This window comes from Microbacterium sp. NPDC089695 (genome assembly GCF_044749085.1).
Taxonomy (GTDB): domain Bacteria; phylum Actinomycetota; class Actinomycetes; order Actinomycetales; family Microbacteriaceae; genus Microbacterium.
The window spans coordinates 776,865-888,833 of the sequence record NZ_JBIVHG010000001.1; the positions used below are offsets into that span (position 1 = coordinate 776,865).

Below are 111,969 nucleotides of genomic sequence, written 5' to 3' on the forward strand. Positions count from 1 at the left end.
CCGGCGTCTCCCCGGTCACTCCGGCCCGCGCGAAGTTCGCACGCACCGCGTCATGGTCGAGGATGCGCCCGGCGTCGTCGAAGTGCAGAACGGTCGGGAGGTTGACGGCTCCGGGGATGTGCCCGGCCTGCGGGTCGAGCGGCTCGACATCGCCTCGGTACCGCTCAGCCGCTCGCACATCGAGCAGGACACCGGATGCCGGGAACGCGGCCGCCTCGTCGATCGTGAGGGCGTCGGCGCCGATCTCCTCGAGCACGACGTCGCCCTCATCGGGCTCGACGTCATCCGTCGCCACGTTCAACCCCGCATCGCGCCACGCGCGGATGCCGCCCTCGAGGATTCGCACGTCGACCCCGCCCTGACGCAGCAGCCACCAAGCCCTGGCGGCCGCGACGCCCTTCGCGTCGTCATAGGCCACGAGAGTGTCGCCCTGGCGTAGCCCCCACCGGCGTGCCGAGGCCTGCAGCCTCGCGGTCGAGGGCAACGGGTGGCGGCCGTCCGAGGCGTCGCCGGGGGTCGAGAGCTCGGTGTCGAGCGGCACGAACACGGCTCCGGGCACGTGACCGGTGAGGTAGTCGGGTCGGCCGTCAGGGCGGTCGAGCCGCCAGCGCACGTCGATCACACGGACGGGCGCACCCGATGACAGCAGGTCGTGGAGCTCGGCGACGGTCACGAAGTTGGTCATGCTGCGAGGCTATCCGCTGTCGCACGAGGTCGGGCCGGTGCGGACGCACGCGGTCATGGTCGATGCGACCACGGCGCTAGGCTCGATCCGGCCGTGTCGAGAAGGGACCACATGCCCACTCGATTCCGCTGGATGCGCCTCCGTCCGCAGGAGACCGCCCTCATCGCGATCACCGCGGTCTGGGGCAGCACGTTCCTCCTCGTGCACTGGGCCATGCAGTACTCCGGCCCGTGGTTCTTCGTCGGGCTGCGCTTCCTCCTCGCGGGCGCCATCAGCGTGGTGATCTTCCGCAGGGCTCTGCGCGGCATCCGCTGGCGCGACATCGGCACGGGCGTCGCGATCGGCGTGATGATCCATCTCGGCTACGGTCTGCAGACCGTGGGTCTGCAGACGATCGACTCGAGCACCTCAGCCTTCATCACGGCGATGTACGTACCCCTGGTGCCGCTCGCCCAGTGGGCCGTGTTCCGGCGTCGGCCTCCCGCCATGGCCTTCGCGGGCGCCGGCCTGGCCTTCCTCGGGCTGCTGCTCATCGCGGGGCCCGACGCGTTGTCCTTCACGCTGGGCACGGGAGAGATCGTCACGATGATCAGCACCCTTCCGATCGCAGCCGAGATCATCCTCATCAGCGTGTTCGCCGGGCGCATCGACCTGGGACGCATCACGGTCGTGCAGCTCCTGACGGCCGGCATCCTCGGTCTGCTCACGATGCCGGTGGTCGGCGAGGGCTTCCCGGAGTTCTCCTGGGTGTGGGTCGGCTGCGCCGTGGGTCTGGGAGTGTCGAGCTGCCTGATCCAGCTCACGATGAACTGGGCGCAGAAGTCGGTGTCGCCCACACGGGCGACGATCATCTACGCGGGCGAGCCGGTCTGGGCGGCGGCGATCGGACGCATCGCCGGCGAGCGCCTTCCCGTCACGGCTCTCATCGGCGGAGCACTCGTCGTGCTCGGCATCCTCGCCAGCGAGCTCAAGCTCGTGCGCCGCTCGCGGGAGAAGTCGCCGACGAGCGGGGAATAGAACCCCGGATGCCGCGTTGCACCCCACATGATTGAAACTTCAACCGTCGTGCCGGTGGCCACCGAGAGGACTCGGGTGCGCGTGCCGATGCGCTTCGCCGACGGCTACACCACCACGGCCGACGTCGTGACGTTCGACGGACTCGTCGACGGGCGGGAGCACCTCCTGCTCGGCCTCGGCGACTGGCGCGCCGCGCTCGAACGTGCGACGAGCGGAGGCCCAGCGCCCCTCGTCAGGCCCCACAGCGAGTGCCTGACCGGAGACGTGTTCGGCTCGGAGCGCTGCGACTGCGGGCCGCAGCTGCGCGAGGCCGTCGAGCGGATCGCCGACGAGGGCGGCTTCCTCCTCTACCTCCGTCAGGAGGGGCGGGGCATCGGCCTGTACGCGAAGCTCGACGCCTATGCACTGCAGGATGCCGGACTCGACACGTACGAGGCGAATCTCGCCCTGGGGCGCGGTGAGGACGAACGGGACTACACGGTCGCGGCGCAGATGCTGCGGGCCATCGGCGCCGACGGCATCCGGCTCCTGAGCAACAATCCCGACAAGGCCGCGCAGCTCGAGGCCCTCGGCATCCGCGTCGAGGAGCAGGTGCGCACCGGAGTGCACGTCTCCAGCGCCAACCACCGGTATCTCGAAGCCAAGCGCGATCACACGGCCCACACGATCGACCTCTCGGCGGCGTGATGAGCGAGCGGCGGCTGACCGACGAGGAGATGGCGACGTGGCTGCCGACCATCCGGTTCGTCCAGCTGCTGCCCCAGGTGCTCGACCGCGCCTTGAAGGCGGAGACGGGACTCAAGCACGCGTACTACGCGATCCTCGTCTCGCTCGCGCGCGAGGACGCCGAGGCGCAGACGATGAGCGAGCTCGCGCACATCGCCGGGCTCAGTCGCTCGCGCCTGAGCCATGCCCTCGACGTGCTGGAGGAGCGCGGGTGGGTGACCCGCACCTCCTGCGGAGGCGACAAGCGCACCCAGAGCGCGGTGCTGACCGCGAAAGGCCGCGAGCTGCTGCGATCGGCGGCGCCGGTGCACGTCGCACAGATCCGTGAACTCGTGCTCGACAAGCTCAGCCCCGAGGAGCGCGCGCAGCTCGGCGGCCTGCTGTCACGGCTGCTCCCCGATATCACCGCTGCGCTCTGACATCACCGCTGCGCTCTGACGACGCGGCTGCGCTCTGACGACGCGGCCCATCCCTTGGAGGAGCGGGGACGGAGGGCAAGGCTCCGTCCCCGCTCGCGCACGTCGTGTCAGGTGCCCGTCATGGCCACCCGCCCTGGGAGGAGGGGACGTGCGCAACCCGGCGCCGCGCATGTTCGGCGACCGGGAGCATGGCTCGATCTGTCGACCCGCACGAAAGTAGCAAGAGCGTGTTCACCTCACGATCGGCGAGAAGTGAACACGGAGGGGCGGGGATCCTGTCCGCCCCTCCGTGCGCGTGGGTACCCGACGACGAACTGCGATTCACCGCCGCTGAGGGGACGGCGCCCACGCTTCCCGACGACGGTCATGGAGACCGCCCCGGGAACCGACTGGGTCGGCCCTCGGAAGGTAACAGGCGCGCGTTCACGTGACGACGAAGAGATTGTGAACGAGCGCTTCCGCTCACAGCAGAAGCACTCGCCGTGTCCCGCGGTCACGTCGTACCGTGAGGCATGGCCGACCTCGTCCCGTTCCCCCGCAGCGCACGCCCCCGCCCGACCGACCCGGAGCCGCTCTGGCGCCATCTGCTCGGAGACCAGCTCCGACGACGACGCCACGACCGCGAAGAGACGCTCACCGAGACCGCGGCGAGCGCCGGGGTCTCCCCGCAGTACCTCTCCGAGGTCGAGCGCGGCCTGAAAGAGCCGTCGAGCGAGATGATCGCCGCGATCGCCGGAGCCCTCGACACGTCGCTGATCGAGCTCACGAGCGCGGTCGCCGATCAACTGCGGTCGGCCGCGACTCCGGCATCCGCCGCAGTGTCCGCCGGTCGCGGCGCGTTCGCCCTCGCCGCCTGAGCGGCCGCATCCGAGCCTCCCCTTCTGGTCGAGACGGGCACGTCTGCAGGACCGGTCGGCCGGATTCGTCCTGCATCCGTGCCGTGGTCCTGCAGACGGCACACGCCGCGCCGCGCCGCGCCGCGCCGCGCGCGCACCGACGGAGGCCGGACCTCACACCGTGCGCTCCCCCAGCACGGTGTCGACGAGTCCGTATTCGAGGGCGGCGGATGCCGTGAACACGCGATCCCGGTCGGTGTCGGCGCGCAGTTCCTCGACCGACCGGCCGGTGTGCCGCGCCAGGATCGACTCGAGGTCGGAGCGCACCCGCACGACCTCGTCGGCCGCGAGGATCAGGTCGGGGATCGCCCCGCGCGACTGGCCGGCCGGCTGGTGCAGCACGATCCGCGCGTGGGTCAGCGCCGATCGCTGGCCCACCGCGCCCGCGGCGACCAGCAGAGCGGCCGGGCCGATCGCCTGCCCCACGCACGTCGTCGCGATGACGGGCCGCACGTGCTGCATCGTGTCGTAGATCGCGAGCGCCGCACCGGGGTCGCCGCCCTCGCTGTTGACGTAGAGCTGCACGGGTGACTCGGGGGCGTCGGCGTCGAGGTGCAGCAACTGCGCGATCAGCGCGTTCGCGACCCCGGCGTCGATGCCGGTGCCGAGGTAGATCACGCGCTCGGCGAGCAGGTGCGAGTACACGTCCATGACCCGCTCGCCCCGCGGATGCTGCGCGATGACGTTGGGGATCGTGTAGCCGCTCACGACCCCGCCCCCAATCCGACGCGCGACCGTCGCCTGGGCATGAGGTCGACCATGGAGTCGAGGATGCCGTCGATGAAGCCGTACTCCCGCGCCGCTTCGGCGGTGTACCAGCGGTCGTGCAGCGAGTCCTCGAAGATGCGCTCGATCGGCTGTCCGGTGTCGTGGGCGATCAGGCCCAGCACGGTGTCTCGCATGTGCCGCAGATCGTCGGCCTGCGTCTCGATCTCGACAGCGGACCCGCCGATGCCCGCGGATCCCTGGTGCATGAGGATGCGCGCGTGCGGCAGGGCCCGGCGCTTGCCCTTCGCCCCGGCGGAGAGGAGGAACTGCCCGGCGCTGCACGCGAGACCGAGCGCCACGGTCGACACGTCGTTCGGCACGAGCGTCATCAGATCGCGGATGGCGAGCATGGACGGTACGGAGCCGCCCGGCGAGTGGATCCAGAGGGAGATGTCGGTGGTCGGGTCCTCGGCCGACAGCGTCAGCAGCTGCGTCATGAGCAGCGTGCCGTTGTCGTCGTCGAGGGCGCCGTCGAGCACGAGCACCCGCTCGTGGAACAGCGCGCGGCGGGCCTCGGGTCCGAACTGCGGGATGGGAGTGCCTTCCCTCATGGCCCCAGCATCCGTCGTGCGGGAGCCGGATGCTCGCGAATCCGCCGGCGGCGGATCCGCCCTGGGCAGAGCATGCGGCCGGGTGCACTGCAGGAGATCTCAGGATCTGCAGGACCGATCGCTGCATCCTGGCCTTCGGATCGTGCGAACGCCTGCGGATCGCGTGACGTCCCGCGTCTCGCGCACGTAACATCGCCGACTCACGCCGGACGTAGCCTCGACCGCATGACGACGCAGCAGCAGGCACCCGAATGGCAGTGGTCGGAGGACGGCATCAACTTCCGCACGCGCAAGTGGGTGCGCCCCGAGGACCTCAATGCGAACGGCTCACTGTTCGGCGGCAGCCTTCTGAAATGGATCGACGAGGAGGCGGCGATCTACGCGATCGTGCAGCTCGGCAACTACCGCGCCGTCACGAAGCACATCTCCGAGATCACGTTCGAGGCCTCGGCGGTGCAGGGCGACCTGGTCGAGCTGGGCCTTCAGGCCACGCATTTCGGCGTCACCTCGCTCACGATGCGAGCGGTGGCGCGCAACATGATCACGCGCAAGCGCATCCTCACGATCGAGCGCATCGTGTTCGTGAGCCTCGGCGAGGACGGCCGCCCGACACCGCACGGCTACCGCGACATCACCTACAACCGCGACCGCATGCCCACCGAGCGACTCGTCACCGGGACGGTCGCGCTGCCGAAGCTCTGACGCTCCGACGGCACGCCCGGCGCGAGCGCCCCGAACGCTCCGGCGAGGTCGGCGATGAGGTCGTCGACGTGCTCGAGGCCGATCGAGAGCCGCAGCACGTCGGCACCCGGTCGCGCCTCGGCCGGCACGGGGCGGTGGGTGAGGGCGGCGGGATGCTGGATGAGCGAGTCCACGCCGCCGAGCGACACCGCGTGCGTGAACAGCGTGGTCGCAGAGGTGACGGCGGATGCTGCGGCATAGCCGACCCGCATCCGCAGCGCGATCATCGCGCCGGTGCCGCGCATCTGCCGTTCGAGGATCCCCTCGGGGTCTCCGTCGAGGCCGGGGTAGAAGACCTCGGCCACCTCGGGACGATCGATGAGCCACTGCACGATCCGGCGCGCGGACTCCTGCTGAGCGCGCATCCGCACCGGCAGCGTCGTGAGCCCGCGGTGCAGCAGATAGGCGCCGAGCGGGTGCAGGAGCCCTCCGGTCACCGCCCGCACCCGCCGCAACGCCTCGGCCGTGCGCTCGTCGCAGGCCACCACACCGGCGATCACGTCACCGTGTCCGCCGAGGTACTTCGTCGCACTGTGCAGCGACATCGCGGCGCCGAGATCGATGGGATTCTGCAGCACCGGCGTAGCGAACGTGTTGTCGACCACGACCGGCACGTCGCCCGCCTGAGCGACGATCGCCGCGATGTCGGCGATCTCGAGCGTGGGATTCGCCGGCGTTTCGACGACGATCAGCCCTGTGTCGGCACGGAGGGCGGAGGCGACCTCGTGCGCCGCGCAGTATGTGGTCTCGACCCCGAGCAGACCCGAACCGAGCAGGTGGTCGGTGCCGCCGTACAGCGGACGCACCGCCACGACGTGACGCTTCCCTGCCGCAGTGCCGTGCGCGAGGATCACGGCCGTCATCGCCGCCATGCCCGACGAGAACGCCACCGCGGCCTCGGCGTGCTCGAGTGCGGCGAGCGCCTCCTCGAAGCGGGCGACCGTCGGGTTCCACAGCCGCGCGTAGACCATGCTGCCGTCGACGGGTGGACGGCCGCCGGTCGCCATCGCCTCATAGGAGTCGCCCCCGCGCTCGATGTCGGGCAACGGGTTCGTCGTCGACAGGTCGATCGGCAGCGCGTGCACGCCGAGAGCCTCGAGGTCGGCGCGGCCGCCGTGTACGGCCAGGGTGTCGGGATGCAGCGCTGCAGTCATCCCTCCAGGTTGCCGAGAACGCGGCTGAAGCGCTCGACTTCGACAGAATCAGCCGTGATCCACGACGATCTCGCTATTCTGAGTGAAATCCCGACCTGCGGAGGTGTTTTCGTTGACGAAAGCGCAACTCGATGAGCTCGACCTCGAGATCCTCTCTGCCCTGACGCGCGACGCGACCGTCACGAACAAGGCGCTCGCCCACCGGCTCGGCCTCGCGGAGTCGACCTGCGCCCACCGCGTGCGCGCACTGCGCGATCGCGGAGTGATCCGCGACACCCGCGTCCGGCTCGACGGCGCCGCCCTGGGGCTGCCGCTGCAGGCGATCATCAAGGTGCGGCTCGCGAACCACACCGGCCCCACGGTGACCGCGCTGTTCGACGCTCTCGCCGGCATCCCTCGCGTACTGCAGGTTTTCCATGTCGCCGGGGTCGACGACTTCCTCGTGCACGTGGCCGTGCCCGACGCCACGGCGCTGCGCGACATCGTGCTCGAGCACATCACGATCCATCCCGTCGTGCGCGCCACCGAGACGCAGCTGGTGTTCGAACTGCGCGACGGGCGCGGCCTCCTCGGCTGAGGAGTCGATCGGATCGCAGGAGATCTCGCGATCCGAAGGAGCCGATACGGCATCCGCCCCTGCGAATCGTGCGATCTCCTGCAGATCGTGCGACCGCGGGCGGTGGACCGCAGCCCGCCTCAGCGCGCGAGCGCCGGGATGCTGCCGGTGGCGGGCGACGCCGTCGCGGTCGGCACGGCGGTCGTGATGGCCGGCGTGGCCACGGTCTCCGCAGCCTTGCGCTCACGGGCGGCCGCACGAGCCGGCTCCCCCGCGTTCACGATTCCGCGGACCACGGTGCCGATCACCAGCATCCCGACCAGCATCGCCACCGACACGAACGCCGGTGTCCACTGGCTCGAGAACGACGCGGTCAGGCTCAGCACGGCGGCGGGGATCCAGAGGCCCACAGCCCCTCCGGCCAGTCCTCCGGCTCCCCGCATGATCGCGATCGCCGCGGCCACGGCGCACAACCCCGCCAGGACGGCTCCCACGATGCCGAGCGGCACCAGAACCGATGCCAGTTCGCTCGCGACTCTCGATGATGTCATCATTCGACCCCCCGGTCTGCGGACCCTCCGCTTCATCAAGAGTACGAAGGAGGGCGGTCTCCGGCATCCATCTGCAGGATGATGTTGCGCAATCTTGACTGGCCGTTCAACGTCGCTTCAGCCAGGCGAAGCGCGAGCCCCGCACGACGCGCACGGGCTGCGTGACGACGGCGTCGACGACCATCGAGCCGTCGGTGGGTCCGATGATCGCCATGGTCGACGTCGCGGTCGCCTCGACGGGGTCGACCTTCAGGCGCCCGAGGTCGCGGTGCGCGCGGATGTACGCGGGGACGAGCAGCACGATCGCGCCGAGCCAGGCCAGCGGATTGCTGAGCGCGACGCCCTCGAATCCGATCAGCGCGCCGAGCACGACGGCGGCGCCGACCCGCATCACGAGCTCGATCACGCCGGTGGCCGTGGGGACGAGCGTGTGGCCGAGTCCCTGCAGCGCACCGCGGAGCACGAACAGGATGCCGAGCGCCCAGTACCCGCATCCGTTGATGAGGAGCATGAGGTGCGCGAGGTCGACGACCTCATCGGCGGCGACCCCGTGGCCGACGAACAGACGCAGGAGCGGGGCGCCGAACGCGATGATCACGACACCGAGCAGCAGGCCGGCGATGATCGCCATCCACGTGCCCTCGATCACACCGCGGCGGATGCGGTCGGGGCGGCGCCCGCCGAGGTTCTGCGCCGCGTACATCGAGGCGGCGAGACCGAGCGAGGAGAGGAAAGCGACCGCGAGGCCGTCGACCCGCGATGCCGTGGTGTACGCCGCGACCGCGTCGGAGCCGAGCGTGTTGAGCGCGACCTGCACCGTGAGCGTCCCGATCGCGATGATCGACGCCTGGAAGCCCATCGGCAGTCCGAGACGCAGGTGCTCACGGACGTCGTCGCGCGTGACGCGCCAGTCGGCACGCCGCAGGTGCAGCATCGGCAGGCGGCGGCGCACGAACTCGAGGCACAGCGCGACGGAGACGGCCTGTGCCACGACCGTCGCGAGGGCGGCTCCCCCGACGCCCCACGCGAGCGGGCCGACCATGAGCACGACCAGGCCGACGTTGAGGATGCACGACACGGTGAGGAACACGAGTGGGGTGCGTGAGTCGCCGATCGCACGGATGATCGCGGAGAGGTAGTTGAAGAACATCGTCGCGCTCGCGCCGAGGAAGCTGATCTGCGTGAACACCGTCGCCTCGGCGAGGAGCTCGGGAGGCGTCTGCAGCAGTTCGAGCAGCGGGCGGGAGACGAGCGGGGCGACGATCGTGAGGACCACGCTCGTGACGCCGGTGAGGAGCACGCCTGTCGCGACCGAACGACGCACGGCCGGGGCGTCTCCCGCTCCGAACGCCTGGGCGATCGGGATCGCGAAGCCGCTCGTGAGCCCCCAGGCGAAGCCGATCAGGAGGAACAGCAGGCTTCCGGTGGCGCCGACGGCCGCGAGCGATTCGACGCCGAGGTGGCGTCCGACGACGACGGCGTCGGCGAACTGGTACATCTGCTGCACGACGTTGCCGATGAGCAGGGGGACGGAGAAGGCGAGGATGACGCGCCACGGGCGGCCCGTGGTGAGTGAGGTGGCCATGGGGAAGCGGCTCGCAGATCTGGGGGACGGATCGGGGGTGCGACAAGCCTATCGAAACGATTCGGGAAAACGGTATACCCGACGCCGACTACGGTCTATGGGATGAGTACTGCCAAGACATCAGCACCAGACACCGGGGTCGGCGACGAGCAGCACCTGAAACGGGCGCTCAGCAACCGTCACATCCAGCTCCTCGCGATCGGCGGGGCGATCGGCACCGGCCTCTTCATGGGCAGCGGCAAGACGATCTCGGTCGCCGGCCCCTCGGTCATCTTCGTCTACATGATCATCGGCTTCATGCTGTTCTTCGTCATGCGGGCGATGGGCGAGCTGCTGCTGTCGAACCTCAAGTACAAGTCATTCAGCGACTTCGCGAGCGACCTCCTCGGACCCTGGGCCGGGTTCTTCACCGGATGGACCTACTGGTTCTGCTGGGTCGTCACGGGCGTCGCCGACGTCATCGCGATCGCCGGGTACACGGATGCGCTGTTCCCCGGCATCCCGCTGTGGATCCCCGGCGTGCTCGTCGTGCTGATCCTGCTCGCGCTCAACCTCCCCACCGTCGCCGCCTTCGGCGAGATGGAGTTCTGGTTCGCACTCATCAAGATCGTCGCGATCGTCGCCCTCATCGTCACGGGTCTCGTGATGATCATCACGGGATTCCAGCACGATGCGGGCACCGCGAGCTTCGCGAACCTCTGGGAGCACGGCGGCATGTTCCCGCACGGCTTCCTCGGCTTCGTCGCCGGGTTCCAGATCGCCGTGTTCGCGTTCGTGGGCGTCGAGCTCGTCGGCACCGCCGCCGCCGAGACGAAGGACCCCGAGAAGAACCTCCCGAAGGCGATCAACGCCATCCCGATCCGCATCCTGCTCTTCTACGTGGGTGCGCTCGTGATCCTCATGGCCGTCACGCCGTGGACCGAGTACGTCGCGAACGAGAGCCCGTTCATCGCGATGTTCGCCCTCGCCGGACTCGGCATCGCCGCGACCGTCGTGAACCTCGTCGTGCTCACCTCGGCCATGTCGAGCGCGAACTCCGGCATCTACTCGACCTCGCGCATGGTGTTCGGCCTCGCGCAGGACGGCGACGCCCCGCAGGTGTTCGGCCGCCTGTCGAAGCGTCGTGTGCCGCAGAACGCCCTGTTCCTCTCCTGCATCCTGCTGCTGTCGGGCGTCGTGCTGCTGTACGCGGGCGAGGACATCGGCACGGCGTTCTCGATGGTCACGACGGTGTCGGCCGTGTGCTTCATGTTCGTGTGGACGATCTTCCTGTGCAGCTACCTCGTGTACCGCCGCCGCCATCCCGAGAAGGTCGCGGCGTCGAGGTTCCGGATGCCGGGCGGCCGCGTCATGGTGTTCGTGGTGCTCGCGTTCTTCGTGTTCATCCTCTGGGCGCTGACGACCCAGCCCGACACCCTGACCGCGCTGGCCGTGACGCCGATCTGGTTCGCGCTGCTGTTCGTCTCGTGGCTGTTCGTGCGGAGGTCGCCGAACCACCTGACGCAGCACGCGGCGCACATCGCGTACCTGCGCGGCGACGACCCAGCGTCATAACTCCGGAGATCCGGCCGGGTCCAGGGGGATCCGGCCGGGTCCGGGGCGATCCGGTGCCGGTTCTCCGGAGTTGTGACGCGACTCGGATTCGGCCGGCCCACAGCACGGGACGGATATCCTGGACGCCGCGGTCACGCGGGTGCCGCAACGGTGAAGGAGAGCGATGTTCGACAGTCCGCTCTCCGCTTCGGCGTACGAGATCCTCGGCGTCGACCCCGACATCGACCACGTCGAGCTGCGCAAGGCCTATCGGCTGCGCCTGCGGCAGACGCATCCGGACACGGGCGGCGACGCCGCGGTGTTCATCCAGGTGCAGCGCGCCTGGGAGCTGGTCGGCACCCCGGAGCTGCGTGAGGCCTACGACCGTCGGTCGGGGGTGCACCCCGGCATCCCGACCGATTCGACCGAAAGCGGATGGCGACCGCAGGCCGCACCCCGCACCGACACGAGGCCGCGCGCCCGGTCTTACGGCCACCCCGGCGGATGGCGGCGTGAGCGGTACCTGTCGCTGATCCGCGAGTGGGCCGGTTTCGGCGTGGAGGTTCCCGATCCGTACGACCCCGCGCTGGTGCGCTCGGCGCCGCGCGAGGTGCGACGGCTGCTCGCCGATGCCCTGGCCGAGGAGGCGACGGCCCGCACCGTGAGCGCGCTCGGCATGGGCTTCACGGTGTGGCACGACGTCGCGATCACCGCGGATGCCGACGACAAGCTCGACCACGTGATCCTCAGCCCGTCCGGGCTCTACGGCGTGATGTCGGAGGACTTCGGCGGCGTCGTGGGCTTCCGCCGCGGTGAGATCACCGGGCCGAGCCTCGGCACCAGGGCACCCGTCACGGCGGCCCTGGCGCGGGTGCGCGCGGTGGCGAAGTCGGCGCGCGTGAAGTTCGGCGGCGTGATCATGGTGCTGCCCGACGACGATCTCGCCCAGGCGGTGACACCTCTCGGCAGCAGTCGCGGCGTGCCGGTGGTGGTCGTGCGACGCAGCGCCCTGTCGATGGTGCTGCGTCAGGGCGTGCCGGGCGCCCGAGCGATCGGCGGCAACGAGCTGTTCGACGTGCGCACACGGCTGCAGCAGACCGTCCGCTTCGTCTGACCTCTAGCGCCTCTCGCGCCTCCCCGACCCCCGCCGAGCCACCCCTTTCTCGCCGAGCCACCCCTGTGCACGTCGCACTCACGGGGGTGGCTCGACCACAGGGGGGTGGCTCGACGGCAGAAAGGGCGGCGGCAGGATGCCGTTGACAAGGCGCGTCAAACCGGTTTACGCTCGTCACGTCAAACCGGTTCAACCGGAGCACAGGCACCCGCGAGTCCACGAGGAGGTGGCATGAGCCGCACGACGATCGCCGATGTCGCCCGCGAGGCCGGCGTCACGAAGGCCACCGTTTCGCACGCGATGAGCGGCAAGCGTCCGATCTCCGACGACACCCGGGCCAAGGTGCTCGCCGCCGCGGAGAGGCTGCAGTGGGTGCCGAGCCAGAGCGCCCGAGCCCTCGCCACGCAGCGCGCGAACGCCGTGGCCGTCGTGCTCGCGCGTGACCCCGAGGTCATCGCGAACGACTCGTTCTTCCCCGCGTTCATCGCCGGTGTCGAGTCCGTCCTCGCCGAGACCGAGACCGCGCTGCTGCTGCAGGTCGTGCCCGACCGCGCGGCCGAGGAGCGGGCCTATCGCACGCTCAGCCACGGCCGCGCCGACGGAGCCCTGCTGCTCGACCTCCGCACCGACGACTGGCGGGTGCCGCTGCTCGAGAAGCTCGACGTGCCGACCGTGCTGGTCGGCGCCTACGAGCGGTCGACCAGATTCTCGTGCGTCCGCACCGACGACGCGGCCCCGGTCACGCAGATCATCGACCACCTGCGCGCCGCCGGTCACGAGCGCATCGCCCACGTCGCAGGGCCTCTCGACTATGTGCACTCGCGCGTCCGCGCCGACGCCTACATCGCCGCGATCGGCGACGACGAGCTGCTGCGCGAGGGCGACTTCACGGCATCCAGCGGCCGCGCCCGCACCGCAGAGCTGCTCGCCCTGCCCGAGCGTCCGACCGCGATCCTCTACTCGAACGACACCATGGCCATCGCCGGACTCTCCTACGCCCGTTCGCAGGGACTCGACATCCCGCGCGACCTCGCGATCTCGGGCTTCGACGACGACCACCTGTCGGCCCACCTCTCCCCCGCGCTCACGAGCGTCTCGTCGAGCCCGGCCGCGCGCGGACGCGCCGCCGCCCGCCTGCTCCAGGCCGACATCCTGGGCGCCGAGCCGCGCACCGAGGTCGTCGACGCCAACACCGTGCACTTCCGGGAGAGCACCGGCCACTGACCCGCACGACCCCGCATCACCCGAATCGCGCCATTCATCACGTCAAGGAGGACACCATGAAGAAGATCCGAGCCGTCGCACTGCTGGGGGCCGTGGCCCTCGTCGCCACCGGGTGCTCCGCGGGCGGAGGTGGCGGAGGCGGTTCGGCCGACGCGACCGGCCCCATCGACATCTGGCTCTCGAACAACGAGCAGGAGCTCGCCTGGGGCAAGGCCGCCGTCGAGGCGTGGAACGCCGAGCACCCCGACGAGAAGGTCACGGCGCAGGAGATCCCCGCCGGCTCCTCGTCGGAGGAGGCCATCACCGCGGCGATCACCGCCGGCACCGCACCGTGCCTCGTGTACAACGTGGCCCCGGCCGCGGTGTCGGGCTGGGTCAAGCAGGGCGGTCTCGTCAACCTCAGCGACCTCGACGGCGGCGCCGACTACATCACCGAGCGCGGCGGCGACGTCGACTCCTACGCCACCGACGGCGACTTCTACCAGCTGCCGTGGAAGTCGAACCCCGTCATGGTCATGTACAACAAGGCGCTGTTCCAGGCGGCGGGCATCGACCCCGAGAACCCGCAGATGAACACCTACGACGCGTTCATCGAGGGCTCGAAGAAGATCGTCGCCTCGGGCGTGCAGAGCGCGATCTGGCCGGCGCCGACGAGCGAGTTCTACCAGCCGTGGTTCGACTTCTATCCGCTCTACCTCGCGGAGACCGACGGCACGATGCTGGTCGAGGACGGGGCGTCGACCTTCGACTCGGATGCCGGAGCCGCGGTCGCCGACTTCTGGGCGACGTTCTACCAGGAGAAGCTGTCGCCGAACGAGGCGTCGACCGACGACGCGATGTCGGCGGGCACGACGGCCATGCAGCTCGCCGGGCCGTGGGCGATCCCCTCCTACGCCGACACGGTCGACGTGGGCTTCATGCCGGTGCCGACGAGCGACGGACGTGAGAACCCCACGACTTTCGCCGACTCGAAGAGCGTGTCGATGTTCACGGCCTGCGAGAACCAGGGCACCGCGTGGGAGTTCCTGAAGTTCTCGACGAGCGAGGACAGCGACGGCCAGCTGCTCGAGGCCACCGGCCAGATGCCGATGCGCACGGGCCTCGCCGACACCTACTCCGACTACTTCTCGGCGAACCCCGACTACGTCGCGTTCGCGGAGCAGGCCGAGGCGACGGCCGACGTGCCCAGCATCCCGAACTCGGTGGAGGCGTGGCAGGCGTTCCGCGATGAGTACTCCTCGTCGGTGATCTTCGGCAAGGAATCGACGGCCGACTTCCTGAAGAACGCCGCCGCGAAGATCGACGACCTCGTCGCCGAGTGACGTCGGCGACGACAGGGTCATGACTCTCCGAGACGACGTGGTCGCGGACGTGGCCGGGGCACCCGACGCCCCGGCCACCCCGCCCGCGAGGTCGGCGCGATCGCTGCGCACCCGCCTGCTGGGGGCGCAGCCGATCGGCGGCCTGTTCGCGCTCCCGTACCTCGTGTTCGTGATCGCGATCTTCGCGTACCCGCTGGGCTTCGCGGTCTACATCGCGTTCCACGACTACTTCTTCACGGCGCCGGGCGCCGAGGTCGATCGGCCGTTCGTCGGGTTCGACAACTTCGTCACGGTGCTCACCGACCCGCGGGTGCTCGGGGCGTTCCGCAACACGCTGATCTTCCTGGTCATCAACGTGCCGCTCACGGCCGTGCTGTCGCTCGTGCTCGCCGCGGCGCTGAACACCGGCATCCGCTGGGCGTCGGCATACCGCGTGGCGTTCTACGTGCCGTACCTCACGGCGAGCGTCTCGCTCGTGGGTGTGTGGATGCTGCTGTTCTCGGGCAACGGGCTGATCAACACGATCCTCGGGCCGCTCGCCCCCGACCCGTCGTGGCTCGTGAACAGCGGACTCGCGATGCCGATGATCGCGCTGTACGTGACGTGGAAGCAGCTCGGCTTCTACATCCTGCTGTACCTCGCGGCACTGCAGAACGTGCCGAAGGAGCTGTACGAATCGGCGGAGACCGACGGTGCCGGCGCCTTCTCGCGCTTCTGGAACGTCACCGTCCCCGGGGTCCGCAGCGCGACCACGCTCGTGCTCATCCTGTCGATCATCACCGGCGCGAACCTCTTCACCGAGCCGTATCTGCTCACGAACGGCGGCGGCCCCGACGGCGCCTCCACCACCCCGGTGCTGCTGATCTACCAGCTGGGCATCCAGCAGCAGAACCCCGACACCGCGGCGGCGATCGGCATGATCCTCGTGGTGCTCGTCGGGATGCTGTCGCTCATGGCCAACCGCGCGACGAGGGAGCGATGATGACCCGCCGACGTTCACTGCCCCGCATCCTCAGCGTCGTCCTGCTGACGGTCGCGGCGATCGGGTTCGCGTTCCCGTTCTACTTCATGCTCGTGGGTGCGTTCCAGGAGAGCCCGACGAACTCCCCCGACGAGCTGTTCCCGACCTCGGGCTGGACGTTCGACAACTTCCTCGCGATCGACTCCCGCATCGACCTGATGGGGTCGCTGCTGAACTCGCTGATCTTCACGGCGGGCGTGCTGCTGGGCACCGTGGTGTTCGGTCTGCTCGCCGGCTACGCGATCGCGCGGCTCGACTTCCGCGGTCGCGGCGTCGTGTGGGTGCTCATGCTGCTCGTGCAGATGGTGCCGTTCCAGTTGCTCATGATCCCGCTGTACGTGCAGATCACCCGCAACTACGGCCTCGGCGACTCGTATCTCGGCATGATCCTGCCGTTCCTCATCAACACCACGGCGGTGTTCATCTTCGTGCAGTTCTTCAAGGCGCTGCCGGCCGAGATCTTCGAGGCCGCGCGCATCGACGGGGCGGGCGAGATCCGTCTGCTCACCTCTGTCGCGATCCCGCTGATCCGGCCCGCGCTCGTCACGGTCGTACTCGTCACGTTCATCGGCCCGTGGAACGAGTTCCTCTGGCCGTTCCTCATCACGAAGGATGCGTCGCTGCAGCCGCTCGCGGTGTCGCTCGCGAACTACATCTCGAACGTCGCGCAGTCGACCGCCAACCCGAACGGGGCGATCCTCGCCGGAGCCACGGCTCTCGCGTTCCCTGTCGTGATCCTGTTCATCGTGTTCCAGCGGTTCTTCCGCGCCACCGACCTGGGTGCGGCCGTCAAGGGCTGACGCCCGGCCGACCCGTCCCCACCAGAACCCCGCCAGAAAGGGCATCCATGTTCTCCGGAGCTTCCTTCCCGCTCGGTCCGTTCACCCCCTACGAGGGCAATCCCATCCTGCGTCCGCGCGGCGACAGCTGGGAGTCGGCCAACCTCTACAACCCGGCCGCGCTCGTCGACGGCGACGAGGTGCTGCTGCTGTATCGCGCGCACGCCGACGACATCGTGTCGCACATCGGGCTCGCCCGGTCGCGCGACGGCGTGAACTTCGAGCGCGAGGACGCGCCGATCCTCTCCCCCTCCGAGGACTACGAGACCTACGGCTGCGAGGACCCGCGCATCGCTCTGATCGACGGCACGTACTACCTCACCTACACGGGCTGGGACCGGCGCAGCGCCCAGCTGTGCCTCGCGACCTCGACCGATCTGCGCACCTGGACCAAGCACGGCCCGCTGTTCGACGACTTCGACACCTTCAAGACCATGGACCCGCGCGGGTTCAACTGGTCGAAGGCCGGAGTCATCGTGCCGCAGCGGATGCACGGCAAGTGGTGGATGTACTTCGGCGAGGGAGGCATCTACTGGGCGACCAGCGACGACCTCGTCCACTGGACGCCCGGCACCCCCGACACCGAGCCCATGTACTCCCCGACGCCCGGCACCTGGGACGAGGCGCTCGTCGAGATCGGCACCTCGCCCGTCGTGACCGACAACGGACTGCTCGTGATGCTGACGAACGGCGCGACGCGCACGGTGCACGACGACGGCACGGTCGACGTCGACTACCGCTGCGGACAGATCGCGATCGACCCCGATCAGCCGACGAAGGTCATCGCTCGGATGCAGGAGCCGTGGCTGCGTCCGCAGACCTTCGAGGACCTGCACGGACTCGTGTCGAACGTGACGTTCGTCGAAGGACTCGTGAAGTTCCACGGGAGGTGGTTCGCGTACTACGGGCAGTCCGACACGACGCTCGCGGTAGCGATCCACGACCCCGCCGAGCCGTGGGGCCGCGCGTTGACGGAGGAGTCATGAGCATCTCGCGACGGGCGTTCCTGACGGCCGCGGCGGCGAGCTCGGCTCTCGCGCTGCTGCCCGCACGGCCCACGGATGCCGCGGTCGGGTCGCGCACGGCATCCGCTCTGCCCTTCTCCCTGCCCGGCTCGCGGGCTGCGGAGACCGCCCGCGGGGGGCGGCTCACGAACCTCGCCCACCTGCGGTTCCTGCTCGCCGAGGTGCCGGTCGCGGCGAGCGCGACGCACACGACGTACGCGATCGAGTCCGCGCCTACCGTGCGCGCGCCCTGGACCTACGCCGACACCGACGGCGCCGGCGGGTATCGGCCCGTGGGCGGCGGGACGCGCGACGCCGCCACCGGGCACTGGACGCAGGGCGCGTACAACGCCGACGACATCGCCCGCGCGGCCGTCGTGTTCCTGCGCGACTGGAAGGCCACGGGCGACGTGCAGAGCCGCGACGACGCGCGCGACGTGCTGCGCTCGCTCGCCTTCCTGCAGACCGTGAGCGGACCGGATGCCGGCCGCGTGGTGCTCTGGCAGCAGGAAGACGGCGTGCTCAATCCGAGCGCGATCCCGATCGAGCTGCCCGACCCCTCGGATTCGGCGGAGTCGTACTGGCTCGCACGCACGGTATGGGCGTTCGGGGAAGGGTATGCGGCGTTCGCGACCGAGGATGCGGAGTTCGAGGCGTTCCTGCTCGAGCGGCTGCACCTGTGCCTCGACGCCCTGGGTCAGGAGTCGCTGGGGCGGGCCGGTCAGTGGGTGCAGAGCGACGGCCGCCGGCTGCCCGCCTGGCTCATCGCGGGCGGCGCGGATGCCACGGCCGAGGCCATGCTCGGACTCGCGGCGGCGGCCGAGGTCGGCGATAGGCGCAGTCGCGATGCGCTCGCGACCTATGGCGAGGGTGTGGCGGCGATGGCGACCGATCCGCGCGCGGGCTGGCCGTTCGGCGCGGTGCTGCCGTGGACGGGTTCACTGGGATTCTGGCATGCGTGGGGCGCGGCGGCGCCGGAGGCGCTGGGCCGCGCAGGGGCGCTGCTGCGTCGCCGCGACTGGTCACGGGCGGCGGTCGCCGACGCGGGCACGTTCACGCCGCAGGTGCTCGCGTCGGGCGGGCCGCACAACGCGTGGGCGCCGCTGCCCGCCGAGGCGCAGATCGCCTACGGCGCGCACGGTCGCGTCGCCGGGGCACTGGCTGCGGCGGCCGTCGGCGGCGAGGGGCTGCGGCTGATCGCCGGGCTCGCCGCGGGCTGGTTCTTCGGCGCGAACACCGCGGGTCTGCCCGTCTACGACCCGGCGACCGGCGTGACGTTCGACGGTGTGGAGACCGACGGGCGGATCAACCGCAACTCGGGTGCGGAGTCGACGATCCACGGGCTGCTGACGATGCTGCTGCTCGACGCGAACCGTGACGTCGCGGCGCTCGCGACCTCGATCACCGGGCTGAGCTCGTTCTCGGGACTGCGGGTGCTCGAGGCGGAGAACGCGCGGCTGTCGGCCGGATGCGTGGTCGAGCGGCCCACCGAGGGCGCGTGGACCGGCGAGGGCAACCTGTCCGGGGGCGCTTTCGTGCGGGTCCCCGCCGGAGAGACGGTGGAGTTCGACGTCACGGAGGCCGGCGGCGTCCTGCACGCGCTGATCTGGCGGCAGGCGGCCGAGGTCGGCGATGCCGTGTGGGAGGTGTTCCGCGGTCGCAAGCGGGTGTGGAAGACGCGTGTGCCCGCGGGCGGCACGGGCGACCGCGGGCTGACCGAAGCCGACGGGATGCTGGTGCCGCAGCGCCTCGGCGGCGACCTGCCGGGCGAGGCGGTGGTCGTGCGGTGCACGAGTCGCGGCGACGTGCGGCTCGATGCGCTCGTGATCCAACCGGCGGTGGCCTCGGCGGTGTACGCGACGTCGACCGGGTCGGCGGTGCTGTACGCCGACGGCACGGGTCGCGATCAGCGCGTCGCGGCGCTGGCCCCGGGATCCGGGCGCGCGTATGAGGCAGACGGCTCGCAGCGCGGCCAGGCCGTCGGCGGCGGGAAGGTGCGAGTGCGCGGCGGCGGGTTCACGGTCACGCGCTGACGGCATCCCCCCTGCCCCTGCCCCTGCCCCGCCCCGCCGAACCACCCCCTTCTCGTCGAACCACCCCCGGAGGAACGCGCCACAGAGGGGTGGCTCGAACGCGAGGGGGTGGTTCGGCGATGACACTGGTCGACCTCGCGTGCGCGGAGTAGCGTGCGGGGCATGACCCTGACCGACTGGCTGCTCGACGGAGACCCTGCGGTGCGCTGGCAGGTCGAGCGCGATCTGCTCGGCGCGCCGGATGCCGTGTGGCAGGCGACCCGGGCCCGCGTCGCGACCGAGGGGTTCGGCGCCGCGCTGCTCGCCGCGCAGGATCCGGACGGCCGGTGGGCGGGCGGAGCGCACTTCCCCGCCGGATTCTTCGCCGACGGCAGACCGGCCGAGCCCGGGCAACCGTGGACCGCGACATCCTGGTCGCTGAACCAGTTGCGGGAGTGGGGCGTCGACGCCGCGGCGCTCGGCGACACCGCGGAACGCCTCGACCGCGCCTGTCGCTGGGAGTACGACGACATGCCGTTCTGGGGCGGCGAGGTCGACGTGTGCATCAACGCGTTCACGCTCGCGAACGGCGCGTGGCTCGGGGCCGACGTGTCGCGGCTCGTGGCCTGGTTCCCCGCGCACCGTCTGGACGACGGCGGCTGGAACTGCGAGGCGGAAGAGGGCGATTCGGTGCGGTCGTCGTTCCACTCGACCCTGAACGCCCTGCGCGGGATGCTGTCGTGCGAGGCCTTCACGGGCGACACCTCACTGCGCGATGCACGGCATGCGGGCGAGGAGTACCTGCTGCGGCGGCGTCTGCTCTACCGCGCGTCGACGGGTGAGCGGGTCGGCGATTTCGTCGATCACTTCGTGTACCCGCCGCGCCATCGGTACAGCGCGCTGACCGCGCTCGACCACTTCCGCGAGGCGGCGCTGGTCGACGGAACTGAGCCCGACGAGCGGATCGCGGATGCCGTGGAGCTCGTGCGATCCGCGCGGCAGCCCGACGGCACCTGGCTGCAGGGCGCACCGCTCGAAGGCCGCACATGGTTCGATGTCGACGCACCCGAGGGCGAACCCTCGCGGTGGCTCACCCTGATCGGCACGCGCGTGCTCGCCTGGGCCGATGACGCGGACTCGGCTCAACCGACGGCGACGAACGACACGGCGTAGATCGTCGGATGTCCTGGGGGTCGACGGCGAGAACCGTGCGGGCGACCGTGACGACGTACTCTGGGGTGACGGGATCGATGGAGATCTCGTCAGGCATCTTTGTTATGAATGCTATCCGCGGATGGATATCAAAACTCAACCTCGGCCGAGCAAGCGAGTACCCCACGAACGGGCGCACCATCCTGCAACTCTCCTCTGGTTATTTCTGTTCGACCTGCTCAGATCTTGTTACGCGCCAGCGGTCAGTCCGCTTCAAGGTGAGTTCGGTGATCGTGGTGCGTTCTTCACTCATGAATGTCTTTTTCCCCTCAGCGAATATTGCAATATCGCTGGAATCGATGGTGACTCTGACAACGGCTGAATTTCCCTCTTGGCTCACAACCGATGTGTCAACGATCTGCAGGGAGCCCTCCTGCTGGATACCACCTTGCGAATACCACAGCCGGTCATTTTCAAGTTCTTTGATAGTCGTTCCGGAGGATGCGTCCTTCAGTCCCTCGGGGATCGGCTCGGTGTATCCGTCTTGAGCCCATTGGTCGTACTCATTAATGAACGACGTTGCTGCTCCAGCGGGGCCGTCATCGTGCGACGCGGACGTGCAGGCGGAGAGGGGTGTCAAGATCGTTAGGGCGGTCAGCGCTGCGATGAGCGCCGGCAAACGTCCAAGTCTCATAAGTCGCGGTCTCCGTGATGTGTCATGTGTACGTCGAGGGATGGCGTCGCGGCGGTGCGCTAGCCATCCCCCTCTGTATCAGTCGAGTCTCAGCCGCAAATGAGGTTGATTGGGCTCGAGAACACCGCGTTGGGGGTGTCGGCGTATCCAACGACGTCGATGTCGGTGTATGAGCGGAAGCTTCCGGCCGCAGTGCCGTTGCAGACGTATCGGGCGGTAACTCGCCCTGCACCGCCGCTTGTGAGACCGGAAGGATTCGGAGCTAGGCGCTTTTTTCCTGGCGCACCAACTGCCTGCCAGAGTCCGAGGAAGTTCTTCCTGTCGATCTGCGTGGTGACGTCGGCCAACGTGTAGTTGGTGCAATTACCCTTGTCCCAGTTGCCGTGGGACTGAGCAGCCATGGGATTACCGCTGCTCGAGATGTGGACGAAGTCGACACGCTGAACGAACGTGCAGACTGGGGCGGCCGCACGCGAGGCCTTCTCGGACCCGGAGGGATCCTGGGTGGCCTCAGGCGTCGCAGGTCCAGTGACTTCTACTTCGATGACTTCCGAGGACGTGTCGCCGTCATCAGTGGGGTCGACAGGCGCCGTTTCGGCATGTGCTGCCGGTGCGAGGCTCACAACCATCAGCAGTGCTGCAAGAGCGGTGCCGGCAACCATATTGCGTGACTTGCGCATTGAACTCCGACGGGGGACATCTGTGGGATCAGGGTGGATGATCAACGGAGTATTTCTCACTTTCTTGCTCACAGGGGAATACCGAATCAGTAGATCACCCCACAGCCCGCACTGTCTGTCCGCCATTTGGGGGACGGACAGCCGGATGTGCAGCAAAAACGCCCTTGGTGTTCGCCTCACATCGACGTGACGATCTTGTGGCGTGCGCGGAAGGGCGATGGACGAGAGGAGATAGCGAGTGTTGCTGTGCGATTCAGAGTTCGGAGGAGTTCCGAGCTTCGAGAAAGTCAGGGAAATCGGTTGCGCCAACCCCGTCGGGGGCGAAGAACGTTTGGATGAAGCCGCGGACTTGGTGTTCGAGCTCCTCGTGTCCCAGTTCTGCGCCGCCGACAGCGAAGCCATAGGTACCGCCAGCGGGCCCGTTGGTCCAGGAGAACTGGTAGTTGAAGGTTCCATCGGGCTGCCGCTGCCCTTCAACGTCAAAGAGCTCGTGGTCGACTTCGATGACAGTATTCATGCCGCCAACACTACGTGCGCACGCGTCCCACGCGCGGCGCAGCCGTTTGGGTCCGCCGCGACCGGTCGCCGGGTTGCGCGGCTTGTCGTCACCGTGGGCGGTCGTGATCCTGAGGGCGAACCCTCGCGGTGGCTCACCCTGATCGGCACGCGCGTGCTCGCCTGGGCCGATGACGCGGACTCGGCTCAACCGACGGCGACGAACGACACGGCGTAGATCGTCGGATCTCCCTCGAGCGCGAGGTCGACCTGCATCCCCTGCGCCGTGGTCACGGCGTCGAACGCGATCGTCGCGTTCGTGCACACGACGGGTTTCGCGTCGGAGGTCGCGTCGATGTCTCCGACCTGGACCGAGATCGTGCCTTCGCCACGGCACGCGATCTGTCCCTGATAGGTGCCCGGGGCGACCTCCCGGAACAGGGATGTGTGGTGCGGCGACGTGTGCGCGCTCATCCATCCCGACCATCGGGTCGTGTAGCCGACGGCATCCGATCCGGGCACCGCGTCGTCCGCCCACTCGGCGATGTCCTCCGGCGGCATCGGCAGCATGCGCTCCTCCGCGGCGGCCTCCGGGGGCGGGGTGGGCTCGGGGGTCTCCGCGGCATTCGCCGACGCGGATGCGGACGGGGTCGCCTCGCGACCGGCATCCGTCGTGCTCGCCGTGCAGCCGCTCACCGCCAGCCCCGCCGCGAGGATCAGTCCGGCTGTCGCACTCCGTCTGACGTCCATGCCCTCCACGCTACGGACGGCACAGGGGAGCGCAACCCCCTGCGGCATCCTGGCGCACGACACGCCGATCTTTTGAATGACTCAAAATACGAGGTAGGGTCGTACACATGGACACCACCACCGAGTCGGCGCTTCGCGGCGCCGGACTGAAGGCGACCGCGGGCCGCGTCGCCGTCCTCGAGGTGATGGCGTCCATGGCCCATACGGATGCGGAGCGCGTGTATCGCGCGGTCTCCGAGGTGCTGCCGACCACGTCGATCCAGTCGGTGCACAACATCCTCGCGGACCTGACGACGGCGGGCCTGCTCCGCCGGATCGAACCGGCAGGTTCCGCGGCGCTCTACGAACGGCGCATCGGCGACAACCACCACCACGTGGTCTGCACCCAGTGCGGTGCGATCGGCGACGTGGACTGCGTGGTCGGCGAAGCGCCGTGTCTCACCCCGTCTTCGGCCGGGGGATTCACCGTCCAGACAGCCGAAGTCACCTTCTGGGGCTTGTGCCCCAGTTGCCAGAACGCCGCGTAGGCGTGTCCGCCGACCGCACCCGGACTCCCCGGGGGTATTCGTCGCGCCCGCGCGCAGAAGGAGAAGAACATGACGAAACCATCGACCACGACGCAGACCGGGACCCCGGCTCCGAGCGACGCCCACTCGCTCACGGTCGGAGCCGACGGCCCCACCGTCCTGCACGACCGCTATCTCGTCGAGAAGCTCGCCTCGTTCAACCGTGAGCGCGTGCCGGAGCGCAACCCGCACGCGAAGGGCGGCGGTGCGTTCGGCACCTTCACCGTCACCGAGGACGTCTCGGCGTACACCCGTGCGGCCGCCTTCCAGCCGGGCGCCGTGAGCGAGACGCTGCTGCGCTTCTCGTCGGTCGCCGGCGAGCAGGGCTCCCCCGACACCTGGCGCGACGTGCGCGGCTTCGCGCTGCGCTTCTACACCAGCGAGGGCAACCTCGACATCGTCGGCAACAACACCCCGACGTTCTTCCTCCGCGACGCCATGAAGTTCCCCGACTTCATCCACTCGCAGAAGCGCCTCGGCGACTCGGGCCTGCGCGACGCCGACATGCAGTGGGACTTCTGGACCCTCTCCCCCGAGACCGCGCACCAGGTCACGTACCTCATGGGCGACCGCGGCCTGCCGGCATCCTGGCGTCACATGAACGGCTACGGATCGCACACCTACCAGTGGGTCAACGCCGCAGGCGAGCGCTTCTGGGTGCAGTACCACTTCCTCTCGAAGCAGGGCGTGGAGCGGATGGATGCCGCCGAGGCCGAGAAGCTCGCAGGGTCGGATGCCGACTACTACCGTCGCGACCTGTTCGACGCGATCGCGCGCGGCGAGAACCCCTCGTGGGACGTCTACGTGCAGATCATGACGTACGAAGAGGGCAAGACGTACCGCTTCAACCCGTTCGACCTCACGAAGACCTGGTCGAAGAAGGACTACCCGCGCATCAAGGTCGGCACGTTCACGCTCGACCGCAACCCGCAGAACTTCTTCGCCGAGATCGAGCAGGCTGCGTTCTCGCCCGGCAACCAGGTGCCCGGCACGGGCGTCTCGCCCGACAAGATGCTCATGGCCCGCGCGTTCGCCTACGCCGACGCGCAGCGCTACCGCATCGGCGCGAACTACAACCAGCTGCCCGTGAACCAGCCGCATGCGGCCGAGACGCGCAACTACATGCACGAGGGCCAGATGCAGTACCGGTTCAACCCGGCCGAGCACCGCGTCTACACGCCGAACTCGTACGGTGCGGCCGGCGGCCCCGAGGCCGACCCGCAGGCGGGCGTCGAGGCGAGCTGGGAGTCCGACGGCGAGCTCATGCGCGCCGCCGCGACCCTGCGCGCCGACGACGACGACTTCGGTCAGGCGGGCACGCTGTACCGCGAGGTCTTCGACGACGAGCAGCGCGCCCGGTTCCTCGAGACGCTGACCGGTCAGGGCCAGGGCATCACGATCGACGCCATCCGCGAGCGGTTCTTCCAGTACTGGACGAACGTGGATGCCGGACTCGGCGAGGCGCTGCGCGCGCGCTTCTGACCCGCGCATCGGCCTCGCGCCCGGGGCATCCGGCATCCGGCATCCGGCATCCGGGCGTTCCACTTCGGGGGCCGACACGCCACATCCAGGACGGTTTCAGACGAATCGTCCGAGGGATGGCGTGTCGGCCCCCGTTGTGTGCGCGGCCCCGGCCCCGGCCGGGGAGGAGAATGGATGCCGTGGCCACGCCCCTCTCCGCTCTGACCCAGATGCCCGAACCGCAGCAGGTGTACGCCGCAGACGGCACCCGACTCGCGACCTACACGTGGGGCGAGCTCGATGACCCGGTCGTGGTGATCGTGCACGGCTTCGCGTCGAGCGCCCGCGACACCTGGGTGCTCACGGGCTGGGTGCGACAGCTCACCCAGGCCGGGTATCGCGTGCTGGCTCTCGACCAGCGCGGGCACGGGCTCAGCCAGAAGCCGCATCAGGCCGATCTGTACGGCATCCGCACGCTGGCGACCGACGTCGAGACCGTCATGGATGCGTACCTCGTCGACGACGCGTTCTATCTCGGCTACTCGCTCGGCGCGCGCGTCGGTTGGGAGGTCGTCCGCGACCTTCCGCAGCGCATCGGCCGGGCCGTGCTGGGAGGCGTACCCGACGGCATCCCGCTGGCCCGCCTCGACCTCGACCAGGTGCGCGCCTATCTGGAGGACGGCACGCCCGTGGCCGATCCGACGACGCAGAACTACATCGCGCTGGTGGAGCGCGTGCCCGGCAACGATCTCGGAGCGCTCATGGCCCTGGCCGAGGGACTGCGATCGTCGCGCATGATCGACCCGGATCCATCACACGCGCCGGCGAGCCCGATCCTGTTCGCGACCGGATCGAAGGATGCGATCATCGAGGGCTCCCGCGCGCTGGCCGAGGCGGCACCGCAGGGTCGCTTCTTCGAGATCCCGGACCGCAATCACTTCAACGCTCCCGGGTCGAGGGCCTTCAAGGAGGCCGCCTTGGCGTTCCTCGCCGAGGGCTAGCAGCGACAGAACGGGGGCCGACACGCCGGATGCCCGACGCTTCGACATGAAACGTCCGACATGTGGCGTGTCGGCCCCCGAACTGTGCGGCGGGCGCGGCTCAGACCGTGGCGCTCTCCTCGCGCTTCGGGAGCACCCATCCCGCGCGCGGGAAGTGGCACGTGTAGCCGTTGGGGTACTTGATCAGGTAGTCCTGGTGCTCCTCTTCGGCCTGCCAGAACGGACCCTCGGGCTCGATCGTCGTGACGGCCTTGGCGGGCCAGAGCCCGGAGGCGTCGACGTCGGCGATCGTGTCGCGGGCGACGGTCTCCTGCTCGGGACTGAGCGGGAAGATCGCCGACCGGTAGCTGGAGCCGATGTCGTTGCCCTGGCGGTTCAGGGTCGACGGGTCGTGGATCTGGAAGAAGAACGCGAGGATGTCTCGATACGTCGTCTTCGTGGGGTCGAAGACGATCTCGACGGCCTCGGCGTGCCCCGGGTGGTTGCGGTAGGTCGCGTGGTCGTTCTGGCCGCCGGTGTAACCCACGCGCGTGTCGAGCACGCCGGGCTGGCGGCGGATCAGGTCTTCCATTCCCCAGAAACATCCGCCGGCGAGGACCGCCGTCTCGGTTCCGGGGGTGCGGGTGATGGTTCCGGTGTCGGTCATGACTGCTCCTCGGTGTCGGGGGTCGTGGTGTCGGGGGTCGTGGTGTCGGGGTCGGCGAAGAGGGTGCTGTAGCGACCGTACCCCTCTTCGTCGAGGCGGTCGGCGGGGATGAAGCGCAGCGCGGCGGAGTTCATGCAGTAGCGCAGTCCCCCGTCGGCGGCGGGCCCGTCGTCGAAGACGTGCCCGAGGTGGCTGTCGGCCCCGGTCGAGCGGGCCTCCGTGCGGGTCATCCAGAGCGTGCGATCGGTGCGGGTCGTGACGGCCTCGGCGTCGATCGGGCGAGTGAAGCTCGGCCATCCGGTGCCGCTGTCGTACTTGTCGGTGGACGAGAACAGCGGCTGCCCCGAGACGACATCGACGTAGATGCCGTCGTCGTGGTTGTTCCAGTAGGCGTTGCGGAACGGCGGCTCGGTGGCGTCCTGCTGCGTCACCTCGTACTGCAGGTGCGTGAGGTCGCTGACCGCCTCGGTGGTCTTGCGGTAGTCGTTCGACATGATGTGGGTCTCCTTGTCCGACGCGGCTGGCTGCGGCGTCACTAGGGGAGAACAGAGCGGATGCCGGATTTGGTCCCTCATCGCTGGGAGCGGGCTGTGAGTTTCGGCGGACTCGATAGAGTGGCTCGTCTGCAGACAGCCAGTCTGCCCCTTCACCCTCAGGAGAACGCACATGTCGGTGGGACTGCTCGCGGTCGTGGATGACATCCTCAGCGCAGCCATGAAGGCGTCGGCGAAGGCGGCGGGTGTCGTGATCGACGATGCGGCCGTCACACCCCAGTACGTGCAGGGCATCACGCCCGCGCGCGAGCTGCCGGTGGTCGCGAAGATCGCCGTGGGGTCGCTGGCGAACAAGTTCCTCATCATCATCCCGATCGCGCTGTTGCTCACGGCGTTCGCACCGTGGGTGCTGCCGTTCCTGCTGATCCTCGGCGGCGCGTACCTGTGCTTCGAGGGTGCAGAGAAGGTGCTGGAGTGGTTCGGCGTGCAGCACGGTCATGCCGACGAGGGCGCCCGCGACGAACGGAAGCTCGTGTTCGGCGCGGTGCGCACCGATCTGATCCTCTCGACCGAGATCATGCTCATCTCGTTGGCGAACCTCGAGGCGGGCCTCGACATCTGGACGACGCTCGCGATCCTCGCGGTGATCGCGCTGCTCATGACGGGCGTCGTGTACGGCGCGGTGGCGCTGCTGGTCAAGATCGACGACATCGGTCTGCGGATGGCGAAGAGCCCCGAGCGCCGCGTGCGTCACACGGGCACGCGCATCGTGCGGTCGATGCCCGGGGTGTTCCGTTTCATCAGCATCCTCGGCACGGTCGCGATGCTGTGGGTGGGCGGCCATCTGCTGCTCGTGAACCTCGGCGAAGTGGGAGTGCATTTCGGCGCCGACATCCTGCACGCGATCGAGCACGCCCTGGAACCGGCCGGCGGTGTCATCGTGTGGATCGGCGACACCCTGTTCTCGGCGATCGCCGGACTCGTCGCCGGCCTCGTGATCGTCGGCGTCGTGCTCGGTATCGCCAAGCTCTTCGGAAAGAAGCCGAGCTTCCACGAGGGCGAGGAGTCCCCCGCCGACGTGCACGTCTGAGTAAGGCGCGGCACCCACGTCACGCCGCGATGTCATAGCGCGCTCGTCCGCCGAGCCGAGGTCGGCGATCGGGGTCGACGTTCGCAGGAGGTATCAGCCACACTCGAGCCGCTCTGCCCACCCCGTCGACGCGGATGTCCCAGCCGTTGTCGTGTATCCGGTGGTGACACGATTCGCAGAGCAGAACCCCGTTCTCGAGATCGGTCGGGCCCGCATCGCGTTGCCACCACCTCAGGTGGTGGGCTTTCGTCATCTGCGGTGGTAGCCCGCACATGACGCACCCGCCGTCTCGCTCCGCGAGCGCCAGACGCTGTGCTCTGGTGAACAAGCGCTTCTCGCGGCCCCAGTCCAGGATTTCGCCCGCCGAGCCGAGGACGACGGGGATGACTCCGCCGCTCGCCGCCATCCGTCGGCAGCTCGAGATGCTCACGGGCTGGTCGGTGCCGTCGATCGTGGCGACTCCGGTGCCGGTCTTGAGGTCGTCGAGAGACACGCGCACGATCACGGTCGCTCCGGTAGAAGGAAGATCGCCCGCCTCGCATGACACGGCGTGCTCGCAGAGAGCCGTGAGCGCGTCGGCCTGGATCATCGCCACGGTGCGGTGATCGGCGTCGCCAGCATCGGGCGCCGGCGCATCCTGGCGCGCACGGAACGTCGCCGCCACATACGCGTGGATCGCGGCCTTGATCGGGGCCCCCGCCGCGACATCCGTCTGCAGCGTCAGGTGCAGAAACCCCTCACGCTCGAACATCGTGAGCGATCGCCCCGACCGTGACTCCTGTTCCCGCGGGGCGACCCCGTCGGGATCCAACCATGCCTCGGCACGCACGACGAGGCGGCGGACGTCGTCGAGCGACATGCCGAGCGCGCGCTCGACCAAGAGCCGCTCGGCCTCACCGACACGCACGATGTCGACCTTCACCCGCGCACGGTCGAGCAGCGCCACGATCACGGCCGCCGCTGCAGCGCTCAGATCTCCCGCGGCCAATGCCCGCTGGACCGCCGGGTATCTCGCCGGCAACGCCTGGCCGAGCAGATTCGCACGCGGGGCTGTCGCCTCGCCCACGGTCACCAATCGCGTGGCGTCGCCCTTCGAGCCCCCGGTCGTCGCGGCGATCAGTGCGGCGGGCGACCGGAACCCCTGCTGCTTCGCCAGCCCACCGGAGCCCAGTTCCGGCCTCGACTCCCGCGCGATCCCCGCCGCGATCTCGGCGTGCAGTCCATCCAATCGGCGCTGCAGAACACCTACTGCCTTGTGTGCCGCGAGCAGTTGCGCACGTGACAACTCGACACCGTTGTCGGCATCACCCCACGCCTCGTCGAGGCGGTGAACGGCCTCGACGAGCGGGCGGAGGTGCTGTGCGGTCATGCACTCAGTTTAGTATATATGTTCGAATCTCCAACGGAATACCGATATAGCGCGCAACGATCCCGATGCCAGGCCTCGACCGCAGGTCACGGGAAGGCGCTCCCCGATCACACGCGGACGCACCCCATCGAACGCGAGCTGCCGCCGCGCCACGTCGATGAGAATCTCCGGGTCGGCGGCCACCCGCTGCTCATGAACCTCGGCGAGGTGGGAGTGCATCAGTCACGCTCTGACCACCACGTGTCCGCGCGGCTCTGCGGTGCTTAGGTTTCCGATTCAACCAATCGATGCCAAGCACAATCAGAATCGTCATCCCGGTGACCGCGCCGATGATCCATGGATTGATCGGCGTCGTGTAAGCGACTACGAGCGATGCGACGAAAAGGATGCCAGGGGCCCAGTCACGCACGATGTTCGAGCTACGCACGATGTTCCTTCGCTGTGTTGTGAAGATGTTGACCCGGTCCATGTTTCACAACGATCGCATTCGCCCCAACGGAATACCGGAACAGCGCACGGCGCCAGGACAACCCCTCACCTCAGCGTGTGATCCTCGCTCCGCAGCCACTCGTCGAACGTGGTCGTCCCCTGCACGGCATCCGCTCCCCCGCGCAACGATCCCGACGCCAGGCCTCGGCCGTAGGCCCCAGGAAGCCGCACCTCGATCACCCGCCGACGCGCCCCCTCGAACGCGAGCTGCCGCCGCGCCACGTCGACCAGCACCTCGTCGCGCGGACCCACGAGATCAGCCGCCCGGCCGACCGGGCCGCTCTCGGCCACCCGCACGAGATGCTCGCCGACCTCGCGCGCCGCGACCGGACGCATCAGCATCCGCGGCAGCACCGCGATCGGGCCGCCCATGCCAGCCAGCAACTGCCCCGCGAACTCGTGGAACTGCGCAACGCGCGCGATCGTGGACGGCACCGATCCGGCCGCGACCGCCCGCTCCTGAGCGAGCTTGCCCGCGTAGTACGAGGCGTCGATACCGTCGATCCCCACGATCGACAGCGCGACATGATGGCCCACACCCGCGGATGCCTCGGCCGCGAGCAGGTGGCGCGTCGCCGCCTCGAAGAACCGCGTGGCCTTCCTCGCCGACAGCGTGGTGCCGCTGTTCGTCGCGTCGATCACGGCATCCGCTCCGGCCAACGCCGCAGCGAGCCCCTCCCCGGTCAGCACGTCCACGCCGCGCGACCGTGCCAGCACCACCACGTCGTGCCCGGCGCGCTCGGCCGCATCGACCACGTACCGGCCGACCAGACCCGTTCCTCCGGCGACAGCGATCCTCATCCGATCCTCCTCGTCACGGGACCCCGACGACAGGATCCTCCCACCAGGATGACGGTGCGATGGCGTGACATGTGAGGTCTCGCCTCACATGTCACAGGCTCCCGTCGTCATATCCTGCAGGAGCCCGCGAACCGGCGAGAGGGAGACCGTGGACGACGATCTGCACGACGTGTTCCGCGAACGCCGGCGCCTGCTCGCGCTCGGCTACCGCATGACGGGGACCATGGCGGATGCCGAGGACATCGTGCAGGAGACGTATCTGCGGTGGTACCGCCTCGACGACGCAGAGCGCGAGTCGATCGCGAACCCGGCGGGATGGCTCACCACCGTCGCCGGCCGCATCGCGCTCGATCTCCTCGGCTCCGCGCGCCGCCGCCGCGAGCAGTACGTGGGCGAGTGGCTGCCGGAGCCGGTGCCCGCCGGCACCTTCCACGGCGCGCTGCCCCGGCGCATCGAGGCCACCGGCCACGACGCCGACCCCCTCGATCGCGTCACGTTCGACGACGACGTCTCGACCGCGCTGCTCGTCGTGCTCGAGGCGATGACGCCGGCCGAGCGCGTGGCGTTCGTGCTGCACGACGTGTTCGACGTGCCCTTCGACGAGATCGCGACCGCGGTGGGGCGCTCGTCGGCTGCCGTGCGCCAGCTCGCCTCCTCGGCCCGCCGCCACGTGCGCGAGAGCCGCGCGACCGCCGTGCCGCGCGCCGAGCACGACCGGGTGGTGCGCGCGTTCCAGGAGGCCGCGCGCACGGGCGAGGTCGCGGGACTGATGTCGTACCTCGCCCCCGACGTCGAGCTGCGCAGCGACGGCGGCGGCGTGGTCCGTGCAGCGCGCAACGTTGTCTCGGGTGCCGACAACGTCGCCCGGTTCCTGCTCGGCATCGCCGCGAAGCGTCCGGAGCTCACGGCCGAGGAACAGGCGCGCGGCGACGGCGTCGGGCTCGTGTTCCGCGACGGCGACGACCGCGGCGCGGTGCGATCCGTCATGGACTTCCGCGTCGAGAACGGCCTCATCACGCGGCTGTGGATCATGCTGAATCCGGCCAAGCTCACGCAGTGGGCAGCGGATCCGGCATCCGACGACTGAGCCGACGACGACTGAGCCGAGGTCGGCTCAGCGGGCCGGAGTCCGCTCGATCACGGCCTCGAGCGCATCCGAGGCGAGCACGGCGTCACTGGCGATGAGCGCGAGTCCGATCACGCCGTCGAGAGCGCCGAGCGTCGAGCGGGCGATCGTGAGGTCGCGGGTGACGAGCGGCGTCGCGCGCTGGTAGACGCGCTCGCGGATGCCGGACATGAGGACCTCGTCGCACTCGGCCAGGCGCCCGGACAGCGCGATCGCCCGCGGATTGAGGATGCTGACGAGATCGGCGATCGCGTCGCCGATGATGCGCCCCGCGGCTCGGACCCGACGCACGGTCTCGATGTCGCCGCGGGCGACCAGGTCGACGATGTCGCGCGTGCCGGTGGTCTCGATGCCGATGGCGGCGAGCTCGCGCTGCAGCGCCCATCCGCCGGCGTAGGCCTCGACGCAGTCGAAGCTGCCGCACCGGCACTCGCGCGGCTCGGCGTCGACGATGGCCGCGCGGGTGTGGCCGATGTCGCCGGCCGCCCCCTTGTCGCCGCGGATGATCTGGCCGTTGAAGACGAGCCCGGCGCCGATGCCGGTGCCGAGCTTGAGCCCGATCACGTTGTCGAACCTGTTCACCCGCGCCTCGGCGACCGCGCGGGCGTTGGCGTCGTTCTCGACGATGACCGGGGCGTCGAAGTGCGGGGCGAACCACTCGGCGATGTCGAAGCCGTCCCATCCGGTCATGATCGGCGGGTTGACGACGCGGTGCGCCGCGAACTCGACCGGCCCGGGCACGCCGACGGCGACGGCCCACACCTCGACGCCGTTGACGAGACCACGGAAGGCGTCGAGCACGGCATCCAGCACCGGCTCGGGGCCGTCCCAGACGTCGATCTCCTGCTCGGTGCTCTCGATCGGCGTGCCGGTCAGGTCGCACAGCGCAGCGGTGAACCCGGTCGCGCCGATGTCGGCGCAGAGGATCACCGCCCGCTCGGCATGGAAGGCGAAGCGACTCGACGGTCGGCCGCCCGTCGACTCGCCGCCCTCGATCGGGGCGAGGAGGCCCACGGCGGTGAGCGCGGAGAGGCGCTGGTTCACGGTCGAGCGGGACAGACCCGAGAGGGCGATCACGTCTGTGCGACTCAACGGCCCCTGATCGCGGAACAGCGCGAGCACGTCGCTCTCGTGTGACTCCATGTCCGCACCTCCCTGTCCGACATCGACGTCCTGTCACTCTACTCAATTGAAGTGAAAAAGTCTCGTGACTTTTGTGTTGACGTGAATCAAAAGTCGGGATACATTGTGTCGACCGGCACGAGGTAGTGCCCATGACAGAAGGACACACTGATGTATCGCACTGACACCCCGAAGCGTCGGATGCTGCTGCTGCTCGCTCCTGCCGCCACCCTCGCCCTCACCCTCGCCGGCTGCGCCGCCGGCTCCAGCGGATCGGCCGACGGATCCGGGTCGGACGCGGGCTCCGCGAACATCGCCGCCGTCATCAAGGGCCTCGACAACCCCTTCTTCCAGGCGATGCAGAGCGGCATCGAGGACACCGCCGCAGACGCCGACGTCAAGGTCTCGATCCAGGCGGCCGCCGACATCGGCGACACGACCGGACAGGCCGACAAGCTCACGACGCTCGCCGGACAGGACTTCGGCTGCTTCATCGTCAACCCGATCAGCGGCACCAACCTCGTGCAGGCGCTCGCCCCGATCGCCGCCGCCGGCACACCGATCGTCAACATCGACCAGCCGATCGACGCCGACTCGGCCGAGGCCGCCGGGATCACGCCCGCCACCTACATCGGCACCGACAACGAGGCCGCCGGCGGCAAGGCGGGCGACTACGTCGCGAGCCTGGTCGACGCCGGGGGCACGGTCGCGATCATCGGCGGCATCGCCGGCGACGTCACGAGCGCTGCCCGTGTCGACGGCTTCACGGCCGCGGTCGACGGCAAGCTCGACGTCATCCAGGAGGAGGCCGCCGACTGGAAGCGCGAGATCGCGCTCACGAAGGCGACCGACATCATCGCGGCGCACCCCGACATCTCCGCGTTCTTCGCGGCGAACGACGACATGGGCCTCGGCATCGCGAAGGCGATCGAGAACGCCGGCAAGACCGGCGACATCGTCGTCGTGAGCGTCGACGGCAACAAGGACGCCCTCGAGTCGGTCAAGGCCGGCGGGCTCACCGCCACGGTCGCCCAGTATCCCTACGCGATCGGCTCGCTCGGCACGCAGGCCTGCCAGGTCGCCCTGCAGGGCGGCGATCTGCCCGAGAACATCGAGTCGCCCACCGCGCTCGTGACCGCCGACAACGCCGACGAGGCGATCTCGAAGTTCCCGCAGCCGTTCGAGGAGTTCGAGAACCCGCTGGCCGACGAGCTCGCCCAGTGACGACTCCCGCGCACCGCGGCGCTCACGCCCGCGGTGCGCGGGTCCCATCCTTCCCTCCCCTCGACGCCTCATCACGAAAGGCAGGTCCGTCATGGGCACGCCCCTGACAACCACCACGCTCGATGCGAGGCCCACGGGTCTGCGCACGATCGCCAAGGATGCTCGGAGCCTCAGCTTCTGGGCCGAGAACGCCGCCCCCGTCGGCCTGGTCGTGCTCGTCGTGGTGTTCGCGATCCTGAGCCCCACGTTCCTCACGCTCGGCAACATCCAGGCGATGCTCATCGCCGCCGCGATCCTCATCATCCTGGCCGTGGCGCAGTCGTTCGTGATCACGACCGGAGGCATCGACCTCTCCATCTCGGCGACCATGACCCTGGGCGCCGTCGGCTTCGGCCTCTCGTGGCAGGCCGGACTCGGGTTCTGGCTGTCGGCGCTGCTCGCACTCGTGGCATCCGGCGTCGTCGGCGTGATCAACGGACTGCTCATCGCGAAGGGCAAGGTCACCGACTTCATCGCCACCCTGGGCACGCTCTCGGTCGCCACCGGCCTCGCCCTCATCCTCACCGCCGGCAAGCCGATCTCGGTCACCAGCGTCGAGCTGCTGCGCCTCACCACCGGCACCGTGTGGATCTTCGGCTACCCGTTCCTCATCGCCGCCCTCATCGCGGTCGTGTTCTGGTTCGTGATGTTCCGCACGCGCTTCGGTCTGCACGTGCAGGCGGTCGGAGGCAGCGAGGAGGCCGCGGTCGCCAACGGCGTGAAGGCGCAGCGCGTGCGCATCGGCGTCTACGTCATGGCGGCACTGCTCGCCGGGCTCGCCGCGATCCTGCTCGTCGCCCGCATCGGCGCCGCAGAGCCCGCCATCAACACGCAGTACCTGCTGAACTCGATCGCCGCGGTCGTGCTCGGCGGCGTCGCCCTCACCGGCGGACGCGGCAAGATCGTCGGCCCCGTGCTCGGAGCGCTGCTGCTCACCGCGCTCACGAACGGCCTCACGCTGCTGGGCGTCTCCCAGTTCTACCAGCCCCTCGCCGTCGGACTCGTCGTCGTGCTCGCGGCCCTTCTCACGAGGTTCCAGAAGAAATGACCACCGCATCCACCGTCGCGAACGACGTCCTCTTCGCCGCCCACGACATCACGAAGTCCTTCGGCGGCGTGCACGCCCTGCGCGGAGCCTCGATCACCATGCGCCGCGGCGAGGTCACGGCCCTGATCGGCGACAACGGCGCCGGCAAGTCCACCCTGGTGCGCTGCCTCTCCGGCATCCATCGCCCCGACTCCGGCACCATCACGCTCGACGGCGCCGAGGTGCAGCTCGACAGTCCGCTCGCGGCCCGCGAGCACGGCATCGAGACCGTGCAGCAGAACCTCGCCCTCGTCGAAGACCTCACGGTCTGGCAGAACTTCTTCCTCGGCCGCGAGAAGACGAAGGGCTTCGGCCCGTTCCGGGTGCTCGACCGCAAGGCGATGCGCGCGACGGCGCAGGAGCTCGTGTCCGATCTCGCGGTCAACGTGCCGCCCGTCACGAGCCGCGTGCGCCGCCTCTCGGGCGGGCAGCGCCAGGCCGTCTCGATCGCCCGCGCGGCCGGATGGGGAGGCTCGATCGTCATCATGGACGAGCCCACCGCCGCGCTCGGGGTGCAGGAGACCGCGCGCGTCGAGGGCATCATCCGCAAGCTCAAGGAGCAGGGCGTCGCCGTTCTCCTCATCAGCCACAACTTCGACCAGGTGCTGCGTCTCTCCGACCACGTCTGGGTCATGCGCGGCGGACTCGCCGTGGCCGAGCGCCGGGCCGCCGAGACCTCGGGCGACGAGTTGGTCGCGCTGATCACCGGCGCGAAGGCGTCGTGACCGTGGCGCCCCGCTTCGGCATCCATGCGGGTGTGTGGGGCTTCGACTGGAGCGCGGATGCCGCCGAGCGCACGATCGGGGCGGCGGCAGCCGCCGGCTACGACCTCATCGAGATCCCCGCGATCGACCGCGCGCGATCGGATGCCGGAGACACCGCCCGAGCCCTCGACCGGCACGGCATCGCGCCCGCCGTCTCGCTCGCGCTCGGCACCGACGACGACATCACCTCGGCGGACTCGGCCCGACGCGACCGCGGCGAGCGCCGCCTGACGGATGCCGTCGCGTTCGCATCCGAGATCGGCGCGACGTTCGTGGGCGGCGTGGTCTTCTCGGCCATGGGCCGCTACCTCGAACTCCCGACGCCCGCCGCGCGCGACCGCTCGCTCGCGGTGCTGCGGCGGATCGCCGCTCTCGCAGAGGCCCGCGGCATCACCCTCGGGGTCGAGTACGTCAACCGCTATGAGAGCAACCTGCTGAACACGGCGGCGCAGACCGTCGCTTTCCTCGACGACCTCGGGGCGCCGAACGTCCTGCTGCACCTCGACACGTTCCACGCGGCGATCGAGGAGACCTCGCTCGCCGCCGCGATCGACGCGGCCGGCGACCGACTCGGCTACATCCATGCCAGCGAGAGCCACCGCGGCCGGCTCGGCACCGGAACGATCGACTGGGACCGATTCGCCGCCGACCTGCACACCGCGGGGTACACCGGCCCGATCACGGTCGAGACGTTCTCGAGCACCGTGATCGGCGACGCCGCCGCGATCGACATCGGCCTGTGGCGCCCGATGTGGGCCGACCCCGACGAGCTCGCCACGACCACCCTGCACTTCCTCCGCACGCGGTTCGCCGCGGCCGCCATCCCGACCCTCTGACACAGGAGAACCCCATGCCGATCAACCCCCTCGGAGTCCACGCGCTCGTCTTCGCCGGCGGCACGACCCCCGACGAGATGACCACCATCATCGACGAGACCGCGGCGGCCGGGTACGGCATCCTCGAGCTGTCGTTGCACGACTCCCCGAACCTCGACGTCGCCGATGCACGCACGAAGCTCGAGGCCGCGGGCCTCGGGATCGTCTGCTCGCGCGGTCTCGCGTTCGACGCCGACGTCTCGAGCGACGACGCCGCCGTGGTCGCGCGAGGCGCAGCGCTGCTGCACGACTCGCTGCAGATCACGCACGACCTGGGCGGCACGCACTTCACCGGCGCGCTGTACAGCGCCCTGGGCAAGTACGGGCATGCGCTCAGCGCGGCCGGCCGCGCGAACGTCGTCGCCACCCTCAAGGACCTCGCCGCGGATGCGAGCGAGAAGGGCATGACACTGGGGCTGGAGATCTGCAACCGGTACGAGACCAACGTCATCAACACCACGGCCGACGCGCTGCGCCTGGCCGACGACATCGGTCACGACAACGTGCTGATCCACCTGGACATCTATCACATGAACATCGAGGAGGACGACTTCGTCCGCCCCGTGCACCTCGCCGGCGACCGCCTCGGCTACGTGCACATCGGCGAGAACCACCGTGGCTACCTCGGCAGCGGACACCTCGACTTCGGCTCGTTCTTCCGCGCCCTGGCCGACGTCGACTACCGGGGGCCGATCACCTTCGAGTCGTTCTCCTCGGCGGTCGTCTCGCCGACGCTGTCGAACGACCTCGCCATCTGGCGCAACCTGTGGAGCGACGGCCCGGCGCTCGCCCGCCACGCCCGCGCGTTCATGACGGCGCAGATCGAGGCGCAGCATGGCGCCTGAGGGCGACTCCGCATCATCCGAGCCCTCCGCCCCGCCGGCCGCGGCAGTGGCCGCCCTGGCGGATCGGGTGCGCACGGCGGCCACACCGGGCCGACGCTACCTCCTCGGCGTCGCGGGGAGCCCCGGCAGCGGCAAGACCACCCTCGCGAAGGCTCTGGTCGCGCACCTCGACGCCGACGGCGCGGGGTCTGCGGCGTACCTGCCGATGGACGGCTTCCACCTCGCGAACTCGACGCTCGACCGCCTCGGCATCCACGACCGCAAGGGCGCCATCGACACGTTCGACGGCTGGGGCTTCCTGGCCCTGCTCGACCGGGTGCGCACCGAGACCGACCACACGGTCTACGCCCCGAGCTTCCAGCGCACGGTCGACGAGGGCGTCGCGGGAGAGATCGCGATCGAGCCCGCAGCGACGATCGTGGTCGTCGAAGGCAACTACCTGCTGGCCGACCAGGGCCCCTGGGCGCGGATCCGCGATCTTCTGGATGCCGCGTGGTTCTGCTCCACGCCCGCGGCCGACCGCGAAGCGCGTCTCGTCGACCGCCACACCCGGCACGGACGCACGGTCGAGGCGGCGACCGCATGGGCGCGCGACGTCGACGGCGCCAATGCCGTGCTCATCGAGGCGTCGCGTGTGCACGCCGACCTCGTGCTGTCGGGTGTCACCGGGGACGTTCTGCTCGGCACCGACCGCTGACACGCATCGGCCCCGGCATCCGACGACTGGGAGCGGGACGGGCTTCTCGATGCGTGGCTCTTTGACCGCGCGGAGCGGGCGTTCCAGGACGCCGCCAAAGTGCAAGCCCGCAACTGGGAGTTCTTCGAGGAACTGTGCGCAGCGGGCGGACGGGCGGGATCCTCTGAAACTGAGCGGTTCGGCTTCAATAAGCATCAGCAGCTCGTTGCCGCATTTAGGCAGCCGTCAGAAACGAATCTAGTGTCGCTCGAGTCCGGCCCGGGCGATGATGCCAAGACCGTCAACTCGGCTACCCCTCTGGGTTGGCTCGTATATTCTTCCGCTCGCGACTGACGCGCCCTCCCGGAGCCGATTAGTGCTAGCCGCAGCGGGTGGACGACGGCCATGATTGCCCCGTGACTAAGAGCAAAGAGCCAAGCAGGCTGTTCAAACGAATCGGCCTGTTGATGCAAGAGTCGTTCGACTTCATCGGCGAGTCAGCAGACCACCACAAGAACAAGATCAGGGTTCTCGCGGTTCCGCGGTTGGAGCCAGACAGGCGACGTGCTGTGTACTTTGTGCGCGCCCGCGGCGAGCTTGTTCCAGTTGAGCTCGAACATAAACTCAGCGGCATCCTATTTCAGGCGCGGGCTACCCTCGATCGAGCGATTTTTGCGGCGGCTCATGCTGACCCGAACGAAACATGGACCGAGAGCGAGAACGCCCGGACCTCATTTCCAATCGCCACCACAGAAGCGCACTGGGATGCTCTTCGCGATCGCAAGCACCTGGTCGCGCTGGGAAAGAAGACGGTTGGGAAGTTGCGCGAGATTCAACCGTTCGTCACTGGCGCTTCGATACCGGTTATCTTGAACGATCTTCACCGGTTCGACAAGCACCGAGACCCACTGTCGCTGTTCCTGATCGCTGATCCGCAGTTCCCCATGCCCTTCAACCACATAGTCGATCATCCGGCCGGCCCTGGTGAATGGTGGATCGACTTCGTGCAGCCGAACCCGCCGTTGGCACCCGGGCTCGAACTAGTCGAGCGAAGGACGACCAACCCAATGATGAGTGCTGGCCCGGAGGACATCCCCGTCACTCTTGCCGCTCGCATCGGCGAGGATCTCGTCGATGTGCAGGATCTCTTGTGGGACGCGATGGAATACGTCAGCAGGGCAGCGGAGATTCTCGAAGGGCAGAAGCCCACGGTGGCCGATGCGTTCGCCGCATACTTCGCCGCGGAACGCCGACAGCTTGCCGCCTTCCAGCGCGGGATGCTCGAAGACGACTGGGATGAGTGGCTGCGACTGTCCGGGTCTGCGGTGAATCGAGGGGCGAGCTTCCGTTCGGCCAGGGCGGAGCTGCACTAGCCATGAACCTGCTCAAAGCGACCACCCTGCTGTCATTCATCGCGGCGCTGCCCTGGTGTTCTCGGCCGTGAGTGAGGCCCGATACAGTGAGCGGTTCTTCGACCCAATCATGGCCGACATGCGTTTACGCGATTGGCGTACGCGACGTCCTCAGCTCCGTGCATAGGCAGGATGCATGAACAGGGCACTCCGGCATCCTGCTAGCGTCATCCGTGCGCACCCGAGCGCAGACGCAGGAGCACCGATGAGCGACCCCCAGATCCGGGATGCCGACGAGAGCGATCTCGAGCAGATCACGGCCATCCACAACGACGCCGTCGTTCACACCACGGCGATCTGGAACGAGGAGGCCGTCGATGTCGCCGACCGATCGGCCTGGCTGGCCGCTCGGCGAGAGCGCGGCTTCCCGGTGATCGTCGCCGTCGACGACACCGGCGTGGTCGGCTATGCGTCGTTCGGCGACTGGCGGCCGCACAGCGGCTACCGCCACACGGTCGAGCACTCGGTGTACGTGCGCGGCGACCAGCGCGGGCGCGGTGTCGGCCGCATGCTGATGGTCGAGCTCATCGACCGCGCGCGGCGCCTCGGCATCCACGTGATGGTCGGCGCCGTCGAGAGCGGCAACCTCGCCTCGATCGTGCTGCACAAGCGCCTCGACTTCCTGCAGGTCGGACGGATGCCCCAGGTCGGCGCCAAGTTCGGACGCTGGCTCGACCTGACGTTCCTGCAGCTCGTGCTCGACGAGCGCCCCTTCCCGCCCGAGCTGCCCTCCACCGCGGAGGACGCGCGGTGAACGTGCTGCTCTGGCTCGTCGACGCCTTCAACTCGCAGTGGCAGCTGCCCGGTGGGCAGACGCTGCTGGTGCGCGAGGTCGTCGGCAACGCCTTCGGACTCGCGAGCGCCCTGGGCGGCATGCGCCGCAAGGTGTGGGCCTGGCCCGTCGGCATCGTCGGCAACGTGCTGCTGCTCACGGTGTTCCTCGGCACGATCCTGAACCCCGATCACGAGCTGCCGCACCTGCTGGGCCAGGCCGGACGTCAGATCATGTTCATCGCGGTCGCGATCTACGGGTGGGTCCGCTGGAAGCAGGCATCCGACGACGGAGGCCGCGTCACCCCGCGCTGGGCGCCGACGAGCGCCCGCATCGGCCTCGTGCTGGTGCTCGTGATCGGCACGGTCGCGCTGACCCCGCTGTTCCGGGCGCTCGGGTCGTATGAGCCGGTGTGGGCGGATGCGTGGACGTTCGTGGGGTCGCTGCTCGCGACCTACGGCATGGCGAAGGGCTGGACCGAGTTCTGGCTCATCTGGATCGCGGTCGACATCGTCGGCGTGCCGCTGCTCTTCGCCGCCGGGTTCTACGCGACCGGGTTCATGTACGTGTTCTACGGCGTCTTCACGGCCGTCGGCTTCGTCGTGTGGTGCCGCGCGCAGGCGAACGCGAAGCCGCAGGTCGAGACGCTGATGCCCGACCCGCGGCCGGTCACCCGGCCGATCCGTACGGTCGATCCTCGCGACTGAGTCGATACGGGCCGCCTCCGCTGAGCCGCCGCACCGCCCGCCGCCGCACCTCCCGCCGCCGCAACTCCCGCCGCCGCACCGCCCGCCGACACGCCAGATGTCGGACCGATCCGGCGAGAAAGTCCGACATCTGGCGTGTCGGCCCCCGACGTGGTGACGCCTCGAATGTGTCGTCGCGTGTCGGCGGCACTGGCGAGGCACAGGTCGACGCGGTCTCCTAGACGGCATGACCCGACAGATCCGCTTCAACGCCTTCGACATGAACTGCGTCGCCCACCAGTCGTCCGGCCTGTGGCGCCACCCCGACGACCGCTCGCGTCACTACAACACGATCTCGTACTGGACCGACCTCGCGAAGCTCCTCGAGAGCGCCACGTTCGACGGCATCTTCATCGCCGACGTGCTCGGCACCTATGACGTGTACGGGGGCACGAACGAGGCCGCGATCCGCAACGGCGCGCAGGTGCCGGTGAACGACCCGATCCTGCTCGTCAGCGCCATGGCAGCGGTGACCGAGCACCTCGGCTTCGGTGTCACGGCCGGCACGGCGTTCGAGCATCCCTATCCGTTCGCCCGCCGGCTCAGCACGCTCGACCACCTCACCCAGGGCCGCGTCGGCTGGAACGTCGTGACCGGCTACCTCCCCAGCGCCGCCCGCAACATGGGGCAGACCGACCAGCTCGCGCACGACGACCGCTACGACCACGCCGACGAGTACGTCGAGGTGCTGTACAAGCTGTGGGAGGGGTCGTGGGAAGACGACGCCGTGGTCGAGGACCGCGAGCGCGGCATCTTCACCGACCCGTCGAAGGTGCACCCGATCGGCCACGAGGGGAAGCACTTCAGCGTTCCCGGCATCCACATCTCCGAGCCCTCCCCGCAGCGCACGCCCGTGATCTATCAGGCGGGCGCGAGCCCCCGCGGTGTGAAGTTCGCGGCCGAGAACGCCGAGGCGATCTTCGTCGCCGCCCCGTCGAAGGAAGTGCTCGCAGGAACCGTGAAGCGCATCCGCGACGCGCTCGAAGCCGCCGGCCGCGACCGCTACGACGCCCGCATCTACACGCTGCTCACGGTCATCACCGGAGCGACGAGCGAGGATGCCGCGGCGAAGCACGCCGAGTACCTGTCGTACGCGAGTCCCGAGGGCGCGCTCACGTTCATGTCGGGCTGGATGGGCGTCGACCTGTCGCAGTACGAGGAGGACGAGCCGGTCGCAGGCGTCGAGTCGAACGCCATCCAGTCGGTGCTCCAGCACCTCAAGGAGGAGGCCGACCTGGGCCGCGAGTGGACGGTGGGCGACTTCGGCCGCCACAACGCGATCGGCGGCCTCGGCCCCACGATCGTCGGTTCGGGCGAGGAGATCGCCGACGAGCTGCAGTCGTGGGTCGAGGAGACCGACATCGACGGCTTCAACCTCGCCTACGCCGTGACGCCGGGCACCTGGCAGGACGTCATCGAGCACGTCATCCCGGTGCTTCGCGAGCGCGGCGCCTACCCCGAGGAGTACACACCGGGCACCCTGCGGCACAAGCTCCACGGCAAGGGCGACCGCGTGCAGGACTCGCACCGCGCGGCGCGATACCGGGTCGGGGCGCAGGCGCCCGTCGCCTGATCCGCCACCCGCCACCCGCCACCTGCACGGGATGGCGGGAATCGGCGGGATGCTGGCGGTAGAGGCCGTCGTGCGCAACCGCCGCGGTCACGAGACTGAGGCCATGCGCATCGCCGACTTCATCGTGCCCGACACCGCCGCCGCCCGCGGAGCGCTCGAGCTCGCGCACGAGTACCACTCCCCGTCGCTCGTGAACCACGTCATGCGGTCGTGGCTCTGGGCCGAGGCGTTCGCCGCGATCGAGGGCCGCGAGGGCATCGACCACGAGCTGCTGTACGTCTCGGCGATGCTGCACGACATGGGCCTGGCGTCGGAGTTCGACAACCACACCCTCGCCTACGAGCACGCCGGCGGCCATGTCGGCATCGCCCTCACGGCCGGCGCCGGGTGGGATGCCGCGCGGCGACGCCGTGTGCTCGACGTGATCGTCGCGCACAACCTGCCGAGCGTGGACCCGACGGAGGATGCCGAGGGCTACCTGCTCGAGGTCGCGACCGGCCTCGACATCTCCGGCGCCCGGCCCGAAGCGCTTCCCGAAGGCTTCCGCCGCGAGGTGCTCGCGGCGCATCCTCGCCTCGACCTCGCGGACGAATTCGGCGCCGCGGTCGTCGACCAGGCCGAGCGCAAGCCGTCATCCGCCGCGTGCCGCCTCGTCGACGGCGGCGTCGTGCGCAAGCTCCGTGACAATCCCCTGGAGCCCCTCGCCTGATGTCGGCGCGCCGCCGGTGCGTTCGGGGATCAGGAGCACGATGCCGAGCGCCAGGCTCACCCCCAGTGCGACCATCTCGCCGATCGCGGACTCCGGGTCCATGTGGGCGAGATGCATCGCGTGGTACGCGAAGTGCAGGCCGCCGAACACCGTCCAGGCGAGACCGAGCACGCGGAACACGGCCGCACTCCGCCGGATAAGGCCCCCGATGCTCGCCGCGGCGAGCGCGAGGTACATCGCGCCGACGTCGCGGATGAGGTGCTCGTTGAACGGTCCGTCGACGGAGACCCAGGATCCGAGCACGCCGGGGAACGAGTCGTAGAAGCTCTGCGCCGCGAGGTACGCCCAGCCGCCGACGAACAGGCCGAGAGCCGTCGACCCGGCCAGGGCGATGATGTGCAGTCGTCTCATGCTCGGTATGACGACGGATGCTCCGCGGATGTGAGGCGGGGCGTCACCGCATCCACTGGTCATCACGTCACCACAGGCCGCACCCATCGGGCATCCCTGTGGGAAGCACCGTGCTCTCCGGCTGGCCCCCGCGCGTCGCGCCGCGTAGCGTCTCAGCCATGCGATGCCGCGACGAGGAGACGCCCACCACCGACCCCCGCCGATCCCGGGACGACTCGATGCGGGAGGTGCGTCGTGGAGCTTGACCCCGTCGCGTACCGACCGTACGCCGACCCCGACGACTTCATCCGCGAGGTCACCGACCGCATCTGGGTCGAGCGCGACATCCGCCACATCGAGGAGAACTACGAGCCCGACTCGATCGTGCACAACGGCTACGGCACGATCACCACACGCGACGAGGTGATCATCGGCAGCACCATGCGTTCGGCCGTCAACGCCGCGAACCCCGGCGCACAGCCCGCACAGGCCGAGGACGTGGTGTGGGAGGCGCGCGGCGCCGACGCCTTCCTCAGCTCCCACCTCATCCTGCGCGCGGAGGAGCGGCTCGTCGACCAGCGGTGGACCCGCGTGCAGGTGCACAGCGTGGCCAACTGCCTGTACCGGCGCGGCCGCATGGTCGAGGAGTGGATCGCGCGCGACGGACTCGCCGCGGTGCTGCAGACCGGCGGCGACCCCGAGACCGAGGCCCGCGCCAAGCCCTTCCGCGGGTACGTCGGCTCGTTCCTCGACCCCGCGCCCGCCGACGTCCTCGCCCACGGCGACAGCGGAGAGCGTCCCGATGACCACCGGGATGCGTGCGAGCTCGTGCTGAACCTGATCGACACCGTGTGGAACGGCCACGACTTCCGCGCCGTGAACGAGCTGATGGTGCGCGACCTCTTCCTGCACAGCTCCGGTGCCGCCACCTACATCCGGCCGCAGGGCTATCAGCGCGAGACCCTGCGCCTGCTCTCGGCGTTCCCGACCGCCCGCTTCGAGGTGCGCGACATCCAGGTCCACGACAGCGTGCCGCACGGCGGCATCCGGGTCGCGGCGATGTGGAAGATGACCGGACGCTACGACGGCCAGCCCGACTTCGGCGCCGTGACCGGGTCGGACGTCGATCTGCTCGGCGTCTCGCACTTCCTCGTGCACGACGGACGCGTGCTGCGCGAACGTCGCATCGTCGACGAGATCGCGCTCCGCTCGCAGATCAACGCCGCGCGGGGCGACGAACCCGTGCCCGACGCGAACATCTACTTCTAGGAGCATGCGATGACGGTCTCCGTGATCATCCAGGGATTCGGCGCGATGGGCCGCGAGATCCTCGCGGCTCTCGCCGCCAGGACGGATGCCGACGTGATCGCCGTGCTCGACACGGATGCGACGCTCGTCGGTCGCCGACTGGGCGAGGTCGTGGGCACGTCGCGATGGCCCGACGTGGTCGTGCGGCATCCCGACGAGGTGCGCCTCGGCGACCTCCGCGCCGACGTCGCCGTGCACGCGACCACCGCGTTCGTCGACGTGGCGGTGCCGCAGATCGCCGCGTTGCTCGACGCCGGCGCCGACGTCGTCACGCTGTGCCAGGAGCTGGTCTATCCGCGCGAGGAGAACGCCGACCTCGCGGCCGACCTGCACCGCACCGCCGTCGCGGCCGGGCGCACGGTCGTCGCCGGCGGCGTGAACCCGGGGTGGATCCTCGACCTGCTGCCCATCGCCGCGTCGCTCGGCTGCCGCGACATCGACGCCGTGCGGGCGACGCGGGTCGTCGACTTCTCGCCGTACGGCCCCGACGAGATGGTGCACATCGGCGCCGGCCTCGACGAAGACCGGTTCCGCGCCGGCGCCGACAGCGGAGAGATCGGCCACATCGGCCTGCTCGAGAGCGCACGCATGGTGGCCGACGCCCTCGGGCTCGACGTCGACCGCTGGGAGCAGACCAAGGATCCGGTGATCTCCCCCGACGGGCATGCGACGCCGTTCGCCGACGTGGCCCCCGGGCACGTGCGCGGATTCCGGCAGCGGGTGCGCGGCTGGACCGGCGACCGCCTGCGCGCGGACTTCGAGATGGTGGGGCTGATCGACGTGCGCGCCGACGACCCCGAGCTCGGCGACCGCATCGCCATCACCGCGACTCCCGACATCGCCGTGACGGTGCAGGGCGGCGACACGACCGACGGCGGCACCTCGACCGCGGGCGTCGTGACCAACCTGATCGGCCCCGCGCTGGCATCCGGGCCGGGTCTGCGCACGATCGCCGACCTCCCGCTCACGCGGTCACGGACGACTCTGCGCCTTCCGGCATCCGTGTCCTGACGCCTGGTCGGCCCGCCCCGTCGGCCCGGTGAAAGATCGAAGACGCCTCCGAAACGCCCGTTTCGGAGGCGTTTTCCGTCTTTTATCCGCGCGTGCAGCGGGAAAAGTCCCGGTCGACCGAACAGGTTAAGCATTTCGTTATCTCACTATGCGAACACGAACTTCCCACTTATCTGCGGCGTGGACATAATCATTCTCGAAGGGTCAACCCACCACCCGGCCTTCACCCCCCGACGAGCAACGGAGCCGTCGATGACGACGCTCCGTGTTTCGTGACACCTCGAGCGATGGCGCCCGTGCGCGCCATGGAAGGACTTCGTCATGCCCGCTTCACAGCACTTCCGTCGTCCAGGGAGCACGCCCGCCCGCTGGATCGGCGCCGTCGCCTTCGGCGCCGCATCCGTCCTCGTCCTCGCCGGCTGCGGCGGCTCGGGAGGCTCCGGGGATGCCGGGGGCGACGGCGGCCCGCAGACCCTCACGTTCGGTCTCTCCGCCGACCCGGCCACCCCCATCACCGGCATGCAGCAGGGCGGCGCGGTCAACCAGCTGCTGACGCTCGTGCACCGCGGTCTGATGACCTACGACGAGACGGGCGCGGTCGTGCCCGGCGTCGCGGAGTCGGTCGACACGAGCGACCCCACGAGCTACGTCTTCACGCTGCGCCCCGACCTGACGTTCAGCGACGACTCGCCGCTGACCTCCGACAACGTGAAGAACTCCCTCGACTACTACCGCGACCCGGCGAACGGCTCGCAGCTCGCCGCCGGCCTCAAGGACATCACCGACATCGCGGCCGACGGCGACACCGTGACGATCACGCTCGCGCAGCCGAACACGGCCTTCCTGCAGTACCTCGCGCTGCCGTTCGCGGCGATCGTGCCCGACGCCTCCCTCAACCCCGACACCCCCAACTGGGTCGGCGCCGGCCCCTTCGAGATGACGAACCTCGACCAGGGCATCGGTCTCACGGTCGAGAAGAACGACGACTACTACGACGCCGACGAGGTCTCGCTCGACAGCATCGAGGTGAAGTTCTACCCCGACGGCGAGGCCCGCACGAACGCGCTGCTGAGCGGCGACGTCGACATGATCGAGTACGTGCCGTGGGAGAACTTCCAGCGGGTCGCGGATGCCGGGCTCACGGTCGACGCGCAGCAGGGGCCGTTCCAGTACGTGCAGTTCAACGTGACCGAGGGCCCGTTCGCCGACCCGAAGGTGCGCCAGGCCGTGGCCTACGCGCTCAACCGCGAGAACGCGGTGACCGCGGCGTTCCAGAGCAACGGCGCCCCGCTCGACGGCATCGTGATCCCCGAGGACGACCCCGCCTACGACCCCAAGGCCGCCGAGCTGTGGAGCTACGACCCCGACAAGGCGAAGGAGCTGCTCGCGGATGCCGGGTACCCCGACGGCTTCTCCGCCACGCTGCTGTCGACCTCGCAGTACACGTTCCTGCAGGACAACGCGCTGTCGGTGCAGGAAGACCTGCGGGCGATCGGCATCGACGTCACGCTCGACGCCCCCGATTGGTCGACGCGTGTCAGCAAGGGCAACGCCGGCGAGTACGACATCGCCGTCTCGGGCGACGCGGGCGTCATCACCGACCCCTCGTACCTGCTCAACTGGGTCGTCGACAGCCGCAACTTCAATGTCGGCTGGGGCTACTCCAACGACACCCTGCGCGGTCTGATCGAGGAGGGCCTGCGGGCTGCCGACGACGACACGGCCAAGAAGGAGATCTACGAGCAGATCGCCGACATCTGGGCCGAGGACGTGCCGTTCGCCTCGATCAACACCCGCGAGCAGGCCTACGCGTACAGCGACAAGGTCAAGGGCTTCGAGACCCTCCCCGGGTTCCTCGTCTTCTACAGCTCGCTGAACCTCGCACACGCCTCCGTGGAGTGACTCCGCCGTGATCCTCTTCATCGCGAAGCGGCTGGCGATGGGGGTGGGACTGGTCCTGCTGGTCCTCACCCTCATCTTCTCCGCACTGCAACTCGTACCGGGCGACCCCGCCGTGCTGCTGCTCAGCACCGGTGACGGCGGGGCGCCCAGCCCCGAGGCGGTAGCCCAACTGCGCGAGCAGCTCGGACTCAACCAGCCGCTGCTCACGCAGTACCTCTCGTTCCTCGGCGGTGTCTTCACCGGCGACCTGGGCGAGTCGTTCCGCACTTCGCAGCCCGTGCTCGAGGCCATCGGCGCCCGCCTCCCCCGCACCCTGATGCTGGTGGCGTACGCGACGGTCCTCTCGATCGTGATCGGCGTCGCGATGGGGGCCCTCGCCGCCCGCCGCGGCGGCTGGGTCGACACGCTCGTCACAGCGCTCAGCTCGATCGGCGTGGCCCTGCCGGTGTTCGTGTTCGGCGCCGTGCTCATCCTCGTGTTCTCGATCACGCTCGGCCTCTTCCCGGCGGGCGGCTACGTCGACCCGTCGAAGGACGTCCTCGGCGCGATCAAGAGCCTCACTCTCCCCGCGATCTCGCTCGCGGTCGGGTTCGCGGCCCAGATCGCGCGGATGACGAGATCGGCCGTGCTCGAAGTGCAGACCCAGGACTGGGTGCGCACCGCGAAGTCGATCGGCCTGGCCCCCATGACGGTGTTCCGCCGCCACGTGCTGCGCAACTCGCTGACCCCGGTCGTCACGGTGGTGGGCATCGGCTTCGGCACCCTGCTCGGATCGACCGTGCTCGTGGAGAGGGTGTTCAACTACCCCGGCCTGTCGAGCCTCCTCGTCGACGGCGTCACGACCCGCGACTACCCCGTCGTGCAGGGCGTCGTGATCGTGATCGCGATGCTGTTCATCGCGATCAACATCGTGGTCGACATCACCTACGGAATCCTCGACCCCCGAGTGAGGCGAGCATGAAACTCAGCCCCCGCCTCCGTCAGGCGATCACCCCGCTGCGCACCGTCATGGTGGTGTACCTCGTCGTGATCCTCGTGCTCATGGCGTTCGCGCCCCTGCTCGCGCCCTACGACCCGATCTCGCAGAACGTCGCCATCCGTCTGCAGCCGATGTTCAGCCCCGGGCATCTGCTCGGCACCGACGAGCTCGGCCGCGACATCCTCTCGCGCATCATGTTCGGCGCGCAGGTCGAGCTGTTCATCGCCCTCGGCGCCACCCTGCTCGCTACCGTCCTCGGCACGCTCCTCGGTCTGCTCGGCGCCTACTTCAACGGCCTCACCGAGGTCGTCACGATGCGTCTGATCGTCGACGTGATCCTCGCGTTCCCGCCGATCGTGCTCGCGCTCCTCGCGGTGACGCTGTACGGACCGGGACCGATCACCCTCATCATCGCGATGGGCGTGCTGTTCGCCCCGATCTTCGCCCGCATCACCTACGGGCAGGTGCTGTCGACCAAGCGCGAGGAGTACGTCGACGCGGCGCGCACCTTCGGCGCCCCGACCGTCGTGATCCTGTTCCGCACGGTGCTCGCGAACGTCTCGGCGCCGATCATCGTGCAGTTCTCGCTCACGATGGCCGCGGCGATCCTCATGGAGTCCGGACTCAGCTACCTGGGCCTCGGCGTCGTGCCGCCCACCCCGTCGTGGGGCTCGATGGTCGCCGCCGGCCAGCGGTACCTGACCACCGACCCGCACGTGCTGCTCGTGCCCGGCGCGGTGATCGTGCTGACGATCCTCGCGTTCGGCATCCTCGGCGACGCCCTCCGCGACCTCCTCGACCCGAAAGCGAAGAAGCGCTCATGAACGAACCGCTGCTGCAGGTCGACGGCCTGTCCGTCGAGTTCGCCACCCCCGACGGCTGGCGCCAGGTCACCTACGACGTGTCGTTCAGCGTCGATCGGCGCAAGACGCTCGCCCTGGTCGGCGAATCCGGGTCGGGCAAGTCGGTCACGGCGATGTCGATCCTCGACCTCCTCCCGCCGAACGCGCGCCGCACCGGCCGCATCCTGTTCGACGGCGTCGACCTCGTGCCGATGCGCGACAAGGGCCTGCGGCCGCTGAGAGGGTCCCGCATCGCGACGATCTTCCAGGAGCCGATGACGGCGCTGAACCCCGTGTACACGATCGGCCACCAGTTGATCGAGGCGCTCACGAGCCACCACGAGATGGACCACAAGGCGGCGCGGGAGCGCGCGGTGCAGCTGCTGCGCGACGTGCACATGCCGGCACCCGAGGAGAAGGTCGACCACTATCCCCACCAGCTCTCGGGCGGTCAACGGCAGCGCGCGATGATCGCGATGGCGATCTCGTCCGAGCCCGACCTCCTGATCGCCGACGAGCCCACCACCGCGCTCGACGTCACGGTGCAGGCCGAGATCCTCGACCTGATCGCCGAGATCCAGGAGCGGATGGGCATGGCCGTGCTCATCATCACGCACGACATGGGCGTCGTCGCCGACGTCGCCGACGAGGTCGTCGTGATGAAGGACGGCCGGGTCGTGGAGGAGGCCCCGTCGGCCGAGCTGTTCAAGACCCCGAAGGAGCCGTACACGCAGGCGCTGCTCGCCGCGGTGCCGCACCTCGGCAAGGCCGACGACTTCCTGTCGGCGGCCGGCAACAAGCTCCGCATCGACGGCGTGACCGCTGCGACGCCGCTGCCCGAGACCGTGCTGCGGCTGCAGGATGCCGTGATCCGCTACCCCGGGCGCTGGCGGCGCCCCGGGTTCCAGGCCATCAACGGCATCGACCTCGAGGTGCAGCGCGGCGAGATCGTGGGGCTGGTCGGCGAGTCCGGGTCGGGCAAGTCCACGATCGGCAAGGCCGCGATCGGACTGCTGCCCGTCACCGAGGGCGTGCTCGAGGTCCGCGGCGAGCGCATCACAGGACGACCCGGTCGCGCGCTGCGTCAGCTGCGACGCCACGTCACCATGGTGTTCCAGGATCCGGCATCCTCGCTCAACCCCCGCCGCACGATCGGGCAGGCGATCTCCGACCCACTGCTGTGGCAGGGGCTCGAGCGGGATCCGCGAGCGCGACGGGCGAGGGCCAAGGAGCTGCTCGAGCGCGTGCAGCTCAACCCCGACTGGTCGGACCGCTACCCGCACGAGCTCTCGGGCGGGCAGCGCCAGCGCATCGGCATCGCCCGTGCGATCGCGACCGACCCCGTGCTGATGATCGCCGACGAGCCGACCTCGGCGCTCGACGTGTCGGTGCAGGCGCAGGTGCTAGATCTGTTCCTGGCGCTGCAGCGCGAGCTCGGGTTCTCGTGCCTGTTCATCAGCCACGACCTCTCGGTGGTCGAGACCCTCTCGAACCGGGTGGTCGTGCTGCGTCATGGCGACGTGGTCGAGGAGGGGCCGACCGAAGAGGTGCTGCACCACCCGACCGACGAGTACACGAAGCGACTCATCGCCGCGGCCCCCGTGCCCGACCCCGAGATCCAGCGGGTGCGGCGTGCCGAGCGCATGGCCCTGAGGAGGCGGTAGTCGTGGAGACTCGACGGCTCGAGCTGTTCGTCACGCTCGTGGATGCCGGCGGATTCAAGCAGGCCGCCGACAGCCTCTTCATCACGGCACCGGCGCTGTCGCAGCAGATCTCGCGGCTGGAGAAGGATGTGGGCGTCGCGCTGATCGACCGCACCACACGGCCGATCACCCCGACCGAGGCGGGGCGCGAGTTCTACTACCGCTGCCGTCGGGTGCTCGAGGCGATGCAGCACATCACGCAGCTGCTCGACGACCAGCGCAGCCACGAGTTCGGTCGCGTGCGGGTCGGGATCGTCCCGGCCATGATGTTCAGCACGCCCGCGCACGCCGTGCGCCAGTTCACCCGCGCGCATCCCACGGCGACGGTGCAGGTGCGCAGCATCGCGACCTCGATGCTGATCGACGAGCTGGAGCAGGGGTCGATCGACGTGGCGATCCTGCTCACCCAGCCCGATCTGAAGGATCTCACCTCCACGGCGCTGTTCTCCGAGGACTACCTGGTCGCGCTCCCCGACGACCATCCGCTCGCCGACGTCGAAGAGGTCGACTTCGCGATGCTGCGCAATGAGCGGATCCTGCAGGGGCCGCGCACCGCGAACCCGACCGGATACGACGCGGTCGTCACGGCCTGCATGCGCGCGGGATTCTCGCCGCGGTCGCTCGAGGTCATGGGCTCGTACCTCGACCAGGCGGCCATGGTGTCGGCCGGCATGGGCGTGTGCTTCATCCCGAAGTCGCTGTCGGACATCCCGCAGCACCACGTCGTCTACCGCACGCTCGTGAACCCCTCGGTGGGACTCACGACCTCGATCTCCTGGTTCGACCGCCGCCTCGACGCGGTCGGCCGGGCGTTCGTGCAGCACTGCATCACCGAGCTCTCCGTGCCGGAGAGCCTCATCTCGAAAGAAGGAGCATCATGAAGTTCGCGATCGGCCAGATGGTCTCGGGCGGCGACAAGGCCGCGAATCTCACGGAGATCACCCGCCTCACGGAGGAGGCCGCCGCAGACGGTGCGCGTCTGGTCGTGTTCCCCGAGTTCGCGATGTACGACGTGCCGAACCTCGACGCGGCGTTCGTCGAGCAGGGCGAGGCGCTCGACGGTCCGTTCGTGACGGAGCTCGCCGCACTGTCGCGTCGCACCGGAGTCGCGATCGTCGCGGGCATGCTCGAGCGCATCGACGGCGAGCCGCGCGGGTACAACACGCTCGTGCTCGTGACGCCCGAAGAGGGTCTGTCGCGGGTCTATCACAAGCTGCACCTGTACGACGCGTTCGGCTTCCTGGAGTCCGACCACATCCGCCCCGGCGACATCGACGGCCCCGTCACCTTCACGATCGACGACGTGAAGGTGGGGATGCTGACCTGCTACGACCTGCGCTTCCCCGAGGTCGCCCGCGAGCACGCCGACGCCGGCGTCGACCTGCTGCTCTACCCCGCGGCATGGATGCCGGGCGCGCGCAAGGAGGATCACTGGAACACGCTCGCCCGCGCCCGCGCGATCGAGAACACCCTGTACGTCGCGGCCGTCTCGCAGGGACCGGGCGTCGGCACGGGCGGCAGCATCATCGTCGACCCGATGGGCATCACGCTCGGCGAGATCGGCGAGTCGAGCGGCATCGCGGTCGCCGACGCGACGCCGGCCCGCGTCGCCCAGGTGCGTGCCGTGAACCCCTCGCTCGCCAACCGCCGCTTCACCGTCGTCGCATCCGCCTGACGCCATCCGGAACACCGAAAGGAACATCATGACCCACACACTCAAGCAGGGAGCCTGGCTCTCGGACGGCAGCAGCGCGATCGGCGAGATCGTCGCGGGGCTCGGTTACGACTTCGTGGTGCTCGACATCGAGCACGGATCGTTCGACCTCGCCATCCTCGAGCGGTTCATCCCGCTGCTCAAGGGCCTCGGCCTCGAAGTGCTGGCGAAGGTGCTCGTGCCCGAGCGCGGTGCGATCCAGCAGGCGCTCGACTTCGGCTCCGACGGCGTGATCATCCCGCACATCGAGGGGCTCGAGCACGCCAAGCGCATCACCGACTTCGCGAAGTTCCCGCCGTTGGGCTCGCGCAGCCTCGCGGGTGGTCGCACCATGAGCTACCGCGGGTACTCGGACGAGTGGATCGCCGCGCAGGACCGCGGCATCAAGGTCTTCCCGATGGTCGAGGATCCTCGCGCGCTGCAGGACGTCGAGGCGATCGCGGCGCTGCCCACGGTCGACGGCATCTTCATCGGCCCCGGCGACCTCGCCGCCATGAGCGGCCGAGGCGCCTACCGGCAGACCGAGGCGGACTTCGACGACTTCCGCCGCGTGATCGCCGCCGCCCGAGCCAACGACAAGCCGTGGGTGCTCCCCGCCTGGACCACGGTCGAGAAGGAGTTCGCGATCAAGGAGAACGCCGACTACGTGCTGCTCACGATGCAACATGCCGCGATCTCCGAGGGCTACGGCAACGCGCGCACCCTCATGGACGGACTCATCGCCGAGGCATCCGTCTCCGTAGGTTCCTGATCCCCCACGCCCCCGCATCGACGCCCCCTGCCGCCCCACGCGCAGGGGGCGTCGTCGCGCCCGCGGGCGGTCAGGGATGCGGTCAATCGGTGCTCGAGCGGAACAGTCCGCGCAACACGAGGAAGACCACAACGGCCACGACCTCACACATCCGCGGGCCGCATCGTCATCTCGATGAGGCGCGCTCCGCGCCCCGACCCACGAAGGAGAGAGATGTCCCCCGTGAACATCGGCAAGGTCTACCCCGCGCCGTACAAGGCGATGCTCGAGTTCAACGACCAGGCCGCGGCGGCCGCCGTCGATGCGGGGCTGTCACCGCTCCTCGTCGAGCTCGTCAAGGTGCGGGCGTCGCAGCTCAACGGCTGCGCGTTCTGCCTGAAGATGCACTGCGCCGACGCGATCGCCGCGGGCGAGACCGCCGACCGGCTCGCCGTGGTGGCCGGATGGTGGGAGTCGCAGTACTTCACCCCCGACGAGCAGGCGGCGCTGCAGATCGCCGAGCAGGTGACGCTGATCGGCGACCACGGGCGCATCGCCGAGCGCGGGGTCGACGTCGACGGGGTGCTCACCGAGAAGCAGATCGCCGCCGTGACCTGGCTCACCGTGGTCATCAACAGCTGGAACCGCATCGCGATCTCGAGCCACTACCCCGTGCACGCGTAGCCCCGCCGCCTCGCGCACCCTCCCCCGCGGCATCCGTTCGGGAGGAGATCTCGCGTTCGGGAGGACGAATCTCCGGGATTCCTCCTCCCGAACGCGAGATCTCCTTCGCAGCGCGCGGCCGACCCGTCACCACTCCCAGTCGATGCGGATGCTGCCGGGGCCGAAGTCGAACTCGACGTGCGAGGCGCACGTGCCGATCAGCGGCACCGGGAACGCGCGCTCGCGGTCGCCCTCGGCCACGGTCGCCCAGCACCGTCGGGGAAGCAGGGCGGGATCGAAGTAGACGAAGACGCCGACCTCGACCTCGTGACGCACGGCGACGAGCATCTGCTCGCCGCTCACCACGTCGTCGGCGTACCGGTGATCGAACGACTCCCATTCGGCGAGCGCGACCTGGCCTCGACGGAGGGGCGCGTCGAGGCGCACGATCGGTCGGATCACGCGCTGCTCCTCGTCGACCAGGACGTCGACGAGCTCGCACCCGACGACCCCGCGGACCTCGGGGGTCGCCACCTCCCCGGGCTCGATCGTGATGTACACCGCGACCTCCTGCGCGCCCTCCTCGCGCGCCTGCCAGAGATTGCGCACATGATTGCGGATCAGGCGCCCCTCGGCGTCGACCGTCGACATGAGCGTCGACGAGCGCTCCGACAATGCCCGCGGCGCGCTCTCGTCGGTGATCTCGTTGAGCTCGAGGCCCATGAAGCTCGCGAACGGGAGGTTGCGGTCGGCCGCGACCCGGCGTGCCGGTACCAGCGTGCGCGCCAGGTGGCCCTCGTCGATGCCGAGCAGATCCTCCAACTCCCGCACGATGTCGGCGGACGTCTCCCACGCGGGTCGTCGAGCACCGGACTGCCACTGCGACAGGGCCGCGACACTCACGTCGACGCCGCGGTCACGCAGCCTCTGCTGCAGGACCCGCAGCGACACCCCGCGCCGTCGGACGGCGGCACGCAGCTCATCGGCGAACTCCTGCGACGGCATCCCCGTCAGCGGATCATCCTGACCGTCCACTGCGCGCCCCTTCCCCCAGAGTGCTCCGCGGCAGGCCGACCGCGGACACGGCGATTCTGCCAGACGGCACGTGCCCGCGACAGGTCTGTGACGACGCTTCAGCCCCGCTTCAGGCTGGGCACGCCACACTGGAGGCATGCGGATCCTGGTGGTGGACGACGAGGTGCGCCTGGCCGACGCCGTGCGCCGAGGTCTCGAGGCCGAGGGCTTCGCGGTCGACGTCGCGAACGACGGCGTCGACGGACTGTGGCGCGCGCGCGAGACCCGCTACGACGCGATCGTGCTCGACCTCATGATGCCGGGCATGAGCGGATGGAAGGTCTGCGAGGCGCTGCGGGCCGAGGAGAACTGGACTCCGGTGCTCATGCTCACGGCGAAGGACGGTGAGTGGGACCAGGTCGAGGCCCTCGAGAGCGGTGCCGACGACTACGTCACGAAGCCGTTCTCGTTCGCGATCCTCGTCGCCCGTCTGCGTGCGCTCGTGCGACGCGGCGCTGTCGAACGTCCGGCCGTCCTCGAGGCCGGTGATCTGCGTCTCGACCCTTCGGCGCACCGGGTCTGGCGCGGCGAGACGCCGATCTCGCTCACGGCGCGCGAGTTCGCCGTGCTCGAGCACCTGATGCGCCACCGCGGCCAGGTGCTGTCGAAGCGCGCGCTGATCGACGGGGTGTGGGACGACGACTTCGACGGCGATCCGAACATCGTCGAGGTGTACGTCGGGCACCTGCGGCGCAAGGTCGACAAGCCGTTCGGCCGCGAGGCGATCGAGACGATCCGCGGCGCCGGGTACCGACTGGCGGCTCACGGTGGGTAGCCGCGGCTGGCGCTCGGTCCGCGGCCGCACCACGCTCGGGGCGACCGCGGTCGTGGCGGTCGCGCTGATCGCCGGCGCGCTGTCGTTCTACGGGATCCTCGGCGCCAGCATCCGATCCGGCGCGGTGAACACGGCCGAGCAGCGGGTCGAGGAGCTCGCCGACCGCCTCGACGGCCCCGGCGGCCCGGGAGGCCCCGGGGGCCGTGGCCTCTCGTCGGTCGGCGACGACGAGATCGTGCAGATCATCGGCCGCGACGGATCCGTCCGCTCCGCGAGCGAGGACGCCCTCGACGAGCTGGGATCGGCGGCGCTGCCGGTCGCCGACGATCCGCGGACCACGACGATCGACGGCACGCCCATGCTCGTCGTGTCGGAAGACCTCGACGACGACCAGACGCTCGTGCTCGCGGTGCCGCTCGACGACGACCACGACGCGCTCTCGACCGTCGCGACGCTGCTCGCGATCGCGGTGCCGCTGCTTCTCGTGCTCGTCGCGGTGACGACCTGGCTCGTGGTGGGTCGAGCGCTCAGGCCGGTGACCCGCATCCGCGAGGAGGTCGACGGCATCACGGCCGAGCGCCTGCACCGTCGTGTCGACGTTCCGCGCTCGGCCGACGAGATCGCCGCGCTGGCGACCACCATGAACGGGATGCTCGACCGGCTCGACGCCTCGGCGACGGCGCAGCGCCGGTTCGTGTCGGACGCCTCGCACGAGCTGCGCTCCCCGCTCGCCACGATCCGCCAGCATGCAGAGCTCGCGCAGACCCATCCCGGCACGACGAGCATCGGCGAGCTGGCCGAGGTGGTGTCGGAGGAGGGATTGCGACTGCAGGGCATCGTGGAGTCGCTGCTGCTGCTCGCGCGCCTCGACGAGGGCGCCGGCAGCCACCCCGAACCCGTCGACCTCGACGACATCGCGCTGGGCGAGGTGCGCCGGCTGCGTGCCCGCGGTCTCGACGTCGACGGCACGGGCATCCGCGCGTCGCGCGTGCACGCCGACCCCCGGCTGCTCGGACAGCTGCTGCGCAACCTCGCCGACAACGCAGCCCGGCACAGCGTCGGGCGCGTGGCGATCGGCGTCACCCCGTCGGGCGACACCGTCTTCGTGACGGTGGAGGACGACGGGGGCGGTGTGCCCCCTGCCGAGCGGGAGCGGATCTTCGAGCGCTTCGTGCGACTCGACGAGGCACGCAGCCGGGATGCCGGAGGCAGCGGCCTCGGTCTCGCGATCGCGCGCGGCATCGCGACGGCGAGCGGCGGCTCGGTGACGATCGACGAGTCCCGGTGGGGCGGCGCGCGATTCGTCGTGGCCCTGCCGCTCGTCTGACCCGCCGCGTTCCTGAAGACGCCTTCAGGTCGCTTCAGGATCGCTTCAGCGCTGTGCGGGCACCATCGGAGTCATGAACGACAAGAACCCCACCCCGGACGAGTCCTCGTCGACCCCGGATGCGCCGACGGTTCCCGTCGCCCCGGCATCCGAACTGCCGACGCAGCCGCAGACCCCGATCGCCGATCCCGCCGCAGGCGCGGAGGCGGCGCCGCCCGCCGAGCCGAAGAAGACCGGCCTCACCCGCGGGCTCCTGATCGGCGGCGGCATCGCCGCAGCCGTGATCCTCGCGGGCGGCGGCATCGCGGTCGGCGCCGCGATCGCCGACGACCACGACGACGACCGTGCACCGTTCTCCGACGGTCCCCGCGGCGACGACCAGGACCGCGGCGACCGCGGCCAGAGCCAGAGCGACCGCCCCGGCGACGACGACCGGCGCGGCGACGGCAGCCGCGACGACGACGGCCCGGGCTCTGGCGGCCCCGGCGCGGGCGGTCCCGTCACGGGCATCGGCAGCGCGTCGGCCGACGAGATCGTCGACATCGCGAACGCGGCGCGCGGCGCGGCCGACGGGGAGGTCACCTCCATCGACGCCAAGCGCGACGGCGCCTGGGAGGTCGAGGTCGTCGACGCGACGGGCCGAGAGACCGAGGTGCGCGTCACCGCCGACGGCGACGCGAGCGTGGTGTCGGTCGACGAGGGCGACGACGACGACACCACCCCGGCGTTCGCGCTCGACGAGGCCACGATCCGCGCGCTGGTCGCCGCCGCGCTCGACGAGGCCGACGGCCTCATCACCGACCTCGACGCCGACGACGACGCATCCGGCCCGTACGACGTCCGCGTCGTGAGCGACGACCGCCGCTCGATCGAGATCGAGCTCGGCGCCGACTTCGCGGTCGTCGGCACCGACGGCGACGACTGAGCGGATGCCGGGGCGCGACGCCGCCCGGCATTCTTCCCCACCCCCCGGGGAACCCGTGCCGCCGACCACCCGAGGTCGGCGGCACGGTCGTGCGGTCGTGCGGGACTACGCTGGCTGCATGGCCAAGCCCGAACCGACCGACGTGTCCATCGGCGGAGAGATGATCCGACTGGGGCAGTTCCTGAAGTACTCGGGACTGCTCGACTCGGGCGGCGACGCGAAAGAGGTCGTGATCGACGGCTTCGTCAAGGTCAACGGCGAGGTCGACCGCCGCCGCGGCCGACAGCTGCGTGACGGCGACCTCGTGTCGTTCGAGGGACGAACGGTGCGCGTGCGCCCCTGACGGCGGCCGCCTGCGCCTCCCGGTGCTCGACGAGTGTCCGAGGTGCGCGCGACCATGGTGACATGGCCGACGGATACGACCCCGACTTCCTCCCGACGACGCTGCCGCTGCCGCGGCCGGCACGCGACGTGCATGAGCTGACGTATCCGCGGTTCACCGTGCTGCTCGACGGTGTGCGGCGGCTCGCGGCGGTCACCGGCGTCAACATCGACGGCGGCGCACTGCTCGACCTGCCCCGCACCGGCGAGTGGCGCCTCGACGAGCGCGTGGACGCCGACCGGCAGGCGGGGCCCGAGGTGTACTCGCGCAACGATCTGGATCGCGGCCATCTGGTGCGTCGTCGCGATCCCGGCTGGGGCGAGGTCGCCGCGGCGAGGGATGCGATGGAGGCGACGTTCTTCTACCCCAACGCCGCACCGCAGGCCGCGGGGTTCAACCAGTCGAAGGAGCTGTGGCTCGGTCTCGAAGACCACGTGCTCGCGTACGCCGAGAGCACCGACCAGCGGATCTCGGTCTTCACCGCCCCGGTGCTCGGCATCCGCATCCCGCTGCGGTTCTGGAAGGTGGCCGCCTGGGAGTCGTCCGACGGACTCTCCTCCGCGGGTTTCGTGCTCGACCAGTCCGCGCTGGTCGACGCCGCACGCGGCGTGACGGCCCCGCCGCCGCTCGGCGGCTTCCGCACGTTCCAGGTGCCCGTGGCCGAGATCGGCGAGCTCACCGGTCTCGAACTCGGGCCGCTGACGGATGCGGATGTGCTCGTACATCAGGGGGCGCGGCCGCTCGCGCGGATCGAGTTGTCGAGCGCAGACGACATCGTGCTCTGATCCGCGCCGTCGCGACGAACCGCAAAGAACGACACTTCGCGACATTCCCGTGTCCATGGGACTTGCGCGGGGCGCGTGGTGGTGTCACGCTTGCGAAGCGATCATTCGCGCTGCGATGCGGATGGCTGCGGCGTCGTTCCTATGGCGACGCCGGACGGGGCGCCCTTTCCGCCGCCTCCCCCGTGGTGGGGGCGTCCCGTCCGCCATGCACCGTCGTCACCGCTGTGGCACCTCTGCGCACGATGCGCTCCGCGCACGACTCCGCCCCGGAGCGCGCGAGACGCACCGGGGCGGAGTCGCGGTCAACCGGCTACTGGAAGGCGACCGGATCGGAGACGTCGAAGCCGCGCTTCACGCTCAGCGAGTACGCGTCCACGCCCGCCTCCGGTGCGTCGAACGACCACGTGCCGTCCGCGGCGATCGGCACCTCGGTGATGACGCCGGCCTGATCGACGACCAGGGTGGCGCCGGGTTCGCCCGTGCCCCACACGCGATCCGCCTGGGCGGCCTCGGCGCTGGTGGCCGTGACGGCCGGAGCAGCGACCGCGAACTGCAGCGTGTAGCCGCCCGTCATCGCGAGCCCGGCCTTGAGGTCGGCCGCGAACGACGTCGTGCTCGTGCCGCCCGGCAGCACGCCGATGGCCGTGGTGCCGCGGAGGAACGATCCTCCGGAGTCGCCGGGCCGCGACGGGGCGTTCGTGCGGAAGCCGTAGACCCACCGGCATCCGGAGGGCGTGGGCGTGACCCGCTCGCAGACCTGCGTCCACGACTTGATCTCGAGCACGGTTCCCGACTGCAGGCCCGACGTGCGCCCGGAGCGGACGATCCGGTCGCCCACCCGGGCATCGCCGATGCCGGTGACGGCGATGGTCGACGTCGAGAGGTCGCCGGTGCTGGCGCTCGTCCAGTCGGTCACGGCCGGACGCAACCGCAGGTTGGCGTTGGTCACGTTGATCGCGGCGACGTCGACGCTGCGCACGTCGCCGTTGGCGCCGGGCGTGCCCGAGGGGCCGCCCCACTGCGAGAACGCGAAGGTCCCGACGCTGCGGCCCGCGGCGTTCGACCAGAACGCCGCACCGGGGCCGGAGTTCGGGTAGAACGGCGCATCGTCGCGCTGCGGCTGCGAGCGCTCGACGCGGGCGCCTGCCGTGCCGCAGTGGCCGGCCGTGATGATGGCGGGCGTGCCGGACGGCGACCAGGCGCTGAAACCGAACGAGCACAGGCTGGATCCGTTGGTGATGTATCCCGCACCGCCGACGATGTCGTTCGCGGCGAGCGCCTGCACGGGCTCGTCGTCGATCACGATGAGGTTCTCGTAGCTGTCGAGCTCGGCCTGCGCCGCGGCGTCCAGCTCATCGAGGTCGGCGCGCACCACGACGTTGCCCTCGCCGTCCTGCGCGATGCTGTTGATCGCGTCGTCCGTCGCGATGACCTCGCCGACGAACTCCTGGTAGCCGGCGTCGTCGAGGGGGGCCGTCTCGGTCGATACCTCGCTGGCGGCGGCGGGAGCACCGATGAACGCACCTGCGCCGAGAGCCAGCACCACGGCGACCGACGCCGCACAGCCGCCGGATCGTCGGACCCAGCCGTTGCGAGTGAATGAGTTGCGCACACTTCCTCCTTGAATACGAGCCTTCTCCGGTCCGGAGGCTGATATTCCAACCTCCGTCGATGTCTTCTGCATCGGGCAACACGGTAGGTAGTTGGACTCCGTCTGAAAAGGCATCGCGTCGAAGACGAGATGAAGTTCCGGCATGGGATCGCGCCCCGTGGATGGAGATCGATTCCACGCCGCGTACATTTCCGATGGCTCGCGCCGCCGAGCGTCTGTTACGAGGATGCGCGGGTGGCGGGCACCAGTCGGGGCACGATGCGCACGAGCACGACCATCGCCAAGAGCTCCACGAGCGTCTGCGTGACGACGGCCAGTGAGGCGATGGCGAGGGGCGTGGGCAGCGCGAGGGCGAGCGGCAGCACCACGAGCGAGTTGCGCGTCGCCGCCGAGAACACGACAGCGCGCGCACTCGGCGCATCGAGGCGGACGACGCGGCTCACGACACCGCCGACGACCACCGCGACCACCACGAAAGCGACGTAGATCGGCACGACGCGCAGCAGCGTCAGCGCTTCGGTGCCGACGGCGGCGATCTGCGACCCGACGACCACGGCGAGCGTGACCATCATCAGCGGCACCATCGCCGCCGCCATGATCGACTCGATCATCCGCCCGGCGCGACGCCGCCGAGCGAGCGCCTGCACGGCCGTGGCGGCGGCGAGCGGCACGACGATCAGGAGCAGGAACGCTTCGGCGAAGGGCTCGACGTCGATCACTCCGAGCGCCTCCGGCCCCAGGAACAGGAGGAGGTAGACCGGCAACAGGAGAATCTGCACGAGCATCAGTAGCGGAGCGGCCGCGAGCAGCCGTGCCCGTGCACCGCCGGCGAGGCCCGTGAACACGATGACGTAGTCGATGCACGGAGTGAGCAGCACGAGGAGCACGCCCAGGAGCAGCCCCTGATCGTCAGCGACGAATCGTGACAGCCCCCAGGCGAGGAGCGGCACGAGGAGGAAGTTGACGCCCAGCACCGTCACCAGGAACCGCGCGTCGCGGAACGCCCGGCCCACCTCGACGAGCGGAACGCCGAGGAACGTGGCGAACAGCAACAGCATGAGAGCGGGTTCGATCGCGACCTCGAGGCCGGGAGCCGCCGGGGGCAGCGCGAGCCCGACGATCGCGCCGACCGCGATCGCGGCGAGGAACAGCGCGACCTGATGATCGTCCCACCACTCCACGAAACGTGTCATGGTCGGGCGGGGCGGCATGTGCTCAACGCTAGCCCGCCGTTCGCCGGTGGCTCGCGCGGATGACGGATGACCGCCCGCGACTCAGTTGAAGTCGCCGCCGGGTGCCATGTCGGCGAAGCGCGAGTAGTGGCCCTGGAAGGCGACCGTGATGGTCGCGGTCGGACCGTTACGGTGCTTCGCGACGATCAGATCGGCCTCACCGGGGCGTACGTCCTTGTCGTAGACCGAGTCGCGGTGCAGCAGGATCACCATGTCGGCGTCCTGCTCGATCGAGCCCGACTCTCGCAGGTCGCTGATGGCGGGCTTCTTGTCCTGCCGCTGCTCGGGCCCACGGTTCAGTTGCGAGAGCGCGATCACCGGCACCTGCAGCTCCTTGGCGATGAGCTTCAGGCTTCGCGAGAACTCCGAGACCTCCTGCTGACGCGACTCGACGCGCTTGCCCGAGGTCATGAGCTGCAGGTAGTCGATGATGACCATCTTCAGACCGGCGCGCTGCTTGAGGCGACGGCACTTCGCGCGGATCTCGACGAGCGTCATGTTGGGGCTGTCGTCGATGTAGAGCGGGGCGTCGTTGATGCGTCCGCGGGTCGACGCCACGGTCGTCCAGTCGCGCGGGTCGAGCGTGCCCTTGCGCATGTGCTGCAGCGGGATGGCTCCCTCGGCGCTGAGCAGTCGCATGGCGATCTCGCTCTTGCCCATCTCGAGGGAGAAGAAGATCGACGGGTAGTCGTGGCCGATGGAGGCGGCGCGGGCGAAGTCGAGCGCGAGGGTCGACTTTCCCATGGCGGGCCGCGCCGCGACCACGATCATCTGCCCGCCGTGCAGGCCATTGGTGAGTTCGTCGAGCTCCTTGAAGCCGGTCGGGATGCCGGTCATCGAGCCGTCGCGGCCGTTCGCGGCCTCGATCTCCTCGATCGCGGCATCGACCGCGGTGGTGAGCGGCACGTAGTCCTCGGCCGTCTCGGAGCCGGTGACCGAGTAGATCTCCGCCTGCGCGTTGTTGACGATGTCGGTCGCGTCGCCCTGGCCGTCGTAGCCGAGCTGCACGATGCGGGTGCCGGCGTCGACGAGGCGGCGTAGGATCGCGCGCTCCGACACGATGCCTGCGTAATAGCCGGCGTTCGCGGCGGTCGGGACGATCGAGGTGAGCGTGTGCAGGTAGTCGGCCCCACCCGCGCGGCTGAGCTCTCCGGTCTTGATCAGCTCGTCGGTCACGGCGACGACGTCGGTCGGCTCGCCGTGCGAGTACAGCGACAGGATCGCCTCGTAGATGAGCTCGTGCTTGGGGATGTAGAAGTCGGCGCCCTTGAGCGTCTCGATCACGTCGGCGACGGCATCCTTCGACAGCAGCATGCCACCCAGGGCGCTCTGCTCGGCGAGAAGATCGTGCGGCGGGGTGCGCTCGGGCTTGCGCTGCCCTCCGAGGCGCTCGTCTGAGATGTCGGCGATCGACACGCTTCTCCCTTCACTGCGACTGTCCCCCGGGTGCGCCGCGCTGTCGACGCGCCCTGATTCCGGTCGAGGAGGCCGGTCTGCTCAGCACACCAGGAACCTCCGACATCGGGTCGCTGGACAACGCTACGAGCGCGGGTTTTCGGACGCAACATTGCCTGTGGATAACCATGTGGAAAGCGTGCGAACAAGTCCGGAGTGTCTGTGCAGAACGCATGTGGATAACCCGGTGGAGTACCTCCATAGCCAACTTTTTTATGACTTTTGAACTGGGCTTTCCCCTTTCCCCACCCTGTGGATGGCAAAGTAGTTCAACTGTGCGTTGAAGGTTCGCGCGGCGTCGAATCGGATGTGCAGAACCTGGGGAAAGTCAAGTGGGGATTTCGTCGGGCGCGTCCTGAGTCCAGACGATGGAGATATTGCAGTCCGCCGCAACGTTCTTGCGGCAGGTGGGGGTGGACAAGGCGATATACCGGGAGTATCGTCGCCGACACATCGCAGGATGCAGGGAACGATCGTCTTTCGGGGAGGGAAGCGAACGTGAACGCTCACGCAACCAGACGCGGCGTACCCGCCGTGGCCCTTTGGGGCGGCCTGGGAGCGCTCGCATGGGCGGCGATCACGGTTCTCACCGGCGGATCCTCCGCCCACGCGGACGAACAGTCCGATCCCTCTCTGCTGGGCGGCGTCAACTCCCTCGTGACCGACACCGTCACCGCCGTGGGAGACACCGTGACGGCCGTGACGCATCCCGTCGTCACCGAGGTCGTGCAGCCGGTCGTGACCGAGGTGGTCGCACCCGTCGTGTCCCACGTCACGGCCCCCGTGCAGCAGGCCGCGCCGGCCGTCGTCGAGCAGGTCTCCGACACCGTCGCCGCCGTCCCCGTCGTCGGACCCGCGACGACCCCCATCCTCACCTCCACGACCGACGCGGTCGAGCAGGTCGTCGACCCGGTCGCCGACGTCCTCCACGACGCACCCGTCTCGCAGATCGTCACGCCGCTTCAGCAGACGCTCGATGCGGTGCCCCTGGTCGGGGTGCTGATCGAGCGACTCGGTGTGGGTGCACTGCTCACCGACGTCGTCGGCGTGCTCGACGACACCACCGCCATCGTCGGCGACGTGATCGATGCCACCGTTCCGCCCGTGCTCGGGGCGCTCGACCCGGCTACGGGCGTCGCCTCCGAGACGGCGCCGACCGTCGAGTCGGCCGTATCGGCCACCGCTGTGCCCGCCGCCCTGGAGAGGACTCCGTCCACCCACCGGTCGGCCGCCGTCCCGGCATCCCCGGCGACGAGTGCGCCCGGATCCGCGACCGAGGAGCCCGTTCTCCCGACACCGGGCGGCGCACCGGCGGTGCCCGCGTCATCGGCCGGATCCGGCTCGGCATCCGCTCTCTCCCACGCTCGCCCGAGCGACGTGGGCTTCTCTCCGCTCCGTGCCGTGGAGCGGACCCCCGGCGCACCGGATGACGTCCTGCCGACGTCACTGGTGGCCGACACCGACGTCTCTCCTGACTGACGGTCCGTCGCGCCGTTCTCCGGAACGGCAGATGCCGTGCTGCGCGCGCACACGTTCTTTCTCGCACGCACCCATCCAGACGCACACCAACAAGTCAGGAGAAGGTCATCATGCGTACTGTTCTCAAGCGGGTCCTCTGGGGCACGCTCATCGCCGGCGGGGTCACCCTGTTCGGCGCGACCGCCGCCAACGCGGCGGACACCACGGGAGAAGACGGACTTCTCTCGGGGACCCAGGCGGAGGCTCCGATCTCCGTCCCCGTCACGGTCGCGGGCAACGCGATCTCGCTGCTCGGAGACTCCTCCGCGCAACCGGCCCCGGCTCCCGCTCCTGCGGCCGCCCCGGCGCCGGCACCCGCACCCGCCCCGGCGCCTGCGACCGGAGGTGGCGACGGCGTCGCCTCCGGAACCCAGGCCGTCGTCGCCGTCTCCGTTCCCGTCACCGTGACAGGCAACGGCGTCAGCGTGCTCGGCGATTCGAGCTCGTCGGCGGCGCCGGCAGCACCGGCTCCGGCCGCCGCACCCGCACTGTCGATCACCACGAACGGCACCGACGGCGTGCTCTCGGGCACCCAGGCACTGATCGACGTCGACGTGCCCATCACCGTGACGGGCAACTCGCTCTCGCTCCTCGGCGACAGCGCGACCATGGGCGGGGATGCCGCGGCACCGGCATCCGACGCGGGGACGGTGGATGCCGCGGCACCCAACACCACGGGTGACGACGGCATCGCCTCCGGCACCCAGGTCACCGCTCCCGTCACCGCACCCGTGAACGTCGGCGGCAACGCGATCTCGCTGCTCGGCGACAGCGCGGTCGTGGGCGACACGGCACCGGCCACCCCGGCCGGGTCGACCGCACCCGCCACGGGCGCCATGACCGGCGGTGACGACGGCATCGCCTCGGGCACCCAGGTCACCGCACCGGTCACCGCACCCGTGAACGCCACCGGCAACGCCATCTCCCTCCTGGGCGACAGCGCGGTCGTGGGCGACACGGCACCGGCCACCCCGGCCGGGTCGACCGCACCCGCCACGGGCGCCATGACCGGCGGTGACGACAGTGTCGCCAGCGGCACCCAGGTCACCGCACCGGTCACGGCACCCGTGACCGCCACCGGCAACGCCGTCTCCGTCCTCGGAGACAGCGCGGTCGTGGGCGGCACGGACGCCGGAACCCCGGCGGGCAGCGACGGCGCGACGACCGGCGGCACCACCAACGGTGACGACGGCATCGCCTCGGGCACCCAGGTCACCGCCCCCGTCACCGCACCCGTGACCGCCACCGGCAACGCCATCTCCGTCCTCGGAGACAGCGCGGTCGTGGGAGGCACGGACGCCGGAACCCCGGCGACCGAGGGCCCGACCACCGGTGGCATCACCACGGGTGACGACGGCATCCTCGGTGGCAGCCAGATCACCGCGCCGATCACCCTTCCGATCACGATCGGCGGGAACGCCATCTCCGTGACCGGTGAGAGCACGGTCACGGACCCGGGAACCGATCCCGGCACGGACCCGGGAACCGATCCCGGCACCGACCCGGGCACCGACCCGGGAACGGACCCCGGCACCGCCGTCGGAGGTGCCTCGGTTTCGATCTCCGGTGGCGCTGTGACCGCAGCCGGTTCCGCACAGGGACTCGCCATGACCGGAGGCGCGTCGTCGACGGCCGTCGCCGCACTGGCGATGCTCCTGCTCGTCCTCGGAGGAGGGATGCTGCTCCGCCGCCGCGTGATCGCGTGACGCCGTAGGTCCCGGCGACACGGTCATCCTCGGGGGAGGAGATGCTGTGTCGCCGGTGCGCGGGCTCCAGCCCGCCGGTCCGACAGGGCCCCAGCCCTCGCCGGCCGCTGCGGCGCCGTGCAGTGAGCGGATGCCCCGTGTCCCCAGCACGGGGCATCCGTCGTGCCCTCCGGCATCCGTCCCCACCCACCCCGTTTGGTGCGAGCCACCCCTCTTCCGACCGTTCGCAGAAGGGTGGCTCGGATGAAAAGGGGTGGCTCGCACGGGAAGGGAGGGGGAAATGCGGAACGCCCCCTGCCCTGGAGGACAGAGGGCGTTCGCGCGGGGCGTCGCGCTTACTTGGCGGCGACGACCTGCAGGGTGATGACAGCGGTCACGTCGTCGTGCAGACGAACCGTGGCCTCGTGCTCACCGGTCGACTTGATCGCCGACGTGATGTGCACCTTGCGCTTGTCGATCGAGCCGAGGCCCGCAGCGGCGACGGCGTCCGCGACGTCGGCGGTCTTCACCGAGCCGAACAGACGACCTTCCTTGCCGGCCTTGACCGCGAGACGCACCTTGGCGGCCTCGATCGAGTTCTTCAGGGCCACGGCCTCGTCGCGGTCGTGGATCGCGCGCGCCTGACGAGCAGCCTGGATCGAAGCGACCTGCTTTTCGCCACCGCGGGTCCACGCCGTAGCGAAGCCCTGGGGGATGAGGTAGTTGCGGGCGTACCCGTTCTTGACCTCGACCACGTCACCGGCGCTACCGAGCCCGGCGACCTCGTTCGTGAGAATCAGCTTTGCCATGTCGCTACCCCTTACCGGCCTGCGCCAGCGTAGGGCAGGAGCGCCATCTCGCGTGCGTTCTTGATCGCGGTGGCGATCAGACGCTGCTCCTGCACCGAGACACCGGTGATACGACGGGCACGGATCTTGCCGCGCTCCGAGACGAACTTGCGAAGGGTCGCGACATCCTTGTAGTCGATGACTCCGACCCGGATCGACTTCGCGGGAGCGGCGTTCTTCGCGCCCTTCCGCGGCTTGCGGCGGTCGCCGCTCGACTTTCCAGCCATTGTTTTTCCTTAGTTATGAGACGGATGCCGGAGCATCCGGAGATCTGATTCAGAAGGGGGTGTCGTCGCCGAAGCTGCCCGGAGTGCTCCAGGCGTCGGCGCTGGTCGACGAGCCGGGCGTGGACCACGGCTCCTCCGACACCTGCTGCTGCTGAGCGGGACGGGACTGACCGCCCCCGCCGCCGTTCGACGCCGCCCGGGTGACCTGCGCGGTCGCGTACCGGAGCGAGGGGCCGATCTCGTCGACCTCCAGCTCGATCGCGGTGCGCTGGTTGCCCTCGCGGTCCTGGTAGGAGCGCTGACGCAGACGGCCCTGCGCGATGACGCGCATGCCCTTGGTCAGCGAGCCCGCCACGTGCTCGGCGAACTCGCGCCAGACCGACGCGCGGAGGAACAGCGCTTCGCCGTCCTTCCACTCGTTGGCGGCGCGGTCGAAGTTCCGAGGCGTCGAAGCGATGGTGAAGTTCGCCACCGGCAGTCCGTTCTGCGTGTACCGCAGCTCGGGGTCGGCCGTGAGGTTTCCCACCACGGTGATGACTGTTTCGCCGGCCATCGGACTCAGGCCTTCGCAGCCTTGGCGGCCTTGCGGGCAGCCTTCTCTTCGGAGCGCTTGGCCTCAGACGCGATCATCGCCTGAGCCTCTTCCGAGCGGAGGACCTTGGTGCGCATGATCTGCTCGTTCAGCTTGAGCTGACGGTCGAGCTCCTGCGTGGCCTCGCTGGTCGCGGTGAAGTTGACGACGGCGTAGATGCCCTCGCTCTTCTTCTGGATCTCGTACGCCAGGCGGCGCTTGCCCCAGATGTCGACCTTGTCGATCGATCCGCCATCGTTGGTGATGACCTTGAGGAACTTGTCGAGCGTAGGAGCGACCTGGCGCTCGTCGACCTCGGGGGTCAGAATGACCATGAGTTCGTACTGGTGCGTCACTTACCCACCTCCTTCGGACTAGAACGGCTCTCGGGGCTTTCCCGGGAGCAGGAGGGTGTGTGCACGTCGTCCGCCCGAGCATCCGAGTGGATGCCGGAGGGCAGACAACCTGGACAGTCTAGCGGAGATTCCTCTGCTCTGTTGTCGGGCGTGTCCGCGGGGCCTGGCATGCTTGTCGGGTGCGCGGTGATCGCCGCTCACACGACCGAAGGGGGAAATGCGCATGCGCGTCACCAAGATCGGCGCCGGGATCGTCCTGGCCGCCGCCATCCTGCTCACCGGCTGTTCCGCTCCGGCCGCCGAGGAGACCGCGGACGAGACGTCCGCGACCGCCGAGGCCACCGAGGCTCCGACGACCGACTGCCCCGAGCTCACCGAGGGTGCGACCGTCGACGGCACCGCCCTGGGCGAATGCATCACCGAGGCCATGACCGACTCGGCCGGCTACGCCGCGAAGATGACGGTGCTCGGCATGGAGACCACCGCGCAGTACGACCCGGCCACCGAGTCGGTCGCGTGGTCGACGCCCATGGGATCGGTCGTCGTGATCGGCGGGGACGCCTGGGTCAAGTCGTCGACGAGCGAGTGGCAGGTCGCCGACCCGGAGTCGTCCGACCCGATCGTCGCCGGCCTGAGCCAGGCCGCCGCCACCGCGAACGACGCCGACCCGGCCGTCGCGGCAGCCGCGCTCTCGGGCGAGTTCACGGTCACCGGCATGGGCTCGCGCCTGGGCCAGGACGTGTACATCCTGACCGGCACCGCCGAGCAGGAGGGCGTCTCGGTCGAGATGACCTACGAGATCACGGCCGACTACGTCGTGCTCGCGACCACCGGCGCCACCGAGGCAGCCGGTCAGTCGATCGAGACCTCGCTCGAGATCACCGAGTGGGACGTCAAGCAGGAGATCGTCGCACCGGTCTGATCCGGAAGGCGATGGGGAGGGCCGGGGCGATGCGCCCCGGCCCTCCGTGCGTCCGGAGTGTGCCTTTCTCGGCGCGGGCGGGCGCAGGAGATCTCACGGTATGAAGGAGCATCCGGCCGATCTCGTCCTTCGCAGCGCGTGATCTCCTGCGCAGCGTCGGGCGAACCTACACGCGCCGCCGCGCCGTGCGGATCACGAGGTAGATGAGGTAGACGCCGCCCAGCACCAGGGTCACGACGCCCACGGGCAGTGCGTGCTTCGGCACCGCGTTCTGCCCGATGATGTCGGCGAGCGAGAGCAGGGTCGCGCCCATCAGTGCCGTCGCGACGAGGTGCGCCGTGCCGTTCTTCACGATCAGTCGCGCGAGATGCGGCGCGGCGAGCGCGATGAACGCGATGGGTCCGGCCACGGCCGTGACCACGCCGGTGAGTCCCACGGCGACCGCGACCAGCGCCGCCTTCGTCAGCCCCATCCGGCCGCCGAGGCTCGTGCCGAGGTCGTCTCCGAGCTGGATCAGCCAGAGGCCGCGCCGCGCGCACGCCAGCAGTGCCATCAGCGCCAGCACCACGATCATCGGCAGCAGCGCCTGCGTCCACCCGACGCCGTTCAGCGACCCCGCGCCCCAGATCGCCGCGGAGATCGCGACCTCCAGGCGGGCTCTCAGCAGCATCCAGGCGTTGAGCGCCGCGAGCACGGCACTGACCCCGATGCCGACGATGACGATGCGGTAACCGAGCGCACCGCGTCCGGCGACGAGCAGCGCGACCAGCCCCGCGGTCGCGAAGCCGCCGAGGATCGCCCCGATCGCCACGCTGAACTGCGAGCCGCCACCGGTCGTGATGACCACGAGAGCGCCCGTGTACGCACCGGTCGTGAGGCCGATCACATCGGGACTGCCCAGCGGGTTGCGGGTGATGGTCTGGAACACCACGCCAGGGCGGCGCCGAAGACCACGGCGGCGAGCGCCCGAGGCATCCGCCAGTCGACCACGACCATGCGCACGCCGCCGCGCGTCTCGAACAGCGCCTGCACGACGCGGAACGGCGAGAGCACCGTGTCGCCGATCGACAGGCTCGCGAGGAACGACGCGAGCAGCGCGACGACGAGAAGCGTCATCGCGATGCGGCCCCGGCGGTCGAGCGGGCGGCGGGCGCGGCGGATGACGTCGCGGGCGGCAACGCGGATGTCGGCGCTCACAGCTGCACCGGGTTCTTCCTGCGCCCGATCACGATGAGGAACGGCGCGGCGACGAACGCCATCACGATGCCGACCGGCACCTCCTGGGGCGCGATGATCACACGGCCGACGACGTCGCCGAGCACGACGACGATCGCCCCGATCACCGCCGCGAGCGGAACGACGGCCTTCTGCGAGCCGCCGACGAACCCGCGGGCGATGTGCGGCGCCGCGAGGCCGAGGAAGGCTACCGGGCCGGCCAGCGCGGTGGCGGTGCCCGCGAGCAGCGTCACCGCGGCGACGGCCGCCGTGCGCAGCGGGCCGATCTTCACGCCGAGCGCGGCGGCGGTGTCGTCGCCCAGGGCCAGCACGTCGAGGCTGCGCGTCATGAGCAGAGCGATGACGAGCCCGACCGCGATCGCCGGCCCCGCGACGGCGAGGAGTTCGAGGTCGCGCCCGGCAAGGGCTCCGGACTCCCAACTGCGCATCTGCAGGAACGCGGTCGGGTTGAGCAGCACGAGTGCGGTGGTGAGGCCGCCGAGCACGGCTGCGAGCGCGACGCCCGAGAGCACCAGGGTGACGGGGCTGCCCCCGCCGGCCGCGCCGAGCAGCACGACGCCGATCGTGGCGACGAGGGCCCCGATGAGCGCGAACAGCATGAGCTGCGGGAAGTCGGCGACCCCGAAGGCCGCGACGGCGATCGCGACGGCGACGGATGCTCCGGCGTTGACGCCGAGGATGCCGGGGTCGGCGAGCGCGTTGCGGGTGAGCGCCTGCATGACGGCGCCGGCCGCACCGAGCGCGAGCCCCACCACGAGGCCGAGCGCCGTGCGGGGGATCCGCGATTCGCGGACGACGAGCTGCAGGTCGCTGCCGTCGAACCGGGCGATCGCGTCGATCACGGTGCCGACGCCGATCATCTTCGTGCCGACCGTGAGGCCGATCACGACCGTCACGGCGAGCGCGAGGGTCGTCAGCACGACGACGAGCGCGATCCGCCCGGCGGACTGCCGGCGCGGATCGCGTGTCGTCGGTGCGGTCGCGGTCACTCCGCGGTGCGCGCCGGCCCGTCGCCCGCGACCGCCATGCTGAGGGCGGGCACGAGGGAGTCGAGCACGTAGGGCAGGCTCAGCGGCGACGTGAAGTAGATCGCGCCGGCGGTGACGCCGTCGGTGTACACGACAGAGCCGCTCTGCATGGCGCGGAGCGCGGTCACGAAGGCCTCGCCCTCGAGCGCGGTGACGTCCTCTTCCTTCTCGGTGCCCCAGATGAGCACGTCGGCGGCGTTCAGCACGTCGAGGTTCTCGACGGGGATGTACGCCTGGCCGCCGCCCGACTCGTCCTCCGGCGCATAGGCGTCGATGTCGGCGGGGATCGTGAAGCCGAGGTCGGTGAGGAAGTCGGTGCTCAGGCCGTCCTGGTAGGCGATGGCCGACCCGTCGTAGATCGCGTTCTGCAGGAACACGGCGGGCGTCCCGGCGAACTCGGGGTGGTCGGCGGCGACATCCGCGAACCGCGCCTCGATGCCGTCGACGAGGCCCTGCGCCTCCGCTTCGAGGCCGACGGCCTTGCCGATCTGCAGGGTCTGCACGTCCCACGGCTCGAAGTACATGGAGTAGTCGCCAGAGTGCGCGACGGTCGGCGCGATCTCGGAGAGACGGTCGAAGTCCTCCTCCGTCATCCCCGCGTTGGTGCCGATGATGAGGTCGGGCTCGAGCAGCGCGATCGCCTCGAAGTCGAGGCCGTCGCTCGTGGTGAGCACCTCGGGCTCGGAGTCGCCGCGGGCCTCGTCGGCCCACGGCCAGGAGGCGAAGTCGTAGCCGCCGTACCACTCGGTGACGCCGACGGGCTTCACGCCGAGGGCCCACAGGGTGTCCTGCTCGGTGTAGCCGACCGAGACGACGCGCGCGGGCTGCTCGTCGATCGTGGTCTCGCCGTAGGCGTGCTCGACCGTGACGGGGAACGCGTCGGCGGCGACCTCGGGCAGGTCGGCGTCGCCGCCGTCGCTCGTGGGGCTGCAGGCGGTGAGAGCGGCCGCCGTCGCGACGGCGGCGAGGAGGGCGGCGAAGGCCCGGGTACGGGTGCGGGGCATGGCGGAACCTGTCGGTCTGAGATAAGGGTTGCCTAAGCTTATCCAGCGCCCGGTCGGTCCTGCCACCCACGTCACTCGAGGTCGAGACGCAGCAGCCCGGGGAGGTGCGCCGTCTGCGCACGCAGCGTGACGAGCAGGTCGGCGTAGTCGGGCGTCGTCTGCACGCGCGACGACCCGAGCACCATCGTGCGCGACCGCCCGGCCGCGCGCTCGATCTTCATGCGCCTGACCGGGTAGCCGGTCGGCGTCAGCCAGATGCGCGTGAGCTGCGCGAACGGCACGTCCTCCGCGTCGAGGCGCAGGCCCTGCGTGCTCACGCCGATGCGCGCGGGGATCGCTCGGAGCACGCGCCACCGCTGCAGCGCACCGATCAGGAGTCCGATCCCGGCGACGCCCGCGAACGGGACGATCAGCACCAGCGCCGACAGCTCGCCGTCGAGGAATCCGGGGGTGAAGGCGAGCGCCACCACGCCGAGCGCCGCGACCAGCGAGATCGCCGCCCCGACGGTGAGCCCGATGGCGAAACCGCGCTCCTTCGACGCATCGACGGTGAACGAGGTCGGCAGATGAGCACGAGCGCGGGCCGCCTCGACCGGGTCGGCGACCGGAGGCGCGTCGATCGGGTTCAGCACGGCCATGAGCTCGTTGACGTCGGCGCGCGTGAAACCGTGCAGCTCGACGGTGATCTCGCGATCGCCGCTGTAGACGAGGAGCGCGCGGGTGACGCCGCTACGCAGTCCGTTGGTGCGGTGCTCGGTGATCTTCGGCCGGAACGCCGTGGTCGACCGGTCGAAGATCTCGCGGTTGCCGCCGCGGCCGATCTCGACCTGGGTCGGATGCACGGCGATGCGCACGTTGCGGAACCAGAAGATGCTGAGCCACACGGCCGCGGTGAGGGCGACGGCCACGACCAGCACGATGATCCCCCGCGTCTCGACGTCCATCCGCCGGGGCAGGAACCGCGGCAGGATGAACAGCGCCGCTGCGCTCAGCACGACCGTGAGCACGATCGCGCTCACGACCGCGCGCACCGGATGACGGCGGAAGACCCGTCCGCTCGACGCCACCGAGACCCCATCGATCATGCGACTTCTCCCCCGCTCCGAGTTTCCTCTGGCACAGTAGCGGTCTTAGGGTCGTGGACGCACCCCTACGACCGTGGAGGTACCGTGGGTCGCATGCAGTGGATCTCCGACCCCTCCACCGGCGAGTGGCTGCGCGAACGTCTCGACGACCCGTGGAACGCCTCGATGCACAGCGTCGTGCCGCGCGGGTACCCCGCGTACGCGCGCATCCTGCATCCGGCGTTCGTGCGTTCGCTGCCCGATCGGCCGGTGCCGTCGCCCGACGAATGGGTGCAGATGCCGCTCGCCGAGCAGAACCGTCTGATCGAGCTGTTCCACGACGAACCGGCGACCTGGGCCTCGACGGCCGCCGCCTTCGGCACCGAGGTGCATCCCCTCGCGCAATGGCAACGTCTCGTGCGCACTCCCACCGACGGCGACTGGCGCACCCGCATCGCCCCCGACGGGCGCGAGTTCACGGCGCCCATGGAGGGCGAGCTCGCCCCCGAGGTGGTCGCGACGATCGCCCGGCACCTGGTCGCGCACACGACCACACCGGATGCCGGCGTCGCAGCGCTCTGGGAGGGATTCGGCGGCCTCCTCGGTCACCTCGGGCACACCCCGTCCCGAGCCTTTCTCACGTTCGGCGACGGCAACGGCGACGACCCGAACCACCAGGCGATGCTCGACCGCAGCGTGCACGACCCGCTCAACAACGCGTTCCGGAAGCCCACCTGGCAGGAGGGCATCCTGTCGCGCGAGATCTCGGAGGGTCCACGGCTCGAATTCGAGGGCCGCGCGTACGTGCTGTTCTCGGCATCCGCACGCGAGCTCGCGGACGCCGACTGGGTGCTCGACGCCCCCTGGCGCGACCGGCCGGGCGAGGAGCGCGGCTTCCCGCCGAGCGCGCAGAGCCCGAACATCCTCTGGCCCGAGGATCGCTCATGGGTCATGGTGAGCGAGATCGACTTCGACTCGACCGTCATCGCCGGGTCCGGCGAGATGGTCGCCGCGCTGTGCGCCGATCCGGCGATCGAGGCCCTGCCGCTGCGCGAGGGCGCCGACCTGCACTGGGACGCCGACGACGTCAACCGCGGCTGATCGGCCCGTGTCGGTGGCCGACGCTACTGTCGCCGCATGGCGGAGCCGGTGCAGCAGTGGTGGGCGCGGAGACAGTTCTCCCGCGGCCTCGACGTGCCGTACCCCGTGGGGTCGTTCCGCACGGGGTGGGCGGCCTACCCCGAGCTGATCCGCCAGTACCACCCCGAGCTCAATCACGGGGTGGCGTTGTCGCAGATCCCCCTCGCCGCCGATGTGCTGCTGTGCTGGGAGTGCGGGGTGGGCCACCGCTTCGCCGCGACGCCCTCCGAGCAGCGGGAACGTCCCGGTCGTGTGCGGCGACGGTCGGCGTGGTGCCCCGAGTGCTCGACGCTCGCTCGACCGCAGCCCGTGATCCTCGGTGAGGCGAGGGCGATCCCCCGGTCGCCCCGACGGCCGTCGCCGTCGCTCTGCACCAAGACTCCCGACCTCCCGACCGGCACGGCGTTCACGAGCGCGTGCGCTCCGGCACCGGCCTCGGCCGCCGAGGGGCGGCTGCGGGCGGAACTCGCGTCTCGCCTGCTGGTCGACGTCGCGTCGAACGCCGTGAAGGTCGCGCGGCCGTTCTTCCGTCATACCGAGGTGTGGCCCGACATCGTGCTGACCGAGCTGCGCATCGCCGTCGAGTACGACACGGTCGGTCGGCACGGACTCGAACACGTGGGGAAGCGCCAAGACGCCGATCTGCGCAAGGATCGCGCGCTGCGCGCAGCCGGCTGGGAGGTCGTCCGCATCCGCACCGGGAAGCTCGAACCGCTCGGGCCGCACGACCTGCAGATGTCGTCGGTCGGCACACGCGGCGTCATGAGACTGCTCGACGCGTTCCGCGGCATCCGCGGTGGCCTGCTGGTCGACGCCTATCTGCGTTGACGGCATGCGCCCGAGGTGTGGGGGTGGGTGCTGTTGGGGATCAGCTGCCCACCCCATCCCCCCTCGGGATCAGAAGAAGATCTGACTCTCCCTCCGCAGGACGGTCGAACCGTCCACCACGCGTGGTCAGCTGGGGACTGACGGATCAACGCGTATACGGCAATGGTATACCGGCGAACGTTGCAGAGAATTGCGCCGACTGATCTCGTTCTTTCATCATGTGAACCGGTTCGAATCTCACACCCACGCAACCGATTTCACGGAGACATTCGTGCATTCGGCCGGATTCTCAGGTCCGCACCCTCGCGCGTCGCTCGTCGTCAAGCACGCGGTCGATCGTGCGCCAGGCGTCCGACGCGCTCATCGCGGCGCCGATCCGTTCGGCGTTGCGTCGGTACGCCACGTCGGCGAGGACACGACGTACCGCGCCTCCCACCTGGGCCGCGGTCGGCGTGCTCGTGCGCAGATTGACGCCGGCGCCGCTCCACCCGACCCGCGCGGACACCTCGACCTTGTCTTCGGTCTGTCCGGCGACGACGAGCGGCACCCCGTGCGCGAGTGCCTGCTGCACGCCGCCGTACCCGCCGTTCGTGACGAGCACGTCGACGCGCGGCAGCAGCCGGTCGTACGGCAGGTACTCCGCCACGCGCACGTTGCGAGGCAGGTCGGTCCCCAGCGCGTCGACCGGCCGCCCACCGGTCGACACCACCACGAGCACATCGGCGTCGGCGAGCGCGGTGATCGTCGGCTCCACGAGCTGCGAGAAGTCGGCGTTCGCCACCGTGCCCTGCGTGACGTGCACGATCGGGCGCCCTCCGTCGAGCTCTGCCCACCAAGCCGGGAGCTCCTGGGCGGACGCCGACACGGGAAGCGGCCCGGCGAAGCGCACCGTGTCGGGAAGATCGGAGCGCGGATACTCGAACTCGGGCACGGTGAACTGGACGTAGGCGTCGGCCCGCCCGGCCCAGTCGAGGACGAAGCCGCCGAGGTCGCGCCCGATCACTCGGCGCGCCATCTCGTCGGCCTCACGCTGCACCCCGCCGAAGATCGCCTTCTCCGCGACCGTGCGCAGCACCGCGTTTCGCACGCGGCCGAGCGGTCCCGGCATCGGCGTGATGCCGAGACCGAAGGGGGCGACGTCGCGACTGCGCGCGCCGAGCGGGAAGATGCCCAGCACGACGACCGGCGGCCGCTCGGCCCGCGGCAGGAGTTGCAGCAGTGCGGCGCCGATGAACAGCGGCTCGGTGAGCACGGCGTCGACCGGCGTCGCGGCGAGCTCGGCCCTGATCGCCTCGAACTGACCGGCGGCGGGGCGGATGAAGAGCGTGCTCATGTCGAAGCGCAGGGCGGCGGCGCCCGTGAGTCCTGCGCGCTCGGGGAACGACGCCGTCGGGTCGTCGAGATCGACGTCCGCGTCGTCGGGGAGCGCGATGAATCGTGCACCTGCCGCTCGGACGCGCTCGGCGTAGCGCGGGCTGGTGAGCACCGCGACGCTGTCGCCGCGGGCGACGAGATGACTCGCGACCTGCAGCAGCGGCACGACGTGGCCGTGCGCAGGCGTGCACGTGATGAGGTAGCTCGACATGGCGGCTCTTTCCGTAGGATCGAATGTACTTGTGAAGTATTCATCACCACGTGAGGAAAGTCAATGCCTTCGGAGACCCCGCGCGCCTATCGATCCGAGCTGCGGGCGCGGCAGGCGCGGGAGACCCGCGCGCGAGTCATCGCGGCATCCGCCCGCCTGTTCGCGACGCACGGCTACCAGTCGACGACGATCGCCGCGATCGGGCGTGACGCCGGTGTGTCCACCGAGACCGTCAAGACGACGGCATCCAAGGCCGAACTGCTGCTCGCGGCGTTCGAGGTCACGTTCTCGGGATCCGAGGCCGCCGACTCCCTCACCGACACCGAGGTGGGATCGGGCATCCTCGAGGTCGCCGACGAGGAGTTCCTCGACGCCGTCGTGGCGCAGATCACCACCGCGAACGCCCGCGGGCACGCGTTGTGGACGGTGCTGCTCGGCGCCGCCCTCTCCGACCCGGTCGTGGACCACGCGCTGCAGGGGATCCTCGCGCATCGTCGTGCCGACCTGTCGCGACTGGTCGACGAGCTCGCACGCCGCGGGCTCGCACGCGACCTGCCCGATCGGGACGCCGCGGCCGCGGCCGTCTCGTTCCTCATCTCCCCCGAGAGCTACCAGCAGCTCGTGACCCAGTCGGGGTGGAGCGACGATCGCTACCGGGCGTGGCTGCGCACCGCGATCCTCGCCGAGGTCGGTCAGCGGGCCGACCAGCCGCCGTCCATGGTGTGACTCGCGCCGGTGATCATGCCGGCGCCGTCACCCGCCAGCCAGACGGCGAGCGCCGCGACCTCCGCGGGCTCGACCAGCCGCTTGATCGCCGACTCGGTGAGCAGCACCTTCTCGAGCACCTCGCTCTCGGGGATGCCGTGGGCACGCGCCTGATCGGCGATCTGCCGATCGACGAGGGGGGTGCGCACATACCCCGGGTTGATGCAGTTGCTCGTCACGCCGTGCGCTGCACCCTCGAGCGCCGTGACCTTCGACAGACCCTCGAGGCCGTGCTTCGCCGCGACGTACGCGGACTTGAACGGCGAAGCGCGCAGGCCGTGCACGCTCGAGATGTTGACGACGCGGCCGAACCCGCGCTCGTACATCCCCGGCAGGGCCGCACGGATCAGCAGGAAGGGCGCCTCGAGCATGAGGCGCAGCAGCAGCGAGAAGCGCTCGGGGTCGAAGTCCTCGATCGGGCTGACGTGCTGCACGCCGGCGTTGTTCACCAGGATGTCGGCGTCGAGCCGCACCGCGGCGAGCGCGGCGACGTCGGAGAGATCGACGTGCCAGGCCTCTCCCCCGATCTCGGCGGCGAGAGCCTCGGCGGGGTCACGGTCGATGTCGGCGACCGTCACGTGCGCGCCCGCCGCCGCGAAGGCGCGTGCGCACGCCGCGCCGATGCCGCTCGCGCCGCCGGTCACGAGGGCGCGTCGGCCCTGCAGATCCGTCATCTCGTGCTCCTCCTCGATCAGGCCGCGGCCGTGCGCGCGGCGTCCATGCGCGCCGCATCCGCATCGTCGATCTCCTGCAGCGAGATGCCCGTGGTCTCCCGCAGCGACAGCACGGCGACCGTCGTGATCGCGCACGCGATCACGATGTAGATCGCGATCGGCAGCCAGGAGCCGAAGTCGCGCAGCCACTGGATGGCGAGGATCGGCGCCAGGGATCCGGCGAGGATCGCGGTCACCTGGGAGCCGAGCGAGACGCCGGAGTACCGCATCCGCGTGGGGAAGAGCTCGGCCATCACGGCGGGCTGCGGCGCGTACATGAACGCGTGGAAGCAGAGCCCGATCGTGACCGCCAGGACGATCATGACGGGGTTGAGCGTGTCGAACATGGGGAAGGCGAAGAACGCCCAGGTGGCGCTGAGGATCGCGCCGGTCAGGTACACGGGCTTGCGTCCCCAGCGGTCGGCGAGGCGGCCGAGCTGCGGGATCACCGCGAAGTGCACGACGTGCGCGATGAGCAGGGCCAGCAGCAGCTGGCTCGTGTCGTACTCGTGCACGGTCTTGAGGTAGACGATCGTGAAGCTCACCACGATGTAGTAGACGATGTTCTCGGCGAACCGGAGTCCCATGGCCTGCACGATGCCGACCGGGTAGCGGCGCAGCACCTCGCCGACACCGTACGAGACCGCCTTCTCGGCCTCGACCTGCGCTTTGGCCTCGAGGAAGATCGGGGCCTCCTCGACGTTGCGGCGGATGTAGTAGCCGACCAGCACGATCACGGCCGAGAGCCAGAACGCGATACGCCAGCCCCACTCGAGGAACGCCTCCGAGCTCATGGCCCAGGAGCTGACGAGGAGCACGAGGGTGGCGAGCAGGTTGCCGACCGGCACGGCCGCCTGCGGCCAGCTCGACCAGAAGGCGCGGGTGCGATCGGGGCTCTGCTCGGCCACGAGGAGCACGGCACCGCCCCACTCCCCGCCGACCGCGAAGCCCTGGATGAAGCGCAGCGCCACCAGCATCGCCGGAGCCCAGTAGCCGATGCTCTGGAACCCGGGGAGGCAGCCCATCAGGAACGTCGCGGCGCCGACGATGACGATCGTGGCCTGCAGGGTGGGCTTGCGACCGAAGCGGTCGCCGATCTGACCGAAGACGATTCCGCCCAGCGGGCGCGCGATGAAGCCCACCGCGTAGGTGACGAACGCGGCGATGATGCCGTCGAGCGGGGAACCGGTCGTGGGGAAGAAGTATGTGCCGAAGACGAGGCTCGCGGCGGTCGCGTACAGGAAGAACTCGTACCACTCCACGACCGTTCCGGCCATGGATGCCGCAACGACGCGCTTGAGCTTCGAGGTCGACGTGGGGGCGGGTGACGCGGCGCGAGCCGCGGGAGTCGAGGATGTCATGTCTCTCCTTCGGGTGTCGCCGGTGACACCCACCCATCCAGTGTTGGCCACGAGAGTGACTGCAACAATGCCCAGGGTCGCACACACGGTGTGCATAATTGCAGAATGGATGCCGCAAAGCAGCCCCGCGCCGACGATCTGCTCGTGCTCCTGGCCGTGGCCCGCACCGGGCGCTACACGAGCGCGGCGACCCATCTCGGCCTCGACCACACCACGGTCGCACGACGCATCGCCGCGCTCGAAGACGCCCTGGGCGGGCGAGTCGTCGCGCAGTCGTCGGCCGGGTGGGAGCTCACCGATCTCGGTCGGGCCGCGGCGGAGACCGGCGGTCGCATCGAGTCGGCACTGTCGCAGCTCGCCGACGGCGCGGACGAGGCCCCCGATCCGGTCGCCGGCGTGGTGCGCATGTCGGCCACCGACGGGTTCAGTGCATACATCGCCGCTCCGGCGATCGCCGAGCTCCGCATCGCCCACCCGCGACTCACGGTCGAGATCGTCGCGGCGACCCGGCGAGCCGCGGAGCACCGCGCCGGTCTCGATCTGGAGGTCGTGGTGGGGGCGCCGCAGACCCGCCGGGCGCACGCCGTCGAGCTCGGCGACTACACGCTCGGCATGTACGCCTCGCGGGCCTACCTCGACCGCACCGGCATCCCCTCGTCGCGGGAGGAGCTCGAGCAGCACCGCCTGGTGTACTTCGTCGACTCCATGCTGCAGGTCGACGCGCTCGACCTCCCCCGCCGCCTGGTGCCCGGCATGCAGGACGGCCTCACCTCGACCAACGTGTTCGTGCACGTCGAGGCGACCCGCGCGGGCGCCGGGATCGGGCTGCTCCCGTGCTTCGCGGCCGATCGGCACGACGACCTCGTGCGCCTGCTCCCCGCCGAGTTCTCCGAGAAGCTGCCGTACTACATGGTCGCCCGGCCCGAGTCGCTGCGTCTGCCGGCCGTCGCCGCCCTCGCCGAGGCGCTCCGCGCCCGCACCCGCGCCTCCGCCGCCATGCTCGACGGCGTCAGCCGCTGAGCTCGAAGTACGCAAGCTCCGCGTCGTTCAGCATCCGGGAGCGGATCAGGAACCGCATGCCGGTCGGCCCCTCGACCGAGAACCCTGCGCCCCGCCCCGGCACGACGTCGATGGTCAGGTGCGTGTACTTCCAGTACTCGAACTGCGACTCCGACATGTACACCTCGACGGGGGCGCCCAGTCCGACGTCGAGCTCGCCGAGACGCACATCGCTCGGCCCCGTCAGGAACATCCCGATCGGATAGCACATGGGCGACGACCCGTCGCAGCAGCCGCCGGACTGGTGGAACATGAGAGGTCCGTGCTGCGCCGTCAGGTCGCGGATCAGGGATGCCGCAGCATCCGTCACCGCGACCCGTCGGTGAGTACCGATGTCGACCATCAGAAGAAGCCCATCGGGCCCTCGGCGTACGAGACCAGGAGGTTCTTGGTCTGCTGGTAGTGATCGAGCATCATCTTGTGGTTCTCGCGGCCGACGCCCGACTGCTTGTACCCGCCGAACGCGGCGTGCGCGGGGTACTGGTGGTAGGTGTTGGTCCAGACGCGACCCGCTTCGATCGCGCGTCCGGCTCGGTACGCGGTGTCGCCGCTGCGGCTCCACACGCCGGCGCCGAGGCCGTACAGCGTGTCGTTCGCGATCGCGATCGCGTCGTCGTAGCTGTCGAACGAGGTCACCGAGAGCACCGGGCCGAAGATCTCCTCCTGGAAGATGCGCATGTCGTTCGTGCCCTCGAACACGGTCGGCGCGACGTAGTAGCCCTCGCTGAGGTCGCCGCCGAGGTCGACCCGCTCGCCGCCCGTGAGCAGTCGCGCGCCACCCTGCTTTCCGATGTCGATGTAGCTGAGGATCTTCTCCAGCTGGTCGTTCGACGCCTGCGCGCCGATCATGGTTGCAGGATCCAGCGGGTTGCCCTGCACGACCTTGCCGACCCGCTCCAGCCCGTCGGCGAGGAATCCGTCGTAGATCGACCGCTGGATCAGCGCGCGCGACGGGCACGTGCAGACCTCGCCCTGGTTGAGCGCGAACATCGTGAAGCCCTCGAGCGCCTTGTCGTAGAACGGGTCGCTCGTCGAACGGGCGACGTCCTCGAAGAACACGTTCGGGCTCTTGCCTCCGAGTTCCAGCGTGACCGGGATGAGGTTCTGCGAGGCGTACTGCATGATCAGACGCCCCGTCGTGGTCTCGCCCGTGAACGCGACCTTGCGGATGCGCTTGTGCTGCGCGAGCGGCGCGCCGGCTTCGATGCCGAAGCCGTTCACGATGTTCACGACGCCGGCAGGCAGCAGATCGCCGATGATCTCGAACAGGAACAGGAGGGATGCCGGAGTCTGCTCGGCCGGCTTGATGACGACGCAGTTGCCTGCGGCGAGCGCGGGCGCGAGCTTCCAGACCGCCATGAGGATCGGGAAGTTCCACGGGATGATCTGGCCGACCACGCCCAGCGGCTCGTGGAAGTGGTACGCCACCGTGTTCTCGTCGAGCTGGCTGATGCCGCCCTCCTGCGCCCGGAGGACGCCGGCGAAGTAGCGGAAGTGATCGATCGCGAGCGGGATGTCGGCGGCCAGCGTCTCGCGCACGGGCTTGCCGTTCTCCCACGTCTCCGCGACGGCGATGCGCTCGAGGTTCTGCTCGATGCGGTCGGCGATCCGGTTGAGGATGACCGAGCGCTCGGCCGGGCTCGTCTTGCCCCAGGTCTGGAACGCCTTCCAGGCGACGTCGACCGCACGGTCGATGTCCTCGACCGTGCCGCGTCCGACCTCGGTGAAGGGCTTGCCGTTGATCGGGCTGACGTTCTCGAAGTACTGGCCCTTGACGGGTTCGACGAACTCGCCGCCGATGTAGTGGCCGTAGCGCGGGCGGTAGTCGGCGAGGGATCCTCGCTGGCCCGGGGCGGCGTAGGCCGAGGATGCGGGGGCGGACACGTCTTCTTCGACGATGGTCATCGGTGACTCCTTCGACGGGCCGCGGCTCCGATGCCCTGCGGCTGTTGCTCCGACGCTAGGTCGCCGAGGGTTGCGCCCCGATGCGCAACGTTGCAGGAGGTTGCGGGGTGCGTCGGCGTGCCCGCGCGGCTGGCGATACCCCGGACGGCGGGACGTTCCCCGGCATGTCGTCCGCCGTCCGGGGATGCTCCAGCCGGGTGAACCTCGGCCGGGTGAAACCGTCAGCCGCGCTCGAGGCGTTCGATGCGGGTGACCAGACCCGCGCGTTTCGGTGAGCGCGCCGGCAGCATCTCCAGCGCGAGGCGGAGGGCCTCGGCATCCGTCTGTCCCTCGGGGATCTCGGCGTAGGCGAGCAGCACGTCGAGGCTCGCCTCCGACAGCATGACCTCGCGGAGTGCGCCGCGCACCGAGTCGCGGAAGTCTTCGACCCCCGGCGAGGTCGACTCGGGCAGCACCGGTCCGCGGTAGGCGGTGAGCGCGACGCGGTGCGCACCGCGGTCGAGCAGCGACAGCACGTCGTGCGCGTCGGTCTCGAGCGGCACCGCGAGCCGGTACGGCCGCGACTCGGGGACGAGGCTGGGCGCGTGCTTCTCGAGCACCTTGCGCAGACGCACCATCTCGGGGCGCAACGTGTCGGGCGAGGCGTCGGGGCCGTACACGAGCTCGCTCAGCCGCTCGGCCGACAGCCCCTGCCGGTGCACGGCCAGCATCAGCAGGATCGCCGCGTGCCGGGCACTGAGCTCGATGACCGACTCCTCCAACTCGGTCTCGGTCTCGAGGCGCGCACGGTCGCGACCCAGCACGTGCAGGGTCGCCCTCGTCGTGGGCTTCGCGCGTGGGGTGACGGATGCCAGGCGCTGCGCCTCCGACCGCTGACGCAACCGGGCGACCAGCAACTCGGACTCCACGGCGCGGGCCGTCGCGTCGACGAGCAGCCGCGCCTGCGTCGTGACGACCTCGTCGCCACCGGTGATGTCGATCACCCCGAGCACGCGCTTCGTCTCCGGGTCGCGCACCGGAGCCGCCGTGCACGACCAGGGATGCACGAGGCGGTTGTAGTGCTCGGCGCCGCGGATCTGCACCGACTGCCCGAGGGTCAGCGCTGTGCCCGGAGCGCTCGTGCCGACGGCATCCTCGGCCCAGTTCGCTCCCGCGATGAAACCCATCCCCTCTGTGAGCGACTGCAGCTGGCGGTCGCCTTCGATCCACAGCAGCCGACCGGCCTGATCGCCGACCGCGATGACGACCCCCGACTCCTCGGGCGACCCGGGCAGCAGGAGCGCGCGGATCATGTCCATCGCCGACGCCAAGGGGTGTGCGCGACGGTACTCCTCGAGCTCCTCGCTCATCAGGTCGATCGTCGGCGCGCCCTCGGGGCCGACCCGACCGCGCCACGACCGCACCCACGACTCCCGCACCAGCGGTCGCACCGACTGCAGCCGCTTGTCGTCGAGGTTGCCGGCGATGAGCTCCTCGTGCGCACGCTCGATGAGCAGCCGGGAGGCCTCCGGCCCCTCACGTGACGCCTGCCACGACGCAACCACAGCGTCTCCCATCGTCGTCGGTGGAGCGTCATCCCAGTGTAGGAGCCGGATGCCGTCGGCGATAGGCGTCGGTGTCGATCCCCGTCGCCGCGCAGAGGCAGGTCGAGACGGCGGATGCAGGCCGGATCAGCCGGTCTCGGCATCCATCTGCGGTTCCGGCATGCAGGTGAGCGGTCCTGCCCTCCGAGGCGGGGTCAGCCGCGGGCGGCCCACCAGTCGCGCAGGCGCTGCTCGGCGGCATCCGTGCCGATCACGCCCTCGTCGAGACGCACCTCGAGCAGGAACCGGTATGCCTCGCCGACCTCGCGGCCGGGACGGATGCCGAGCACCTCCTGGATGCGGTTGCCGTCGAGCTCCGGGCGGATCGAGTCGAGCTCCTCCTGCTCGCGCAGCGCCGTGATGCGCGACTCGATGTCGTCGTAGGCGGCGGCGAGTCGCTGCGACTTGCGCTTGTTGCGGGTGGTCACGTCGGCGCGCGTGAGGATGTGCAGGCGTTCGAGCTCGTCACCGGCATCCCGCACGTACCGCCGCACGGCCGAGTCGGTCCACGCGCCCTCGCTGTAGCCGAAGAAGCGCAGGTGCAGCTCGATCAGGGTCGCCACCGAGTCGGTCGTCGCGGTGTCGAAGCGGAGCGCCTGCATGCGCTTGCGGGCCATCCGCGAGCCGACCACATCGTGGTGGTGGAACGTGACGGCGCCGCCGTCTTCGAGCTTGCGTGTGCGGGGCTTGCCGATGTCGTGCAGCAGTGCGGCCAGACGCAGCGCGACGTCGGGCTTCTCACCCGGATGCCGTGATTTCTCGAGTTCGATCGCCTGGCGCAGCACCGTGAGCGAGTGCTCGTAGACGTCCTTGTGGTGGTGGTGCTCGTCGACCTCGAGGCGCAGCGCGCTGACCTCGGGCAGGAACTCGTCGATCAGCCCGGTGTCGACCAGCACCCGGATGCCGTGCACGGGGTCATCGGTCTGCAGCAGCCGCACGAGCTCGGACTGGATGCGCTCGGGGCTCACGATCTCGAGCGTGCCCCGCAGGTTCGTGATCGCGTCGGTCGTGTCGTCGTCGATACGGAAGCCGAGCTGGGCGCTGAAGCGCGCAGCGCGCAGCATCCGCAGCGGGTCGTCGCCGAACGAGACGGCGGGGTCGGTCGGGGTGCGGAGCACTCCCGCGACGAGGTCCTCCACGCCGCCGGTGGGGTCGATGAGCTTCACGGCCGGCACCTGCAACGCCATCGCGTTCACGCGGAAGTCGCGGCGCACGAGATCGGCGTCGATCGTGTCGCCGAACTCGACCGTGGGCTTGCGCGTGACCCCGTCGTAGCTGTCGGCGCGGTAGGTCGTGATCTCGACCTGCTCGGCGCCGCCGCCGGGCCGCTGCACCCGGGCGCCGATCGTGCCGAACGCACGGCCGATGTCCCACTGCGCGGTCGACACCGGCTTCACGATCCGGAGGATGTCGTCGGGCAGCGCGTTCGTCGTGAAGTCGAGGTCATTGGTGGGTCGACCCAGCAGCGCATCGCGCACGGGACCGCCGACCACGGCGAGGTCGAAGCCCGCCGCGTCGAACGCATCGGCGAGGGTTCGCACGACCGGATCCTCGGCGAGCGCGCCGAGACGGGCGAGGCCGTCGGCCATGTTGAGCATGGGTTCCAGCGTACCCGGGAGGCGAGGCGACGACCGATCCCGGCCCGGATCACGGCCCGCCGGAGACCCCGGTGCGGCCGTGTCGTCGAGGAGCCTAGGATCGGGCACATGACGCCTGACGAGAGCGTTCCTCGCGACACCTCGCGACGCGGGTTCCTGAAGATGGGCGGAGCCGCGATCGCCGGCGCCGTGGTGGGCGGTGCGGGTGGTGCGGCCATCGGCGCCTCCGTCGCCGGCGGCCAGCGCGACGGGTTCGCCGCGGAGCCCGATCCGTTCTCGGCGCTCACGCCTCGCAGCGAGCCCGGCTTCGACCACCTCGTCGTGCTGATGGGTGAGAACCGCTCGTTCGACAACCTGCTCGGCTACCTCTACACCCCCGAGACCCTTCCGAAGGGCGAGACCTTCGAGGGCCTGGCCTTCGGCACGCACCGCAACACGGCATCCGACGGCACGGTCGTCGACGCGCACGTGTACACGGGCGACACCGATCGCATCATGAGCTACCCCGACCCCGATCCGGGCGAGGAGTACCCGCACGTCAACACGCAGCTCTTCGGGACCGTCGATCCGAAGGGCAACGCCGACCTGTTCGCCGAGCAGATGACCGCGCCGTTCAACGCGCCGACGCACGGCGAGAAGGCGACGATGTCGGGCTTCCTCGAGGACTACATCATCAACGTCCGCCGCCTCCGCAAGGGCGAGCCGCCGGCCCCCGAGGAGGCCGCGCACATCATGGGCTCCTTCTCGCCCGAGATGCTGCCGGTGCTGTCGACCCTCGCGAGCGAGTTCGCGGTGTTCGACCACTGGTTCGCGGGCGTCCCCTCGCAGACCTTCTGCAACCGCTCGTTCTTCCACGCGTCGACCTCGCACGGCTTCGTGACCAATCAGGGCGGCGCCGGATTCGGCAAGTGGCTCTCGGCTCCCGCCGCGCCCACGGTGTTCAACCGGCTGGAGGACAAGAAGGTCAGCTGGAAGATCTACATCGACAAGCTGCAGCTCGTCTCGTACACCGGGATGCTGCACACGGCCGTGCTCGAGAAGTACTGGCGCACCGAGCACTTCGGCTTCATGGAGGACTTCTACGCCGAGGCGAAGGCGGGCACTCTGCCCGCCTATGCGTTCATCGAGCCCCGCATGGTCTACGACCACAACGACTTCCACCCGCCCTTCGGCGCGGCACGCGAGGGCGAGGTCGACGGGCGCGAGGTGTTCGACAGCGCGATCTCCGACGTGCGGGCCGGCGACCGGCTCGTGCACGACGTGTACGAGGCCGTGCGCACGAGCGCCTCGCCGAAGGGCTCGAACGCGGTCAACACCCTGCTGCTCATCACGTTCGACGAGCACGGCGGCACCTACGACCACGTGCCGCCGCCCGCCGCGACGAAGCCCACGAAAGACACGGGGCCGGGCGAGATGGACTTCACCTTCGATCGCCTCGGATGCCGGGTGCCGGCCATCGCGGTGTCGGCCTACACGCGTCGCAACACGATCATCCACGACGAGATGCACCACGGATCGGTGATCGCCACGCTCTCGCGCCTGCACGGTCTGCAGCCTCTCAACGACCGCGACCAGTCGGCGAACACGCTCGACAACGTCGTGAACCTCGACAAGCCCCGGCATCCGGCCGACTGGCCCGTCACGACGCCCGCGTACACGCCCCCGAACCCCGAGGAGAGCGCACCGAAGGACGGTGTCGAGGCGCAGATGAAGCCGCTCACGCCGCCCGCGCGGGGACTCCTCGGACTGCTGATCGCCAAGTACGGACGCCCCGACGAGCCCGAACCGCAGACGTTCGCCGATGCCTACCGCCTACTGCACGAGCACGGCGAGGAGCTCTTCGGCCCGCCGAAGGGCTCCTGACGCCGCTCAGAGATCGAGGAAGTCCCCGAGCCATGTGCGCACGGCGGCGAGGCAGGTGGGGCTGACGGCTCCCGCGATTCCCGTCAGTCGGTCGCGCGTGACCGTCCGCGGTTGCTCGGTCATGATCCAGGAGGGTTGGTCGAGTCCGGTCGGTCCGTCGACGGCGATGTGGTTCGGCCATCCTCGGTCGGTGGTCGTGATGGGCAGCACGATCGCCAGGGTCGTCACCGCATCGAGGTACCCGGCCGACGCGACGACGAGGGCGGGCCGGTGGCCTCCCTGCTCACGACCGCGGACGGGAGCGAGAGACGCCCACACGACAGAGCCGGGTGCGAGTTCGAGCGCCGTCACGACGCGTGCGGAAGCTCGAGCCGCTCCCACTCGGCCGCCTCGGCCGCGTACTCCTCGAGCCCGGACGGGGATGTCCGGGCCACGGCCTCCCTGACCGACTCGAGGCGCCGACGTCGATCCTCGGCGTCCGCGAGACGCGCGAGGTGCGCGCCCAGGGTGAGCCCATCGCGCGCCGCCTGTTCTTTGAGCCGGTCGCGCAGGTCGTCGCTCACCTTGATCATGGTGGTCATACCCGAAGTATACCGAGCCCTCCGGCCCCGAGCCATGTGCGCACGGCGGCGAACGTCAGCCGTCGTCGCGGCGCGAGCGGCGGCGCGACACGGCGAACAGCACCCCGCCGAGGACGAGCACTCCAGCGCCGACTCCCGCCCAGAGGAAGGTCTCGGGGCCGAGGCCGGTGCCGGGCAGGCGCCCGTCGTTCGCACCTCCGCTGCCGGATCCGCCCGCTCCGGTGCCCGGAGTGCCCGGAGTGCCCGGGTCGACGGGTGGCACGTCATCGACGGCGAGCGTGAAGTCCTGGTCGACGATCGCCTCGCCCGCCGCGGTGATCACCACGGTGAGCGTCGCGGATCCGACGACCGTGGTGCCGGCGGGAGGCGTGATCGTGAGGGTGTAGGTGCCGGGAGCCAGATCGCCGAGTCCGTAGGTTCCGTCGGCGGCCGTCGTGAGCTGCTGCGTGCCCGCCCCCGTGTCGAGCGTGATCACCGCGCCGCTCACGGGGTCGCCGTCGTCGGTGAGCACCGTGCCCGAGAGCGCGCCGAGCCGCGCGAGTGCGAAGTCGACGCCGGTCACGTCGTCCGTCGCGACACTCTCGCTGCGGGTGGTCGCCCCGACGGCCGTGTACCCCGGCGGCGTGGTGACGGCGACCTCGTACGCGCCGGAGGGCAGGCGCGGGAAGGAGTAGCCGCCGCCGGCAGAGGTCACCGCGGTGAGGGTCGGCTCCCCCGGCGCTGTGGCCGTGACCGTGACGCCCGCGACTCCGACGCCGTTCGCGGTCACGGCTCCGCTCAAGGTCGCGTTCTCGACGAGTGTGAAGTCGATGTCCTCGATCGGGTCTTCGCTGTCGGCCGGCACGACGATGGGGCGCACCGGATCGGTGGTGGAGAACCCGGACGGCGGGGTGACGACGACCGTGTGACCGCCCACGTCGACGGTGTCGAACTGGTAGAAACCCGCCGCGTCGGTCGTCGTCGTCAGCGTTCCGTCGATCGAGACGGTCGCGCCGGGCACCGGCATCCCGTCGTCGTCGAGCACACGGCCCGATACCGCGACGGGCACGATCTCCCGCACGACGAAGTCCGCGACCGCGTCAGCCGTCGAGAGGTCGACGGCCTGCGTGGGGGATCCGACGGCGATGAATCCGCTCGGCGCGCTCACTCGCGCCGTATACCCGGGTGCGGCCACGACACCGGGGAAGGCGTACGAACCGTCGGGCAGCGTCGTGGTCGTGGCGACGACGGTGCCGTTCGCATCGGTGAGGGAGACGGTGACGCCGGCCTGCGGAGCCGCATCGGGATCGGTGACGGCACCGGTCACGTCGCGCGCGAGCGAGGCGAACCAGGTCTGGTACACCGGGAACCCCGAGCGTCGCGTGAAGACGAACGACAGCGAGCTGATCGGCACGTTCGGCTCGAACCACGCCGACGACCCGTTCGTGTCGACGGCTCCCGCATTGCCCGTGAGTGTGAGGGTCGCCGGATCCCAGGTGGGGACGTCGGCGGCGGATCCCGTGCACGAGGGCTTGCCGGCGATGCCGGGGGCGCAGTAGTTGAAGCCGCCCTGGAACCCGAGCTGTGCGGCGGTGAGCGCCTGTCCGTCAGGCCCGGTGGCCTGGATGCGCACCGCGTCGGCATCGATGTCGCCGAGCACGAAGGCCCAGCCGGCCGCAGGGGTCGGATTAGCGAACGAGTATGTGGTGGTCGACGGGCTCGTCGCGTTGTCGGCGCGGGGGCGCAGGTTGAGGTACGACTGGTTGACGCTCGACCCGTACTTCGCGCCGACCGGGGTGCCCTCCGCGAGCCATACCGATGCGCCCGAGATCACGCCCACCTGCCCTGCGCGGGAGTCGCTCGTCATGGTCGCGGTGAGGGCGGGCGTCGCGGCGATCTGCACGGATGTCGTGTAGGCGCCGCCCGTGCCGACGAGCGGCTGCCACGTGGCCCAGGATGCCGTGGTGGCCGCGGTGGCCGGGATGGCTCCGACCAGCACGAGCCCCAGGGCGACGGCTCCCGCCAGGAGTCCCCGTGCCCTCGACCGTGCTTTCGGACGTGTCGTCGACGCGCGCATGCGGCCAGAGTACCGGTATACCGGAAGCAAGGGCAGGGGGCGGGGGCACGGAGATCGATCCTGATCAGGCCGTGACGAGCGACAGCACGCCGGTCGCGATCAGTGTCGTGAGCGTGGTCCACGCGACGATCGCCACCGCCTGCCAGAGCAGCACCCAGCGCTTCGAGACACCGGTCGACACGAGAACCGCCGAAGTGAACTGCGTCGGCAGCGCGAGCGGACCGAGGATGCTGGCCCCCGGCACGCCGAATCGCACGAGGAAGCGCTTCAGGCGGGTCACGCCCTTGGAGTCCGGCTTGGACTCGGCACCCTCGTCGGCGACAGTGTCGACCACGCCGGCCGTGCCGCCCGCGCCGACGCCGGCGCCGACGGGCACGGCGACGGGCTGGTTCCGTCGCGCACGGCGGTCGACGACCGTCGCGCGGATGCGGGCGCCGAAGACGACGACCACGAGCACCGACAGGAAGTTGCCGGCGATCGCGGCGCCGGCCGCGACGAACGGGTTCAGCCCGGCCCAGACGCCGAGCACGGACGCGAGCTCTCCCTCGACGAAGGGGATGGCCGCGGCGAGCGCGACGATCAGGGGCTGTACGAGCAGGGGCACCTCGGACATGAGGTTCTGCAGGAACTCGAAGACGTTCATGTTTCTCTCTCCAGTGGTGATGGGGTGGGCGATCAGCGGTTGGTCGTGACCGCGCTGATGACGAGGGCGTTGGTGATGACGGCGAGCATCGTGCGGGTCACGGCGGCGGCCGCGGCGGCACCCGCCCAGTCGCCGCGCTCGATCTCCTTGGCGCGGGTCGCGACGGCGCCCGTCCACGGGATCTCGCGGTAAAGCGTCGGCAGCCCGCCGCTCGCCGAGACGAGAGCGATGATCGAGGCGATGCGCGGACTCGGCTCAGCACCGTCGACGAGGACCGCCCGCATGGCGGCGATGATCGAGGCTCGACGCCCGGAGTCGCCCTCGGCGAGCACGGTCGTCGGGAAGATGCCCAGGGCGCGGCGCTCGGTACGCGCGATGTCGCCGTTCGCGACGAGGCGGTCGAGCAGCGGCGAGCGCAGTGCGGGTCCGACTCCTGCGATCGCTCCCTGGATGCCGCGTGGCTTCTCGGCGATGTAGTCCCACGCGGGGCGGAGCAGCTGGTCGTCCGGGGCGTCCCCGATGCCGCGCACCAGCACGCCGCGGAATCCGGCATCCTCGCTCGTCGCGCGGCCCTGGCCCGCGAGATCCGCGAGCGCGGCGCCGCCGAGCACGTAGAAGAGGGTGTTCTCGCCCGCGATGGTTCCGGAGGCGGGGTCGAACAGAGCCAGGATCACGTCCTCGGCGAGGAGAGTCCCGGTGCGCGTCGTGTGGATGCTGTCGTCTGTCATGTCGAACACTCTAGCACACTGTACTAGCACAGTGTGCGGGTACGCTGTACCGGTACGACGTGCCACTCGTCGTAGACTCGAACGCGGAGGTCAGCAATGGGAACACGGGATCGCATCCTCGCCGCGACATCGGAGATGATCAAGGAGGGAGCCGAGAGGCTCAGCGTGCGGGCCGTCGCCGCCCGTGCCGGCATCGGCGCGAGCACTCTGCGTCACTACTTCCCCACGCAGCGCGACCTGCTGAACGCCGCCCTGACCGCCACGTACGACCAGGCGATGCCCGACGAGCGCATCCGCGACACCTCGGTGCCCCCGCGCGAGCGGTTGCGCGACAGCCTGCACCGCCTGCTCGAACCCTTCGGCGCGCCCGACGCGGCCCGCGACGTGTGGCTCAGTCTCTTCGAAGCCTTCGCCGGGCCCGAGGCGACCCCCGAGGCGCGCGCGGGCTACGAAGTGCTCGAGGCGCAGGCAGCTCGGCGTGTGGGCGCCTGGCTCGCGATCCTCGAGGAGGAGGGCGTGCTCGCTCCCGGCGACACCGGGCGCCGCGTGCACCTGCTGCTCACGGTCGTCGACGGCCTCTCGATCGCCCGTGCCCTCCCCCGCCGCAGCACGCACCTCGAAGACGAGGCCGCGACCCTCGCCCGCGCGGTCGACGCGGTCTTCGACCTGCCGTTCCCGGCGCGCATCGCGTCCTGAGCCGGCCGCGGCGCCGAGAACGAACGAGGGGCGGATGCCGCAGCATCCGCCCCTCTCCTTCCGGTCCTGATCACACCGGGTCGCCCTGCACGGGCCCTTCGGTGTTGGGCTTCCACCCGAGCGCGGGCGCGACGTGCTCCGCGAACGCCTCGAGCACGTGGAGGTTGTACTCCGGGCCGAGCTGATTCGGGATCGTGAGCAGCAGGGTGTCGGCCGCCATGACGGCCTCGTCGGCGAGAAGCTGCTGGATCAGCACGTCGGGCTCGGCGGCGTAGGTCTTGCCGAACGTCGAGCGGAAGCCGTCGATCACGCCGATCTGGTCGCCGTTCTCCTCGCTGCGCAGACCGAAGTAGGCGCGGTCCATGTCGGAGACGAGCGGGAAGACGCTGCGGCTCACCGAGACGCGCGGGCGACCCGTGTGCCCGGCCTCCTTGTACGCCGAGCGGAACAGCTCGATCTGCTCGCGCTGCAGCTCGTGGAACGGCTGACCGGTCGCCTCCGTCACGAGCGTCGAACTCATCATGTTCAGCCCCTTGCGTCCGGTCTCCTCAGCGGTCGCGCGCGAACCCGACCCCCACCAGATGTGGTCGCGGAGCGTCGGCGACTGCGGCTCGATGTGCAGGTACTGCCCGTTCCCCACCATCCGCGGGTCGCCGACGGCGAGACGTTCGCCGTCGATCGCGCGCAGGAAGAGGTCGAACTTCTCCCGCGCCAGCACGCTGCCGCGCTCCGGGTCCTCCTGGTCGCTGAAGCCCCACGTCTCATAGCCGCGCAGCGCCGTCTCGGGTGAACCACGGCTCACTCCGAGCGCGATACGTCCGTCGGCGATGAGGTCGAGCGCCGCCGCCTCCTCCGCGAACTGGAACGGGTTCTCGTACCGCATGTCGATCACGCCGGTGCCGACCTCGATGCGCTCGGTACGTGCGGCCATCGCCGACAGCAGCGGCATGGGCGACGCGGCCTGGCGCGCCCAGTGATGCACGCGTACGGAGGCGCCGTTCACGCCGAGCTCGTCAGCGCCCTCGGCGATCTCGATGGTCTGCTTCAGCATGTCGCCCGCGGTGCGGGTCGCCGATCCGGGCACATCCGCGTAGTGCCCGAAGGAGAGGAATCCGAAAGCCTTCATGATGTATGCGAACGCATGGATGCTGTCGGCTATTCCGCCGGCAGCAGGAACCCGTCGACGACGAGCGCGCGGATCCGCGGTTCGAGGTCGGCCCACAGCTCGGCGAACGGCACCTCGAACAGGTCGGCGAGCGCGCCGGCGATCTGCATCACGGTGAGCTCTCCGTCGCACGCGCCCACGAACGCGGCGAGCGCCGGATCGACCGAGACCGTGCGGGCGAAGCCGCCGCCCTGTCGCAGCTCGATGATGCTCGGATCGTCGTTGCCCGGCAGCAGGTGCCGCGCCTCGGTCACATCGGATGCCGTGACGAGTGTCACCGGGAGCCCGTCGGCCAGAAGGTCGTGCGCCGCCAGCCCGTCGCGCAGCGCCCCGCCGACGCTCGACACCGGCTGGGGCACGCTCTCCAGACGCCGCAGCGCCTCCGCACCGGACGGCCGGCGGATCAGGATGTACCCGAAGCCGATGCCGGTCACACCGCGGTCGGCGAAGTCGTCGAGCCAGGCGGTCAGCAGCGGCGTGAACCCGGCGTCGCGCGGGGTCGTGCCGCCGTCGCGGATCCACAGCTCGGCGTACGCGAGAGGAGTGAGCTCCTCGCGCTGCACGACCCAGAGATCGAGGTCGCCGGGTACCCACGACGACAGGCGATCGAGCCCGGCGCGCAGCGCGAGAGACGTCTGACCACCCCGTGACTCCCAGTTGCCGAGCAGTTGCGCCGCCCCTCCGGTCGTCAGGTACGACGGCACCGACCGCACGAACTGCTCGACGAGGGCGTCGCCCACCAGCCCGCCGTCGCGGTACTCGTACTCCGGCACGCCGTCGACCCGGGGCGTGATGACGAACGGCGGATTCGACACGATCAGGTCGAACGCCTCCCCCGCCACCGGCTCGAACATGCTGCCGCGGCGGAACTCGATGTTCGAGACGCCGTTCAGCTGCGCGTTCAGCTCTGCGTAGGCGAGAGCGCGTGCCGAGATGTCGGTCGCGACGACCGCACCCGCATGCCGCGCGACCAGCAGCGCCTGGATGCCGCATCCGGTGCCGAGGTCGAGAGCCCGCTCGACCTCGACGGGCATGATGATCTCGGCGAGCGTGCGCGAGGCGCCGCCCACCCCGAGCACGTGATCGGCCGGCAGCGCCCCGTCGAGGGCCACCTCGTCGAGGTCGCTCGTGATCCACCACTCGCCCATGCCGTCGGCGTCGACGAACGACTGCGGCCTCAGCAGCGCCGTCGGCACGACGTCAGCACCCTGCACGCGTGCGAGGCCGAGCGTCACCAGGCCCTCGATGCCCGTGCGCGGGAGGGCACGGGCGACCGCGTCCGCGGGCTGCGGCATCCCCAGCACGAGAAGGCGCCCGAGGGTCGCGAGCACACCGTCGTCGCCCCGCGTCGCCCGCAGGATGGGCTCGCGCATGCCACGGGCGAGCGCGTCGTCGGCTTCCGCACCCCACAGACTCCGCAAGGGCTCCGAGCGGAGATCGGCGGCGTCGAGGTCGGCGGCGAGCGCGGTGCTCAGGGTCGGATCGGGCACGGGCGCGGGGGTGTCGGACACGGCCGTCACTCTACGCGCCTTCAGGGTTCTCCTCCGCCCGGACGCCTAGAATCACAAGGTCACCACTCACGAGCAGCCTGGACACCCGGCGCTCGACGAAAGACCTCCATGACCGCGAGCACCCCTGAGAACGGCCTCCGCGCGCGCCTGCACCGCCTGGCGCGCGGCTCCGTCGTCCTCGCCGCAGTGCTCGCCGTGTGCGCTCCGGCATCCGGTACGGCCGTCGCGGCGACCGCGTCGGACGAGGCGACCGTGGAGCTGTACGTCTCGGCCGGTACTCGCGGAACCGTCGCACCGGGCAGCGCCACGACGACGACGCTGACTGTACGGAACGATGGGGAGTCGCGCATCACCTCGGGCCGCGTCACGGTGGATCTCGGCCGCACCCCGCTCGGAGACGAAGCCGCGCTCACGGCGTGGCTCGACGACGCCGACGCACCCGGTCCGTTCGATGAGATCGGATCGGACACCACGACGGCGCTCGACCCCGATGCGAGCTCGACATCCAGCATCCCCGTCCCCGCTGCCTCCCTGGCCGACCTCACGCCGGGCGTCTACCCACTGCGGGCGACCCTCGATGGGGTGACCGAAGACACAGCCGAGAGCGCTGACGAGGATGCCGCAGAGCAGATCGTCTCCACGTCTGTGCTGGTCGTGTCGGAGTCGACGTCCGCGTCGATCGCGGTGTTCGTGCCGATCACCGCGACCCCCGCCGACGGTGCTCTGCTCACTCTCGAGGAGCTCACGACTCTCACGGCCGCGGACGGCGCTCTCACCGCGGTGCTCGAAGGCGTTTCGGGGACCTCGGCCGTGCTCGCGATCGACCCGGCGATCCCTGCCGCGATCCGCGCACTCGGATCGGCCGCCCCGGAATCGGTGAGCGAGTGGTTGAGCCGCCTCGACGCGCTGCCCAACGAGAGATTCGCCCTCCAGTTCGGCGACGCCGACGTCACCGCGCAGTCGCAGGCCGGCCTCTCTGCTCCCCTGCAGCCCACGACCCTCGCGCCGTTCCTCGACCCCGCCCGCTTCACGACCGCTCCCGAGACGCCGGCGCCCGACGAGACCGCGACGACGGCTCCGACGCCGATCCGCACCGACGGTCCTTCCCTGCCCGACGACGCGACCCTCATGGCCGTCGAGGGTGCGACCGATGGCGTCATATGGCCCCGCAGCGGCATCCTCGACACGGACCTCGAGACGTTCGCGACGTACTTCGGCGCCGATGCGGTCACCGTGCTCTCCTCCGCGTCCACGAGCGGTTCGGTAGGCGGCCACTCGACGATCGACGGCCACGACGTGCTCGTGACCGACGCCGCCGCATCCTCGGCCTTGTCGCGCGCTGCGAGCGAGAACGATCCCGCAGCCCGCCAGGCCCTGATCTCAGAGGCGAGCGCGCACCTCTCGTTCTCCGGTCGAGCGAGCACCGATGCCCCGGTCCTGATCGGACTGAGCCGCGACGAGACGCGCTCGACCGACGCCCTCAGGGAGACCGTGAGCGCCGTCGACACTCTGGGTTTCGGACTCAGCGGCATCCTCGCCGCTCAGGCCGCCGTGACGACCCTGACCTCCGAAGCAGACACGGAGCGCGCCGCCGATCTGCGGAGCATGCTGTCGGCGGAACCGGTCCTCGCCGACTTCGCGACCATGCTCGACGACCCGCAGGTACTCCTCAGCCCGAAGCGCATCCAGATCATGCGCGCCTCCGGCGTCGGTCTCGGCGACAGCGCGCATGATGACGCGGTCGAGGCGGTCGAAGATGCGACGACATCGACCCTGCAGGCCGTCGACATCCCTCCTGCCAGCACGATCCAGCTCCTGTCGGCGAACGCCGACCTGCCGTTCGCCGTGCGGAACGATCTGCCGTGGCCCGTGAACGTGCGTGTGTCCGTGTCGCCGAGCGATCCGCGCCTCGAGGTCGACTCCCCGCAGGACGCGGTGGTGCAGGCCGGCACCACGTCTCGTATCAAGGTGCCGGTGTCGGCGCGCGTGGGCAGCGGCGAACTCAACCTCCGGCTGCAGTTGTCGAGCCCCACGGGCGTCACGATCGGACAGGTCGAGACCGTGCGCGTGTCGGTGCGGGCCGAATGGGAGACGATCGGTCTGATCGTGTTCGGCGGTCTGATCGTGCTGCTGTTGGGTCTCGGCACGATCCGCACGGTCGTCCGTCGACGTCGCGAGCGCGCAGCGACCGATCCCGCAGCAGATGGGCACGAGGCATGAGCGGACTCGGGCGCGCGAGCGCCATCATCGGCGCGGGCACCATGATCTCGCGGGTCACCGGCCTCATCCGCACGATCGTGCTGGTCGGCGTGATCGGCTCGGTCGCCGCCGGAGCCGCCGACTCCTTCGCGATCGCGAACCAACTGCCGAACAGCGTGTTCTCGCTCATCTCGGTGGGTGTGCTGACGGCCGTGATCATCCCGCAGATCGTCAAGGCGACAGCGGATGCCGACGGCGGCAACGCGTTCATCTCCAAGCTGTTCACGCTCGGCACCGTCGTGCTCGTCGCCGTGGCGGCGGTCGCCACGATCGCCTCGCCCTGGCTCGTCTGGCTGTTCGCGGGAGTCAAGGCGACGCCGGAGTTCCTCGCGCTCGCGACAGCGTTCGCCTACTGGTGCATGCCGCAGATCCTGTTCTACGGCCTCTACGCGCTGCTCGGCGAGGCCCTCAACGCCCGGCGCATCTTCGGTCCGTTCACCTGGGCGCCGGTCGTCAACAACATCGTCTCGATCATCGGGTTCCTCATCATCGGCGCGGTCTTCGGCGCACCGCTCACGCGGATCGACGACTGGACGCCCGGGATGATCGCGGCGCTCGGCGGCACCGCCACGCTCGGCATCGTGATCCAAGCGGCGATCCTCCTGGTCTTCTGGCGTCGCACAGGCTTCGCGCTGCGTCCCGACTTCCGCTGGAGGGGTGTCGGACTCGGCAACGTCGGCAAGCTCGCCGGCTGGACCTTCTTGATGGCGGTCGCCAGCCTCGTCGCGGGGCTCGTGCAGACGCAGATCCTCACCGAGGCCGCGGGCCAGGGGGCATCGGTCGCGACGTTCCAGTACGCCTGGCTCATCTTCATGCTCCCGTACTCGATCATCGTGCTCTCGATCGGTACGCCGTACTTCACGCAGATCAGCGAGCACGCGGCCGCAGGCCGCGACGACGAGGTGCGGGCCGACATCGCCCGCAGCATCCGCACCCTGCTGTTCTTCATCGTCGCGGCGGTCGCGGCGGTCGCCGCCGCCGCCATCCCGGCATCCCGCATCTTCACGAACGCGGCGTCGGACGCCGCGGATGCCGCGCTTGTGCTCGTGTGCTTCCTCGTGTGCCTGATCCCACTCACGGTGCTGTTCATCGTGCAGCGCACGTTCTACGCCTACGGCGACACCCGCACCCCCTTCTGGTTCACGCTGTTCCAGAGCGTGCTCGTGGTGCTGGGCGCGCTGGCCGCGCAGTGGATGCTCGCGGCCGACGTGATCGAGCTCACCTCGCTCGCGGCCACGATCGCCCTCGGGCAGTCGATCGCGAGCACCATCCAGGTCGTCGTGGCGACCTGGCTCCTGCATCGCAAGATCGGTGGGCTGCAGATCCGCACGTGGCTCTCGGCGATCGCGCGGTTCGCGATCGCCGGCATCCCCGCCGGATTCGCGGGCTGGGGCGTCTTCGTCCTGCTCGGCGGCATGGACGGATGGACCACGACCGACAAGCTGCAGGGTGCGCTCGGCACCTGCATCATCGGGGCGGCCGTGGTGGTCGTCTATCTCGTCATCCTCGCCCTGCTGCGCTCGCCCGAGCTCAAGGTGGCGGGCACTCTGCTGCGCAGGTTCCTGCCGGGCCGTTGAGGCCCAGACATCGGGAATGTCCCGCGGTTACCATGGGTTGAACCAGTCGAGCGTCTTCCGACGTCTCTGCAACGCCTTGATCACGGAGAGCACATGCGTCAGGTCATCATCATCGGCTCCGGCCCCGCCGGATTCACCGCCGCCATCTATGCGGCGCGCGCGAACCTCAAGCCGCTGCTCATCGCGAGCTCGGTCGAGGTCGGTGGCGAGCTGATGAACACCACCGAGGTCGAGAACTACCCGGGCTTCCCCGAGGGCATCCAGGGTCCCGAGCTCATGGCGAAGTTCCAGGAGCAGGCCGAGAAGTTCGGCACCGAGGTCGTCTACGACGACGTCACCGAGCTCGACGTCGCCGGTCCCGTCAAGAAGATCACGCTGGGCAGCGGCGCCGTGCACGAGGCCCAGGCCCTGATCTACGCGACCGGCTCGGCGTACCGCAAGCTCGGCATCGAGGGCGAAGAGCGCCTCTCGGGCTACGGCGTCTCGTGGTGCGCGACGTGCGACGGCTTCTTCTTCCGCGAGAAGACGATCGCGGTCGTCGGCGGCGGCGACTCGGCGATGGAGGAGGCGACCTTCCTCACGCGCTTCGCCGACAAGGTCTACGTCATCCACCGCAAGGACACGCTGCGCGCCTCGAAGATCATGCAGGAGCGCGCGTTCGCGAACGAGAAGATCGAGTTCGTCTGGAACAGCGAGGTCGCCGAGGTCCTCGGCGGCGACGCCGTGACCGGTGTGAAGCTCACGTCCACGGTCGACGGCTCGCAGCGCGATCTCGCCCTCGACGGCCTGTTCATCGCGATCGGCAACGACCCGCGCACGCACCTCGTGCACGACAAGCTCGACCTCACGGCCGAGGGCACGATCTGGGTCGACGGCCGCTCGTCGAAGACCTCGGTCCCCGGTGTGTTCGCGGCGGGCGACGTGATCGACCCCACGTACCGGCAGGCCATCACGGCTGCCGGCTCGGGAACGGTCGCGGCGCTGGATGCCGAGCACTTCCTCGCGGATTTCGATGACGCCTCGGTCGAGGTGCCGGCAGCCGAGGCCGCCGAGATCATCACCGCCTGACCGGCAGGGAACAGTTTCACCTCGGCTGCTGTTGTAGCAGGCGAACCTCGAATCAAGGAGAACTCTGATGAGTGCAAAGGCTACGAGCCAGGCGACCTGGGAGCAGGACGTCCTTCAGGCCGAAGGTCCCGTGCTGGTGGACTTCTGGGCCGAGTGGTGCGGACCGTGTCGTATGGTCGCGCCGGTCCTGGACCAGATCCAGGCCGACAACCCCGACAAGATCACGATCGTCAAGCTGAACGTCGACGAGAACCCGCAGTTGGCGATGCAGTACCAGATCACCTCCATCCCGGCGATGAAGGTGTTCCAGGGCGGTGAGGTCAAGACGACCATCATCGGCGCCAAGCCGAAGCACGCCCTCGAGCAGGATCTCGCCGCCTACATCGGCTGATCCCTCCCCGGCATACAGAGAAGGCGCGGACCGTGCGGTCCGCGCCTTCTCTGCGTCTACGGTGTCTCAGCGCGCCGTGTACCCGGCATCCGCGTGGATCGTCGTACCGGTCAGGTACGACGAGGCGTCGGAGGCGAGCCACAGGCTGGCCTGGGCGATCTCCTCGGCCTGACCGAAGCGGTTCAGCAGGCTGAGCTGCGGTGCGTACTCCTCGGCCGTGAATCCGAACTGCTCCAGGGCGCCGCGCAGCATCGGGGTGTCGATCGCGCCGGGGGCGACGCTGTTCACGCGGATGTTCTGCGCACCGTACTCGAGCGCCGCGACCTTGGTCATGCCGACCACGCCGTGCTTGGCGGCGACGTAGGCGATGTTGTTCGGCTGCGGGCGGAAGCCCGAGACCGACGAGATGTTCACGATCGATCCGCCCTCACCCTGAGCGAGCAGCTGACGGATCTCGTACTTCATGCACAGCGCGGTGCCCTTGAGGTCGACGGCCATCAGGCGGTCCCAGTAGGCCTCGTCGAACTCGGCGACCGGCTTGTCGTCAGGTGTCAGAGCGGCGTTGTTCACCGCCACGTCCAGGCGGCCGAACCGCTCGACCGTCGCGGCGACCATGGCCTCGACCTGTTCGGCATTCGAGATGTCGACCTTGACGAACAGACTCTCGGCTCCCGACGCGGCGATGTCATCGGCGACCGCCCGCCCCTTATCCTCGTTGAAGTCGGAGACCACGACCTTGGCGCCGGAGGCGGCGAACAGCCGTGCCGTCGCCTCGCCCATGCCCATCGCGGCTCCGGTGACGATGGCGACCTTGTCCTGCAGTACGGGGAATGTCATTTCTTTCTCCTTGTCCACATCTAATCTACACTTGTCGAATTGATTCGGAAGGCTCCTGTGAACGACGACCCCCGTCACGCCCGCACCCGCACCGCGCTCGGCGATGCGCTGCTGCGCCTCCTCGCCAGCGCGCCGCTCGACGCCATCACGGTCGCCTCACTGTGTCGGGAGGCCGGAGTGCACCGCACCACCTTCTACGGCCACGCCGCGGGTGTGGAGGAGTTCGCGGTCGAGTTCCTCACGCGCGACCTCGATGCGGTCGCGACGGTCGACCCCGAGCAGGGCGGAATCGACCTGCAGCGCTACCGCACGGCGCTCGTGACGATCCTCGAGCACGTCGCCGCCGAACGGACCCTCTACCGCTCGCTGCTGCAGTCCCGATGGGCCGGCTCTCTGCGGGCCGCGATCGACGCGCGCCTGCGCGGACGCTTCATCCTGGCGCTCGACGTGTTCGCCTCGACGGGCGCCGCATCCGTCCCGGCACGACGCGACGAGGTCGCGGCATTCCTCTCCGGAGCCCTCGTCGGAGCGATCGACGTCTGGTCGGCCGGGGAGGACACGGATGCGCGGGCCGGCGCCGACCGCATCCTCGCCCTCATGCCGACGTGGTGGCCGCTCCAGCCCGACGAGGATCCCGCGCGCTGACGGGCGCCCTCGGGCACGTGGGGTCGTACGCCACCAGCATCCGCGGCATGCGTCAGGAGACGTCGGCGATGGTCGGATCCCACCGGCGGTGACGCTGCTTCTCGTCGAGTAGGCCCCAGACCGCGGACGTCAGCTCGGGGTACTCGAGCGCGATCTGCCGCAGCACGCGGTAATGACGCGCCTCGTTGGGCCTCACACCGTCGTTCGCCGTGATGTTGTCAGCACGCAGCAGGTACACGACGAGTTCGTCGACGCTCGGGAGCTCTTCCATGAAGTCCCACGGATCCTCGCCGTTCAGCAGGCGCTCCTGTACCAGAACGGCAAGCTCATCCGCCGCCTCGGCGCGCAGCACCTCGAGGCTGGCATGGCGGGGAACGGACTCGGTCATGCTGCCAGCCTACGTCGGTGACGGACGTCCACGGCGCCGGACGACCAACTCGTCGGACATCTCCTCCAACTCCATGCCCTTCGTCTCGGGGACCTTGAAGTACACGAAGAAGAACGACAGGAGTGCGAAGAACGCGTAGAACCCGTAGGCGAACGTCAGACCGATCTCGGCGAAGACGGGGAACGTCGTCGAGATGAAGAAGTTGGCGGCCCACTGCGCCGCGGCGGCCACCGCCAGTGCCCCGGCGCGGATCGAGTTCGGGAAGATCTCCCCCAGCAGCACCCAGACGAGCGGACCCCACGTCGCCCCGAAGAAGACCACGAAGCCGTTCGCGCAGATCAGCGCGACCGTGGCCCACGGATCGGGAAGAGCGGCGGTGCCCTCGGCATCCAGGGTTCCGAACGAGAAGGCGAGCGCCATGAGCCCCAGGGTCACGGTCATGCCGACCGAGCCGACCAGCAGCATGATGCGGCGGCCGATCCTGTCGACCAGCAGGATCGCGACGATCGTGACGACGATGTTCGTGACCGAGGTGATGACCGACGTGAGCAGGGCGCTCGATTCATCGAAGCCCACCGACTGCCACAGTGTGGTCGAGTAGTAGAAGATCACGTTGATGCCGACGAACTGCTGGAAGACCGAGAGCAGGATGCCGACCCACACGATCGGCTTGAGGCCGAGCCTGCTGCCGCGGAGGTCGCGAAGCGACTCGGACTTCTCCGTGTCGATCGTCCCGGTGATCTCGGCGATCTTCGCCTTCACGTCGACTGTTCCGGTGACGGTCTGCAACACCTCGGATGCCCGATCGAGGTCGCCCTTGCGCACCAGATATCGTGGCGACTCCGGCAGTCTGAGCGACACGAGGCCGTAGACGAGAGCAGGGATGGCCGCGACCATGAACATCCAGCGCCATGCCGTGAGCCCCCACAGCGGCTGATCGGCCTCACCGGCGATGCCCGCGAGCAGCGCATCCGACAGCAGAGCCGCGAAGATACCGGTCACGATCGCGAGCTGCTGCAGTGATCCCAGACGTCCGCGGATCGCCGCCGGCGACACTTCGGCGATGTAGGCCGGCGCGATGACGGATGCCGCGCCGACGCCGAGCCCGCCGATCACACGCCAGATGATCAGGTCGACCACGCTGAAGGCGAGTCCCGAACCGATCGCCGACACGAAGAACATCGCCGCGGCGACCACCATGACGGGGATCCGCCCGCGTCTGTTCGCGATGGGCCCGGCGAACCACGCCCCGACCGCGCAGCCGATCAGAGCCGACGACACCGCGAAGCCCTTGAGTCCGACATTCAGGTCGAAACCCGAGACGTTGCCGGCGAGGGCGTCGACGGCGCCGTTGATCACGGCGGTGTCGAAGCCGAAGAGGAATCCGCCGAGCGCCGCTGCGATGCTGACGGCGATCACCTTGCGGCGGATGCCTGTCGGAGTCTGTTCTGCGGACATTGTCGTCCCCCCTCGTCACGATGGGGCGAGTCTAGGGGACGAGCGGCCTCAGCGGGCGGTCATCTCATGCCGAGCCGTAACTCGACTCCCCCAGCTCCTCGAGAATCCGGTTCAGATCCTGGATGGATGCGAAATCGATGGTGACCTGGCCTTTGCGAGCACCCAGAGAGATCTTGACGCGCGTGTTGAGTCGATCGCCGAGATTGCCGGCGACCTCGTCGAGGTAGGCGCGTCGGGCTCCCGGCGTCGGCTTGGCCGTGCGTCCGGCCGCCGACGGGGTGCTCTTCGCGGCCTCCTCCGTGGCGCGCACCGACAGGTCTTCGTTCACGACCTTGTCGGCGAGACGCTGCATGGCCTCCGGGGTGTCGAGGCTGAGGATCGCCCGAGCGTGACCCGCGGTCAGCACGCCGGCCGCGACGCGCTGCTGCACGGGCACCGGAAGCTTGAGCAGACGGATGGTGTTGCTGATCTGCGGACGCGATCGTCCGATCCGGGTCGCAAGCTCTTCCTGCGTGATGCCGAAGTCCTCGAGGAGCTGCTGGTAGGCCGATGCCTCTTCCAGCGGATTCAGCTCCGAGCGATGCAGGTTCTCGAGGAGGGCGTCGCGGAGGAGGTCCTCGTCGGCGGTCTCCCGCACGATCGCGGGGATCGCGTCGAGCTGTGCTTCACGTGCGGCGCGGGTGCGCCGCTCCCCCATGATCAGCTCGTAGTCGCCGTCGCCGTTCCTGCGCACCACGACCGGCTGCAGCACCCCGAACTCCCGCACGCTGTGCACGAGTTCGGCGAGGTCTTCGGGATCGAAGTGCGTGCGCGGCTGGCGCGGGTTCGGCACGATCTTCTGCGGATCGATCTGGATCAGGTGGATGCCGGGAACGGCCTCGAGATCGGGGGTGTCGACGACCTCGGGCGCCGGGGTCTCTGCCGGGCGGATGCTCGTGCCCGGGAAGAACACGTCGACGGGACGCTCCGCCTGGTCGGCGGTCGGGATGAGAGCGCCGATGCCACGGCCCAATCCGGTGCGCTTGGCCATCATTTCTCCTTGCTCTGCGTCACTATGCGCGACGCGATCTCGACAGCGGCTTCGCGATATGCGATCGCACCGGCGGACTGCCCATCGTAGGCGATCACGGTCTGCCCGAAACTCGGGGCCTCCGACACACGCACCGACCGCGGGATCACGGTCTCCAGCACCTGCGTCGGGAAGTGGGTGCGCACCTCGTCGGCGACCTGCTGGGCGAGGCGCGTGCGGCCGTCGTACATCGTGAGCAGGATGGTCGACAGGTGCAGACCTGGATTCAGATGCTTCTGGATCATCTGGATGCTCCCGAGCAGCTGACTCAACCCTTCAAGGGCGTAGTACTCGCACTGGATCGGGATGAACACCTCGGATGCCGCGGTGAAGGCGTTGATCGTCAGCAGGCCCAGCGACGGTGGGCAGTCGATGATCACGAAGTCGATCGGATTGCCCTCGAGGTAGTCGAGCAGAGCACGACGCAGGCGATGCTCGCGAGCGACCTGGGCCACGAGCTCGATCTCGGCACCGGCGAGGTGGATCGTGCTCGGCGCGCAGAAGAGGTTCTCGTTCTCCGGACTCTGCTGGACGATGTCCGCGAGTGGGAACTCCTCGATGAGCACGTCGTACACGCTGGGGGTGTCGGCATTGTGCGGGACACCGAGAGCGGTCGACGCGTTGCCCTGCGGATCGAGATCGATCACGAGGACTTTCGCACCGAGCCCGGCGAGGGCCGACGCGATGTTGACAGCGCTCGTGGTCTTTCCGACGCCGCCCTTCTGGTTCGAGACGGTGAGGATGCGGGTCTCACCGCTGAAGTCGACGTGCACCTCCTCCAGCGCGCGACGGCGAGCAGAGAGGTCGGCGAGTTCCCGCGCGAGCGGCGTATCCATCCCGAATGTGTCCTTCGGTGATGCCTGTTCGGACTGTTTCACGTGAAACATCCACTCCTTTCGGGACCGTCTTCCACTCTAATCGCTATCCCTGACGTGGCAGAGTTGCGGGGTGGTTGTCACTGGTGGGCGGCCTTGTCACTGGTGGGCGGCCTGCGGTGCACGTGCGGAACGAGCAGAACGGGGACCCTCCCGCTTCGCGGGCCGCTCCCGATGCTCGTTCCGCACCTGCACCTTCGGCCGCACTCCCCCGAGTCGCTGTGATTCTGGGGTCTGGCGTCGAGTCAAAGCAGCCGTTTCACGTGAAACATGGCGCGGCGCAGGTCGTTCAAGGCCTTAGATCGATGACTGAACTCGTCACTCATCGCCTCGGTAGCTCCCACACGCCTGTCCCACTCATGGTCAGTCACCGAATCGCCCTATCGCGGACAACCACCACTTCCACCCTCCCTGCGTCCTAGGCAGTTCCTTCATCGGGTGACGCTGAGTGCCGTCAACCGATCACGTCTGCACCGACCGCTGTTGTCGGTTGGGCGGGGTGGTCATGAGGCGTTCCTCTCAGATGTAGGAACGTATCGCTCAAATCAACCACCGCGACCCGGCTCATGCTGGTCGAGTATCCCGTCGCGCGGCGAACGAGGCTCGCTCCCCCGCCCCGTCGACATCCGATCGGGTCGACCACCGTCGCCCGCCGACTCCAATGTGCGCGACCTGCGACCACAGCGTCACGCGGGAGGCGATCCTATTCCAGATGCGCGAGTGAGCAGTCGCGATGAACGCGTGCCGTGGCGCGCCGGTACGTCTCAAGAAATCGCCTATTGGCCGAGCTACACCGACCCGAGGAGTGTTTCACGTGAAACGGCGTGGAGTGTCGAGCAGGCGGACGACCTCGTCGACGGTGTCGCCTAACGGTTGTGTGGTGTCGATCACCGATGTCGCTGTCGCTCGAAGCAGCGGGTCGACGCTGAGTGAGTATGCCAGGATCTCTTCGCGCCCCGCGGCGGATGAGCCGTACGGGTTCGTTGTGCGAGCCATCACGCGATCGATCATCACCGACGGCGGGGCGGTCAGCAGCACCACGTGGTCGAACACGTCATAGAGCAGTCCCTGATTGTCGACGGTGCCGGCGACGACGATGTTCTCCGTCCCACGTACCACTGCGCCGACAGCATCCAGATCCCACACCCCGTCCGGCGTCTTCCACTCCCCATAGTCCGTGTCGATCGAAGTAATCCCCCGCGCAGCCAACGCCTCCACGACGGTCGACTTCCCCACTCCCGACATCCCCGTGATGAGCACCCTTCCCATACCCCTCACGCTATCCACGTTTCACGTGAAACATCGGACGCCACGATCCCCCGCCCGTTTCACGTGAAACATCCCCGACACCCCCACTACTCAACAACCTGACGGCGATAGTTCACTCACCCACGAGTGTCCAGCGAAGCGTCGACACACGGACACAGTGCACCGCCGTGGGACGGTCGGGTGGAGGGGTGTCCTCGGAAGGAGCATCGGGAGGGGCCCGCGAAGCGGGAGGGTCCCCGCTCTGCTCCTTCCGAGGAGCACCCCGCAACCCGACACACCAGACCCAAGCCCAGCCATCGAGCGAAGCGAGATGCTGCCGAAAGATACCCAGCCTCGGGATCAGGCCCGAACGAAGGCCCGAATCACTCGAGTCACCTCAGCCTCGGGAAGCACTCCCTCACCGAGAACCTCGACGCGCACGTCCGACAGCCGGTACTTCTTGATCTGCTTCTGCGCCGCATCGATCTCGTTGTCCGCGTTCTTGCCCTTGAGCAGCACGAGCTCTCCCCCGTCGCGCACGAGGGGCGCGGTCCAGGGGAGCAACGTACGCAGAGCGCTGACGGCTCGCGCGGTGACGACATCGAATCCGTCGGCACGCTGCACATCCTCCGCGCGTGCCCGCACGACATTCACGTTGTCGAGTCCGAGTGCAGCCACCTGTTCGGTGAGCCACATGACCCGACGCTCCATTGGCTCGACGAGCGTGAACTGCACGTCCGGGCGAGCGATCGCCAGCACGACGCCGGGCAGCCCTGCACCTGATCCGATGTCGGCAACAGACCCGTGGAAAAGCGGCGCGGCGATCGCACTGTTCAGGATGTGACGTGTCCAGAGCCGAGGGAGTTCGAGCGGGCCGATCAGTCCACGTTCTTCGCCCTGTTCCGCAAGCGATGCGGTGAACTGGCGGGCGAGATCGAGACGGTCGCCGAACAGTGTCGCTGCTGCCGAAGGCTCGACCTCGACGTCACTCACGAAGCATCCTCGATGCGATGTTTCACGTGAAACGTCAGTGACGACGCAGAACGGTGTGGCGGTCAGCACCCTCACCGTACGACTCGGAGACGAGACCGTGGTCGGCCGCGATGTCGTGCACCAGCTTGCGCTCGTAGCTCGACATCGCCGGGAGCGACGCCTGCGACGCTCCGTCATCGAGCTTGGCGGCGGCGGCCGTCACCAGGGTCTCGAGCTGACGGCGACGCGTGTCTCGCGACCCCCCGATGTCCAGGATGAGGCGGGAGAACGATCCGGTCTTGTTCTGCACAGCGAGGCGGGTGAGCTCCTGAAGCGCCTGAACCGTATCGGGCGCCGACAGGAGAGACAGGGCGTCACCTTCGGCCTCGACCGAGACGTACGCGCGGCCCTGGCGCACATCGAGATTCAGGTCGCCGTCGATGTCCGCGATGTCGAGCAGCTCCTCGAGGTAGTCGGCAGCGACATCGCCCTCGTTCTCGAGATCGGAGACGGACGGTTCGACGGACTCGGTCAGGTTGTCGGTCATGAACCGCTCCCCTTCTTCTTGGCGCGCTTCTTGCCCACGGGCTGCTGACGCTTGGGTGCTTCGGCCTTGGCCTTCTCGGCCTCGTCGAGCATCCGCTGCTGCTCTGCCTCGTAGACCGCCATCGACACGACCTTGCCCGACGAGTCGATCGCCTTGCCCTTGCGCGCGAGACGCTCCTCACGCGCCTTGGCCGCGTCCGAACCCGGAGTCGGCATCTCACGGATGACGAGGAACTGCTGGCCCATGGTCCAGAGGTTCGAGATGAACCAGTAGATGACGACGCCGAGCGGGAAGAAGACACCCGAGAAGATGAAGCCCAGCGGCAGCACGTAGAGCATGATCTTCTGCATCTGGTACGCCTGGCCGGTCTTGGCCTCGGGCGACAGGTTCTTCGAGATGATCTGCAGCTGGGTGAAGAACTGCGAGGCGATCATGAGAACGACGAGCGTGATCAGGATGATGATCGCCGTCGTGTTGCCCGCGTCGAATGCGTTGCCCAGCGTCTCGTGCAGCGATGCGACGCCGAACAGCTTGGCGTCGTAGAACTCCTTGGTGAGCTCAGGGCTGAGGAGTCCGACTCCACCGATCTGCTGCTTGGCGTGCTTGCTGACGTCGCTCAGCACGCTGTACAGCGAGAAGAAGACCGGCATCTGCACGAGGAGCGGGAGGCAGCTCGACATCGGTGTCGTGCCGTGCTTCTTGTACAGCGCCATGGTCTCGCGGCTCATGGCCTCACGAGAGAGCTGATCCTTCTTGCCCTTGTACTTCTCCTGAACTTTTCGGAGTTCAGGAGCGATTTCCATCATCTTCCGCTGGCTCTTGATCTGCTTCACGAACAGCGGGATCAGTGCCGCACGCACGACGATCACGAGGCCGACGATGGAGAGCACCCAGGTGAGGCCGGATGCTGCCGGCATGCCCACCGCAGTGAGCAGCCAGTGCCAGGCGACGAGCACCATCTCGACGAGCCACTTGAGCGGCCACAGGATCGTCCCGAGCAGGTCGAACCCGCCGGACGCCGGTTCCGGCGACGGGGTGGTGCTGGCGAGCAGGAGGTCTAGACCCACCGGTCAGTCCTTTCGGGAAGGGACGACGAAACCGTGGGCGGTCAGGTCGTAGCGGAAGTGTTCGTGAGGACGGACGTCATCGACGCCGCCCCGGCTCCAGGGATTGCAACGGAGGATGCGCCATGCAGAGAGCGCCGCCCCCTT

Annotated in this window: 113 protein-coding genes (2 of these 113 running past the window's edge); 60 read left to right on the top strand and 53 right to left on the bottom strand. The window is 69.5% G+C overall.

Going from position 1 to position 111,969, the window contains the following annotated elements; all coding sequences use genetic code 11:
• Positions 1-685 carry the 5' portion of a sulfurtransferase gene (locus ACIPYT_RS03880; protein ID WP_401070815.1) on the bottom strand. The gene continues 149 nt to the left of window position 1, outside the view, so the window shows 685 of its 834 coding nt (coding positions 1-685); the start codon lies at positions 683-685; the stop codon falls past the left edge of the window.
• 111 nt (positions 686-796) lie between these two features.
• On the opposite strand from ACIPYT_RS03880, the gene ACIPYT_RS03885 reads away from it, so the two are divergent.
• From ACIPYT_RS03885 to ACIPYT_RS03900, 4 genes are all read left to right on the top strand, one after another.
• Positions 797-1,702: a DMT family transporter gene (locus ACIPYT_RS03885; RefSeq protein WP_401070817.1), complete on the top strand. Its 906-nt coding sequence runs from the start codon at positions 797-799 to the stop codon at positions 1,700-1,702.
• A 27-nt stretch (positions 1,703-1,729) separates the two neighbouring features.
• Positions 1,730-2,389, top strand: coding sequence for a GTP cyclohydrolase II (gene ribA, locus ACIPYT_RS03890; protein WP_401070819.1), 660 nt, complete (start codon positions 1,730-1,732; stop codon positions 2,387-2,389).
• Complete coding sequence (locus ACIPYT_RS03895; protein ID WP_401070821.1) at positions 2,389-2,847, top strand: MarR family winged helix-turn-helix transcriptional regulator; 459 nt, start codon at positions 2,389-2,391, stop codon at positions 2,845-2,847. Before ribA ends, ACIPYT_RS03895 begins: the two co-directional genes overlap by 1 nt.
• Before the next feature lie 512 nt (positions 2,848-3,359).
• Positions 3,360-3,704: a helix-turn-helix domain-containing protein gene (locus ACIPYT_RS03900; RefSeq protein WP_401070823.1), complete on the top strand. Its 345-nt coding sequence runs from the start codon at positions 3,360-3,362 to the stop codon at positions 3,702-3,704.
• A gap of 153 nt (positions 3,705-3,857) precedes the next feature.
• Here ACIPYT_RS03900 and ACIPYT_RS03905 read toward each other — a convergent pair whose 3' ends face one another.
• Together ACIPYT_RS03905 and ACIPYT_RS03910 are read right to left on the bottom strand one after the other, a co-directional pair.
• A complete protein-coding gene (locus tag ACIPYT_RS03905) occupies positions 3,858-4,451 on the bottom strand; it encodes a ClpP family protease (protein ID WP_401070825.1) in 594 nt (197 codons plus the stop codon).
• A complete protein-coding gene (locus ACIPYT_RS03910) occupies positions 4,448-5,062 on the bottom strand; it encodes a ClpP family protease (protein ID WP_401070827.1) in 615 nt (204 codons plus the stop codon). The genes ACIPYT_RS03905 and ACIPYT_RS03910 overlap by 4 nt, the downstream gene beginning before the upstream one ends.
• A gap of 225 nt (positions 5,063-5,287) precedes the next feature.
• Between ACIPYT_RS03910 and ACIPYT_RS03915 the strand changes: the two genes are divergently transcribed.
• Complete coding sequence (locus tag ACIPYT_RS03915) at positions 5,288-5,764, top strand: acyl-CoA thioesterase (protein ID WP_401070829.1); 477 nt, start codon at positions 5,288-5,290, stop codon at positions 5,762-5,764.
• On the opposite strand, the gene ACIPYT_RS03920 is transcribed toward ACIPYT_RS03915, so the two are convergent.
• Positions 5,698-6,957 (bottom strand): trans-sulfuration enzyme family protein, encoded by a 1,260-nt coding sequence (locus ACIPYT_RS03920; RefSeq protein ID WP_401070831.1) that lies wholly within the window; start codon positions 6,955-6,957, stop codon positions 5,698-5,700. The genes ACIPYT_RS03915 and ACIPYT_RS03920 overlap by 67 nt on opposite strands.
• 112 nt (positions 6,958-7,069) lie before the next feature.
• Here ACIPYT_RS03920 and ACIPYT_RS03925 point away from each other — a divergent pair, with 112 nt between their 5' ends.
• On the top strand, positions 7,070-7,534 hold the full coding sequence (locus tag ACIPYT_RS03925; RefSeq protein WP_401070833.1) for an Lrp/AsnC family transcriptional regulator: 465 nt from the start codon (positions 7,070-7,072) through the stop codon (positions 7,532-7,534).
• A 119-nt stretch (positions 7,535-7,653) separates the two neighbouring features.
• Here the strand turns inward: ACIPYT_RS03925 and ACIPYT_RS03930 are convergent, their stop codons facing one another.
• Both ACIPYT_RS03930 and ACIPYT_RS03935 read right to left on the bottom strand, forming a co-directional pair.
• Positions 7,654-8,064: a hypothetical protein gene (locus ACIPYT_RS03930; protein WP_401070835.1), complete on the bottom strand. Its 411-nt coding sequence runs from the start codon at positions 8,062-8,064 to the stop codon at positions 7,654-7,656.
• 106 nt (positions 8,065-8,170) lie between these two features.
• Positions 8,171-9,649 (bottom strand): MATE family efflux transporter, encoded by a 1,479-nt coding sequence (locus tag ACIPYT_RS03935; RefSeq protein ID WP_401070837.1) that lies wholly within the window; start codon positions 9,647-9,649, stop codon positions 8,171-8,173.
• 102 nt (positions 9,650-9,751) lie between these two features.
• Here ACIPYT_RS03935 and cycA point away from each other — a divergent pair, with 102 nt between their 5' ends.
• The 9 genes from cycA (at position 9,752) to ACIPYT_RS03980 (ending at position 20,891) form a co-directional block, all read left to right on the top strand.
• On the top strand, positions 9,752-11,203 hold the full coding sequence (cycA, locus tag ACIPYT_RS03940) for a D-serine/D-alanine/glycine transporter (protein WP_401070839.1): 1,452 nt from the start codon (positions 9,752-9,754) through the stop codon (positions 11,201-11,203).
• Positions 11,204-11,366: 163 nt separating this feature from the next.
• Positions 11,367-12,296 carry a J domain-containing protein gene (locus ACIPYT_RS03945; RefSeq protein ID WP_401070841.1) on the top strand — a complete coding sequence of 310 codons (930 nt, stop codon included), beginning with the start codon at positions 11,367-11,369 and terminating at the stop codon, positions 12,294-12,296.
• A gap of 231 nt (positions 12,297-12,527) precedes the next feature.
• Positions 12,528-13,520, top strand: a complete 993-nt coding sequence (locus ACIPYT_RS03950; protein WP_401070843.1) for a LacI family DNA-binding transcriptional regulator — start codon at positions 12,528-12,530, stop codon at positions 13,518-13,520.
• Positions 13,521-13,576: 56 nt separating this feature from the next.
• Positions 13,577-14,842 carry an extracellular solute-binding protein gene (locus tag ACIPYT_RS03955; protein WP_401070844.1) on the top strand — a complete coding sequence of 422 codons (1,266 nt, stop codon included), beginning with the start codon at positions 13,577-13,579 and terminating at the stop codon, positions 14,840-14,842.
• Positions 14,843-14,861: 19 nt separating this feature from the next.
• On the top strand, positions 14,862-15,824 hold the full coding sequence (locus tag ACIPYT_RS03960; RefSeq protein ID WP_401070846.1) for a carbohydrate ABC transporter permease: 963 nt from the start codon (positions 14,862-14,864) through the stop codon (positions 15,822-15,824).
• Positions 15,821-16,663: a carbohydrate ABC transporter permease gene (locus tag ACIPYT_RS03965; protein WP_401070848.1), complete on the top strand. Its 843-nt coding sequence runs from the start codon at positions 15,821-15,823 to the stop codon at positions 16,661-16,663. The genes ACIPYT_RS03960 and ACIPYT_RS03965 overlap by 4 nt, the downstream gene beginning before the upstream one ends.
• Before the next feature lie 47 nt (positions 16,664-16,710).
• Positions 16,711-17,688: a glycoside hydrolase family 130 protein gene (locus ACIPYT_RS03970; RefSeq protein WP_401070850.1), complete on the top strand. Its 978-nt coding sequence runs from the start codon at positions 16,711-16,713 to the stop codon at positions 17,686-17,688.
• Complete coding sequence (locus ACIPYT_RS03975) at positions 17,685-19,739, top strand: hypothetical protein (RefSeq protein WP_401070852.1); 2,055 nt, start codon at positions 17,685-17,687, stop codon at positions 19,737-19,739. The genes ACIPYT_RS03970 and ACIPYT_RS03975 overlap by 4 nt, the downstream gene beginning before the upstream one ends.
• Before the next feature lie 162 nt (positions 19,740-19,901).
• Entirely contained in the window at positions 19,902-20,891 is a 990-nt protein-coding gene (locus tag ACIPYT_RS03980; protein ID WP_401070853.1) for a squalene cyclase, read from the top strand.
• A 199-nt stretch (positions 20,892-21,090) separates the two neighbouring features.
• On the opposite strand, the gene ACIPYT_RS03985 is transcribed toward ACIPYT_RS03980, so the two are convergent.
• The 4 genes from ACIPYT_RS03985 to ACIPYT_RS04000 all read right to left on the bottom strand — a co-directional run bounded on the left by ACIPYT_RS03985 (position 21,091) and on the right by ACIPYT_RS04000 (position 23,489).
• Positions 21,091-21,549, bottom strand: a complete 459-nt coding sequence (locus tag ACIPYT_RS03985) for a hypothetical protein (protein WP_401070855.1) — start codon at positions 21,547-21,549, stop codon at positions 21,091-21,093.
• A gap of 104 nt (positions 21,550-21,653) precedes the next feature.
• Positions 21,654-22,244 carry a hypothetical protein gene (locus ACIPYT_RS03990; protein WP_401070857.1) on the bottom strand — a complete coding sequence of 197 codons (591 nt, stop codon included), beginning with the start codon at positions 22,242-22,244 and terminating at the stop codon, positions 21,654-21,656.
• Positions 22,245-22,497: 253 nt separating this feature from the next.
• The gene (locus ACIPYT_RS03995) at positions 22,498-22,761 is read right to left on the bottom strand and encodes a hypothetical protein (RefSeq protein ID WP_401070859.1); all 264 of its coding nucleotides are present in this window, start codon (positions 22,759-22,761) and stop codon (positions 22,498-22,500) included.
• Positions 22,762-22,946: 185 nt separating this feature from the next.
• Positions 22,947-23,489 (bottom strand): hypothetical protein, encoded by a 543-nt coding sequence (locus ACIPYT_RS04000; RefSeq protein WP_401070861.1) that lies wholly within the window; start codon positions 23,487-23,489, stop codon positions 22,947-22,949.
• Positions 23,490-23,596: 107 nt separating this feature from the next.
• On the opposite strand from ACIPYT_RS04000, the gene ACIPYT_RS04005 reads away from it, so the two are divergent.
• The 3 genes from ACIPYT_RS04005 to ACIPYT_RS04015 all read left to right on the top strand — a co-directional run bounded on the left by ACIPYT_RS04005 (position 23,597) and on the right by ACIPYT_RS04015 (position 26,517).
• Complete coding sequence (locus ACIPYT_RS04005) at positions 23,597-24,016, top strand: Fur family transcriptional regulator (protein WP_401070863.1); 420 nt, start codon at positions 23,597-23,599, stop codon at positions 24,014-24,016.
• Between the two features lie 69 nt (positions 24,017-24,085).
• Positions 24,086-25,537, top strand: a complete 1,452-nt coding sequence (locus ACIPYT_RS04010; RefSeq protein WP_401070865.1) for a catalase — start codon at positions 24,086-24,088, stop codon at positions 25,535-25,537.
• 170 nt (positions 25,538-25,707) lie between these two features.
• Complete coding sequence (locus ACIPYT_RS04015) at positions 25,708-26,517, top strand: alpha/beta fold hydrolase (RefSeq protein ID WP_401070867.1); 810 nt, start codon at positions 25,708-25,710, stop codon at positions 26,515-26,517.
• 100 nt (positions 26,518-26,617) lie between these two features.
• Here the strand turns inward: ACIPYT_RS04015 and msrA are convergent, their stop codons facing one another.
• Together msrA and msrB are read right to left on the bottom strand one after the other, a co-directional pair.
• On the bottom strand, positions 26,618-27,163 hold the full coding sequence (gene msrA / locus ACIPYT_RS04020) for a peptide-methionine (S)-S-oxide reductase MsrA (RefSeq protein WP_401070869.1): 546 nt from the start codon (positions 27,161-27,163) through the stop codon (positions 26,618-26,620).
• The gene (gene msrB / locus ACIPYT_RS04025) at positions 27,160-27,657 is read right to left on the bottom strand and encodes a peptide-methionine (R)-S-oxide reductase MsrB (RefSeq protein ID WP_401070871.1); all 498 of its coding nucleotides are present in this window, start codon (positions 27,655-27,657) and stop codon (positions 27,160-27,162) included. The genes msrA and msrB overlap by 4 nt, the downstream gene beginning before the upstream one ends.
• Positions 27,658-27,829: 172 nt before the next feature.
• On the opposite strand from msrB, the gene ACIPYT_RS04030 reads away from it, so the two are divergent.
• The gene (locus tag ACIPYT_RS04030) at positions 27,830-28,747 is read left to right on the top strand and encodes a DUF808 domain-containing protein (protein ID WP_401070872.1); all 918 of its coding nucleotides are present in this window, start codon (positions 27,830-27,832) and stop codon (positions 28,745-28,747) included.
• Between the two features lie 19 nt (positions 28,748-28,766).
• On the opposite strand, the gene ACIPYT_RS04035 is transcribed toward ACIPYT_RS04030, so the two are convergent.
• Together ACIPYT_RS04035 and ACIPYT_RS04040 are read right to left on the bottom strand one after the other, a co-directional pair.
• Complete coding sequence (locus ACIPYT_RS04035; RefSeq protein ID WP_401070874.1) at positions 28,767-30,116, bottom strand: DUF222 domain-containing protein; 1,350 nt, start codon at positions 30,114-30,116, stop codon at positions 28,767-28,769.
• A 534-nt stretch (positions 30,117-30,650) separates the two neighbouring features.
• Positions 30,651-31,406, bottom strand: a complete 756-nt coding sequence (locus tag ACIPYT_RS04040; protein WP_401070876.1) for an SDR family oxidoreductase — start codon at positions 31,404-31,406, stop codon at positions 30,651-30,653.
• Between the two features lie 148 nt (positions 31,407-31,554).
• Here ACIPYT_RS04040 and sigJ point away from each other — a divergent pair, with 148 nt between their 5' ends.
• Positions 31,555-32,493: an RNA polymerase sigma factor SigJ gene (gene sigJ, locus ACIPYT_RS04045; RefSeq protein ID WP_401070878.1), complete on the top strand. Its 939-nt coding sequence runs from the start codon at positions 31,555-31,557 to the stop codon at positions 32,491-32,493.
• Between the two features lie 27 nt (positions 32,494-32,520).
• On the opposite strand, the gene ACIPYT_RS04050 is transcribed toward sigJ, so the two are convergent.
• Positions 32,521-33,675: an ROK family protein gene (locus ACIPYT_RS04050; protein WP_401070879.1), complete on the bottom strand. Its 1,155-nt coding sequence runs from the start codon at positions 33,673-33,675 to the stop codon at positions 32,521-32,523.
• 150 nt (positions 33,676-33,825) lie between these two features.
• Between ACIPYT_RS04050 and ACIPYT_RS04055 the strand changes: the two genes are divergently transcribed.
• From ACIPYT_RS04055 to ACIPYT_RS04105, 11 genes are all read left to right on the top strand, one after another.
• Entirely contained in the window at positions 33,826-34,878 is a 1,053-nt protein-coding gene (locus ACIPYT_RS04055) for a substrate-binding domain-containing protein (protein ID WP_401070881.1), read from the top strand.
• Between the two features lie 91 nt (positions 34,879-34,969).
• Positions 34,970-35,965: an ABC transporter permease gene (locus tag ACIPYT_RS04060; protein WP_401070882.1), complete on the top strand. Its 996-nt coding sequence runs from the start codon at positions 34,970-34,972 to the stop codon at positions 35,963-35,965.
• Positions 35,962-36,729: an ATP-binding cassette domain-containing protein gene (locus tag ACIPYT_RS04065; RefSeq protein ID WP_401070884.1), complete on the top strand. Its 768-nt coding sequence runs from the start codon at positions 35,962-35,964 to the stop codon at positions 36,727-36,729. The genes ACIPYT_RS04060 and ACIPYT_RS04065 overlap by 4 nt, the downstream gene beginning before the upstream one ends.
• Positions 36,726-37,604, top strand: a complete 879-nt coding sequence (locus tag ACIPYT_RS04070; protein ID WP_401070885.1) for a sugar phosphate isomerase/epimerase family protein — start codon at positions 36,726-36,728, stop codon at positions 37,602-37,604. Before ACIPYT_RS04065 ends, ACIPYT_RS04070 begins: the two co-directional genes overlap by 4 nt.
• Positions 37,605-37,618: 14 nt before the next feature.
• A complete protein-coding gene (locus ACIPYT_RS04075) occupies positions 37,619-38,488 on the top strand; it encodes a sugar phosphate isomerase/epimerase family protein (RefSeq protein ID WP_401070887.1) in 870 nt (289 codons plus the stop codon).
• Positions 38,478-39,185 carry a nucleoside/nucleotide kinase family protein gene (locus tag ACIPYT_RS04080; protein WP_401070889.1) on the top strand — a complete coding sequence of 236 codons (708 nt, stop codon included), beginning with the start codon at positions 38,478-38,480 and terminating at the stop codon, positions 39,183-39,185. The genes ACIPYT_RS04075 and ACIPYT_RS04080 overlap by 11 nt, the downstream gene beginning before the upstream one ends.
• Positions 39,186-39,580: 395 nt before the next feature.
• A complete protein-coding gene (locus ACIPYT_RS04085; RefSeq protein WP_401070891.1) occupies positions 39,581-40,537 on the top strand; it encodes a hypothetical protein in 957 nt (318 codons plus the stop codon).
• 244 nt (positions 40,538-40,781) lie between these two features.
• Positions 40,782-41,330 carry a GNAT family N-acetyltransferase gene (locus ACIPYT_RS04090; RefSeq protein ID WP_401070893.1) on the top strand — a complete coding sequence of 183 codons (549 nt, stop codon included), beginning with the start codon at positions 40,782-40,784 and terminating at the stop codon, positions 41,328-41,330.
• Positions 41,327-42,055 (top strand): nicotinamide riboside transporter PnuC, encoded by a 729-nt coding sequence (gene pnuC / locus ACIPYT_RS04095; RefSeq protein ID WP_401070895.1) that lies wholly within the window; start codon positions 41,327-41,329, stop codon positions 42,053-42,055. Before ACIPYT_RS04090 ends, pnuC begins: the two co-directional genes overlap by 4 nt.
• A 226-nt stretch (positions 42,056-42,281) precedes the next feature.
• Positions 42,282-43,667, top strand: a complete 1,386-nt coding sequence (locus tag ACIPYT_RS04100; protein WP_401070897.1) for an LLM class flavin-dependent oxidoreductase — start codon at positions 42,282-42,284, stop codon at positions 43,665-43,667.
• Between the two features lie 103 nt (positions 43,668-43,770).
• The gene (locus ACIPYT_RS04105) at positions 43,771-44,376 is read left to right on the top strand and encodes a cyanamide hydratase (RefSeq protein ID WP_401070899.1); all 606 of its coding nucleotides are present in this window, start codon (positions 43,771-43,773) and stop codon (positions 44,374-44,376) included.
• Here the strand turns inward: ACIPYT_RS04105 and ACIPYT_RS04110 are convergent.
• Positions 44,299-44,787, bottom strand: a complete 489-nt coding sequence (locus tag ACIPYT_RS04110; RefSeq protein ID WP_401070901.1) for a hypothetical protein — start codon at positions 44,785-44,787, stop codon at positions 44,299-44,301. The genes ACIPYT_RS04105 and ACIPYT_RS04110 overlap by 78 nt on opposite strands.
• A gap of 234 nt (positions 44,788-45,021) precedes the next feature.
• Here ACIPYT_RS04110 and ACIPYT_RS04115 point away from each other — a divergent pair, with 234 nt between their 5' ends.
• The 10 genes from ACIPYT_RS04115 to ACIPYT_RS04160 all read left to right on the top strand — a co-directional run bounded on the left by ACIPYT_RS04115 (position 45,022) and on the right by ACIPYT_RS04160 (position 55,639).
• Positions 45,022-46,035 (top strand): ester cyclase, encoded by a 1,014-nt coding sequence (locus tag ACIPYT_RS04115; protein WP_401070903.1) that lies wholly within the window; start codon positions 45,022-45,024, stop codon positions 46,033-46,035.
• A gap of 9 nt (positions 46,036-46,044) precedes the next feature.
• Positions 46,045-47,085, top strand: a complete 1,041-nt coding sequence (locus ACIPYT_RS04120; protein WP_401070905.1) for a hypothetical protein — start codon at positions 46,045-46,047, stop codon at positions 47,083-47,085.
• A gap of 321 nt (positions 47,086-47,406) precedes the next feature.
• Positions 47,407-48,987: an ABC transporter substrate-binding protein gene (locus tag ACIPYT_RS04125; RefSeq protein WP_401070906.1), complete on the top strand. Its 1,581-nt coding sequence runs from the start codon at positions 47,407-47,409 to the stop codon at positions 48,985-48,987.
• A 7-nt stretch (positions 48,988-48,994) separates the two neighbouring features.
• Positions 48,995-49,948: an ABC transporter permease gene (locus tag ACIPYT_RS04130; RefSeq protein WP_401070908.1), complete on the top strand. Its 954-nt coding sequence runs from the start codon at positions 48,995-48,997 to the stop codon at positions 49,946-49,948.
• On the top strand, positions 49,945-50,790 hold the full coding sequence (locus ACIPYT_RS04135; protein ID WP_401070910.1) for an ABC transporter permease: 846 nt from the start codon (positions 49,945-49,947) through the stop codon (positions 50,788-50,790). The genes ACIPYT_RS04130 and ACIPYT_RS04135 overlap by 4 nt, the downstream gene beginning before the upstream one ends.
• On the top strand, positions 50,787-52,472 hold the full coding sequence (locus ACIPYT_RS04140) for an ABC transporter ATP-binding protein (RefSeq protein ID WP_401070912.1): 1,686 nt from the start codon (positions 50,787-50,789) through the stop codon (positions 52,470-52,472). Before ACIPYT_RS04135 ends, ACIPYT_RS04140 begins: the two co-directional genes overlap by 4 nt.
• Positions 52,473-52,474: 2 nt before the next feature.
• A complete protein-coding gene (locus tag ACIPYT_RS04145) occupies positions 52,475-53,392 on the top strand; it encodes a LysR family transcriptional regulator (RefSeq protein WP_401070914.1) in 918 nt (305 codons plus the stop codon).
• A complete protein-coding gene (locus tag ACIPYT_RS04150; protein WP_401070916.1) occupies positions 53,389-54,186 on the top strand; it encodes a carbon-nitrogen hydrolase family protein in 798 nt (265 codons plus the stop codon). The genes ACIPYT_RS04145 and ACIPYT_RS04150 overlap by 4 nt, the downstream gene beginning before the upstream one ends.
• A gap of 28 nt (positions 54,187-54,214) precedes the next feature.
• Complete coding sequence (locus ACIPYT_RS04155) at positions 54,215-54,976, top strand: HpcH/HpaI aldolase/citrate lyase family protein (protein ID WP_401070918.1); 762 nt, start codon at positions 54,215-54,217, stop codon at positions 54,974-54,976.
• A 213-nt stretch (positions 54,977-55,189) separates the two neighbouring features.
• On the top strand, positions 55,190-55,639 hold the full coding sequence (locus ACIPYT_RS04160; RefSeq protein WP_401070920.1) for a carboxymuconolactone decarboxylase family protein: 450 nt from the start codon (positions 55,190-55,192) through the stop codon (positions 55,637-55,639).
• A 126-nt stretch (positions 55,640-55,765) separates the two neighbouring features.
• Here ACIPYT_RS04160 and ACIPYT_RS04165 read toward each other — a convergent pair whose 3' ends face one another.
• Positions 55,766-56,653: a hypothetical protein gene (locus ACIPYT_RS04165; RefSeq protein ID WP_401070922.1), complete on the bottom strand. Its 888-nt coding sequence runs from the start codon at positions 56,651-56,653 to the stop codon at positions 55,766-55,768.
• A 136-nt stretch (positions 56,654-56,789) separates the two neighbouring features.
• Between ACIPYT_RS04165 and ACIPYT_RS04170 the strand changes: the two genes are divergently transcribed.
• From ACIPYT_RS04170 to ACIPYT_RS04190, 5 genes are all read left to right on the top strand, one after another.
• A complete protein-coding gene (locus tag ACIPYT_RS04170; RefSeq protein ID WP_401070924.1) occupies positions 56,790-57,467 on the top strand; it encodes a response regulator transcription factor in 678 nt (225 codons plus the stop codon).
• Positions 57,460-58,794, top strand: a complete 1,335-nt coding sequence (locus tag ACIPYT_RS04175; RefSeq protein ID WP_401070926.1) for a sensor histidine kinase — start codon at positions 57,460-57,462, stop codon at positions 58,792-58,794. The genes ACIPYT_RS04170 and ACIPYT_RS04175 overlap by 8 nt, the downstream gene beginning before the upstream one ends.
• A 73-nt stretch (positions 58,795-58,867) precedes the next feature.
• Positions 58,868-59,719 (top strand): hypothetical protein, encoded by an 852-nt coding sequence (locus ACIPYT_RS04180; RefSeq protein ID WP_401070928.1) that lies wholly within the window; start codon positions 58,868-58,870, stop codon positions 59,717-59,719.
• Between the two features lie 118 nt (positions 59,720-59,837).
• Complete coding sequence (locus tag ACIPYT_RS04185) at positions 59,838-60,062, top strand: RNA-binding S4 domain-containing protein (RefSeq protein ID WP_401070930.1); 225 nt, start codon at positions 59,838-59,840, stop codon at positions 60,060-60,062.
• A gap of 62 nt (positions 60,063-60,124) precedes the next feature.
• Positions 60,125-60,886, top strand: coding sequence for a DNA/RNA non-specific endonuclease (locus tag ACIPYT_RS04190; protein ID WP_401070932.1), 762 nt, complete (start codon positions 60,125-60,127; stop codon positions 60,884-60,886).
• 310 nt (positions 60,887-61,196) lie between these two features.
• Here ACIPYT_RS04190 and ACIPYT_RS04195 read toward each other — a convergent pair whose 3' ends face one another.
• From ACIPYT_RS04195 to dnaB, 3 genes are all read right to left on the bottom strand, one after another.
• Positions 61,197-62,498, bottom strand: coding sequence for a S1 family peptidase (locus ACIPYT_RS04195; protein ID WP_401070934.1), 1,302 nt, complete (start codon positions 62,496-62,498; stop codon positions 61,197-61,199).
• Positions 62,499-62,716: 218 nt separating this feature from the next.
• Positions 62,717-63,709: a bile acid:sodium symporter gene (locus ACIPYT_RS04200; RefSeq protein ID WP_401070936.1), complete on the bottom strand. Its 993-nt coding sequence runs from the start codon at positions 63,707-63,709 to the stop codon at positions 62,717-62,719.
• A 63-nt stretch (positions 63,710-63,772) separates the two neighbouring features.
• Entirely contained in the window at positions 63,773-65,146 is a 1,374-nt protein-coding gene (gene dnaB, locus ACIPYT_RS04205; RefSeq protein WP_401070938.1) for a replicative DNA helicase, read from the bottom strand.
• A 537-nt stretch (positions 65,147-65,683) separates the two neighbouring features.
• Here dnaB and ACIPYT_RS04210 point away from each other — a divergent pair.
• Positions 65,684-66,664, top strand: a complete 981-nt coding sequence (locus ACIPYT_RS04210) for a hypothetical protein (protein ID WP_401070940.1) — start codon at positions 65,684-65,686, stop codon at positions 66,662-66,664.
• Positions 66,665-66,774: 110 nt separating this feature from the next.
• A complete protein-coding gene (locus ACIPYT_RS04215) occupies positions 66,775-68,409 on the top strand; it encodes a beta strand repeat-containing protein (protein WP_401070942.1) in 1,635 nt (544 codons plus the stop codon).
• A 335-nt stretch (positions 68,410-68,744) separates the two neighbouring features.
• Here ACIPYT_RS04215 and rplI read toward each other — a convergent pair whose 3' ends face one another.
• Genes rplI through rpsF form a run of 4 tightly spaced genes read right to left on the bottom strand, consistent with a single transcriptional unit; the run spans position 68,745 to position 70,390 of the window.
• Positions 68,745-69,197 carry a 50S ribosomal protein L9 gene (gene rplI, locus ACIPYT_RS04220; RefSeq protein WP_401070944.1) on the bottom strand — a complete coding sequence of 151 codons (453 nt, stop codon included), beginning with the start codon at positions 69,195-69,197 and terminating at the stop codon, positions 68,745-68,747.
• Between the two features lie 11 nt (positions 69,198-69,208).
• Positions 69,209-69,463, bottom strand: a complete 255-nt coding sequence (rpsR, locus tag ACIPYT_RS04225; protein WP_017203799.1) for a 30S ribosomal protein S18 — start codon at positions 69,461-69,463, stop codon at positions 69,209-69,211.
• Between the two features lie 49 nt (positions 69,464-69,512).
• Positions 69,513-70,016 carry a single-stranded DNA-binding protein gene (locus tag ACIPYT_RS04230; protein WP_401070946.1) on the bottom strand — a complete coding sequence of 168 codons (504 nt, stop codon included), beginning with the start codon at positions 70,014-70,016 and terminating at the stop codon, positions 69,513-69,515.
• Positions 70,017-70,021: 5 nt separating this feature from the next.
• Positions 70,022-70,390: a 30S ribosomal protein S6 gene (gene rpsF, locus ACIPYT_RS04235; RefSeq protein WP_401070947.1), complete on the bottom strand. Its 369-nt coding sequence runs from the start codon at positions 70,388-70,390 to the stop codon at positions 70,022-70,024.
• A gap of 223 nt (positions 70,391-70,613) precedes the next feature.
• Between rpsF and ACIPYT_RS04240 the strand changes: the two genes are divergently transcribed.
• Positions 70,614-71,312 (top strand): hypothetical protein, encoded by a 699-nt coding sequence (locus ACIPYT_RS04240; RefSeq protein ID WP_401070949.1) that lies wholly within the window; start codon positions 70,614-70,616, stop codon positions 71,310-71,312.
• Between the two features lie 166 nt (positions 71,313-71,478).
• On the opposite strand, the gene ACIPYT_RS04245 is transcribed toward ACIPYT_RS04240, so the two are convergent.
• The 5 genes from ACIPYT_RS04245 to ACIPYT_RS04265 all read right to left on the bottom strand — a co-directional run bounded on the left by ACIPYT_RS04245 (position 71,479) and on the right by ACIPYT_RS04265 (position 75,665).
• Positions 71,479-72,240, bottom strand: a complete 762-nt coding sequence (locus ACIPYT_RS04245; RefSeq protein WP_401070950.1) for a FecCD family ABC transporter permease — start codon at positions 72,238-72,240, stop codon at positions 71,479-71,481.
• Positions 72,195-72,509, bottom strand: a complete 315-nt coding sequence (locus ACIPYT_RS04250) for an iron chelate uptake ABC transporter family permease subunit (RefSeq protein ID WP_401070952.1) — start codon at positions 72,507-72,509, stop codon at positions 72,195-72,197. Before ACIPYT_RS04250 ends, ACIPYT_RS04245 begins: the two co-directional genes overlap by 46 nt.
• Positions 72,506-73,537 (bottom strand): FecCD family ABC transporter permease, encoded by a 1,032-nt coding sequence (locus ACIPYT_RS04255; protein WP_401070954.1) that lies wholly within the window; start codon positions 73,535-73,537, stop codon positions 72,506-72,508. Before ACIPYT_RS04255 ends, ACIPYT_RS04250 begins: the two co-directional genes overlap by 4 nt.
• The gene (locus tag ACIPYT_RS04260; protein WP_401070956.1) at positions 73,534-74,580 is read right to left on the bottom strand and encodes an iron-siderophore ABC transporter substrate-binding protein; all 1,047 of its coding nucleotides are present in this window, start codon (positions 74,578-74,580) and stop codon (positions 73,534-73,536) included. Before ACIPYT_RS04260 ends, ACIPYT_RS04255 begins: the two co-directional genes overlap by 4 nt.
• 71 nt (positions 74,581-74,651) lie before the next feature.
• Positions 74,652-75,665: a hypothetical protein gene (locus ACIPYT_RS04265; protein WP_401070957.1), complete on the bottom strand. Its 1,014-nt coding sequence runs from the start codon at positions 75,663-75,665 to the stop codon at positions 74,652-74,654.
• A gap of 93 nt (positions 75,666-75,758) precedes the next feature.
• Between ACIPYT_RS04265 and ACIPYT_RS04270 the strand changes: the two genes are divergently transcribed.
• The gene (locus ACIPYT_RS04270; protein WP_401070959.1) at positions 75,759-76,745 is read left to right on the top strand and encodes a hypothetical protein; all 987 of its coding nucleotides are present in this window, start codon (positions 75,759-75,761) and stop codon (positions 76,743-76,745) included.
• Positions 76,746-76,781: 36 nt separating this feature from the next.
• Complete coding sequence (locus tag ACIPYT_RS04275) at positions 76,782-77,612, top strand: zinc-ribbon domain-containing protein (RefSeq protein ID WP_401070961.1); 831 nt, start codon at positions 76,782-76,784, stop codon at positions 77,610-77,612.
• 289 nt (positions 77,613-77,901) lie between these two features.
• Here ACIPYT_RS04275 and ACIPYT_RS04280 read toward each other — a convergent pair whose 3' ends face one another.
• Positions 77,902-79,197, bottom strand: coding sequence for a glycosyltransferase (locus ACIPYT_RS04280; protein WP_401070963.1), 1,296 nt, complete (start codon positions 79,195-79,197; stop codon positions 77,902-77,904).
• A 63-nt stretch (positions 79,198-79,260) separates the two neighbouring features.
• Between ACIPYT_RS04280 and ACIPYT_RS04285 the strand changes: the two genes are divergently transcribed.
• Entirely contained in the window at positions 79,261-79,923 is a 663-nt protein-coding gene (locus ACIPYT_RS04285) for a TetR/AcrR family transcriptional regulator (protein WP_401070964.1), read from the top strand.
• Here the strand turns inward: ACIPYT_RS04285 and ACIPYT_RS04290 are convergent.
• Positions 79,890-80,636 carry a 3-hydroxybutyrate dehydrogenase gene (locus ACIPYT_RS04290; protein WP_401070966.1) on the bottom strand — a complete coding sequence of 249 codons (747 nt, stop codon included), beginning with the start codon at positions 80,634-80,636 and terminating at the stop codon, positions 79,890-79,892. The two genes, ACIPYT_RS04285 and ACIPYT_RS04290, sit on opposite strands and share 34 nt — an antisense overlap.
• A 17-nt stretch (positions 80,637-80,653) precedes the next feature.
• Positions 80,654-82,036 (bottom strand): MFS transporter, encoded by a 1,383-nt coding sequence (locus tag ACIPYT_RS04295; protein ID WP_401070968.1) that lies wholly within the window; start codon positions 82,034-82,036, stop codon positions 80,654-80,656.
• Positions 82,037-82,141: 105 nt separating this feature from the next.
• On the opposite strand from ACIPYT_RS04295, the gene ACIPYT_RS04300 reads away from it, so the two are divergent.
• The gene (locus ACIPYT_RS04300) at positions 82,142-83,056 is read left to right on the top strand and encodes a LysR family transcriptional regulator (RefSeq protein WP_401070970.1); all 915 of its coding nucleotides are present in this window, start codon (positions 82,142-82,144) and stop codon (positions 83,054-83,056) included.
• Here ACIPYT_RS04300 and ACIPYT_RS04305 read toward each other — a convergent pair.
• The 4 genes from ACIPYT_RS04305 to ACIPYT_RS04320 form a co-directional block, all read right to left on the bottom strand.
• Entirely contained in the window at positions 83,046-83,438 is a 393-nt protein-coding gene (locus tag ACIPYT_RS04305) for a DUF779 domain-containing protein (protein WP_401070972.1), read from the bottom strand. The genes ACIPYT_RS04300 and ACIPYT_RS04305 overlap by 11 nt on opposite strands.
• Positions 83,438-85,000 carry an aldehyde dehydrogenase family protein gene (locus tag ACIPYT_RS04310; protein WP_401070974.1) on the bottom strand — a complete coding sequence of 521 codons (1,563 nt, stop codon included), beginning with the start codon at positions 84,998-85,000 and terminating at the stop codon, positions 83,438-83,440. The genes ACIPYT_RS04305 and ACIPYT_RS04310 overlap by 1 nt, the downstream gene beginning before the upstream one ends.
• A gap of 221 nt (positions 85,001-85,221) precedes the next feature.
• A complete protein-coding gene (locus ACIPYT_RS04315) occupies positions 85,222-86,544 on the bottom strand; it encodes a GAF domain-containing protein (protein WP_401070976.1) in 1,323 nt (440 codons plus the stop codon).
• Positions 86,545-86,738: 194 nt separating this feature from the next.
• Positions 86,739-88,181: a CCA tRNA nucleotidyltransferase gene (locus ACIPYT_RS04320; protein WP_401070978.1), complete on the bottom strand. Its 1,443-nt coding sequence runs from the start codon at positions 88,179-88,181 to the stop codon at positions 86,739-86,741.
• Between the two features lie 108 nt (positions 88,182-88,289).
• Between ACIPYT_RS04320 and ACIPYT_RS04325 the strand changes: the two genes are divergently transcribed.
• Positions 88,290-90,044: an alkaline phosphatase family protein gene (locus ACIPYT_RS04325; RefSeq protein ID WP_401070980.1), complete on the top strand. Its 1,755-nt coding sequence runs from the start codon at positions 88,290-88,292 to the stop codon at positions 90,042-90,044.
• Positions 90,045-90,050: 6 nt separating this feature from the next.
• Here the strand turns inward: ACIPYT_RS04325 and ACIPYT_RS04330 are convergent, their stop codons facing one another.
• The 5 genes from ACIPYT_RS04330 to ACIPYT_RS04350 all read right to left on the bottom strand — a co-directional run bounded on the left by ACIPYT_RS04330 (position 90,051) and on the right by ACIPYT_RS04350 (position 94,052).
• Positions 90,051-90,395, bottom strand: a complete 345-nt coding sequence (locus ACIPYT_RS04330; RefSeq protein WP_401070982.1) for a type II toxin-antitoxin system PemK/MazF family toxin — start codon at positions 90,393-90,395, stop codon at positions 90,051-90,053.
• The gene (locus ACIPYT_RS04335; protein WP_401070983.1) at positions 90,392-90,625 is read right to left on the bottom strand and encodes a hypothetical protein; all 234 of its coding nucleotides are present in this window, start codon (positions 90,623-90,625) and stop codon (positions 90,392-90,394) included. Before ACIPYT_RS04335 ends, ACIPYT_RS04330 begins: the two co-directional genes overlap by 4 nt.
• A 55-nt stretch (positions 90,626-90,680) precedes the next feature.
• Positions 90,681-92,681 (bottom strand): collagen binding domain-containing protein, encoded by a 2,001-nt coding sequence (locus ACIPYT_RS04340; protein WP_401070985.1) that lies wholly within the window; start codon positions 92,679-92,681, stop codon positions 90,681-90,683.
• A 64-nt stretch (positions 92,682-92,745) separates the two neighbouring features.
• Positions 92,746-93,324 (bottom strand): small multidrug efflux protein, encoded by a 579-nt coding sequence (locus tag ACIPYT_RS04345; RefSeq protein WP_401070986.1) that lies wholly within the window; start codon positions 93,322-93,324, stop codon positions 92,746-92,748.
• Positions 93,325-93,356: 32 nt separating this feature from the next.
• On the bottom strand, positions 93,357-94,052 hold the full coding sequence (locus ACIPYT_RS04350; RefSeq protein WP_401070988.1) for a GPP34 family phosphoprotein: 696 nt from the start codon (positions 94,050-94,052) through the stop codon (positions 93,357-93,359).
• A gap of 96 nt (positions 94,053-94,148) precedes the next feature.
• Between ACIPYT_RS04350 and ACIPYT_RS04355 the strand changes: the two genes are divergently transcribed.
• The gene (locus tag ACIPYT_RS04355) at positions 94,149-94,748 is read left to right on the top strand and encodes a TetR/AcrR family transcriptional regulator (protein ID WP_401070990.1); all 600 of its coding nucleotides are present in this window, start codon (positions 94,149-94,151) and stop codon (positions 94,746-94,748) included.
• Positions 94,749-94,818: 70 nt separating this feature from the next.
• Here ACIPYT_RS04355 and ACIPYT_RS04360 read toward each other — a convergent pair whose 3' ends face one another.
• Both ACIPYT_RS04360 and ACIPYT_RS04365 read right to left on the bottom strand, forming a co-directional pair.
• On the bottom strand, positions 94,819-95,874 hold the full coding sequence (locus ACIPYT_RS04360; RefSeq protein WP_401070991.1) for an LLM class flavin-dependent oxidoreductase: 1,056 nt from the start codon (positions 95,872-95,874) through the stop codon (positions 94,819-94,821).
• A gap of 29 nt (positions 95,875-95,903) precedes the next feature.
• Positions 95,904-97,433: a methyltransferase gene (locus tag ACIPYT_RS04365; protein ID WP_401070993.1), complete on the bottom strand. Its 1,530-nt coding sequence runs from the start codon at positions 97,431-97,433 to the stop codon at positions 95,904-95,906.
• Between the two features lie 99 nt (positions 97,434-97,532).
• Between ACIPYT_RS04365 and ACIPYT_RS04370 the strand changes: the two genes are divergently transcribed.
• The 4 genes from ACIPYT_RS04370 to trxA all read left to right on the top strand — a co-directional run bounded on the left by ACIPYT_RS04370 (position 97,533) and on the right by trxA (position 102,719).
• Positions 97,533-99,644 carry a DUF6049 family protein gene (locus ACIPYT_RS04370; protein ID WP_401070994.1) on the top strand — a complete coding sequence of 704 codons (2,112 nt, stop codon included), beginning with the start codon at positions 97,533-97,535 and terminating at the stop codon, positions 99,642-99,644.
• Positions 99,641-101,260, top strand: a complete 1,620-nt coding sequence (murJ, locus tag ACIPYT_RS04375; RefSeq protein ID WP_401070996.1) for a murein biosynthesis integral membrane protein MurJ — start codon at positions 99,641-99,643, stop codon at positions 101,258-101,260. The genes ACIPYT_RS04370 and murJ overlap by 4 nt, the downstream gene beginning before the upstream one ends.
• Before the next feature lie 93 nt (positions 101,261-101,353).
• Entirely contained in the window at positions 101,354-102,328 is a 975-nt protein-coding gene (trxB, locus tag ACIPYT_RS04380) for a thioredoxin-disulfide reductase (protein WP_401070998.1), read from the top strand.
• 67 nt (positions 102,329-102,395) lie between these two features.
• Positions 102,396-102,719, top strand: coding sequence for a thioredoxin (gene trxA, locus ACIPYT_RS04385; protein WP_144875479.1), 324 nt, complete (start codon positions 102,396-102,398; stop codon positions 102,717-102,719).
• A gap of 66 nt (positions 102,720-102,785) precedes the next feature.
• Here trxA and ACIPYT_RS04390 read toward each other — a convergent pair whose 3' ends face one another.
• The gene (locus tag ACIPYT_RS04390; RefSeq protein WP_401071000.1) at positions 102,786-103,556 is read right to left on the bottom strand and encodes an SDR family NAD(P)-dependent oxidoreductase; all 771 of its coding nucleotides are present in this window, start codon (positions 103,554-103,556) and stop codon (positions 102,786-102,788) included.
• 57 nt (positions 103,557-103,613) lie between these two features.
• On the opposite strand from ACIPYT_RS04390, the gene ACIPYT_RS04395 reads away from it, so the two are divergent.
• On the top strand, positions 103,614-104,201 hold the full coding sequence (locus tag ACIPYT_RS04395) for a TetR/AcrR family transcriptional regulator (protein ID WP_401071002.1): 588 nt from the start codon (positions 103,614-103,616) through the stop codon (positions 104,199-104,201).
• A gap of 52 nt (positions 104,202-104,253) precedes the next feature.
• Here the strand turns inward: ACIPYT_RS04395 and ACIPYT_RS04400 are convergent, their stop codons facing one another.
• From ACIPYT_RS04400 to yidD, 9 genes are all read right to left on the bottom strand, one after another.
• Positions 104,254-104,589: a tryptophan synthase subunit alpha gene (locus ACIPYT_RS04400; RefSeq protein WP_401071004.1), complete on the bottom strand. Its 336-nt coding sequence runs from the start codon at positions 104,587-104,589 to the stop codon at positions 104,254-104,256.
• A 9-nt stretch (positions 104,590-104,598) separates the two neighbouring features.
• Positions 104,599-106,047, bottom strand: coding sequence for a sugar porter family MFS transporter (locus ACIPYT_RS04405; protein WP_401071005.1), 1,449 nt, complete (start codon positions 106,045-106,047; stop codon positions 104,599-104,601).
• 64 nt (positions 106,048-106,111) lie between these two features.
• A complete protein-coding gene (locus ACIPYT_RS04410; RefSeq protein ID WP_401071007.1) occupies positions 106,112-107,077 on the bottom strand; it encodes a ParB/RepB/Spo0J family partition protein in 966 nt (321 codons plus the stop codon).
• Complete coding sequence (locus tag ACIPYT_RS04415; RefSeq protein WP_401071009.1) at positions 107,077-107,952, bottom strand: ParA family protein; 876 nt, start codon at positions 107,950-107,952, stop codon at positions 107,077-107,079. Before ACIPYT_RS04415 ends, ACIPYT_RS04410 begins: the two co-directional genes overlap by 1 nt.
• Before the next feature lie 849 nt (positions 107,953-108,801).
• Complete coding sequence (locus ACIPYT_RS04420; protein WP_401071011.1) at positions 108,802-109,260, bottom strand: AAA family ATPase; 459 nt, start codon at positions 109,258-109,260, stop codon at positions 108,802-108,804.
• 339 nt (positions 109,261-109,599) lie between these two features.
• Positions 109,600-110,232 carry a 16S rRNA (guanine(527)-N(7))-methyltransferase RsmG gene (gene rsmG, locus ACIPYT_RS04425; protein ID WP_401074736.1) on the bottom strand — a complete coding sequence of 211 codons (633 nt, stop codon included), beginning with the start codon at positions 110,230-110,232 and terminating at the stop codon, positions 109,600-109,602.
• Positions 110,233-110,266: 34 nt separating this feature from the next.
• A complete protein-coding gene (locus ACIPYT_RS04430; RefSeq protein ID WP_401071013.1) occupies positions 110,267-110,758 on the bottom strand; it encodes a protein jag in 492 nt (163 codons plus the stop codon).
• Positions 110,755-111,825, bottom strand: a complete 1,071-nt coding sequence (gene yidC, locus ACIPYT_RS04435) for a membrane protein insertase YidC (RefSeq protein WP_401071015.1) — start codon at positions 111,823-111,825, stop codon at positions 110,755-110,757. The genes ACIPYT_RS04430 and yidC overlap by 4 nt, the downstream gene beginning before the upstream one ends.
• 3 nt (positions 111,826-111,828) lie before the next feature.
• On the bottom strand, positions 111,829-111,969 hold the 3' end of the coding sequence (yidD, locus tag ACIPYT_RS04440) for a membrane protein insertion efficiency factor YidD (RefSeq protein ID WP_401071017.1). 210 nt of this gene lie beyond the right edge of the window; the window shows 141 of its 351 coding nt (coding positions 211-351); its start codon lies off the right edge, out of view; its stop codon occupies positions 111,829-111,831.

Excerpts from the sequence above, each read along its gene's own strand:
- ACIPYT_RS03885 (WP_401070817.1), top strand. The coding sequence starts at position 797 with ATGCCCACTCGATTCCGCTGGATGCGCCTCCGTCCGCAGGAGACCGCC.
- ribA (WP_401070819.1), top strand. The coding sequence starts at position 1,730 with ATGATTGAAACTTCAACCGTCGTGCCGGTGGCCACCGAGAGGACTCGG.
- ACIPYT_RS03895 (WP_401070821.1), top strand. The coding sequence starts at position 2,389 with ATGAGCGAGCGGCGGCTGACCGACGAGGAGATGGCGACGTGGCTGCCG.
- ACIPYT_RS03900 (WP_401070823.1), top strand. The coding sequence starts at position 3,360 with ATGGCCGACCTCGTCCCGTTCCCCCGCAGCGCACGCCCCCGCCCGACC.
- ACIPYT_RS03910 (WP_401070827.1), bottom strand. The coding sequence starts at position 5,062 with ATGAGGGAAGGCACTCCCATCCCGCAGTTCGGACCCGAGGCCCGCCGC.
- ACIPYT_RS03915 (WP_401070829.1), top strand. The coding sequence starts at position 5,288 with ATGACGACGCAGCAGCAGGCACCCGAATGGCAGTGGTCGGAGGACGGC.
- ACIPYT_RS03920 (WP_401070831.1), bottom strand. The coding sequence starts at position 6,957 with ATGACTGCAGCGCTGCATCCCGACACCCTGGCCGTACACGGCGGCCGC.
- ACIPYT_RS03930 (WP_401070835.1), bottom strand. The coding sequence starts at position 8,064 with ATGACATCATCGAGAGTCGCGAGCGAACTGGCATCGGTTCTGGTGCCG.
- ACIPYT_RS03935 (WP_401070837.1), bottom strand. The coding sequence starts at position 9,649 with ATGGCCACCTCACTCACCACGGGCCGCCCGTGGCGCGTCATCCTCGCC.
- cycA (WP_401070839.1), top strand. The coding sequence starts at position 9,752 with ATGAGTACTGCCAAGACATCAGCACCAGACACCGGGGTCGGCGACGAG.
- ACIPYT_RS03945 (WP_401070841.1), top strand. The coding sequence starts at position 11,367 with ATGTTCGACAGTCCGCTCTCCGCTTCGGCGTACGAGATCCTCGGCGTC.
- ACIPYT_RS03950 (WP_401070843.1), top strand. The coding sequence starts at position 12,528 with ATGAGCCGCACGACGATCGCCGATGTCGCCCGCGAGGCCGGCGTCACG.
- ACIPYT_RS03955 (WP_401070844.1), top strand. The coding sequence starts at position 13,577 with ATGAAGAAGATCCGAGCCGTCGCACTGCTGGGGGCCGTGGCCCTCGTC.
- ACIPYT_RS03960 (WP_401070846.1), top strand. The coding sequence starts at position 14,862 with ATGACTCTCCGAGACGACGTGGTCGCGGACGTGGCCGGGGCACCCGAC.
- ACIPYT_RS03965 (WP_401070848.1), top strand. The coding sequence starts at position 15,821 with ATGATGACCCGCCGACGTTCACTGCCCCGCATCCTCAGCGTCGTCCTG.
- ACIPYT_RS03970 (WP_401070850.1), top strand. The coding sequence starts at position 16,711 with ATGTTCTCCGGAGCTTCCTTCCCGCTCGGTCCGTTCACCCCCTACGAG.
- ACIPYT_RS03975 (WP_401070852.1), top strand. The coding sequence starts at position 17,685 with ATGAGCATCTCGCGACGGGCGTTCCTGACGGCCGCGGCGGCGAGCTCG.
- ACIPYT_RS03980 (WP_401070853.1), top strand. The coding sequence starts at position 19,902 with ATGACCCTGACCGACTGGCTGCTCGACGGAGACCCTGCGGTGCGCTGG.
- ACIPYT_RS03990 (WP_401070857.1), bottom strand. The coding sequence starts at position 22,244 with ATGCGCAAGTCACGCAATATGGTTGCCGGCACCGCTCTTGCAGCACTG.
- ACIPYT_RS03995 (WP_401070859.1), bottom strand. The coding sequence starts at position 22,761 with ATGAATACTGTCATCGAAGTCGACCACGAGCTCTTTGACGTTGAAGGG.
- ACIPYT_RS04000 (WP_401070861.1), bottom strand. The coding sequence starts at position 23,489 with ATGGACGTCAGACGGAGTGCGACAGCCGGACTGATCCTCGCGGCGGGG.
- ACIPYT_RS04005 (WP_401070863.1), top strand. The coding sequence starts at position 23,597 with ATGGACACCACCACCGAGTCGGCGCTTCGCGGCGCCGGACTGAAGGCG.
- ACIPYT_RS04010 (WP_401070865.1), top strand. The coding sequence starts at position 24,086 with ATGACGAAACCATCGACCACGACGCAGACCGGGACCCCGGCTCCGAGC.
- ACIPYT_RS04015 (WP_401070867.1), top strand. The coding sequence starts at position 25,708 with ATGGATGCCGTGGCCACGCCCCTCTCCGCTCTGACCCAGATGCCCGAA.
- msrA (WP_401070869.1), bottom strand. The coding sequence starts at position 27,163 with ATGACCGACACCGGAACCATCACCCGCACCCCCGGAACCGAGACGGCG.
- msrB (WP_401070871.1), bottom strand. The coding sequence starts at position 27,657 with ATGTCGAACGACTACCGCAAGACCACCGAGGCGGTCAGCGACCTCACG.
- ACIPYT_RS04030 (WP_401070872.1), top strand. The coding sequence starts at position 27,830 with ATGTCGGTGGGACTGCTCGCGGTCGTGGATGACATCCTCAGCGCAGCC.
- ACIPYT_RS04035 (WP_401070874.1), bottom strand. The coding sequence starts at position 30,116 with ATGACCGCACAGCACCTCCGCCCGCTCGTCGAGGCCGTTCACCGCCTC.
- ACIPYT_RS04040 (WP_401070876.1), bottom strand. The coding sequence starts at position 31,406 with ATGAGGATCGCTGTCGCCGGAGGAACGGGTCTGGTCGGCCGGTACGTG.
- ACIPYT_RS04050 (WP_401070879.1), bottom strand. The coding sequence starts at position 33,675 with ATGGAGTCACACGAGAGCGACGTGCTCGCGCTGTTCCGCGATCAGGGG.
- ACIPYT_RS04055 (WP_401070881.1), top strand. The coding sequence starts at position 33,826 with ATGTATCGCACTGACACCCCGAAGCGTCGGATGCTGCTGCTGCTCGCT.
- ACIPYT_RS04060 (WP_401070882.1), top strand. The coding sequence starts at position 34,970 with ATGGGCACGCCCCTGACAACCACCACGCTCGATGCGAGGCCCACGGGT.
- ACIPYT_RS04065 (WP_401070884.1), top strand. The coding sequence starts at position 35,962 with ATGACCACCGCATCCACCGTCGCGAACGACGTCCTCTTCGCCGCCCAC.
- ACIPYT_RS04075 (WP_401070887.1), top strand. The coding sequence starts at position 37,619 with ATGCCGATCAACCCCCTCGGAGTCCACGCGCTCGTCTTCGCCGGCGGC.
- ACIPYT_RS04080 (WP_401070889.1), top strand. The coding sequence starts at position 38,478 with ATGGCGCCTGAGGGCGACTCCGCATCATCCGAGCCCTCCGCCCCGCCG.
- ACIPYT_RS04090 (WP_401070893.1), top strand. The coding sequence starts at position 40,782 with ATGAGCGACCCCCAGATCCGGGATGCCGACGAGAGCGATCTCGAGCAG.
- ACIPYT_RS04100 (WP_401070897.1), top strand. The coding sequence starts at position 42,282 with ATGACCCGACAGATCCGCTTCAACGCCTTCGACATGAACTGCGTCGCC.
- ACIPYT_RS04105 (WP_401070899.1), top strand. The coding sequence starts at position 43,771 with ATGCGCATCGCCGACTTCATCGTGCCCGACACCGCCGCCGCCCGCGGA.
- ACIPYT_RS04110 (WP_401070901.1), bottom strand. The coding sequence starts at position 44,787 with ATGAGACGACTGCACATCATCGCCCTGGCCGGGTCGACGGCTCTCGGC.
- ACIPYT_RS04120 (WP_401070905.1), top strand. The coding sequence starts at position 46,045 with ATGACGGTCTCCGTGATCATCCAGGGATTCGGCGCGATGGGCCGCGAG.
- ACIPYT_RS04125 (WP_401070906.1), top strand. The coding sequence starts at position 47,407 with ATGCCCGCTTCACAGCACTTCCGTCGTCCAGGGAGCACGCCCGCCCGC.
- ACIPYT_RS04135 (WP_401070910.1), top strand. The coding sequence starts at position 49,945 with ATGAAACTCAGCCCCCGCCTCCGTCAGGCGATCACCCCGCTGCGCACC.
- ACIPYT_RS04140 (WP_401070912.1), top strand. The coding sequence starts at position 50,787 with ATGAACGAACCGCTGCTGCAGGTCGACGGCCTGTCCGTCGAGTTCGCC.
- ACIPYT_RS04150 (WP_401070916.1), top strand. The coding sequence starts at position 53,389 with ATGAAGTTCGCGATCGGCCAGATGGTCTCGGGCGGCGACAAGGCCGCG.
- ACIPYT_RS04155 (WP_401070918.1), top strand. The coding sequence starts at position 54,215 with ATGACCCACACACTCAAGCAGGGAGCCTGGCTCTCGGACGGCAGCAGC.
- ACIPYT_RS04160 (WP_401070920.1), top strand. The coding sequence starts at position 55,190 with ATGTCCCCCGTGAACATCGGCAAGGTCTACCCCGCGCCGTACAAGGCG.
- ACIPYT_RS04170 (WP_401070924.1), top strand. The coding sequence starts at position 56,790 with ATGCGGATCCTGGTGGTGGACGACGAGGTGCGCCTGGCCGACGCCGTG.
- ACIPYT_RS04180 (WP_401070928.1), top strand. The coding sequence starts at position 58,868 with ATGAACGACAAGAACCCCACCCCGGACGAGTCCTCGTCGACCCCGGAT.
- ACIPYT_RS04185 (WP_401070930.1), top strand. The coding sequence starts at position 59,838 with ATGGCCAAGCCCGAACCGACCGACGTGTCCATCGGCGGAGAGATGATC.
- ACIPYT_RS04190 (WP_401070932.1), top strand. The coding sequence starts at position 60,125 with ATGGCCGACGGATACGACCCCGACTTCCTCCCGACGACGCTGCCGCTG.
- ACIPYT_RS04200 (WP_401070936.1), bottom strand. The coding sequence starts at position 63,709 with ATGCCGCCCCGCCCGACCATGACACGTTTCGTGGAGTGGTGGGACGAT.
- ACIPYT_RS04215 (WP_401070942.1), top strand. The coding sequence starts at position 66,775 with ATGCGTACTGTTCTCAAGCGGGTCCTCTGGGGCACGCTCATCGCCGGC.
- rplI (WP_401070944.1), bottom strand. The coding sequence starts at position 69,197 with ATGGCAAAGCTGATTCTCACGAACGAGGTCGCCGGGCTCGGTAGCGCC.
- rpsR (WP_017203799.1), bottom strand. The coding sequence starts at position 69,463 with ATGGCTGGAAAGTCGAGCGGCGACCGCCGCAAGCCGCGGAAGGGCGCG.
- ACIPYT_RS04230 (WP_401070946.1), bottom strand. The coding sequence starts at position 70,016 with ATGGCCGGCGAAACAGTCATCACCGTGGTGGGAAACCTCACGGCCGAC.
- ACIPYT_RS04240 (WP_401070949.1), top strand. The coding sequence starts at position 70,614 with ATGCGCGTCACCAAGATCGGCGCCGGGATCGTCCTGGCCGCCGCCATC.
- ACIPYT_RS04260 (WP_401070956.1), bottom strand. The coding sequence starts at position 74,580 with ATGCCCCGCACCCGTACCCGGGCCTTCGCCGCCCTCCTCGCCGCCGTC.
- ACIPYT_RS04265 (WP_401070957.1), bottom strand. The coding sequence starts at position 75,665 with ATGATCGATGGGGTCTCGGTGGCGTCGAGCGGACGGGTCTTCCGCCGT.
- ACIPYT_RS04270 (WP_401070959.1), top strand. The coding sequence starts at position 75,759 with ATGCAGTGGATCTCCGACCCCTCCACCGGCGAGTGGCTGCGCGAACGT.
- ACIPYT_RS04275 (WP_401070961.1), top strand. The coding sequence starts at position 76,782 with ATGGCGGAGCCGGTGCAGCAGTGGTGGGCGCGGAGACAGTTCTCCCGC.
- ACIPYT_RS04280 (WP_401070963.1), bottom strand. The coding sequence starts at position 79,197 with ATGTCGAGCTACCTCATCACGTGCACGCCTGCGCACGGCCACGTCGTG.
- ACIPYT_RS04285 (WP_401070964.1), top strand. The coding sequence starts at position 79,261 with ATGCCTTCGGAGACCCCGCGCGCCTATCGATCCGAGCTGCGGGCGCGG.
- ACIPYT_RS04290 (WP_401070966.1), bottom strand. The coding sequence starts at position 80,636 with ATGACGGATCTGCAGGGCCGACGCGCCCTCGTGACCGGCGGCGCGAGC.
- ACIPYT_RS04295 (WP_401070968.1), bottom strand. The coding sequence starts at position 82,036 with ATGACATCCTCGACTCCCGCGGCTCGCGCCGCGTCACCCGCCCCCACG.
- ACIPYT_RS04300 (WP_401070970.1), top strand. The coding sequence starts at position 82,142 with ATGGATGCCGCAAAGCAGCCCCGCGCCGACGATCTGCTCGTGCTCCTG.
- ACIPYT_RS04305 (WP_401070972.1), bottom strand. The coding sequence starts at position 83,438 with ATGGTCGACATCGGTACTCACCGACGGGTCGCGGTGACGGATGCTGCG.
- ACIPYT_RS04310 (WP_401070974.1), bottom strand. The coding sequence starts at position 85,000 with ATGACCATCGTCGAAGAAGACGTGTCCGCCCCCGCATCCTCGGCCTAC.
- ACIPYT_RS04320 (WP_401070978.1), bottom strand. The coding sequence starts at position 88,181 with ATGCTCAACATGGCCGACGGCCTCGCCCGTCTCGGCGCGCTCGCCGAG.
- ACIPYT_RS04325 (WP_401070980.1), top strand. The coding sequence starts at position 88,290 with ATGACGCCTGACGAGAGCGTTCCTCGCGACACCTCGCGACGCGGGTTC.
- ACIPYT_RS04335 (WP_401070983.1), bottom strand. The coding sequence starts at position 90,625 with ATGACCACCATGATCAAGGTGAGCGACGACCTGCGCGACCGGCTCAAA.
- ACIPYT_RS04340 (WP_401070985.1), bottom strand. The coding sequence starts at position 92,681 with ATGCGCGCGTCGACGACACGTCCGAAAGCACGGTCGAGGGCACGGGGA.
- ACIPYT_RS04345 (WP_401070986.1), bottom strand. The coding sequence starts at position 93,324 with ATGAACGTCTTCGAGTTCCTGCAGAACCTCATGTCCGAGGTGCCCCTG.
- ACIPYT_RS04350 (WP_401070988.1), bottom strand. The coding sequence starts at position 94,052 with ATGACAGACGACAGCATCCACACGACGCGCACCGGGACTCTCCTCGCC.
- ACIPYT_RS04355 (WP_401070990.1), top strand. The coding sequence starts at position 94,149 with ATGGGAACACGGGATCGCATCCTCGCCGCGACATCGGAGATGATCAAG.
- ACIPYT_RS04360 (WP_401070991.1), bottom strand. The coding sequence starts at position 95,874 with ATGAAGGCTTTCGGATTCCTCTCCTTCGGGCACTACGCGGATGTGCCC.
- ACIPYT_RS04370 (WP_401070994.1), top strand. The coding sequence starts at position 97,533 with ATGACCGCGAGCACCCCTGAGAACGGCCTCCGCGCGCGCCTGCACCGC.
- murJ (WP_401070996.1), top strand. The coding sequence starts at position 99,641 with ATGAGCGGACTCGGGCGCGCGAGCGCCATCATCGGCGCGGGCACCATG.
- trxB (WP_401070998.1), top strand. The coding sequence starts at position 101,354 with ATGCGTCAGGTCATCATCATCGGCTCCGGCCCCGCCGGATTCACCGCC.
- trxA (WP_144875479.1), top strand. The coding sequence starts at position 102,396 with ATGAGTGCAAAGGCTACGAGCCAGGCGACCTGGGAGCAGGACGTCCTT.
- ACIPYT_RS04390 (WP_401071000.1), bottom strand. The coding sequence starts at position 103,556 with ATGACATTCCCCGTACTGCAGGACAAGGTCGCCATCGTCACCGGAGCC.
- ACIPYT_RS04400 (WP_401071004.1), bottom strand. The coding sequence starts at position 104,589 with ATGACCGAGTCCGTTCCCCGCCATGCCAGCCTCGAGGTGCTGCGCGCC.
- ACIPYT_RS04405 (WP_401071005.1), bottom strand. The coding sequence starts at position 106,047 with ATGTCCGCAGAACAGACTCCGACAGGCATCCGCCGCAAGGTGATCGCC.
- ACIPYT_RS04410 (WP_401071007.1), bottom strand. The coding sequence starts at position 107,077 with ATGGCCAAGCGCACCGGATTGGGCCGTGGCATCGGCGCTCTCATCCCG.
- ACIPYT_RS04415 (WP_401071009.1), bottom strand. The coding sequence starts at position 107,952 with ATGGATACGCCGCTCGCGCGGGAACTCGCCGACCTCTCTGCTCGCCGT.
- ACIPYT_RS04420 (WP_401071011.1), bottom strand. The coding sequence starts at position 109,260 with ATGGGAAGGGTGCTCATCACGGGGATGTCGGGAGTGGGGAAGTCGACC.
- ACIPYT_RS04430 (WP_401071013.1), bottom strand. The coding sequence starts at position 110,758 with ATGACCGACAACCTGACCGAGTCCGTCGAACCGTCCGTCTCCGATCTC.